A 114,725-nucleotide genomic window follows, 5' to 3' on the forward strand; every position below is an offset into this window, starting at 1 on the left:
CGGGGGACGGTGCCCGACCAGTGGGACGAGCGTACGGCTGAGGCCCTCGGGGCGGCGTTCACCCAGGTCCTCAACGCCGGCGGCGAGCCGGGTGAGGCGGTGCTGATCGCGCACGACATGCGCGCCACCGGTCCCGGCCTGGCGGCTGCCTTCGCGGCCGGCGTCCGGGCCGAGGGGCGGCGGGTGATCGAGCTGGGGCTGGCCTCCACCGACATGCTCTACTACGCCTCCGGCGCGCTGGACCTGCCCGGGGCGATGTTCACCGCCAGCCACAACCCGGCGCAGTACAACGGCATCAAGATGTGCCGGTCCGGCGCCCGCCCCATCGGGCAGGACAGCGGCCTGGCCGACATCCGGGAGCGGGCCCAGGCCCTGCTGGACCGCGGTGAGCGTCCGGCCGGTGAGCCGGTGGCCCCGGCCGAGCGGCGGGACCTGCTCGCCGACTACGCCGCCTACCTGCGCAAGCTGGTCGACCTGTCGACCATCCGGCCGCTGAAGGTGGTCGTGGACGCGGGCAACGGCATGGGCGGGCACACCGTGCCCACCGTGCTCGGTGACGCCGCCCTGCCGGCCCTGCCGCTGGAGATCGTGCCGCTCTACTTCGAGCTGGACGGCACCTTCCCCAACCACGAGGCGAACCCCCTGGACCCGAAGAACCTGGTCGACCTGCAGCGTGCCGTGGTCGCGCACGGCGCGGACATCGGCCTGGCCTTCGACGGGGACGCCGACCGCTGCTTCGTCGTCGACGAGCGGGGCGAGCCGGTCTCCCCGTCGGCGATCACCGCCCTGGTCGCGGCCCGTGAGCTGGCCAAGCACCCCGGCTCCACGGTGATCCACAACCTGATCACCTCCCGCGCGGTGCCGGAGATCATCCGGGAGCACGGCGGCGAGCCGGTGGTGGCCCGGGTCGGGCACTCCTTCATCAAGGCCGAGATGGCCCGGACCAACGCGATCTTCGGCGGCGAGCACTCCGCGCACTACTACTTCCGCGACTTCTGGTTCGCCGACACCGGCATGCTCGCCGCCATGCACACCCTGGCCGCGCTGGGCGAGCAGTCCCAGCCGCTGTCGATCCTGGCTGGTGTCTTCGAGCGGTACGTCGCCTCCGGTGAGATCAACTCCACGGTGGCGGACCAGGCGGCGAAGGTCGCCGAGGTGCGTGCCGCGTACCCGGAGGCGGAGGCCGACGAGCTGGACGGGCTGACCCTGCGCTTCCCCGACGGGGCCTGGTTCAACCTGCGTGCCTCCAACACCGAGCCGTTGCTGCGGCTCAACGTCGAGGGCCCGACCGAGGAGCGGATGATCTCGCTGCGCGACGAGGTGCTGGAGCGGGTTCGCCGATAAGATCCCCAGCGCCGGTCGGCACCGCCGGCCGACGACGACCGCACAGTGGAAGGAGCCGCACCGTGGCCCTGGACCCGCAGTTGCTCGAGATCCTCGCCTGCCCGGACACACACCACGCCCCGCTGGACTACGACGCGCAGGCGCAGACCCTCACCTGCACCGAGTGCGGCCGGGTCTTCGAGGTCCGCGACGACGTGCCGGTGCTGCTGCTGGACGAGGCGCGCGGCGGGCCGGAGGCGCAGCGGTGATGGACGGGACGGCCGGCGTCAGCGGCCGGCGGGTGGCCGACGAGGCCGTGCTGGACGACCCGGACACCTTCGCCGAGCAGGACCCGGGCGGCATGCTCCGGTTCACCGCCTCCGCGGGCGCCCAGGTGCGCGAGTCGGCGGCCCTGGCCGCCGAGGCGAACCTGCAGCTGCTGGAGGACGAGGGCCGGCCCCGCGCGGTCGTCATCGCCGGCATCGGCACCGCCGGGCGTACCGGTGACGTGCTCGCCACGGTGGCCGGGCCGCGCTGCCCGGTGCCGGTGATCCCGCACCGCAGCGCCGGCGTGCCCGGCTGGGTCGGCGCGGCCGACGTGGTGATCGCGGTCAGCGCCTCCGGTCGCAGCCCCGAGGCGCTGGGCGCCGCCGAGGCCGCGCACCGTCGGGGCGCCCGCCTGGTCGCGGTCGGCGCGCCGGACTCGCAGTTGCAGTCGGTGGCGGAGCGGGCCCGCGCGCCGTTCATCCCGGTGCCCCGGCGCGCCCCGGCCCGGGCCAGCCTCTGGGCGCTCACCGTGCCGGTGCTGCTGGCCGCCCGTACGCTCGGCCTCGTGAAGGTCAACGAGGCGGATCTGGCCGAGACCGCGGCCCGGCTGGACGCCGACGCCGACCGGTGCCGGCCGACCGCCGAGTCCTTCGTCAATCCGGCGAAATCGCTGGCGCTGGGGCTGGCCGGGTCGATCCCGATCGTGTGGGGATCGTCCCCGCTGGCCACGGTCGCGGCGCGGCGGTTCGGCGACACCCTCTCGGCCAACGCCCGCTACCCGGTGGTGACCGGGGCGCTCGGTGAGGCCGGCCGGGGCCGGGTCGGCCTGCTCGACGGCGTGTTCGGCGGGCTGGTCGAGTCGACGCGGGACATCTTCGCCGACCCGGCCGACGTCGAGGCCGACCCGACCCGGCTGCGGCTGGTGCTGCTGCGCGACGGTGGTCTGAACGCCGAGGACGACACCGACGAGCCGCTGGCCGTCGAGGAGCGCCGCGCCGACGCGGTGCAGACCCTCGCCGAGCGGCGCGGGGTCCGCTGCGACGTGGTGACCGCCGAGGGCGGCTCGGCGCTGGAACGGCTCGCCTCACTGGTCGCGGTGCCCGACTTCGCCTCGATCTACCTCGCACTGGCCCACGGCCTGGACCCGATGGCGGTCCCGGCGATCACCGAGATGAAGGAGCTGGCAAACCAGTGAACGACCGCAGGGAGCGAACCATCCGGTTCAGCAGCGTGGCGCCTCCCGCCGCCGCGCGGCAGCCCGGAGTGGCGGCGTGAGCGCCAGCGGCGGGACGAAGGCGATCGTCGCCGCCCTGCTGGCCAACGTCGGCATCGCCGTCACCAAGTTCATCGCCTTCCTGCTGACGGGTTCGTCGTCGATGCTGGCGGAGTCGATCCACTCGGTGGCCGACTCGGGCAACCAGGGCCTGCTGCTGCTCGGCGGCAAGCGGGCCAAGCGGGAGGCCACCCCGCAGCATCCCTTCGGGTACGGCCGGGAGCGCTACGTCTACGCGTTCATCGTGTCGATCGTGCTGTTCACCGTCGGTGGTCTGTTCGCCCTCTACGAGGCGTACCACAAGTGGCACGAGGGCGGTGGCATCGACGAGTACAAGGCGGTGCCGGTCGTCGTGCTGGTGGTGGCGATCATCATGGAGTCGTTCTCCTTCCGGACCGCCATCGTGGAGTCGAACCACGTCCGGGGCAACCAGTCGTGGGTGAAGTTCGTCCGCCGGGCCAAGGCGCCCGAGCTGCCGGTGGTGCTGCTGGAGGACCTGGGCGCGCTGGTCGGTCTGGTCTTCGCGCTCTTCGGCGTCAGCATGACCCTGATCACCGGCAACGGTGTGTGGGACGCGCTCGGCACCGCGATGATCGGTGTGCTGCTGGTGACGATCGCGGTCATCCTGGCCATCGAGACCAAGAGCCTGCTGCTCGGCGAGGGCGCGGACGAGCACGACGTCGCCGCGATCGAGAAGGCGGTCGCCGAGGGCCCGGAGGTCGAGCGGATCATCCACATGAAGACGCTCTACCTGGGGCCGGAGGAGCTGATGGTGGCCGCCAAGATCGGCGTGCCGCCCTGCGACAACGTCGAGAAGCTGGCCCGCGACATCAACGCCGTCGAGGACCGGATCAGGGCCGCCGTGCCGCTCGCCCGGGTCATCTACCTGGAGCCGGACGTCTACAACCCGGCAGCCGCCGGGCGGGCGGACGCGGCGCGGTCCGAGGCCGGTACGGACGAGGTGTCGGGGCGGGCCGGAGGCTGAGCGTGGAACTGCTGTACGGGCCGATCCGCGACTACGCCTGGGGGTCCCGCTCGGCCATCGCCGAGTTGCAGGGGCGCCCGGTGCCCAGCGACGGACCGGAGGCGGAGCTGTGGCTGGGCGCCCACCCGGGCGCCCCGGCCATGGTCGACCGGGACGGCAACCGGGTGAGCCTGGTCGACCTGCTGGTCGCCGAGCCGGACCACTGGCTCGGCGAGCGGGTGGTCGACCGGTTCGGCACCCGGATGCCGTTCCTGATGAAGGTGCTCGCCGCGGACGCCCCGCTGAGCCTGCAGGCGCACCCGGACGCCGAGCAGGCCCGGGCCGGTCACGCCGCCGACGCGGCGCGCACCGACGGGCACCGCAACTACGTCGACCCGTACCACAAGCCGGAGCTGCTGGTCGCCATCTCGCCGATGGAGGCGCTCTGCGGCTTCCGGGACCCGGCCGAGTCGGCGGAGGTGCTCGCCGCGTTCGGCGTACCGGCGCTGGAGCCGGTGGTGGCGGCGCTGCGCGCCGGACCGGACGGGCTCCGGGAGGCCGTACGCCTGCTGCTGACCTGGCCCGCGGCGGAGCGGGCCGGGCTGGTCGAGGCGGTGGTGGCGGCGGACGTCGCGGGCCCGGACGCCGAGCTGGCGCGGGCGCTGGCCGCCGGCTACCCGGGCGACCCGGGGGTGCTGGTGGCGTTGCTGCTGCACCACGTGAAGCTGGCGCCGGGGGAGGCGATCTGGATGCCGGCCGGCAACCTGCACGCCTACCTGCGGGGCACCGGCGTGGAGGTCATGGCGGCCAGCGACAACGTGTTGCGCGGTGGGCTGACCCCGAAGCACGTGGACGTCGACGAGCTGCTGCGGGTGCTCCGGTTCGAGGTGCTGGTCGACCCGGTGGTCACCGCGCGGCCGGTGGCGCCGGGAGTGGTCTGCTGGCCGGTGCCGGTGGACGACTTCGCGCTGCACCGGGTGACGGTGGACGCGGCCACGCCGCAGGTGCGGCTGCCGTTGCCGGGGCCCCGGGTGGTGCTCTGCCGGGCCGGCAAGCTCTCGGTGGACGACGGGGCCGGCGTGGTCACCCTCGGCCCGGGGCAGGCCGCCGTGGGCACGGCGGTGGCGCAGTCGCTGGTCTTCTCCGGCGAGGGTGAGGCGTTCGTCGCGACCTGCGGCGGCCACTGACCCGTCCGGTAGTCCAGCGAGGGCCTCGCCTGGATGACACGAGTCCGACTTTCCCGAAATGGCTTGACTCGGCTGTGGCGCAGTGTGACTCTATGAGTACGCAGCGTTGTCGTGACGACAGTCCGAGAACGTGCGGGGGAACCAAACCGGGGGGATGCACGGGGCGGCCGGCCGTGGACGGAACTCAGTCCACACCGACCGCCCCGTGCGCTGTCCGCCCTCATTCATGGCGGTGCTCCCCGCGACCTCCGGGCACGCGCGTAAGGTGGAGGGTCGCGCAGCACAACGTTCGACAGGAGCTTCCATGACCAGCACCCTCCCGGCGTCCACCAGTGGCGCCCGGCCGAGCACCCTCGCCGAGGGCGACTACAAGGTGGCGGATCTGTCGCTCGCCGAGTTCGGGCGCAAGGAGATCCGGCTCGCCGAGCACGAGATGCCCGGCCTGATGGCCATCCGTCGCGAGTTCGCCGACGCGCAGCCGCTGGCCGGCGCGCGCATCACCGGCTCGCTGCACATGACCATCCAGACCGCCGTCCTGATCGAGACCCTGGTCGCGCTCGGCGCGCAGGTCCGGTGGGCGTCCTGCAACATCTTCTCGACCCAGGACCACGCCGCCGCGGCGATCGTGGTGGGCCCGGAGGGCACCCCGGAGGCCCCGGCCGGTGTCCCGGTCTACGCCTGGAAGGGCGAGACCCTCGAGGAGTACTGGTGGTGCACCGAGCAGGTGCTGAACTGGCCGGACGGCCAGGGCCCCAACATGATCCTCGACGACGGTGGCGACGCCACCCTGCTCGTCCACAAGGGCGTCGAGTTCGAGAAGGCCGGCGTGGTCCCGCCGGTCGAGTCCGCCGACTCCGAGGAGTACGCGGTCATCCTGCAGCTGCTGCACCGCTCGCTGGCCGAGGACGGCCAGCGGTGGACCCGGGTCGCCTCCACCATCAAGGGCGTGACCGAGGAGACCACCACCGGCGTGCACCGCCTCTACGAGATGCACCGCGCCGGCACCCTGCTCTTCCCGGCCATCAACGTCAACGACTCGGTGACCAAGAGCAAGTTCGACAACAAGTACGGCTGCCGCCACTCGCTCATCGACGGCATCAACCGGGCCACCGACGTGCTCATCGGCGGCAAGATGGCCGTCGTGCTCGGCTACGGCGACGTGGGCAAGGGCTGCGCCGAGTCGCTGCGCGGCCAGGGCGCCCGCGTCGTGGTGACCGAGGTCGACCCGATCTGCGCGCTCCAGGCGGCGATGGACGGCTACCAGGTCGCCACCCTGGAGGACGTGGTCGAGCAGGCCGACATCTTCATCACCGCGACCGGCTGCTTCGACGTCATCACCAACGAGCACATGGCCCGGATGAAGCACCAGGCCATCGTCGGCAACATCGGCCACTTCGACAACGAGATCGACATGGCCGGCCTGGCGAAGCGTCCGGACGTCACCCGGGAGAACATCAAGCCGCAGGTCGACGTGTGGCGCTTCGACGACGGCCACGCCATCATCGTGCTCTCCGAGGGCCGCCTGCTGAACCTGGGCAACGCCACCGGCCACCCGAGCTTCGTGATGTCGAACTCGTTCGCCAACCAGACGATCGCCCAGATCGAGCTGTTCACCAAGACCGACGAGTACCCGGTCGGCGTGTACGTGCTGCCGAAGCACCTGGACGAGAAGGTCGCCCGGCTGCACCTGGACGCCCTCGGCGCCAAGCTGACCGAGCTCACCAAGGAGCAGGCCGCGTACCTCGGCGTCTCCGTGGAGGGTCCGTTCAAGCCGGAGCACTACCGCTACTGAGTTCCACCCGCAGACCGGGTCGGCCGCCGCGCGGCCGGCCCGGTCTGCTGTCGGGTACGCCCGGCGTCGGTCGGCGCGGGAGGTCAGCGCGGGCCGGGGCGGCGTCGGTCGGGGCGGATCCAGGTCCAGACGCACCAGGCCAGCCAGGCGAGCGAGACCGCGGTCGCGAGGGCGCGCAGGCGCAGCGCGCTGAGGACGACGACCACCGCCAGCACCGCCAGCCAGGGACCGAACCCTCTCATCCGCACCCCCTCCGCGCGACGGCGTCGGCCCTGGTCGTGGCGGTGCGGCCCGCCCTCCCGTCGCGTGACGGCCCCACGGTCACCCGAGGGCCGGCGGGCCGGTGCGGGCGGCGGGGACCGACGGGCGGACGGAGGTCGGCGCGGACTCCGGCGTGGCGGTGGACGCCGGGGTGGGCTGCGGGGCCGGGGTGAGCTGCGGGACCGGGTGCAGTTCCGGCCACAGGGTGGCGGTCACCGCCCGGGTACGGCGCAGCCGCAGCGCCCCCCGACGGTTCCGTTCGGCCAGCACCGCGGCGAGCAGCAGCGGCTCGGGCACGCCCCGCGGCGGGGGCGGGGAGGTCACTGCCGCCACCTCGCTCCACAGCCCCTGCGCCAGCCGGGTCCGGGACGGCTCGGTGAGCCCGTGCGCCCGGGTCAGGTACTGCCGTACGGCAAGCGCCAACGCGTCGTCCAGCCGGGTCAGGTCCAGCGTGACCGCCCAGCCGACCAGCGGCGGAATGATCATCGGGGCCGGTCGCCACGACTGGGCCGTACGGGTGTGCACGACCATCGTGCCGGCCACCAGGTCGCCCAGTCGTCGCCCACGCCGGTCGGTCAGCATCACCGTCACGCCGGCCACCCAGCTGAGCAGGGGCAGCACCAGGCCCGGCCACTCCACCGCCACCCCGACCAGGGCCCGGGTCAACGACTGTCGCAGCCCGACCGGGCCGCCGTCGGCGCTGACCACCCGCAGGCCGACCGCCATCTTGCCCGGCGTACGCCCGTGGCAGAAGCGCTCGAAGAGCACCGGGTAGCCGACCAGCGCGAACACCAGGAAGACCGTCGCGAGGCCCTGGAAGAAGGCGCCGTCGACCAGCCCGGCGGGCAGCAGCTGCGTGGCCAGCGCGCTCAGCAGGATCGCCAGCAGCAGGGTCAGCGCCGCCTGGACGACGATGTCCAGCAGCAGCGCCAGCACCCGGGAGCCGAGTCGGGCGGCGCGTACGTCCAGCTCGACGGCCTCGCCGCTGACCAGGCCGGCGTCGGCCCAGCCCGGGGCACGGCCGGCCGTGCCGGTCGGAACGGGCACCGGTGGTTGCGCGGTCACCCGCACAGTGAACACTATGAGCGCCGGACGGGGGAGGACGAGTGGATCTCGACGCGTACGTCGCCGAGCACGAACACGAGTGGCGGCGGCTGGACCAGCTCTGCGGCCGGCGTCGGCCGGACGCCGACGAGATCGACGAGATGGTGGCGCTCTACCAGCGGGCGACCACCCACCTCTCCGCGCTGCGCAGCCGGTCGCCCGACCCGGCCCTGGTCAGCCGCCTGTCCCAGCTGGTGCTGCGGGCCCGGGCCCGGATCGCCGGACGGCGTGGCCCGTCCTGGGCGGCGGTGGCCCGGTTCCTCACCGTCGGCTTCCCGGTGGCGGTCTACCGGGCGTGGCCCTGGTGGTGCGCGGTGTCGACCGGGTTCACCGCGCTCAGCTTCTTCCTGATCTGGTACGTCGCCGGCAACCCGGACACCGCCGCGGCGTTCATCGGCCCGGAGGCGGCGGCCGACCTGGTCGACTCCGGCTTCGCCGGCTACTACACCGAGTTCTCCGCGCCGACCTTCGCCTTCCACCTCTGGACGCACAACGCCTGGATCGCCGCCCAGTGCCTGGCCTCCGGGGTGCTCGTCGTGCCGGTGTTCTACCTGCTGTGGCAGAACGCGCTCAACGTCGGCGTGGTGGGCGGGGTGATGGTCTCCTACGGCCGGGCCGACGTCTTCTTCGGCCTGATCACCCCGCACGGGCTGCTCGAACTGACCGGCGTGTTCGTCGCCGCCGGGGTGGGATTGCGGACCGCCTGGGCGTGGATCTCCCCGCCGTCGCACCTGACCCGGGGGCGGGCGGTGGCCGAGGCGGGACGCTCGGCGATCCTGGTCGCCGTCGGCCTGGTCGGGCTCTTCGCCGTCTCCGCGCTGCTGGAGGCCTTCGTGACCCCGGCGCCGGTGCCGACCGTGCTGCGCGTGGGCGTCGGCGCCGCCGTCTGGCTGGGCTTCCTCGGGTACGTCGTGGTGCTCGGCCGGCGCGCGGTCCGCGCCGAGTCCGCCCGCGCCGAGCGCACCGACCCCTGGCTGGCCGAACTCTGGCCCTCCGCCGACCCCACCCGCGCCTGGCACCCCACCCGCCGCTGACCCGCCTCGGCCCTGGTGACCGTCGATCAGGACGTTGTGGTCGTCCCGCCCGGCGTGTCGGTACCCGAACTTCTTGATCGACCAGGTGGGCGGTGGTCAGAGTTGGCCGAGGGCCTTGAGGCGGAGGTAGGCGTCGGCGACGGTGGGGGCGAGGCGGTCGGCCGGGGCGTCGACCACGGTGACCCCGTAGCGGGCCAGGGCGGCGCGGACCCGGCCCCGCTCCGCCAACGCCCGCCAGCCCGCCGCCGCCGCGTACGCGTCGCCGGGGCGGGTCGGCTCGGCAGTGGTGAGGCCGGTGAGCACCGGATCGTGCACGGCCGCCACCACCACCCGGTGCCGGGCCGCCAGCCGGGGCAGCACCGGCAGCAGCCCCTCACCCAGCGCGCCCGCCTCCAGGGCGGTGAAGAGCACCACCAGGCTGCGCTGCCGCTCCCGGCGCAGGATCTCCCCGGCGATCAGTTCGAAGTCCGTCTCCACCAGCGCCGGTTGCAGCGGCGCGAGCGCGGTCACCAGCCGGTTGAGCAGGGCCGGTCGGCCGCTGCCGGTCACCGTGGCCCGGATCGTGGCGTCCGCGGCGAGCAGGTCGACGCGGTCGCCGGCCCGAGCCGCCAGCGCGGTGAGCAGCAGCGCCGCGTCGATGGCGGTGTCCAGCCGGGGCTCGTCGCCGACCCGTACCGCCGAGGTGCGGCCGGTGTCCAGCACGCAGACCAGCCGGCGGTCGCGCTCCGGACGCCAGGTGCGCACCAGCACGTCGGCCCGGCGGGCGCTGGCCCGCCAGTCGATCGAGCGCACGTCGTCGCCGACCACGTACTCGCGCAGGGTGTCGAACTCGGTGCCCTGGCCCCGGCCCCGGGTCACCTGGGTGCCGTCGATCACCCGCAGCCGGGACAGCTTCTCCGGCAGGTGCCGGCGGGAGTCGAAGCGGGGCAGCACCCGCAGCGTCCAGGCCGGGGTGTCGGGCCGCCCGGCCCGCTGCCGGAAGGCCAACCCCAGCGGCCCGTGCGAGCGCACCGTCAGGGCCACCGCCGGCCGGTCGCCGCGCCGGGTCGGGGTCAGCCGGCCGGGCAGCACCGCCGTCGCGCCGGGCTCCACCCGGGTCACCCGCTCCGGCGGTACGTCCGCCACCGCGCCCGCCGAGGGCACCCAGGCGTCGCGCACCTGGGCGCGCAGCGTACGGCCGGAGGTGTTGGTCAGGCGCAGCGTGACGGTGGCGGTGCCGCCGAGGCGTACCGACCGGTCACCGTCGCGGGTGGCGGTGAGCGCGTGCAGCGGGGCGGCGAGCGCCCAGTCCAGGGCGCAGAGCAGCAGCACGCCGCCGGTCATCACCGCGACGCCGAGGAGCGGGTCCGGCCAGACCGGCAGGGTCGGCGCGCCCACCAGCAGCAGGACGCCCGCCCGCCAGGTCATCGGGGCGTCGGCACGGTGGCGAGCACCGTGTCCAGCACCGCGTCCACCCCGACGCCCTCCAGTTCCACCTCCGGACGCAACCGCAGCCGGTGCCGCAGCGTCGGCCGGGCGGTCGCCTTCACGTCGTCCGGGGTGACGTGGTCCCGCCCGGCCAGCCAGGCCCACGCCTTGGCGGTGCTGAGCAGGGCCGTGGCCCCCCGGGGCGAGGCGCCCAGCTCCAGCGCCGGGGTGGCCCGGGTGGCCCGGCACAGGTCCACGATGTAGGCGAGGACCGGCTCGGCCACGTACACCCGGCCGACCGACTCCCGCGCGGCGGCCAGGTCGGCCGCGGTGGCCACCGGCCGTACGCCCGCGGCGGCCAGGTCACGCGGGTCGAAGCCGGCATGGTGGGCGCGCAGCACGCCCAGCTCCTCGTCCCGGGTGGGCAGCGGCACGGTGAGCTTGAGCAGGAACCGGTCCAGCTGCGCCTCGGGCAGCGGGTAGGTGCCCTCGTACTCGATCGGGTTCTGGGTGGCGGCCACGATGAACGGGTCGGGCAGCGGACGGCGGGACCCCTCGACGGAGACCTGCCGCTCCTCCATCACCTCCAGCAGCGCCGACTGGGTCTTCGGCGGCGTCCGGTTGATCTCGTCGGCGAGCAGCAGGTTGGTGAAGACCGGCCCCTCCCGGAAGGTGAACGCGGCGGTGTGCGGGTCGAAGATCAGCGACCCGGTGACGTCGCCCGGCATCAGGTCGGGGGTGAACTGCACCCGCTTCGACCCGAGGTCCAGCGCGGTGGCGACGGTGCGGATCAGCAGCGTCTTGGCCACTCCCGGGACGCCCTCCAGCAGCACGTGGCCCCGGCAGAGCAGGGCGATCACCAGGCCGGTGACCACGGCGTCCTGCCCGACGACCGCCTTGGCCACCTCGGCGCGCAACCGGTGCAGGGCGGCGCGGGCGTCGTCCGTGCCGGCGGTGGCGGGCGCGGCGGGTGCGACGGGGTGGGTCACCGGGGGTCTCCTTCGGTCGGGTGGTCGGGGACTGCCGTGACCGTACGGGTCACCCGGTCCAGTGACCGGGCCAGCGCCAGCAGTTCGGCGTCGGTGCTCGGCTCGGCCCCGTACAGCAGCTCGTGGACCTCGTCGGCGGTGCCGCCGGCGCGGGCGGCGACGAGCGCGGCGACCTCGGCGGGCGGCGTGGTGGCGGGCAGGTTCAGCCGGGTCAGCAGCCGGTCGAGGGTGGCCGCGCGCAGCGTACCGGCGGCCGGGCCGCGTGCCCGCGCCTGCCGGTAGAGCCGGGCCCGGCCGAGCACCGTCTCGGCGGCGCGGACCTGCACCGGCAGTGGCTCGCCCACGGGTGGGCCGAGCCGGCGGGCGCGCCAGAGCACCACCAGCAGCGCGGCCAGGGCGAGCTGGAGCAGCAGCGCCCAGAACCAGGGCGGGAAGGTCGACCAGAGCGGGTTCTCCGGCGGCGGCGGCCCGTCGGCCCGGTCCTGCTCGTCGCCGTCGTCGCCATCGCCGTTGCTGTCGCCGCCGGGTCCGCCGGGTCCGCCCGGACCGCCGTCCCCGGTGCCGGTGCCGCTGCCGTCGCCCCAGGTGGTGGAGCCGCCCGGGGCCGGCGACCAGGCCGGCGGGCCGCTGCTGCCGGTGCCGAAGTGCGGGGGCGGCGCGGGACCGTCCAGGTCGAGCCAGACCACCCGGCCGCGTCCGCCGAGCAGCCCGGTGGCCAGCGCCTCGTTGCCCCACTCGCCGATCCGGTCGTTGCGGAACGGGTCGCTGGCGCCGATCACCACCACGTCCGCGGCCCAGGGCAGCTGGACCAGGCCGCCGGAGTAGCAGCGGCGCAGGTCGCCGCCGTAGCCGGGGGGCGCGGCGTAGCCCTGGAGCCGGGCGGCGGCGGTGCCGGCCCGGTCCGCCTCGGGCAGCGGGCACGGCCGTCCGTCCGTCTCCGGCCCGACCGCGCGGGCGGCCCAGCGCCGGTCGGTGGGCGCCACCGGCAGGTCGACCGACTCCAGCACCCGCCGCGACGGGTCGACCAGCACCAGCCGGCTGCCGGCGGGCAGGTCGCCCAGCGCGCCCACGGTGTCGGGGTGCAGCAGTTCCGGGGCCGGTACGAAGAGGGTCGCCGGCCGGCCGTCGAGCGCCAGCAGCGCCCGCAGGGTGTCCGTCTCCCGCTGCACCGTGACGCCCTGCCCGCGCAGCGCCTCGGCGAGCCGGCTGCCCCCGTCGTCGCCGGTCGCCACCGGGGAGAGGAAGCCCCGGTCACCGGGATCGGGCTGGTCGGCCGCGTGGGTGACCAGGGTGACCGTGACCAGCACGGCGGCGACGGCGAACGGGATCACGGCCCGGTGCCACCGTCGCCGCCGCCGGACGGGGGTGCTCGTCGCGGGCGCCGGTGCGGGTGGCGCGGCGGTGGCGGTCATCGCGGCTCCTCCGGGTGGCCGGCGAGCACCCGGTCGAGTTCGTCGGCGAGGTCCCGCATCCGCCGGTCGTGCGCGGCCGAGGCGGGACGGTGGGCGTACCAGAGTTCGGAGAAGATCGTGCCGGCCGCGCGCACCGGCTCCTCGACCGGTGGCCGGTTGCGGGCCGCCTCGTCGACCAGTTCGGTCACGGTCATGCCGGCGCGGTGCTCCACCGCCCCGACCGCGACCAGCCGGCGGACCATCGCGCGCAGCCGCTCCCGGACGGCCTCGGCGAAGCGCCCCTCGGCGGCCAGCCGGTCGGCCAGCGAGAGGCCGGGGCCGGCCGGCACGTCCGACTCGCCGTCGCGCGGGCGGGGCACCTCGGCCACCGCCTCCTCCGTGCGCGCCGGGCGGCGACGCCGGCGCCGCCGCCGGGGCCGGCGGAACCGGGGCAGCTGGGGCAGGCGTCGGGGCACCCAGGCGGGGAAGTGGTACCAGGCCAGCGCGGCCAGCGCGGCGACCAGCAGGAGCGCCACCGCCACGAGGGGCAGCGGGACGAGGTCGCCGAGCGCGGCGACGGCCTCGGTCCACCAGCGGCTGAAGCTCATCGGTCGGCCGCCAGCAGGACGGGTTCGGTCAGCCCGGCGGGGGAGCGGGAGAGCCGGATGTCCAGCCCCTCGGTGCGCATCCGGTTGTCCAGGTGCAGCACGGCGTCCAGGCAGGCCAGGGCGGGGTACGCGACGGCGTTCACCGCCGCGAAGACGGCCATCGCCATCAGCGCCCGTGCGCCGGCGTCCCGCAGGTCCACCAGGTCGAACGAGGCCAGCCCGTAGTACGCGCCGAGGGCGAGGCCGATCCGCAGCAGCCACCAGCCGAGGTAGCCGAGCAGCCGGATGGCCGCCGCCCGCGCCCCGCCGCGCAGCGCGAGCCCGGCCGCCCGGTCGAGCGCCCGCCACGCGGGGACCCGGTCGAGCACCAGGGCCGCCGCGAGGGAGCCCCACATCCCGAAGGCGAGCAACCAGACCGGCCCGGCCAGCGAGGCCAGCAGGACGAGGGCGCCGACGGGCGCGGCGAGCAGCAGGGTCGCGCCCCACCGGGCGCCCCGGGGGCGGAGCAGTTCGACCACGCCCGCGCGCCGGCCGAGCAGCGCGGCGCCGGCGGCCCGGGCGGCCGGGTTGCCGAGCAGCGTGACGATCACCGCCTCGGTCGCCGCGCCGACGGCCAGCACGAGCCAGATCCAGCCGAGGTCGTCCAGGTCCGCCACCCAGGTCGGCGGGTCGGCTCCGGCGACGCTGCGCAGCGGCAGCAGCAGGAGTTGTTCGCCGACGGCGAGCAGGGCCCCGAGCGGGATCAGCAGCCGGCCGTGGCCGCGCAGCAGCAGCACCGCGGAGTCGAGCAGTTCGCCCACGGTGAGCGGTCGCCGGGGGAGCACGGCGGTCGGGCCGACGTCGGGCAACACGTACTCCTGGCGGTCTTGGTGGCGGGCGGCGGCGCGCCCGGGGATCATGGTGACACGACCGGTCCGATCCGGTGGACCCGCACGTCGCGCGAGCCGCGGCGGCGACCACGGGAAACGGTCGTTCCGCGTGGAACGTGCGGGGACGCCTCGACCGGCAGTACCGTGCCGGGTGACGCCGATCCCACCTGACTGAACGGGGATGGAAACATAAACCCCATGAGAGCCCGGGTACTGGTGGTCGACGACGACCCCGCGCTCGCCGAGATGCTCGGCATCGTCCTGCGCAGCGAGGGCTTCCTGCCCTCCTTCGTCGCCGACGGGGAACGGGCGCTGGCCGCGTTCCGGGACAACCGACCCGACATCGTCCTGCTCGACCTGATGCTGCCCGGTATGAGCGGTATCGACGTGGCCCGGGCGATCCGGGCCGAGTCCGGCGTGCCGATCGTGATGCTGACGGCGAAGAGCGACACCGTGGACGTGGTGCTGGGCCTGGAGTCCGGCGCCGACGACTACGTGGTCAAGCCGTTCAAGCCCAAGGAGCTGGTCGCCCGGATGCGGGCCCGGCTGCGGCGCGGCGAGGACGTCGCCCCGGAGATGCTGACCATCGGCCCGCCCGGCAACCAGATCACCATCGACGTGCCGGCGCACACCGTCAGCCGGGACGGCGAGGAGGTCAAGCTGACGCCGCTGGAGTTCGACCTGCTGGTCGCGCTGGCCCGTAAGCCGCGTCAGGTGTTCACCCGCGAGGTCCTGCTGGAGCAGGTCTGGGGCTACCGGCACGCGGCGGACACCCGGTTGGTCAACGTGCACGTGCAGCGGCTGCGCGCCAAGATCGAGCCGGATCCGGAGCGGCCGGAAATCATCCTCACCGTTCGGGGCGTGGGCTACAAGGCGGGTACCGGATAGCCTGGTCTGCACCGTGACCAGCGCCCCGAGTTCCCTCCCCGAGTCCCCCGCCGGCTGGCGTCCCGCCGCGCGGGCGCTCGGGCGTGCCCTGGCCGGCCGGGTCCTCGGCCTGGCCGCCGGGCTGCACCAGACCTGGCGGCGCTCGTTGCAGGTCCGGGTGGTGACCATCACGCTCGTGGTGTCCAGCCTGCTGGTCGGCGGGTTCGCCTACCTGATCGCCAACAAGATCACCGACATCCTGGTGGAGAACGCCAAGGCCGACACGCTGCTGCGGCTGCGCAGCGGCAGCGACTACTCGGCGAAGCAGTTCTACCTCTACAGCCAGCCGCAGGAGGCGCAGCTCCAGGACACCATCGAGGGCACGGTCAACTACCTGGCCGGTGGGGACCCGCAGCAGACCAGCGGCGTGGTCGTGGCGATCACCGCGGACAGCTACACCGGGATCATCGAGACCCGGACGTCCCCGGCGACCGACGTGCGGCCGCTGGTCAGCCGGGAGCTGCGCGCCGCCGTCGCCGAGGGCAAGGTGGCCCACCAGATCCGGACCGGCCGGCTCGGCGGCGAGCGCACGAAGTACCTGGTCTACGGCTCGCCGGTGCCCACCCGCTTCGGTCAGCTGGAGCTGTACTACCTCGTCCCGCTGAGTCGGCAGGACGCCACCGCCGCCGACGCCCGGGCCACCGTGCTCGCCACCGGCCTGGCCCTGGTGCTGCTGCTCGGCCTGCTCGCCGCCCTGGTGACCCGCCTGGTGGTCACCCCGGTACGGGTGGCCGCCCGGACCGCCCAGCGGCTCTCCGCCGGCCTGCTCGACCAGCGGATGGAGGTCAACGGCGAGGACGACCTGGCGCTGCTGGCCGCCTCGTTCAACCAGATGGCGACCAACCTGCAACGGCAGATCCTCCGGCTGGAGGAGATGTCCCGCCTGCAACGCCGGTTCACCTCGGACGTGTCGCACGAGTTGCGCACCCCGCTGACCACCGTACGGATGGCCGCCGACCTGATCTTCGCCGAGCGGGACGAGTTCGACCCGGCGGTGGCCCGCAGCGCCGAACTGCTCCAGGCCGAGCTGGACCGGTTCGAGGAGCTGCTGACCGACCTGCTGGAGATCAGCCGGTTCGACGCCGGCTTCGCCATGCTCGACTCCGAGCCGACCGACCTGGTGCCGGTGGTGCACCGGGTCGCCGACCGGCTGGCCGGGCTGGCCGAGCGGGCCGGCGTGGCCATCGAGCTGGACGTGCCGAGCACCCCGGTGATCGCCGAGGTGGATCCCCGCCGGGTCGAGCGGGTGCTGCGCAACCTGGTCGGCAACGCGGTCGAGCACGGCGAGGCCAAGCCGGTGCTGATCACCCTCGGCATGGACCGGACCGCCGTCGCGATCACCGTGCGGGACCACGGCGTCGGGCTCCGGCCGGGCGAGGAGAAGCTGGTCTTCAACCGGTTCTGGCGGGCCGACCCGTCCCGCGCCCGGCAGACCGGCGGCACCGGGCTCGGCCTGTCGATCAGCCTGGAGGACGCCCGGCTGCACGGCGGATGGCTGGAGGCGTGGGGCGCGCCGGGGCAGGGCGCCCAGTTCCGGCTCACCCTGCCGGCGCGCGCCGGGGACCGGCTCACCACGTCGCCGCTGCGGCTGGTGCCGGCCGACGCCGCGCTGCCGTTCGGCGGTCCCCGCGCCGGCGAGGTGCTGGCCATCGGCCCGGCCGGCGGCGGCGCGCTGGCGATCGGGCCCGGCCCGGCGGCCGACGACGGGGACCGGGCGGAGGTGCGGTCGTGAGGCGTGCGCTCGCCGGCGCGCTCGGCGCCGTGCTGCTGGCCCTGACCGGGTGCGGCATCCCGGCGAACACCGAGGTGCAGGTGGACGGGTCCGGGCCGGCGGTCGAGGCGGGCGCGTCCAGCTTCCGCCGGGACGAGCCGCCGAGCCGTACGGCCAGCGGCGACGACCGGGAGCTGTTCGTCCGCAACTACCTCGCCGCCGCGGCCGGCGAGCCGGAGCAGGCGTACACCCGGGTGAAGAAGTTCATCGCGCCGGAGAACAAGAGCCGCCTGCAGGAGAAGCAGGGCAGCGAGATCGCGGTCAACGTGGTCCGGCTGACCGAGAAGCCGGTGATCACGGAGAACGCCAACGGCGTCTTCTCGGTGCGGCTGCCGGTGCAGCAGGTCGGGCTGCTGCGCGCCAACGGCGTGCTCGGGCCCCCTGTGGCGACCGACCGGGAGTACCGGTTCAGCCTGCGCAGCGCGGCCTCACCGGGGCAGGAGGGGACCGCGGAGGCGGGTCTGTTCGTCACCGACCCGCCGAACGTGCTGCTGCTCAGCGTCGACGCGCTGCGCCAGTACTACCAGACCTCGCCGGTCTACTTCTGGAGCTCCGACCAGCGCCGGTTGGTGCCCGACCAGCGGTACCTGCCGCTGGCCGTGCCGCACCAGCGGCGGGTCAGCGAGGTGGTCAAGTGGCTGATCGCCGGGCCGTCGGAGTGGCTGAGCACCGGGGTGAGCCGGCTGCCGGACCGGACGGCCCTGATCAACAACGCCACCGAGACCGACGGTCGCTGGGAGGTCACCCTCGACCTGCCCGGTGACGACAGCCGCCGGCTCGCCCAGATCGGCACCCAGCTCGCCTGGTCGCTGCCGGAACTGGACGGGCAGCTCCAGCTCACCACGCGCAACCAGTCCCGGGTCCGCATCGAGGACCTGGAGCGACACCGGCTCGCCCACCCGGTCTACCCGGTCAACGACAATCCCCAGCGGTACGCCGTCTACGAGGGCGCGGTCCACCCGCTGGCCTTTCCCGGCGAGGCGAGCGCCCCGGCGCCGCTGGCGGCGGCGGACAACCGGAACGTCGTGTCGGCCGGGCTCAGCCGCGCCGACGAGCGGGTGCTGTCCGCCCTCGTGGTCGACGTGCCGGGCGGTCGCCGGCGCCTGGTCACCGGTTCCGGGCCGGACGCGGTGCCGGCGGGCAACCCCTCGGCGCAGACCTTCTCGACGGTCGGGCGGCCGGTCTGGCTGCGCTCGCCGGACCCCCGCCAGCCGTACGGGCTGGTGGTGGCCGACGGCAACCTGTGGCGCTTCGACGACCGGGGCCGGATGGAGCAGGTGCCGCTGACCGTCCCCGGCCGGGTGACCGCGGTGGCCGCCTCGCTGGAGGGGCACCGGATCGCCCTGGTGGTCGGCGGCGCGCTGTACCTGGCGGCGGTGAACCTGGACGGCGGGGTGGTGACCGCCGGTCCGGCCCGCCGGGTGGCCACCTCGCTGACCGAGCTGTCGGCGGTGGACTGGGCGGGGGAGAACGCCCTGGTGCTGGCCGGTACGGCCGGCCGCTCGGCGGTCTACCAGGTGAGCATCGACGGCGCCCTGGAGACGGCCCTGGTGTCCGACGTGGGCGCCCGGGTGACGCACCTGTCCACGTACCCGACCAACCCGGTGGTGGCCCTGCCCAGCGCGCTGATCATGTACGAGGCGAACGGGGTGGCCTACCGGTACCCGCAGGGCGACACCATCCGCCGCGACCAGGTCCTGGAGGTGACCCCGCCGCCGGACGGGGTGCGCCCCGGCAGCCCGACCGCCCCGATCTTCCTGTTCTGAGCGCGTCGTGCGGCCGGACCTCGGGGGCATCTGGGCGGACCTGACCGACCTGGTGCTGCCGGTGGAGTGCGCGGGCTGCCGCCGGCGGGGCCCGGCCGTGCGGCGGGGCTTCTGCCCGGCCTGTGCCGAGGCGCTGGAGGCGCTGCGTCCCGCCCCGGCACGGCCTGATCCCGCCCCACCCGACCTGCCGCCCTGCCACGCCCTCGGCCCGTACGCGGGCCGGTTGCGGGAGGCGCTGCTGGCGTACAAGGAGCGGGGCCGGCACGGGCTGGCCCGGCCGCTGGGCGCGCTGCTGGCCGAGGTGGTGGCCGCCGCGGTGGGCGGCGTCGCGCGACCGGTGCTGCTGGTGCCGGTGCCGGACACCGCGGCGGCGGCCCGGGCCCGCTACGGCGACCACCTGACCCGGCTGGCCCGGCACGCCGGGGACCGGTTGCGCGCGGCGGGCTGGGACGCGCGGACGGCCACGCCGCTGCGGGCGCTGCCCCGGCCGGACTCGGTGGCGCTGGACCGCGCCGGGCGGGCCGCGGCGGCGGAGTCGGCGTTCCGGCCGCGCGCCGGCTCGGGACCGGCCGGCGGCGGCCGGGTCGTGGTGGTGCTCGACGACATCCTGACCACGGGAGCGACCCTGGCGGCGGTGAGTCGGACTTTGCGCCGCACGGGAATGACGCCAAACGTCGCGGCGGTGCTCGCGGCAACGCAAAAGCGGCGGTAAAGGTGACGCTTCGTGATTCCATTTCACCCCTTGGTGGCGAGAGCTGTGAATTTTCTGAGGGTTGTCGACAACCAGGGGTGACGGCCGGGCGAACAGGAGTTAGCGTTTCCCTGTCCGGGGTAGGAGGTCTCAAACCCCACCCCGGCGGTGGAAGGAGGCGTAGCCGTACTGACCGGTCGACGCCACGCGGGGACGCTCCCTGAGGGCCGGTCGACCGGGTCCTGAAGATCAGACGACCATCCGAAAAAGGGAGGTCACGTGGACATCGTGGTCAAGGGCCGAAACGTCGAAGTGCCGGACCATTACCGGGTGCACGTCGCGGAGAAGCTCGCGAAGATCGAACGCTACGACCACAAGCTCATCCGGGTCGACGTGGAATTGTTCCACGAACGCAATCCCCGACAGTCCGACACGTGCCAGCGGGTGGAGATCACCTGTGTCTCACGCGGACCGGTGATCAGGGCCGAGGCCTGCACGAACGACTTCTACAGTGCACTCGACGCGGCCATCGCCAAGCTCGACACCCGACTGCGCCGCGCGGCCGACCGCCGTCGCGTGCACCGGGGCCGCCACGCGCCGATCTCCGTCGCCGCCGCCACCGCGGACCTGCCGGTGGCCGACCTCGACGGGCCCGGCCTGGCGACGCTGAACGGCCGCACGGCCACCGCGGTCGCCGAGCGCGACGAGGAGCCGGCCGACGAGTACGACGACCAGCCCTGGCACATCGCCCGGGCCAAGGTGCACCCCGCCGAGCCGATGACCGTGGACGACGCCCTGTTCCAGATGGAACTGGTCGGGCACGACTTCTACCTGTTCCACGACAAGGAGACCGGCCGGCCGAGCGTCGTATACCGACGGCACGCGTACGACTACGGGATCATCTCGCTCGACACCTGACCCCTGTCCACCCCTCGCGACCGGTCACGGAGTCCCGGTGGCCCGCCACCGTGGACTCCGTGACCGTTGCCGTTGCCCGCCCGGGTGGACCGCGTCGACCGGGGCCGGAGACCCGTGGCGCACCGGGCCCGGATCAGCGGTGGTCGGTGGCGAGCAGCGCGAAGAGCAGGGTGTCCGTCCGGCTCTCGCCCCGGCCGGGGAGCCGGCCGCGCATCAGCCCCTCCGGCCGGAACCCGGCCCGCTCCAGCACCCGCTGCGAGGCGACGTTCTCCGGGGCCGTGCCGGCCCAGAGCCGGGCGAACCCGATCCCGAACGCCCAGCCGGCCATCAGGCGTACCGCGCGGGTGGCCAGTCCCCGCCCGCGAGCCTCGGGCAGCAGGCTGTAGCCGACCATGCCCTGGCCGGTGGCCGGCTCGTCGTGGACCAGCGCGCAGCCGCCGGCCACCTCGCCGGTCGACGCGTCGCAGAGCGCGAAGTCGGCCGAGTCGCCGACCAGCCATTCGCTCTCCGCGACCGCGCACCGCCGCTCGATCGCCGCCCGGGTCGGCGGAGTCTGTCGGACCCGGCTCGCCACCACCTCCGGCAGCGTGTGCAGCCGGTACAGCGGGTCCACGTCGTCGGGGGCCAGCCGGCGCAGCGTCACCACGCCGTCGGTGAGCCGGCCGCCGGGCAGGTCCGGCAGCACGCGCGGCGTCGGGCCGTCCGGGTCGTCGGTGAGGCGTACCCAGGCGAGCAGGTCGTGTCGGCCGCCGTCGCGGGCCCGGCCGGCGGCACGGCGTACCCCCTCGGGCCGGAAGCCCGCCGCCAGCGCCACCCGCTGGCTGGCCGGGTTCTCGGCGTGGGTGAGCAGCTCCAGCCGGACCAGGCCGGCGTGGAACGCGGTGGCGGCCAGGGCGCGGGTGACGGCGGTCGCGATCCCGCGCCGCCGGGCCCAGGGCGCCACCCAGTAGCCGACCTCGGCCTGGTCGCGTCCGGGGACGACCTGGCTCAGGCCCGCGCCGCCGACCAGCCGGTCGGTGCCGGCGTCGACGACGGCGTACGCGACGCCGCCGGCGGCCCGGGCCGCCGGCGCGCCCTCGGCGATCCACCACCGCGCGTCGGCGACGGTGTACGGCCGGGGCATGCCCGGGTTGAACCGCAGGTTCTCCGGGTCGCCGCAGCCGGCGGCGAGGTCGTCGGCGTCGGCGGGGCGGAACGGGCGCAGCCGTACCGGGCCGGCCGCCACGACCTCCGGGATCACGCCAGGTCCTCGGCCAGCAGCGCGGCGACCCAGGCGTCGACCCGTTCGCCCCGGTGCTGCACACCCCCGCGGGCGGTGCCCTCGAAGGTGAAGCCGGCCTTCTCGGCGACCCGTCGGGAGGCGACGTTCCCGACGTTCGCCCGCCACTCGATCCGGGCCAGGCCGAGGGTGGTGAAGCCCCAGGCGCTCAGGGCGGCCAGCGCGGCCGACATGAACCCCCGCCCCCGAACGTGCGGCGCGGTCATGAAACCGACGTCGGCCAGCAGTGGATCGGCCGGGCTCAGCCGTAGGTCGATCGTGCCGGCGTAGTCGTCGTCCGCGTCGGCCACCACGAAACAGGTGCTGGTGCCGCGTGCCCAGGCCGTGTGGCAGTAGTCGAGATACGAGTCGGCGTCTCCCCGCTGGTACGGGTGCGGCACGGTGGTCCAGCGGACGGTGTCGAGGTCCTGGCAGGTCGTGACGATCGCGTCGAGGTCGCGCTCCTCCATCGGACGCAGCCGCAGCTCGGTGTCGCCGGCGGTGGCGAAGAGGACCGGCTGCGGCCGGCCGAAGACCGCCGCGCGGCGGGCGTCCAGGGTGTCCGGGCCGGCCGGGCCCGGCTCGCCCGGGGCGGGCACCTCGCCGGGCAGCAGCGAGCCGATCCAGGCGTCCGTCCGGCCGCCCTCGGCGGGACGGGCCAGCCGCAGCTCGCCGGAGACGCGGAAGCCGGCGCGCAGCGCCACCAGCCGGGAGAAGTGGTTGCCGACCTCGGCCTGCCAGACCACCCGGCGCAGCTTCAGCGCGTCGAACGCCCACCGGGCGACCGCCCTGCTGGCCCGTACCGTCACGCCCCGGCCGCGGGCCCACGGCGCGGTCCAGTAGCCGAGTTCACCGGAGTCGAGGGACCGGTCGACGGCGACCAGCCCGCAGGAGGCCAGCAGCTCCCCGGTGGTCGCGTCGCAGACCGCGAACGGCGCGCCGGCGCCCTCGGCCCAGGCCCGGCCGCTGATCTCGGTGACGAAGCCGTGGGCGTGCTCCGGCAGGTACGGGCGTGGCACGCTGGTCCAGCGCTGGATGTCGGGGTCCTGGCAGGCCCGGTGCACGGCGTCGGCGTCGTCGGCGCGCCAGGGGCGCAGCAGCAGGCCGTCCTCGATGATCTCCACAGGCTCCACCCGGCCCATCGTGCCGGACCGTTCGCGATGGGCGTAACCGGATATCCGCCGGTGACGCCGTGGGGCGCGTGTTATGTCGTTTTCGTCGGTGCGGACCGCCGCCACCAGTGACCATCACGCCGATGGAGCGCCTACGATGGTTCGAGACTGTCTAGGGGAGCGTTGATCCGTGTCGATTCTGGAAAAGGTCCTCCGCGCCGGCGAGGGCCGCATGCTGCGCCGGCTGAAGGCCATCGCCGCCGCCGTCAACTCGATCGAGGACGACTACGTCAACCTCACCGACGACGAGCTGCGGGGCCTGACCGCGCAGTACAAGGAACGGCTCGCCGACGGTGAGACCCTCGACGACCTGCTGCCCGAGGCGTTCGCCACGGTGCGCGAGGCCGCCGCGCGGGTGCTCGGCCAGCGCCCGTACGACGTCCAGGTGATGGGTGGCGCGGCGCTGCACTTCGGCAACATCGCCGAGATGAAGACCGGTGAGGGCAAGACGCTGACCTCGGTCATGGCCGTCTACCTCAACGCGCTCTCCGGCAAGGGCGTGCACGTGATCACGGTGAACGACTACCTGGCCCAGCGCGACGCCGCCTGGATGGGCCGGGTGCACGAGTTCCTCGGGCTCACCGTCGGCGTCGTGCTGCCCAACCGGCCGGCCAGCGAGCACCGCGCCGCGTACGAGTGCGACATCACCTACGGCACCAACAACGAGTTCGGCTTCGACTACCTGCGCGACAACATGGCCTGGTCGAAGGACGAGCTGGTCCAGCGCGGGCACAACTTCGCCGTCGTCGACGAGGTCGACTCGATCCTCATCGACGAGGCCCGTACGCCGCTGATCATCTCCGGCCCGGCCGAGCACTCCGCCCGCTGGTACCAGGAGTTCGCCGGCGTGGTGGCCCGGATGCAGCCGGGCACCGACGGCTCGGGCGACTACGAGGTCGACCACGCCAAGCGCACCATCGCGGTCACCGAGCGCGGTGTCGCCAAGGTGGAGGACCGGCTCGGCATCGACAACCTCTACGAGTCGGTCAACACCCCGCTGGTCGGCTACCTGAACAACGCCATCAAGGCCAAGGAGCTCTACAAGCGCGACAAGGACTACATCGTCAGCGACGGCGAGGTCCTGATCGTCGACGAGTTCACCGGCCGCATCCTGCACGGCCGTCGTTACAACGAGGGCATGCACCAGGCGATCGAGGCCAAGGAGGGGGTGGAGATCAAGCAGGAGAACCAGACCCTGGCCACGATCACCCTCCAGAACTACTTCCGCCTGTACGAGAAGCTCTCCGGCATGACCGGTACCGCCCAGACCGAGGCGGGCGAGTTCAACAAGGTCTACAAGGTCGGCGTCGTGACCATCCCGACGCACCGGCCGATGGTCCGGCAGGACCGCGCGGACGTCATCTACAAGACCGAGCGGGCCAAGTTCAACGCGGTCATCGAGGACATCGCCGAGCGGCACGAGAAGGGCCAGCCGGTGCTGGTCGGCACCGTCTCGGTGGAGAACTCCGAGATCCTGTCCCAGCTGCTGCGCCGCCGTGGCATCCCGCACTCGGTGTTGAACGCCAAGTTCCACGCCCGCGAGGCGGAGATCGTCGCCCAGGCCGGCCGCAAGGGCGCGGTCACCGTCGCCACCAACATGGCCGGCCGGGGTACGGACATCCTGCTCGGCGGCAACCCCGAGTTCCTCGCCGCCAACGAGCTGCGCCAGCGCGGCCTCGACCCGGTGGAGAACGAGGAGGAGTACGCCAAGGCGATGGAGGAGGTCCTCCCCACCTGGAAGCAGGCGTGCGAGACCGAGGCCGAGGAGGTCGCCGAGGCCGGCGGCCTCTACGTGCTCGGCACCGAGCGGCACGAGTCCCGCCGGATCGACAACCAGCTGCGCGGTCGTGCCGGCCGGCAGGGCGACCCGGGTGAGTCCCGCTTCTACCTCTCCCTGCAGGACGAGCTGATGAAGCGGTTCCGGGCGGGCGCGGTCGAGGCGGTGATGGAGCGCTTCAACATCCCGGAGGACGTGCCCATCGAGTCGAAGATGGTCACCCGGCAGATCAAGAGCGCGCAGGCCCAGATCGAGGGCCAGAACGCCGAGATCCGCAAGAACGTTCTGAAGTACGACGAGGTGCTCAACAAGCAGCGCCAGGTGATCTACGCCGAGCGGCTGCGCGTGCTCAACGGCGAGGACCTCTCCGACCAGGTCCGCAACATGATCGACGACGTGATCGGCGCGTACGTCGTCGGCGCCACCAGCGAGGGCTACGCCGAGGACTGGGACCTGGAGCAGCTCTGGGCCAGCCTCAAGCAGCTCTACCCGGTGGGCGTCACCATCGAGGACCTGGAGGAGGAGGTCGGCTCCCGGGCCGGCCTGGACCAGGACTTCCTGCTCGCCCGCCTCAAGGAGGACGCGCACGCCGCGTACGACCGGCGCGAGGAGCAGCTCGGCGAGGAGGCGGTACGCCAGCTGGAGCGGATGGTGCTGCTCCAGGTCATCGACCGCAAGTGGCGTGAGCACCTCTACGAGATGGACTACCTCCAGGAGGGCATCAGCCTGCGGGCGTACGCCCAGCGCGACCCGGTCATCGAGTACCAGCGCGAGGGCTTCGACATGTTTGCCACCATGATGGACGGCATCAAGGAGGAGACGGTCGGCTTCCTCTACAACCTGGAGGTGCAGGTCCAGGAGCCGGAGGCCGAGGAGGTCCAGCTGCTGGAGAAGCCGGTCGAGATCCGGGCCAAGGGTCTCAGCCGCGCGCCGCAGCAGCAGGGTCTGCAGTATTCCGCCCCGACCATCGACGGCGAGGCCGGTTCGGGCGCGGTCGCGGTCGAGCGTCCCGAGCAGCAGGCGCCCGCGCTCGGCGTCGGCCGCCCGGAGACGCCGGAGCGTCCGGCGGCGCAGGCCACGCCGCGCCGCCCGCTCGGCGGGCAGGCGATGGCGGCGGCGAGCACCGCCCGGCGGGCCGCCCCGGGTGAGTCCGCCGAGGCCGGCCCGTCCCGCAACGCCCCGTGCCCGTGCGGCTCCGGCCGCAAGTACAAGCGCTGCCACGGCTCGCCCAACGGCGGCGCCTGATCCTCACCGGCGGCCCCGCTCGGGCCGCCCCGCACGACACCACGGAGCCGCGGTCCCCTCAGGGGACCGCGGCTCCGCCGTCTTCCCGCTCCCGCCTTGCTCGCGCTCCCGTTTCTTGCTCCCGCTTTCCGCTCCCGTCTCCGCTTCCGTGGTCTTGCAGTTCTGGTGAGGGATATGGGTTTCTTGCGTCCTTCATTCCCACCCGTATGCACGATCGCCGGGCCTTGGGCGGCGGGGGAGGGATGGGAATGAGGGGGTGCTCAGAGGATGTGGAGGGCGGTGCAGAGCCAGGTGCCGCGGCGGTGTTCGAGGCGTACGGCCATGGCCCAGGTGCGACCGGCGGCGGCGAGGACGGCGGCCACCTCCACGGCCGCCGGGCGGGGTTCGCAGACCCGTAGCCGGCGCAGGTGCACGGTGGGTCGGGTGGACCGGCGGCGGACCGGCCCGGTGCGCGACGTGGCCCGGGCCAGCTGCTCGCCGGCCTCGGTCATCCGCCCCGGTTCGACCAGTGCGCGCAGCTGCCCCGGCGGTCGGTAGCCGTTGAGGATCTCCAGGAAGGTGCCGACGAACCGCTGCGCGGCCCGGGTCGCCTCGGGGGTGGTGGCCGGGGCGTCGGGCGGTGGCCCGGTGGGCGGCCGGCCGGGCCGGGTCGGCGCGGGCCGGGGATCGTGCCGGCGACCGGCCGGCCGCCCGGCTGGTTGCTGGGTGCCGAAGAGGTCCAGGGCGAGCTGGCCGTGCGGGCGGGGCCACAGGTCGGGCGCCTCGTCGGCGTACGGCGGCTCGCTGACCGGGGCGGGGCGCAGCCGGATCGGGGGCCGGGACGGCCCGGGACGGCGGGAGTCGACCACCACTGTCACCCCTGTCCTTGCGTTTGCTTTCGTTTGCCTGCGGCAGACTCCGATTCTTGGGCACGGCAGTGCCCGCCGTCAATGTCGGGGCGGGGTCGGTTCGCTACTCCGCGTCGCGATCGACGAGCGGATTGCCGCGCACCCACTCGGCGGTCTCGGCGTACTTGCGCTGGATGTACTCCTCCAGCTGCGCGCGCTCGACGCGCCACTGGCCACGCCCACCGATCTTGATCGCGGGCAGCTCGCCGCTGCGGACCATGTGGTAGACCTGCGAGTCCGACACGTTCAGCTCGGTGGCCACGTCGGAGAGCAGGAGAAACCTCGGCTCCACGGTCAACCCCCGGTGTTGGCGTCGTTTGCCTCAGTTTGCCACCGCCACCCGGTCCGGCCCAGTGTCGCCCCGTCCAACGTGGCCCAGTGCCGCCTGTCCGGCTTGGCCCGGTGCCGCCTGTCCGGCTTGGCCCGGTGCCGCCTGTCCGGCTTGGCCCGGTGCCGCCCCAGCGCCGGCCGTCCGGCGCGGCGTAGTGCTGCCCGTCCGGCGTGGCCCGGCGTGGTGCTACCCGTCCGGCGCGGCGCGGTGCTCCCCGACCGGTCGGCCGGTGCCGCCCGTCCGGCCGGTCCGAGGACCCGGACCGGCCGGGCCGGACACGACCGGGGCGGGTGGACGGTGAGCCGCCTTCCCCTGACCCGGTGCGGGGTGTATGACGGTCTCGGCGTACGGCATGATCGGCGCCCGGGACCGGCGGACCGGCCGGTCCGGCGAACGACCGGGAGAGACGACGTGAGCGACCAGTTGGTCCGGGTGTACGTCCCGGCGACCGTGCCGATGCTGACCCGGCTGCGCGAGCACGGGCTGCCGGCGGCGGAGGCGCATGCGGTCACCCCGGCCCTGCGCGAGTGGTACGCCGAGGGCGACGAGGAGGAGCTGGAGTACGTCGCGTTCACCCGCGCCGCCCAGGACGCCCTGCAACTGCTGCGGGAGGACCCGGCCGCGCCCCGGCGGCGGGTGGTGGTCTCGGTGGACCTGCCCCCGGCGGCGGTCGGTCGGGGCGACGGCGAACTCGGGTCCAGCTACGTGCTGCTCGACGGGCCGGTGCCGGTCCGGTCGGTGGCGGCGCTGCACGTCGACGGGGCGGACGCGGTCGACGACGTCAGCGCCGCGGTGGAGGTGATCGCCGAGGCGCTGGCCGGCGATCCGGACGCCCAGTTCACCGTCGACAGCGCCGAGGACCACGAGCTGGAGTGGTACGACCCCTCCGAGCTGGACCTGCTGGTGCGCGCCGCGACCTCCTGACCGCCGGGCGCCGTGGCACCCGGCGGGCCGCCGGCCCGCCGGGGCGCGGAAGCCCGGAGAGCCGGCAGGCGGAGCGGCGGGAGGATCAGCCCTCGGCCGGCTCGTCGTCCTCGTCGCGCTGCGCCGGCCCGAGGGTGCGGCCGAAGAGGATCAGCGCGGTGAGCGCCCCGACGAAGAGCACCCAGATCCCGTTGTCGATCCGGGACGTGCCGAGACTGGTCTGGGCGACCGCGTCCGCCTCGCTGAGCGCGCCGGCCAGGTCGAGCAGCGTCCGGCCGCCGATCCGGATGATCACCTCGGCGAGCAGCAGGAGCAGGCCCGGCCCGGCTCCGGCGACCAGGTAGACGGGCCAGCGCAGCGCCGGCGTGGCCGGGTCGCGCCGGACGGCCCGGCGCCGGGCCCAGGTCAGGTAGCCGAAGACGAGCAGGCCGGCGAGCAGGCCGGCGAGCAGCGACTCGGTGCGGGAGACCCACTTGGCGGCGGTGACCAGCGACGCCTGGGAGCCGTCGGAGCCGAAGAGGTCGAAGAGGGGGTCCCGGGCCCGGCTGAACGCGACCACGAACAGCAGCGTGCCGAGGGCGGCGGCGACGACCGCGCCGACCGGGGCGGCGGTACGCGCCCCGGCGATCGCCCCACCGATGATCGCCGCCGCCGCACTGGTGCCGGCGATGGTGTTGGTGGTGGCGTTGTCGGCGTACGTCAGGTTGATCGCGAGCGCGGTGCCGAGCCCGACCAGCATGCCCGCGCCGATCGCCGCCGCGAAGCGCACGCCCGCCCGGTCGCCGAGCCGCCGGGCGGCCAGCTCGTTCGCCGCCAGCGCGACGGCGGTGCCGGCGACCAGCGCGGCGGAGATGACCCCGGGCAGCGCGAAGGCGGAGAGGCTGATCGCGGTGAGACCGGCCGCGGCCGAGGTGATCGCCTCCCGGGTCGACCAGAGCATGGCGGCCAGCCAGCCGGCCGCGAGCAGGGCCAGCAGCGGCGTGCCCGGAGCACCGGCCGGGTGGTCCGTGCCGGCCTCCGGCGCGACCTCGTCGACCGGGTCGGTGGTGTCCGGCTGGTCCGGCTCCGCGGCCGTCGAGCTGCCGGGCTGGTTGCTCATGCTCTCCCCTTCTCCGGGCGTCACCGCCCGCGCGGCGGTCGTGATCGACTCCGTTTGCGGCGTGTCGCGGTGTCACGGTCGGCGGATACCGCGACACACCGCAAACCGCGCGCGACGCGCGGCCGACCGGGTGCCACGTGGCCGGGCAGGTCACCGGCCATCCAGGGTACGCGCCCGGCGCGGGCGCGCCCGCGCGCCCGCTGCGCCGCCCGTCGCCTGCTTTCCTTCGGCGGATCACCACATTCGGGTACGGATCAGTGCCCGGCACCGGCAGTCGCTTGACGATCCACGGTTTCGGGGTGGACGGCGCGTGATCGTCGGGGTGGGGGCGTGGGAGAATCGCGGCAGGTCCCGCCGCCGCGACCGGGTACGCCGTGCGGTGTCCGGCGTCCGGCCGCCCGGTCGGTGCCCGCGGGTCCGGTTTCGCCACCGCTGTCGAGATCGCACAGGAGCCTGTGATGGACGCCGTGTTCTCCGTACCCGAGCCGCGCAACGAGCCGGTACGCACCTACGAGCCGGGCAGCGCCGACCGGGAGCGGCTCCAGCGGAGGCTGGCCGAGCTGGCCGCCGAGCGGATCGACCTGCCGATGACCATCGCCGGGGAGCAGCGGATGGCCGGCGGCGCGTCGATCGACGTGGTCCAGCCGCACAAGCACGCCCACGTGCTCGGCGTCACCGGTCACGCCACCCACGACGACGCCCGCGCCGCGGTGAAGGCCGCCAAGGACGCCGCCCCGATGTGGCGGGCGCTGCCCTTCGAGGAGCGGGCCGCGATCTTCCTGCGTGCCGCCGAGCTGCTCGCCGGCCCGTGGCGGGACACCCTCAACGCGGCCACCATGCTGGGCCAGTCCAAGACCGCCGTGCAGGCGGAGATCGACTCGGCCTGCGAGTTCATCGACTTCCTCCGGTTCAACGTGCACTTCGCCCGGAAGCTGCTGGAGGAGCAGCCGATGTCGTCGCCGGGGGTGTGGAACCGCTTCGACCACCGCCCGCTGGAGGGCTTCGTCTACGCGGTCACCCCGTTCAACTTCACCGCGATCGCCGGCAACCTGCCGTCCGCGCCGGCCCTGCTCGGCAACACGGTGGTCTGGAAGCCGGGCCCGACCCAGCAGTTCGCCGCGCACTTCACCATGCGGCTGTTCGAGGCGGCCGGCCTCCCGCCCGGCGTGATCAACATGGTCACCGGGCGCGGCGAGGAGGTCTCCGACGTCGTGCTCGCCGACCCGGACCTGGCCGGCATCCACTTCACCGGCTCCACCAAGGTCTTCCAGCACCTGTGGAGGACGGTCGGTGAGAACATCGCCGGCTACCGGGGCTACCCGCGCCTGGTCGGCGAGACCGGTGGCAAGGACTTCGTGGTCGCCCACACCAGCGCCGACGTCGACGCCCTGCACACCGCGCTGATCCGCGGCGCGTACGAGTACCAGGGCCAGAAGTGCTCGGCCGCCTCGCGGGCGTACGTGCCCCGGTCCATCTGGGAGGGCGGGCTGCGCGACCGGCTGGCCGCCACCGCCGAGGCGCTCACCTACGGTGACGTCGCCGACTTCAGCAACTTCGGCGGCGCGGTCATCGACGACAAGGCGTTCTCCCGGCACACCGCCGCGCTGGAGCTGATCTCGGGCGACGACGCCTGCCGGATCCTGGCCGGCGGCACCGCCGACGACTCGGTCGGGTACTTCGTCCGGCCGACGCTCTTCGAGTGCACCGACGCGGCGCACGAGACCTTCACCACGGAGTACTTCGGGCCGATCCTCGGCGTGCACGTCTTCGACGACGCCCGCTTCGACGACGTGGTGGCCCAGGCCGAGTCGATCGCGCCGTACGCGCTGACCGGCTCGATCTTCGCCACCGACCGCCGGGTGGTCGACGCGGTGGCCGAGAAGATGCGGTACGCGGCCGGCAACTTCTACATCAACGACAAGCCGACCGGCGCGGTGGTCGGGCAGCAGCCCTTCGGCGGCGCCCGGGCCAGCGGCACCAACGACAAGGCGGGCTCCTGGCACAACCTGGTCCGGTGGATGTCGCCCCGGACGATCAAGGAGACGTTCGTGCCGCCGACCGACCACACGTACCCGCACATGGGCTGAGCCGGCGACGGCCGTCGGCGGCGCGAGCGGCGTCGCCGGCGGCCGGACCGGTCCTCGGCCCGTCCCTCGGGCCGGGGCCGGCCGCCGATCATCGCCGTCCGCGCCCCGGACGGCGGCCGAGCATCGGTGGTCCTGCCACCACTGTCGTCCGCCGACAGTGCACATAGGAAATCCTGCCGGGTGGCAAATACGGAAATCCTGGACGCGCAGACGGCAAAGTGGCAGCTTAGAGGGCATGGCGGAATCCGGAGTCAACCCCACCGCGGCGGCCCTGCTCGGCCTGCTGCACGAGGGGCCGATGACAGGCGGCCAACTGATGGCCGCCGCCGAGCGCCGACTGGCGCCGTACTGGTCGATGACCCGCAGTCAGGTCTACCGGGAGTTGCCGGTGCTGGCCGAGCGGGGTCTGGTGCGGCTCGGCAAGCCCGGGCCGCGGATGAGTCAGCCGTACGCGATCACCGCCAGCGGGAAACGGACATTCTCCCGCTGGCTGGCGGAGAGCCCGGGGCGGGACACCATCCGCAACCCGATCGCCCTGCGGATCGCCTTCGGTGAGCTGCACTCGGCCAGCCAGCTCAAGAACCTGTACGCCTCGGCGAACGAGTACCACACCGAGGCCCTGGCGCACGTCCGTGAGCAGGTGAAGAACGCCAAGAAGGAGGGCGACACGTACGACGCCAGCGCGCTGGAGTTCGCCGTCGCCTACCACAAGGCAGCCCTGTCCTGGCTCAAGACCGCCCCGGTCGGCTGACGACCTGCGGCGGGTCGGCCATCTGAGGTGAACGGACCGCAGCTCGACCAGTACCCTTGTCTGTCGTGACCGCTGCCGATTACGCCGAACAGCTCAAGGAACTCGACGCCACCCTGCGCAACATCGAGTCGGTGCTCAACGTCGACCGCCTGCGGGAGGACAAGGCCCGGCTGGAGGAGCAGGCGTCCGCGCCGGACCTCTGGGACGACCAGGCGCGGGCGCAGCAGGTGACCTCGCAGCTGTCGTACGTCAACGGCGAGATCAGCAAGCTGGGCAGCCTGCGCTCCCGCCTCGACGACGCGCACGTGCTGCTGGAGCTGGCCGAGGCCGAGGGCGACGCCGGGGCGCTGACCGAGGTCGAGTCCGAGGTCGCCGGGCTGAAGAAGGCCATCCAGGAGATGGAGGTCCGCACCCTGCTCTCCGGCGAGTACGACTCCCGGGAGGCGCTGGTCGCCATCCGGGCGGGCGCCGGCGGGGTGGACGCCGCCGACTTCGCCGAGATGCTGCTGCGGATGTACCTGCGCTGGGCCGAGCGGCACGGCTACCCGACCGAGGTCTACGAGACCTCGTACGCCGAGGAGGCCGGCCTGAAGTCCGCCACCTTCGCGGTGAAGGTGCCCTACGCCTACGGCACGCTCAGCGTCGAGTCCGGCACCCACCGGCTGGTGCGGATCAGCCCGTTCGACAACCAGGGCCGCCGGCAGACCAGCTTCGCCGGGGTCGAGGTGCTGCCGGTGGTGAAGCAGACCGACAGCATCGAGATCCCCGAGAACGAGATGCGCATCGACGTCTACCGCTCCTCGGGCCCGGGTGGGCAGAGCGTCAACACGACCGACTCGGCGGTGCGGATCACCCACATCCCGACCGGCATCGTGGTGACCTGCCAGAACGAGAAGTCCCAGCTGCAGAACAAGGCCTCCGCGCTGCGCGTGCTCCAGGCCCGGCTGCTGGAGCGCAAGCGCCAGGAGGAGCAGGCCAAGCTCCAGGGCCTGAAGACCGACGCCGCCGGCTCCTGGGGCGACCAGATGCGCTCGTACGTCCTGCACCCCTATCAGATGGTGAAGGATCTCCGAACCGAGCAGGAGACCGGCAATCCGTCCTCCGTCTTCGACGGGGAGCTGGACAGCTTCATCGAGGCCGGCATCCGCTGGCGCAAGCAGCAGCAGCTCGCCGGCGACGCTGCGTGATCAACCGTGGACGGGGCGCGTCGTCGATCTCCTGGTGAGCGGGTGAATCGATGACGCGCCTCGCATCGGTGGGGCGTAGGACTTGGCTCTGCGGTTACACCGCGTAGACTCACCACCCGTGATTCAGCTTGAGCAAGTGACGAAGACGTACCCGAAGGCGTCCCGGCCTTCGCTCGACAACGTGTCCGTCTCGATCGAGAAGGGCGAGTTCGTCTTCTTCATCGGTCCTTCCGGCTCCGGCAAGTCCACGATCATCAAGATGCTGTTGCACGAGGTCAGCCCCAACAAGGGCCGGGTCATCGTGAACGGCAAGGACGTCACCTCGATGCGCTCCTGGAAGCGACCCCACTTCCGGCGTTCGATCGGTTGCGTCTTCCAGGACTTCCGGCTGCTGCCCAACCGCACCGCGTACGAGAACGTGGCGTTCGCCCTCGAGGTGATCGGCAAGACCAAGGCGGTGGCCCGCCGGGTCGTACCCGAGGTGCTGGAGCTGGTCGGGCTCGGTGGCAAGGAGCACCGGTACCCGCACGAGCTCTCCGGTGGTGAGCAGCAGCGCGTGGCCGTCGCCCGGGCGTTCGTGAACCGTCCGCTGATCCTGCTCGCGGACGAGCCGACGGGAAACCTCGACCCGGACACCTCGATCGAGATCATGCGCCTGCTGGACCGGATCAACCGCACCGGCACGACCGTCGTGATGGTCACGCACGACTCCAACATCGTGAACCAGATGCGCCGCCGCGTCGTCGAGATCGAGAGCGGTCGCATCGTGCGTGACCAGGCCCGCGGCGTCTACGGGTGAGCCGACGCTCCATCCTCGCCGTACGACCTGACGACGAACATCTCACGCCGGAGAGCCGGAGGAACACCCGATGCGGATGAAGTACGTCCTGTCCGAGGTACTGGTCGGACTGTGGCGCAACGTCACCATGACCGTCGCGATGATCATCACGATGGCGGTGTCACTGACCATGCTCGGCGCCAGCGGCCTGATGTACCAGCAGGTCGGCGACATGAAGGACCTCTACTACAAGAACATCCAGGTCTCGATCTTCCTGAAGACCGACGTCAGCGAGCAGCAGCGTGACGACCTGGACGCCAAGTTGAAGAGCGACCCCCTGGTCAAGGAGGTCCTCTACGTCAACAAGGACGAGGCGTACAAGCGGTTCCAGGAGATGTACCAGGACGCTCCGGACCTGGTGAACGCCGTCAAGGCGGACCAGCTGCCCGAGTCGTTCCGGATCAAGCTGGTCAACCCGGAGCAGTACAAGACCATCTACGACCAGTACAAGGACACCGAGGGCGTCGACGAGATCGTCGACCAGAGCCGGCTGCTGGACAAGATCTTCGACATCCTCACCGCGATCCAGAACATCGCCCTGGCCGCCGCGATCGTGATGGCCGTCGCCGCGCTGCTCCTGGTCGCCAACACCATCCAGGTGGCCGCCTACAGCAAGCGGCGTGAGGTCGCGGTCATGAAGCTGGTCGGCGCGTCCAACTGGTTCATCCAGGCGCCGTTCGTGCTGGAGGCCGTGGTCGCCGGTCTGATCGGCTCACTGCTCGGCCTGATCGCGCTGATCGGCGCGAAGTACTTCCTCTTCGACGGGTCGTTGCAGGCGCTGCGCGGGCTGCTCTCGCCGATCCAGTGGTCGGACATCTTCCTGATGTTCCCGCTGATGGCCGGCGTCGGCGGCCTGGTCAGCGCGGTCACCGCCTGGGTCACGCTCCGCTTCTACCTGCGGGTCTAGTCACCGTACGGCTCTCCGAGGGCCCTTCCGCGCCAGGAATAAACGGCGCGGGAGGGCCCTTGTCGTTCGGGTAGCATGATCTCCGCCCGCCGGCCGGTCGGTGGGCGGATCACACGGAAGGAGGTGGCGCCGATGCCACGGGAAAAGGGTCGCAAGGTGGTCGCCTCCAACAAGAAGGCGCGCCACGACTACGCCATCCTCGACACGTACGAGGCGGGCATGGCGCTGACCGGCACCGAGGTGAAGTCGTTGCGTGCGGGTCGGGCCTCGCTGGTCGACGCGTTCGCCCAGGAGCGCAACGGCGAGTTGTACCTGCACGGCATGCACATCCCGGAGTACACCCAGGGCACCTGGACCAACCACGAGCCCCGGCGTACCCGCAAGCTGCTGCTCAAGCGCCTGGAGATCGACCGGCTGATCGGCAAGACCCGCGAGGGCGGGCTGACCATGGTGCCGTTGCAGGTCTACTTCTCCGACGGTTGGGCGAAGGTGGAGATCGCCCTGGCCAAGGGCAAGAAGTCGTACGACAAGCGGCAGGATCTGGCCAAGCGGGACGCCGACCGGGAGATCGCCCGGGTGGCGGGCCGGCGCGGCAAGGGGATGGACGACTGATTCGTCCCGTCCGTCCGGGTTCGCAGGTCGGACCCGGCCTCGGGATGAATCCGGTTGCGGCAGGCGTTACGCTTGTCGGAGCCGCCAACACCGGCGGCCCGTCGAGGGGGTGACTGGTTTCGACTTCGTACGTTGCGGCAGGGGAAGCGAGCCGAGGAAGCCGACGTCGTCTCGAGAATCGTTCGTCGGAAACCAATAAGCGCCAAGAACAATCGCGCTGACTTCGCTCTCGCCGCCTGAGGCGAGTAGTGAGTCTGTCGGCCTGGGAGTGCCTTCGACCCAGTTAGCCGGCATCAGCTAGAAGGCTGGCCAATCGGACCCGGTCGCGGGGTCCGTGCGGCGAGATCAATCAGCGACTGGGCCCGTCACACCGACTCGCTCGCGTGATCGGAGGGGCCGAGTAGAGGCACAGCGAGCTGCGCTCGGAGAAGCCCTGACAAACCGGCGAAGGACCCGGGTTCGATTCCCGGCACCTCCACCACCTGAACTGTGCGCCCCGATCCACCGGACCGGGGCGCACAGTCGTGTCCGGGGCCGCTCGGCCCGCTGCCCCCTGGGGCTGGTGCGACGCCTGGGACCGATGGGGCAGTCGGGTCGAATGAGGCGGTGCCGGAGCCTGGACAGGGTGCGGTCACGGGTCCACCATCGCTGTACGCGGAAGCACACGCAGCGCGGGAGGTGCCCATGGTCACCGGTCCGATCCAGCAGCCGTCCGTCGTTCCCACGGCGGTCCGCCCGCCCGCCGCCCGCCGCCCCGTCGGCGACCTGTCCGCCCTGTCCCGGGCGCTGGTCGTGCCGCCGGGGGAGCCGCACTGGCGGGAACGGGTCATCGGGCAGCTCGTCCCGGTCCGCCGGGGCTTCGCCGAACACGTCCGGCTCACCGAGGGGCCGGCCGGTCTCTACGCCGAACTGCTCGTCCAGGCGCCCCGGCTGCACCGGGGCGTACGGCTGCTGGCCCGGGAGCACAGGGCCATCGTCGTGGCGCTGGCCGACCTCCAGCACGCCGTCGAGTGGCCCGGGGTACGCGCCGAGGACCTGCGGCGGCGTACCGACGAACTGCTCGACGCGCTGGCCCGGCACCGGCAGCGCGGCGCGGACCTGCTCTGGGAGGCGTACCAGACCGACCTCGGCGGCGAGACCTGAGCCGGCGGAACCGGACGACGGCGCAGGTCGTCCAAGGGGTATGCGTCGACGTCTGGCACTGCTGAGCCTGCCCCTGGTCGCCGTGACCGCCTGCGCGCCGGCCGGCAGCGGCCCGGCCGACGGCGGGTCCGCCGGCCCCGACCCCCGCCGGGAGGCGTTCGCGCAACGGGCCGTCGAGGTCGCCGAGGCGTGGCGTCCCGGCCCGGCCTGGACGACCGGCTACGTCCCGTTGCAGGACCCGACCGTGCTCGTCGGCGACCCCGACTTCACCGCCGACACCGAGGCGGCGTTCCGGGCCGGCTGGTACCGCGACCAGATCGACCTGCCGGCCGGCCGCCCCGCCCCCGGCACGATCCGGTTCCCCGACGGGACGATCACCGTGCCGCTGGTCAGCGCGGCCGAGGCGTACCGGCAGCTCGACCAGGGCGACCCGCCGCCGTGCGAGGGCCGGCCCCGGGAGCCCCGCCCGACCGTCGAACCCGGGCCGGACGGCTCGGTCGCCAGCCCGGTCGCCACCGCCTGCATCCCGCTCACCGTCACCGCCGTGCGGCTCGGCACCGCCGACGTCCGGACCAGCCGGGGCGTCGCCGCGGTGCCGGCCTGGCTGTTCACCGTGGAGGAGTTGGCCGCGCCGGTGGCCCGGGTCGCGGTCGCGCCGCAGTCGGTGGGGGCTCCGCCGGCGCCGACCGCGCCCGCCCGGCCCGCTCCCGACGGGATGGTGGCCGCCCAGCATCTCCGCTCGGCCGACGGGGCGACGCTGACCTACGTGCTCGGGGTCGGCTCCTGCGACACCGGGATCACGCCGCTGGTGCGGGAGCAGGACGACGTGGTGGTGGTCGGCGGCGCGGTGACCCGGTCGACCGGCGTCTGCGACGAGATGCTCAAGCTGGAGCCGGTCACCGTCACCCTGACCGCGCCGCTCGGCGGGCGGCCGGTGCTCGACGTGGTCACCGGCCAGGTGCTCACCGTGCAGCCCGGCTGAGGCGTCAGAGGATCCGCGGCACCTCGCCGCCGACCGGCACCGGCAGCACCGTCGGCCGGTCGGCCCCCAGCGCCCGCTCCAGCGCCGACGGCAGCTCGTCCAGCGAGCCGACGCCGTGCGCGGCGCAGCCGTAGCCGTGGGCGATGGCGGTGACGTCCAGGCCGGGCAGCTCCAGACCGGGCACCCCGGGGGTGGACTTCAGCTCGGCGAACGCCTTGAGGATCGCGTACTGCCGGTTGGCCGGCACCACCACGGCGAGGGGCAGGCGCAGCTGGGCCGCGGTCCAGAGCGCCTGCACCGAGTAGTGGAAGGAGCCGTCGCCGATCACCGCGACCACCGGCCGGCCCCGCCCGGTGTCCCGCTCGGCCAGGGCGATGCCGACGGCCGCCGGCAGGCCGTAGCCGAGCCCGCCGCTGGCCATGGTGAAGTACGACGCCGGCCGGGTCACCGGCAGCCGGCGGCGCAGCGCGGCCAGGCTGGACGGTGACTCCTGGACCAGCACCCCGTCGGTCGGCCAGCAGTCGGCAAGCGCGGCGAAGAGCGCGTCGGCGCTCGGCGGGTCGGTCGGTTCGGGCGGCTCCGGTTCGGGCCGGGGCGACGGCGCGGGCCGGTCGGCCGGCGGCAGCAGGTCCAGCAGCGCGGCCAGGGTCAGCCCGGCGTCGCCGAGCAGGCTGTCGCCGACCGGGGCGCGCGCCGCCTCGTCCGGGTCGTCGGTGACGTGCAGCAGCCGGGCCCCGTCGGGCAGGTGCTGCCCGGGCACGTCCGGGTAGTAGCGGAACACCGGCGCGCCGACGACCAGCACGACGTCGTGGCCGCGCAGCTGCTCCGCCAGCGGCGCCATCGCGAACGGCAGCACGCCCCGGTAGTGCGGGTGCCGCTCGGGGAAGGCGGCCCGTTCCGGCGCGGGTGCGGACCACACCGGCGCGGCGAGCCGCTCGGCCACCGCCACGGCCGGCGGCCAGCCACCGGCCCGGTCCACCGCCGCGCCGAGGACCAGCACCGGGTTACGGCTCGCGGCCAGCAGCGCGGCGAACTCCCGCAGCCGCCGGGGGTCGGGGGCGAACCGGGTGGCGACGGTACGCACCTGTGGCGGCGGGTCGGCCGGCTGCTCCCAGTCGTCCAGCGGCAGGGAGAGGAAGACCGGCCCGGCCGGAGGCTGGGCGGCCGTGGCGTACGCCCGCATCACCGCCGCCGGCACGTCCTGCGCCCGGACCGGTTCGTGGCTCCACTTCACGTACGGCTGGGGCAGCTGGGTCGGGTGGCGCGCCGCCAGCCGGGGCTCCATCAGCAGCATCGTCCGGCTCTGCTGGCCGGCGGTGACGATCAGCGGGGTCCGGTTGTGCCAGGCGGTGACGAGGTTGCCCATGCCGTTGCCGGTGCCCGGGGCGGTGTGCAGGTTGACGTGCGCCGGGCGTCCGGTGGCCTGGGCGTACCCGTCGGCCATCGCCACCGCGGACGCCTCGTGCAGGGCGTGGACGTAGCGGAAGTCGGCCGGGAAGTCCTGGAGGAAGGGCTGCTCGGTGGAGCCGGGGTTGCCGAAGACGGTGGTCATGCCGAGGGCGCGCAGCAGCTCGTACGTGGTGTCCCGGACGGTCGCCATCGCACCTGCCTCCGTGTCGCCGCGCCGGCCGGCAGCGGTGCGGCCCCGCCTGCCGAATCTATCGGGGCGAGCCGGAGGGTTCGGGCGCTTTGCGCGGGTCGGGGCGACTCAGGGCAGGTCGAACGGGAGCGTGATGCCGTCCAGGGCGTGCCCGCACGGGCAGTCCCGGTCGGCCGGCAGTGCCGCCACCGCGTCCAGCAGCACCCCGCGCAGCCGGTCGGTGTTCTCGCCGAAGACGCGGAACACCTCCTCCTGGGTGACCGATTCGCCGGCCGCCACGCCCGCGTCCAGGTCGGTGACGAGCGCGATGGAGGTGTAGCAGAGCGCCAGCTCGCGGGCGAGCACCGCCTCGGGGTGGCCGGTCATGTTGACCACCGTGCCGCCCATCGCCGCGTACCACCGGGACTCGGCACGGGTGGAGAAGCGGGGACCCTCGACCACCACCACCGTGCCTCCGTCCACCGCCGGCACGTCCCGCCCGGCCGCCGCGCCGAGCAGCGTGCGCCGCCCCACCGGGCAGTACGGGTCACCGAACGCCACGTGCACCGCGCCCCGGTCGTAGTAGGTCTGGGTACGGCCGCTGGTCCGGTCGACGAGCTGGTCCGGCACCACGAAGGTGCCCGGCCCCAGCTCCGGCCGGAGTCCGCCCACCGCGCACGGGGCGAGCACCTGGCGCACCCCGAGCGAGCGCAGCGCCCACAGGTTGGCCCGGTACGGGATCAGGTGCGGCGGGTACCGGTGGTCGCGGCCGTGCCGGGGCAGGAACGCCACCCGCCGCCCGCCCACCTCGGCGATGGTGACCGCGTCCGAGGGCGCGCCGTACGGCGTGGCCACCTCGTGCTCGGTCGCGCCGTCGAGCAGCGCGTAGAGCCCTGACCCGCCGATCACCGCGATGTCCGCCGTCGGACCCATCGCACCTCCCTCGATCTTGCTCGATCACCCGCCCGTCAGACCTTAGCCAGCGCCCCGGACGCAGGCTATGGTGCCAGGCATGGCGGTGACAGCACGGACGGACGGCGGCGCCCCGTCACACGACCCGGCGCGCGGCTGACCATGTCCGAGATGCAGGAGGAGGGACGCGCGATCGGCGGTCGAGCCACGGAGTCGATGACCGGGCGGCTGCTGGTCGCGACTCCGGCCCTCAAGGACCCGAACTTCGACCGTACGGTGGTGCTGCTGGTGGCCCACGAGCCGGGCGGGGCGCTCGGCGTGGTGCTCAACCGGGCCACCGAGGTGCCGGTGGCGGACGTCCTGGGCGACTGGAGCGACCTGGCCCGCCACCCCGCGGTGCTGTTCGAGGGCGGCCCGGTGCAGCCGGACTCGGCGATCTGCCTGGCCCGGATGCGGCATCCGATGCGGCGGCTCAAGGGCTTCCAGCAGATCTCCGGCGCGGTGGGCACGGTCGACCTGTCGGCCGACCCGGAGAAGATGCGGGACAGCATCGGCGGCATCCGGGTCTTCGCCGGGTACTCCGGCTGGGGCTCCGGCCAGTTGGAGCAGGAGATCGAGGACGGGTCGTGGTTCGTCTTCGACGCGCTGCCCGGTGACGCCTTCGTGGACCGGCCCGACGACCTGTGGCCGATGGTGCTGCGGCGGCAGGGCGGGATGATGGCGGCGGTGGCCCACTTCCCGCCGGACGTGGCCCTGAACTGAGCCCCGGCGCGGGGGACCCCCGCGATATGACCATGCCGGCCGGCGTGTGTATAGTTCTCTCCGTGCCCGGGACACCGGGGACGACAGCAAGGGGCCGTGGCGCAGCTGGTAGCGCACCACACTGGCAGTGTGGGGGTCAGGGGTTCGAGTCCCCTCGGCTCCACCCGTGCACAAACGCCCTGGCGAGGGATCCGATCCTCCGCCAGGGCGTTCGTCGTTTCCGGATCAGCCTGCCCGCTGGGTGCCCCGGCCTTCAGTTGAGCTGTTCGGCCAGCCCGACGACGATGCCCTCGGGGCCACGGACGTAGCAGAGCCGGTAGCTGTCCGCGTACTGCGCCAGCTCGCCGACGAGTTCGGCGCCGTGGGCGCGTAGGCGGGCGACGACGTCCTCGATGTCGTCGACGGCGAACATGACGCGACGGATGCCCAGCGTGTTCGCGGGCGCGTCCTTCGGCTCGGCGCTGATCGCCTCCGGGGTGTGGAACCGGGCCAGCTCGATGCGGCCGTGGCCGTCCGGGGTCCGCAGCATCGCGACCTCCTGCCGGACGTCGTCGATGCCGATGACCTGCTCCACCCACCGTCCCTCGATCGGTGCCCTGCCCTCCAGTTCCATGCCGAGTTCGACGAAGAACTCGATGGTGGCGTCGAGGTCGTCGACGACGATGAGGACGTTGTCCATCCGCTGGATCGCCATGTGCGGGTCTCCTTCGTGTGTCGGCCACGGCGGCCGCATCCGCCCCGGGGACGGAGCCGCCGGGCCGATCTCGACATTCTCCGCCGCAGCCACCTCTCCCGCCCCGTGACGCGGCCGCCCGTCTGCGCTGCCCCGCTGTGGCGGTCGACCCGCGAGCGGCGATATGAGCGAAGCGCTATCTACCGCTCTCATCGACAGACGTCTACCTTCGGCCAATCACCGATGCGGATGGTTCAGCGTCACCCGCAGCTCCGCCCACCGCCCGAAGGAGTTCCCGAATGAACCGAGCCCTTGCCGGCGCGGCGGCAGCAGCGATCCTGCTGCCGGCCGGGCTGGTCGCCATATTCACCGCCGGGCCCGCCGGCGCGACATCCGGCCCGACGCCGGTTGCGCCGGCCGCCGAGGCCGCCTCACCCGAGATGCTCGCCGCCATGCAGCGTGACCTGGGCCTGACCGCCACCGCGGCGCGCGCCCGGATCGCCTCCGACGACGCCGCCAGCCGTACCCAACTGGCGCTGCGCAAGCGGCTCGGCGCCAGCTTCGCCGGGGCCTGGCTGGCACCGGACGCGAAGTCGCTGGTCGTGGCCGTCACCGACAGCGCCAAGGCCGCCGAGGTGTCCGCTGCCGGAGCCACCCCCAGGGTGGTGAGCCGCAGCGACGACCAGCTCGACCGGATCAAGGAGGGCCTGGACGCCGCGGCGGCCAAGGCGCCCTCGGCCTCGGTGCCCGGCTGGTACGTCGACGTGAAGACCAACACCGTCGTGGTCCAGGCCCGCGGCGGCACCGCCGCTGCCAGGGCCTTCGTCAAGGCCAGCGGCGTCGACGCCGCCGCGGTACGGGTGGTCCCCACCACCGAGCAGCCCCGGCTGCTCTACGACGTACGCGGCGGTGACGCCTACTACATGGGCGGCGGGCGCTGCTCGGTCGGCTTCTCCGTCAACGGCGGCTTCGTCACCGCCGGCCACTGCGGTACCACCGGCACCAGCACCACCGGCTTCAACCAGGTCGCCCAGGGCAGCTTCCAGGGCTCCTCGTTCCCCGGCAACGACTACGCGTGGGTCGCCGTCAACTCCAACTGGACCCCGCAGCCCTGGGTCAACAACTACGCCGGCGGCAACGTGACCGTGGCCGGCTCCACGGTGGCCGCGATCGGCGCGGCCATCTGCCGCTCCGGCTCGACCACCGGCTGGCGCTGCGGCACGGTGCAGGCCTACAACCAGACGGTCAACTACGCGCAGGGTTCCGTCTCCGGCCTGACCCGCACCAACGCCTGCGCCGAGCCGGGTGACTCCGGCGGGTCCTGGCTCAGCGGTCAGCAGGCGCAGGGCGTCACCTCCGGCGGTTCCGGCAACTGCAGCTCCGGCGGCACCACCTACTTCCAGCCGGTCAACGAGATCCTGTCCGCGTACGGCCGGACGCTGGTGACCAGCGGCGGCGGCACCCCGCCCCCGACCGGCTGCACCGGCTACGAGTTCTCCGTGAGCGGGTCGCTGTCCAGCGGCGGCAGCGCCTACCAGCCCAACAACAGCTACTACTACTCGTCGCTCTCCGGCACCCACCGAGGCTGCCTCGACGGCCCGACCGGCACCGACTTCGACCTCTACCTGCAGAAGTGGAACGGCAGCAGCTGGACTGCGGTGGCGCAGGGCACCTCGTCCGCCGCGGACGAGACCGTCTCCTACTCCGGCACGGCCGGCTACTACCGCTGGCGGGTGCACGCCTACAGCGGTTCGGGCAGCTACGCCCTCGGCTACAGCAACCCCTGACCGACCCGATCGCCGGGCCGCCCGCATCGCAGCACGCGATGCGGGCGGCCCCACGGTGTCCTGTCCTTCCGCAGGTGGAACCGTTCGTCGCCGGTGAGGGCCGCGAGCTGCGCCACGGAGAACGGCAGCGCCGTCAGCGCCGGGCCGGTGCCCAGCTTCCTGGCCTGTGCGACGTAGACCACCACCCCGTCCGGGTGCCGGTACGCCACCCACGGCTGCCCGGCTTGCTCTCCGACGGGATGGGGACGGTCCTGTGGCGCGGTGCCCGCGCGACCCTGCCGGGTGACGCCCGGCCGGGCGGACCCCTCGTAGGTGAAGGGGACGACTTTCACCCGGTGGGCGGACCCGGCGCGGCGGTACGGCTCAGGGCCGGCAGGGTTCCCGCCGTAGTGCCGCGTCGGGCTGGTCGGGGGCGTGCCATGCCGGGTTGAGTGCCAACGGCAGGGCCGGTGCCTGCCACGCTCCGGCGACCCGCTGGAGGGCTGAGTACTCCCACCGGAGCAGGTTGCTCGGCCGCTTGCCGGTGAGATGGTCGGCCAGGTGGCGCAGTCCGGCCGGCCGGTCGATCAGGTGGCCGTGGAAGCCGGCCATCTGGATCACGGGGATCTGGGCGTTGAGCTCCGCCGGCACCGTGATGGCGTCGACGATCGGCAGGAGCGCGATCATCCGTACGCCCGGCACCGGGCAGAGCAGGCGGTTGCGGTAGAACGGGGCGTCGTCCAGCAGGGAGCGGATGAACGGCGAGTCGGGCGTGTCCGGCGCCTCGCTGGTGGCTTCCATCAGTTTGAACATGCCGCGCAGTTGCCAACCAGTGGCGATGCCCCAGCCCGAACGGGCCTGCGGCGGTGGGTAGTAGATCCGCCCGGCCCGCAGGATCGGGCTGTCCAGCACCACCGTGTCGACCGCCGGGTGCGGGTAGCGGTCCAGGTAGTAGCGGACGACGAGGGCGCCTTCGCTCTGTCCGATCAGCGAAACCGGTTTACCGCTGCGTGCGTGGAGTTGATCCACCTGGGTGGCGAGCAGTTGGGCGCTGGTGGACAGCGCCTGGTGGGTGTCGACCGGTGCGTAGAACACCGGCTTGCCGTGGTTGTCGGTGCCCCGGTACGAGAAGCGCACGATGGGAGGTTGGGATTCTGACGGGTCGCCGTAGTGGGCCGAGTTGTAGCCGCCGAGGAAGATCACCGGATGGCCGATGTCCCCGAACTGTGGCAGGGCGTCGATGGGTTGCAGCGACTGGCCGGCGCCGCGGGCCCCCCGGTCCTCGGCGTACTCGACCAACAGCAGGCTGCTCACCACCATGGCGACGACCAGTGGCGTCACGGGCAGTCGGGCCCACCGCACCCGTTGCTGGAGTACGGTGGCACGCACCTTCTGCCGCCACAGCAGGCCGTTGACCATGCCGGCCACGGCGGCTGCCGGTACCGTCAACCGGTCCGGGACGGACCAGACCAGCGCGGCGCCCGCGGTGAGGGTCACGAAGTTGAGCAGCGACCAGCCGACGATGGCGGCCGACGGCAGGCCGCGCCACCAGCCCGGCACGATCCCGCCCCGTTGGAGCAGCGGAGCCAGGATGATCACCGGCACCAACTCGAGGAACTGGAAGTAGGCCAACGAGACGTCCGAGGCGACCACGGCCAGCGCGGTCCACGGCGAGAGGATCACGGCGACGACGGCCGCGAAGGCCAGGTTGCGCCCGGCCAGCCGGCGAAGCGACGGGCACGGCCGCTCGGCCGGCCAGGCGAGCGCGACCAGTACGGCCGAGAACAGTCCGCGGAACACGATGGCGCCCAGCAACAGGCCGGCGAACATGGCCCAGGAGTTGTGGTACACCAGCACCCAGCGCAGGTCGAAGAACGCCCCGTACGGCGAGATCGCGCTTGCCTGGGGCGCCAGGCCGAACGCCGAGGTGAAGTCGACGGCGTACAGCACGGCCGCCACGGCCGCCGCCGGTACGGCGGTCAGGACGAGCAGCCACAGCAGTCGTACCCGCTCGGGGCGCACGGTTCCTCCCTTCCGCCGGCCGACCGGAGGGTGTGAGACCCAGTTGGGCCCAACTTACCGTTGCGCGACTATTTACTGACGAAGTAGGCGAGACCCGGGTAATTGCGGCACAGTTACGTGTGGTGCCCGGCTCCGGGGCCGTCCGTCCTCGACGAAGGAGAGGGGTATGCGGGTCACGTGGGCGGCGGCGACGGTGGTGGCCGCGGCGATCACACTCACCACCGGCGCCTGCGGTGGGGACGACAGCGGCCCCGGCGTCATCGAGAAGGCCACGGAGACGAAGACGCTCGCCATCGGAGTGATTCCCGACCAGCCGGGTCTCAGCCTGAAGACCGACGGCACCTACGTGGGCTTCGACATCGAGATCGGAAAGATCGTCGCCAAGGGACTCGGCGTCGACCCGGCCGACATCCAGTGGAGGGACACCAGCCTGCCGGACCGCGAACGGGTCATCAAGGAGGGCGCGGTCGACCTGGTGGTGTCCGCCTACACGATCAACGAAGCGCGCAAGAAGGAGGTCAGGTTCGCCGGTCCGTACTACGTCGCCGGCCAGGATCTGCTGGTCAAGACCGACTCGACGCTCAGCGGGCCGGAGGACCTCGACGGCAAGGTCGTCTGCTCCAATGCCGGCTCGACGTCGGCCAGGCGGATCCGGTCGCAGTACCCGAAGGTCCGCCTGCAGCAGTACGACTCCGACTACCGGTGCCTGGCGGACCTCGAGTCGGGCGCGGTCGACGCGATGAGCACCGACGACGTGGTCCTCCTCGGCTACTCCATGCGGCCGCAGTACGCGGGCAAGTTCAAGCTGGTGGGCAAGACCTTCTCGGAGGAGCCCTACGGCATCGGGATGAGGAAGAAGGACAAGGCCGGCTGCGAGAGGATCAACCAGATCCTGCTGGCCGCCGCGCGGGACGGGTCCTACCAGGCCGCCTGGACCGCCACGTTGGGCAAAGGTGGCAACTCGGTACCGACGCTGGACGCCGGCAGGATGAGCCACTGCAGTTCGTGAGTGACCAGGGCCGGCGGCGGCAACGTACGCCGTCGGGCCGGCGGGGTGAGGGCTCCGCCACGCCGCGCAGCCCTCACCCGCCTGCTACTCGGCCACGACGATCATGTGGCCCTGGCCGGGGATGCCGTCCATGTTGGTCATGCTGTACATCTGGCTGGCGTTGACCAGGTGGTGGTCGTCGTGGGCGGGGTCCCACACGATGAACTTGTCGATGTCGTAGGTGCCGTTGCTGTTCTTGATGCCGGCATAGCCCTGCACCACCAGGTAGTGCATGGTGAAGTAGTCGTCGTTGCTCCACCAGGGGATGTCCTTGGCCTGCACGACGATGGCGGCCGGCTGGCTCAGGTCGACCGAGCGGGCGAGCTTGTTCATCACCAGCTTCCACTTGTCGCTGGAGACGCCCTCGGCCGCGTAGTCGTGGTACACGTAGCTCGTGAGCCCGGACCTGCCGGCGAGTTCGGCGTTGAGCACGTCGCGCACGTCCCACGGGTTGGTGCCGAGTGAGTCGGTGCCGAGCTTGGCGGCGTACCCGGCCTGCGTGTCCAGCGGCGTCTTGCCGAGCGACTTGAGGATCGCCTGCAGCGCGGTCGGGCCGCACCAGGTGCCGGTCTGCTGCTCCTCGCCGTTGACGTTCATGCTGGCCACCCGCAACGTGTGCTTCCAGCCGCCGTTGATCTCGATGCCGGTCTGCAGCACCGTCGTCCTCCCGGCTGTCGAAACGAAGCTCGGCCCGTCGCAGGATCTGTCGTTGCCGTAGTACGCCGCCTGGCAGGTGTTCAACGTCAGGTCACCGGCTGAGTCGATCATCGTCAGTTTTCCCCGGACGACCGCGGAGGTGCTCAGCGGCTTCGCGTACAGGTGGGCCTTGACGCTGCTGCCGGAGTACTCCAGGCAGCCGGCGTAGTACACACCCGGGTACGCCGAGGCGGCGCACAACTCCTCACCGCTGTCGACGCCGTCGTTCTCCGCGTCCTCGTCGGAAATGGCCCTGGTGCCCCACTTCTTGTCGGTGGACGGGTCGGCGACCGGGGCGACGACGGCGTAGATGTTGTCGTACGTGTGCACCGCCCCGGGGTTGCCGGGGTCGAACGGGCCGACCTTCTTCACGGTGTTGCCGTAGTTGCCCTCGATGGTGGTGATCCGGCCGTCCGGCAGCACGTCGACGACGACCCCGATGTGCTGGCTGGAGTAGTAGCCGTTGCCGTAGAGGACCACGTCGCCGGGGCGGATGTTGGACTTCGAGCGCAGCAGGCCGTGGTTGCGGCCCCAGGTCTCGAAGGTGCCCGAGTACGGGAAGTACACGTCGATACCGGCCTGCTGCCAGGTCCACGAGGCGAACATCGAGCACCACGGATCGCCGCACTTCACGGTGCCGTGGTAGCCGTAGGGGTTGCAGTTGTCGCCCCACTCGTCGGTGCCGAGCTGCCCGTAGGCGGCGTTGACGATCGCCGAGCGGATGTCCGACGAGGCGACGCTGCCCGGGCTCGGGGTCGTGGGCACGGTCGGGTTGCCCGGTCCTCCGGTGGGCTTGGGATCGTTGTCGCAGCGCGGCAGGATGATGTCGACCGAGCCGGTGGAGACGTAGAAGTCCGGCACCCACAGCCCGTCGCTGGTCTTGTCCCACACCGCCGAGCCGCCATAGTTGAACTCACCGTACGCCTGGCAGGTGATGGTGAGGTAGCTGCCGCCCGGGTACTTGTCGACGACGCTGCCCGAGGTCAGGCTCTTGCCGTAGTAGCCGTTGAGGGTGGTCTTGGCGAGGAACCGGTTCCCGCCGCCGGACGGCGGGTCGCTGTCGCACTGGCGCATCACGAGGCTGCTGGATCCGGTGATGACGTAGAAGTCCGGGATCCACAGCCCGTCGCTGGTCATGTCCCAGATCGCCGAGCCGCCGTAGTTGACCTCGCCGTACGCCTGGCACATGACGGTGACGTAGCTGCCCTCACCGTACTTGTCCCAGACGTTGCCCGCGCCGAGGCTCTTCTCGAAGTAGCCGTTCAACGTCGCGCGGATCTTGAACTGGGTGCCACCGTTCGGGTTGGTGGCCACGCCGCCGCTGATGCCGATCGACGAGCACAGCGGAACGCCGGTGATGCGACCGCTGGTGCCGGTGCTGACGTACGCGTCGGGCACCCAGTAGCCGTCCGTCGTGTAGATCCACAGCGTCGAGCCACCGACCGCGACCCCGTAGTCCTGGCAGCGCACCCAGAGCGAGCTGCCGTCGGGGTACGCGTCGACGCGGATGCGGTCGTTCGGATCGGCGCTGCCGCGGCCGTCGATGGCGACCTTCACCGGATAGGGGCCGGAGTTGGCGCCGCCGCCCGACGGGGTGCCGTTGATGCCGATGGACAGGCAGCGCGGGACGCCCGCGACGAAACCGCTGCTGCCGGTGCGCACGTAGGCGTCGGGAATCCAATAACCCTCACGGGTGTAGTCCCAGACAGTGCTGCCGCCGGCGCTCATGCCGGAGTCCTGGCAGCGCAGGTAGATCTGCTCACCGCTGAGGTACAGATCGGTCGCGGTACGGTCGTTCGGGTCCATGCTGCTGCGACCGTCGATCGCGGTCGTGGCGGGGTAGGGCCCGTACAGCGGGAAGGTCGGATCGGCTTGTGCGGGAGACGCGATCGCCACGGCGGCGACCAGTGCCGTGCAGGCACTGACCGTCATGGCGAGCACGCGTTGCAGGGTACGCAACGGGGGATGCTCCGTTCAGAGATGGCGAGCGATCCGGGCGGTCGCTCATCGGCTCATCAGAGCGAAGCGGGTGGGGCCGCACAAGGTGGCTCATGGTGGAGGTTCCACGGCCGAACCCGGTCGGGCTCGTGCGTGGGGCGCGGCGACCGCCACGCCCCACGCCGTCCCGCCTCACCGCAGATGGAACCGTTCGTCGCCGGTCAGCGCCGCGAGCTGCGCCACGGAGAACGGCAGCGCCGTCAGCGCCGGGCCGGTGCCCAGCTTCCCGGCCTGGGCGACGTAGACCACCACCCCGTCCGGGTGCCGGTACGCCGCCCACTGGTCGAACCGGTCGTCGCCGGTGGCCCGGACCACCACGCCGACCTGCCGCCCGCCGACGGCGGTCACCTGGCACTCGCCCTGCATTCCCCAGAACTGCCGGGCCAGGTCGCACGGTTCGGAGGGCAGCGCGTTGCCCGCGGTGTGCACCTCGACGGCCAGGCGACCCGTCCGGTCCCCCTGCTTCAGGGTGACCGAGGAGAGGTAACTCCACACGTCCACACCGTTGAGCCTGTCCTCGAACTGGGCCTGGTGCTGCCGCGGCAGCTGGTCGGCAGGCTGGTTCGGGAGGTTCTCCGGTGCGGTGTAGCCGGCCGGCACCACGGCGACGATCGCGTCGAGCAGCCGTACCCCCTGGTCGTGGCGGGTGCCGGCCGATGCGGTCCGGTCCTCCTGCGGCCGGCCGTCCGGTCCGGTCGGCCACGGCTGCCCGGTCTTGGTCTCCGACGGGGTGGGCAGGGCCGGTGGCGGGGTGTCGGTGGGCCGGGGACTCGCCGCCCCGGGGGCCGCCGCGCTGAAGCCCCGGCCGCCGGTGGTGTCGATGGCCGTGATCCCGGCGACGCCGGCGACCGCCAGCACCGCGGCGGCGGCGCCGGTGCAGGCCCAGGCGGTGTGCCGGCGGGCCCGGGCCCGCCGTGCGACGGCCAGCGCGGTGGCCGCGTCCAACGGTGGCGGCGCGTCGACCTCCGCCATCTCGCTGCGCAGTGTCTCGCGCAACTCTTCCCCGTTCATCGTTCCCCCTTCTCGATCCCGCTGTAGGTGGGGGTCAGGAGCCCGCGCAGGGTGTCCAGGCCGCGAGCCGCCTGGCTCTTGACCGTCCCGGCCGAGCACCCGAGCAGTGCCGCCACCTCGTCGATGGGCAGGTCCTCCCAGTACCGGAGCACCAGGACGGCCCGCTGGCGCGGCGGTACGGCCGCCAACGCCCGGAGCATCACCAGCCGGTTCTCCGGCGAGTCGGGCGGGGTGGGCCGTTCGGCGTCCTCCCCGCCCACCCGCTCCCGCCGCCACCAGCCGCGCCGCCGCTCGTCCAGGAAGGTCCGGACCAGGATCTGGCGTACGTAGGCGTCGAGCACCTCGTGCCGCGCCACCCGGTTCCAGACCAGGTAGAGCTTGGTGAACGCGGTCTGGACCAGGTCCTCCGCCCGATGCCAGTCACCGCAGAGCAGGTACGCGGTGCCCCGCATCGACGCCGACCGTGCGGCGAAATACTCCGCGAACGCGGTGTCGCGATCGCCCATTCGAGCCTCCGATCCCCGATTCGGAGATAGTCACGCGGGGTCGGCCGTCCAGGGTTGCAGCCGGATCGACGGCTTCGGCGCACGGCCCGCCGGCGCGGGCCCGATCGTGTCCGGTGGACCCGGACGGGCGGCGACCGCGCGGGGCGTCGTCACGGTTGACCGTCCGTCGTGCCGTGGACCGCGCGGGCGCACCGCGCGCCGAGGGCTCGGACGGCGTCGACGAACTCCGGTGGCCCGGACGCGGTGAAGTCGACGCCGAGCACCGTGACCATCCAGGCCAGGTCGGCGGGGGTGTCGGCGCCGAGGTGCAGCAGGCAGCTCGTCGCGTCGACGGCCTCGACGGCGCCCATGCCGGGCCAGAGCCGCCCGGCCACGACGGTCGCCGGCTCGGGCACGGTGACCGTGGCCCGCACCGCCCACGGTCCGACGGAGAGCTGCCGCGCCAGGTACCCGGCGGCGTCGCCGCCGGGTGGTTCCCGGCGGGTGAACCGGGGGCCGGTCGGCGTCCACGGCCGCAGCCGGTCCACCCGGAACGACCGCCAGTCGTCACGGTCCGGGTCCCAGGCGACCAGGTACCAGTGCCGGCCCCAGCTGACCAGGGTGTGCGGCTCGACCAGCCGGGTCGACCGGCCGCCGTGGTGGTCGGTGTAGTCGAACCGCAGCCGCTCCCGGCGGTGGCAGGCGTCGGATATCGCGGTGAGCACGTCCGCGTCCACGGTCGGCCCGGGGTGCGTGGCCCGGACGGTCGCCTTCTGCACCGCCGTGACCCGGTGCCGCAGGCGCGACGGCAGTACCCGCTCCAGCTTGGCCAGCGCGCGCAGGGCGGTCTCGTCGATGCCGGTCACCGCGCTGGCGGCGGCGGTGCGCAGCCCGATCGCGACCGCGACCGCCTCGTCGTCGTCGAGCAGCAGGGGAGGCAGGGCCGCGCCGGCGCCCAGCCGGTAGCCGGCGGTGCCCTGGGCCGCGTGCACGGGGTAGCCCAGCTCCCGCAGGCGGTCGACGTCCCGGCGTACCGTCCGGACCGTCACGCCGAGCTGGTCCGCCAGCTCGGCGCCGGACCAGTGCCGGTACGTCTGCAACAGCGACAGCAGCCGGAGCAGCCGCGCGGACGACTTCACCATGACCACGAGAATGCCAGCCACTTAGGTCCGAAGCTGACCTGACCGGCTCCTACCGTCAGGTCCGTGACGACATCACCGGACATTCAACCCTTCCGTATCGACGTGCCCGGCTCCCAGCTGGACGACCTGGCGGCTCGGCTGGCGAACACCCGCTGGCCCGACCTGCCCGACGTCGGCTGGCACCGTGGCGTGCCGGTGTCCTACCTGCGCACGCTCGCCGACCACTGGCGCACCGGGTACGACTGGCGCCGGCACGAGGCGGCGCTCAACGAGATCCCGCAGTACGTCACCGAGATCGACGGTCAGCGGCTGCACTTCCTGCACGTGCGTTCGCCGGAGCCGGACGCGACGCCGCTGCTGCTGCTGCACGGCTGGCCGGGCTCGTTCCTGGAGTTCCTCGACAGCATCGGCCCGCTGACCGATCCGAAGGCCCACGGCGGCGACTCGGCCGACGCGTTCCACCTGGTGATCCCGTCGCTGCCCGGCTTCGGGTTCTCCACGCCGCTGTCCGGGCCCGGCTGGGGCAGCGAGCGGATGGCCGGCGCGCTCGTACGGCTGATGGAGCTGCTCGGCTACGACCGCTACGGCGTGCAGGGCGGCGACACCGGGTCCTGGGTCGCCCCGGCGATCGGCCGGCAGGCCCCGGACCGGGTGGTCGGGGTCCACCTCAACGCGCTGCTCACCTTCCCGAGCGGCGCGGACGGGGAACTCGACGGGCTCACCGAGGTGGAGCGGCAGCGCGTGGCGGCGATGGACGGCTACAACGACGGCTACCTCCAGATCCAGGCGAAGTCACCGCACACCCTGGCGTACGGGCTGCACGATTCCCCGGTCGCCCAGCTCGCCTGGATCGTGGAGATGTTCCAGCGGCTGACCGACCACCCCGACGACGGGCTGGCCGAGGACGTGATCGGCCGGGACCGGTTGCTGACCACCGTGACGCTCTACTGGCTGACCGGTGCGGGCGGCTCGTCCGCCCAGGTCTACTACGAGGACATCACCGCCTCCGGGTGGAGCGGCGAGGCGTGGGGCGACGACACGGGATCCGGCGCCGACGACGCCGGCTGGGAGTCGGCCGCGGCGGGTGGCGTGCCCGTCGGGGTCCTGGTCGCGACCGCCCGGGACGTCACGGTCCGCCGGTTCGCCGAGCGCGACCACCACGTCGTGCACTGGTCGGAGTACGACCGCGGCGGGCACTTCTTCGCGCTGGAGCAGCCCGACCTGTTCGTCGCCGACGTGCGGCGGTTCTTCGGTACGGTCCGCTGACCGGACGCCGGTGCGAGGACGTCACCGCCCGGGCCGGGCAGCCGCCGGCCCGGGCGGTGACGGGCGTCGGTCAGTGCTCCCGGTAGGTGGCGAGGTCGAAGTCGGCGTACGCGCCGTCGCCGCCGAGGTCCTGCACCCACAGGCCGAGGAACGCGCCGGTGAATCCCCAGGCCGCCGGCTCGCCGTCGATGATCAGCGCGGCGTGCTCGTCGGAGAGGATGGTGGCGTCCAACTGCACCGGGAGCTGTCGCCAGCCGGCGCCGAGGTCGTAGCCGAAGCGCACGACGGGCCCGTCGAACACCGCCCGCAGGCCGACCCGGCCGGCCCCGGTGGCGTCGACGCTCAGCGCCGGGTACGGGGTGCGCCGGCCGCTGTCGGAGCTGAGCAGCTCCAGCACCGTCCGCCCGTCGTCGGCGCGGGTCAGGTAGAGGTGGTGCCAGTTGAGGGTGTTGTAGTAGGCGGTGATCCCGGCCAGTTGGCGGTGGTCGACCGGGTCGAACTCGACCACGGTCTCCAGCGAGCAGTGCGTCGCGCCGACGCGCCGGGCGACCAGGCTGGGGGCCTGCCGACCCACCGGTGACTGTCCGCCGTGCACCCGCAGGTACGACGGGCGTGACCGCAGGTCGATCCAGTCCGGGGTGGCCGGCCGGCGCAGCGTCGACCAGCAGTTGCCCAGCTCCGGCTCGTCGAAGTGGTCGGTGGCGGGCTCCGCCGGCCACGGATGCGCGGGCAGGCCGGGCGCGACGACCTCGTCCGCCGGCACGCCTCCGGGGATGCGGGGCCAGCCGCCCCGGGGCCACTCGACCCGCTGGATGGCGGTCTCCCGCCCCAGCACGCAGTTGCCCAGCGGGGTGTAGGGGCGGCCGACCAGGTGGGCCAGGTACCACTCGCCGTGCGGGGTGCGGACGAGGCTGCCGTGGCCGGCCTTCTGCAACCGCAGGTCGGGCCGGCCCACGGAGGTCAGCAGCGGCCCGTCCGGGTCCACCTCGTACGGCCCGAACAGCTCGCGCGATCGGGCCACCGTGACCTGGTGCTCCCAGCTGGTGCCGCCCTCGGCGGTGATCAGCCAGTACCAGCCGTCGTGGCGGTACAGGTGCGGGCCCTCGGTGAGCCCGACCGGGGTGCCGGTGAACAGCAGGCGGGGCCGGCCGACGAGACGGCGCGCGGCCCGGTCGTACTGTTGGATCTCGATGCCGCCGAAGCGGTCGCGACCGGGCCGCCAGTCGGCGCTCATGCTCAGCAGCCAACTGGTGCCGTCGTCGTCGTGGAACAGCGAGGCGTCGAAGCCGTGCCCGTGCAGTTTCACCGGGTCGGACCAGGGCCCGTCGATGGTGGGGGCGGTGACCAGGTAGTTCTGCGGGTCCCAGTAGCCGCTGGCGAAGCTGGCCACGTCGCTGTAGACGAGGTGGAACTCGCCGTCGTGCCAGGACAGGTCGGGTGCCCACACGCCGTTGGAGTCGCCGCAGCCGCGCAGGTCGAGCAGGCGGCGTTCGGTGATGATGCCGCCCAGCGGGCGCCAGTGCACGAGGTCGCGCGAGTGGTGCACGCGGACCCCGGGGTACCACTCGAAGGTCGAGGTGGCCAGGTAGTAGTCGTCGCCGACCCGCAGGATCGACGGGTCCGGGTGGAACCCGGCGAGGACGGGATTGCGGATCGACCGGGCAGCGGTCGCCACGTCAGCGGTCTCGGTCGACACGGACGCTCCTCTGGTGCAGCTCTCGGAAACTTTCGAAGAGATTCCGGAAGTTCGGGAAGTGCTGCACACGCTATCTGTTCTCGGCGCGTTGCGACAGACCCCTTGACCCGCGCGGAATCAGCTCGTAGCGTGCCGGCCATCGATCGGTAATACCGAGCAACATCCCGAAAGTTTCGGAGCTAGACGTTGGATGTCCCGCCGGTCTGATCGGCGTCCGAGCACCTTGTGAGTCCTCGAAGGGATGGACCATGACAGCGCACCTCTCCCGCAGAACGCTGCTCGGCCTCGTCGGCGCCGGTGCCGGCGCCTACCTGCTCAGCGCCTGCAGCGACGACGAGTCCGGCGACCCGGACGGCCCGCAGACCATCAACTGGTGGCACATCCAGAACACCGAGCCGATGCTGCCGGTGTGGGCGGCGATGGCCCAGGAGTACCAGAGCGCGCACAGCAACGTCACCGTCAAGATCCAGCCGCTGGAGAACGAGGCGTTCAAGGCCAAGCTGACCACCGCCACCCAGGCCGGCGACCCGCCGGACCTCTTCCAGTCCTGGGGCGGCGGCGTGCTCAAGCAGCAGGTGGACGCCGGCCTGGTCAAGGACCTCACCGACGACGTCGAGCCGTGGATCGGTGGCCTGGTGCCCGCCGCCCTGCAACCGTTCACCATCGACGACCGGATCTACGGCGTCCCGTTCGACGTCGGCATGGTCGGCTTCTGGTACAACAAGGACCTCTTCGCCCGCGCCGGCATCACCGCGATGCCGACCAGCTGGTCCGGCGTGCTCGACGTGGTCCGCAAGCTCAAGGCCGCCGGGATCGTCCCGATCGCGCTGGCCGGCAAGGACAAGTGGCCCGGCCACTTCTACTGGGCCTACCTGGCGATGCGCATCGGCGGACTCGGCGCCCTTCAGCAGGCCGCCAAGGACAAGAACTTCGACACCCCCGACTTCGTCGCCGCCGGCGAGCGGCTCAAGGAACTGGTCGACCTGCAACCGTTCCAGAAGGGCTTCCTCGGCGCCGAGTACGGCTCCCCGGACGGGCAGGCCGCCACCATCGGCAACGGCGGCGCGGCCATGGAACTCATGGGCCAGTGGGCGCCGTCGGTGCAGGCGTCCAGCTCCACCAGCAAGAAGGGCCTCGGCGACAAGCTCGGCTTCTTCCCGTTCCCCGCCGTCGACGGGGGCAAGGGCTCCGCGTCGGAGGTGTTCGGCGGCGGCAACGGCTTCGCCGTCGGCAAGGACGCCCCCGCGGCGACCGTCGACTTCCTCAAGTCCCTGCTGACCGCCGACAGCCAGCGCCGGGCCGCCAAGACCGGCGCCGTGCTGCCCACGGTCAAGGAGGCCGCGCCGGCCATTTCCGACCCGAACAGCAAGGTCGTCGCGGAGAACCTGGCCAACGCCACCGGCTTCCAGCTCTACCTCGACCAGGCGTACCCGCCGGCCGTCGGCCAGCAGGTCAACGACAGCGTGGCCGAGCTGATCGCCGGCAACAAGTCACCGGCGCAGGTCGTCAAGGACGTCACCCAGGTGGCGAAGAGCCAGTAGCCGTGGCGGCCCCCGCACCGGCCGATGGCCGGTGGCGAGAACCGAGTGGAGCAGGCATGACCAGTTCATCGGCCGTGTCGGGCGCGTTGCGCGGTGACGCGGCGACCGACCCGCCGGCCCGGGGGCCGGCCACCGCGCGGGTGCGCGGCCGCCGGCCCCGGCCGTCCCGCCGCGCCACTCTCGCGGCCTTCCTGACCCCGTCCCTGGTGCTGTTCGTGCTGCTGGTCGTCGCTCCGATCGCGGTGGCCAGCTACGCCAGCCTGTACAAGTGGAACGGCTTCGGCCTGCCGGAGAACTTCGTCGGGCTGGACAACTACACCCGGGCCTTCGCCGACCCGACCTTCCGGGGCGACCTGTGGCGCGGGCTCGTGCTGATCGTGCTGTCCCTGGTGGTCCAGCTGCCCGTCGCGCTGGGCCTGGCCATGCTGCTCAACCAGCCGCTGAAGGGCCGTAGCGTCTACCGGCTGGTCTTCTTCGCCCCGTACGTGCTCTCCGAGGTCACCACGGCCGTCCTGTTCACCCTGGTGTTCTCGCCGAACCGGGGGCTGGGGGAGACGATCTCCCGGTGGCTGGGGGCCGACGCCGGCGCGGTCTTCGGTGACCCGGACACCGTGCTGTTCGCCGTCTTCCTGGTGGTGTCCTGGAAGTACTTCGGCCTGTACATGATCCTCTTCCTGGCCGCCCGGCAGAGCATCCCCAAGGAGCTGTCCGAGGCCGCCGTCACCGACGGCGCCAGCGCCTGGCAGGCCTTCCGCCACGTCACCCTGCCGCTGCTCGGGCCGACGATCCGGATCAGCGTGTTCCTGTCGGTGATCGGCACCATCCAGCTGTTCGACATGGTCTGGGTGCTCACCGGCGGCGGCCCGATCCACGCCTCGGAGACCATGGCCGTGACGATGTACCAGTACGGCTTCCGCCGCTTCGAGGTCGGCTACGCCAGCGCGATCAGCATCGTCATGTTCGTCCTGAGCCTCGTCTTCGCCCTCTTCTACCAGCGCGTCGTCATGCGCCGGGACACCGAGGGCGCGCTCACCAACCAAGGAGACCAGCGATGACCGGCACGGCGAACCCGGCCCTGCGGACCCGCCGGCTCGTGCTGCACCTCGTCTGCATCGCCGTCGGCGCGCTCATCGTCGTACCGGTCTGGTTCGGGGTGCTCGGCGGCTTCAAGGACAACGGGCAGCTCTCCACCAACCCCCTCGGCTGGCCGGATCCGTGGGTGCCCGGCAACTACACCGGCATCCTCGGCTCCGGGGTGTTCTGGCGGCAGCTCGGCAACAGCGTCCTCATCGCGCTGTCCAGCACGATCGTCGTGGTCGGCGCGGCGGCGATGGCGGCCTTCGTCTTCGCCCGCTTCGCCTTCCGGGGTCGGGAACTGCTGTTCACCCTGTTCGCGATCGGGCTGATGTTCCCGTTCGCGGTGGCCATCCTGCCGCTGTTCGTGCTGCTGCGCGGCATGGGCCTGCTGGACAACCCGCTCGGGGTGATCCTGCCCCAGGCCGCCTTCGGCCTGCCGATCACCATCGTCATCCTGCGTCAGTTCTTCCGCACCATCCCCGGCGAGGTCGAGGAGGCCGCCACCCTCGACGGGTGCAGCCCGCTCGGGTTCTTCTGGCGCATCCTGCTGCCGATGGCCCGTCCGGCCCTGGCCACCGTCTCGGTGCTGGCCCTGGTGAGCAGTTGGAACAACTTCATGCTCCCGCTCGTGGTGTTCACCGACCAGAGCTGGTGGACCCTCCCGGTCGGGGTGCAGGCGTTCCAGGGCCAGTACGCCGACGACACCGCCCGGGTGCTCGCCTACGTGGTGCTGTCCATGCTGCCCGCCCTCGGCTTCTACGCGGTGGCCGAACGCCAGCTCATCGGCGGTCTGGCCGGCAGCGTCAAGGGCTGACCGACCAGCCCTGCGGTAGCCTTCTGCGACCGTAGGATCCCGCCACGACGAAAGGGTGGACCGTGGACTCCGACAACAGCCGGAACGTCACCATCGCGATGATCGCGCGTTTGGCCGGCGTCTCCGTGCCCACGGTCTCCCGGGTCCTCAACGGCCGGTCCGACGTCGCCCCGCAGACCCGGGAACGCGTCGAGGACCTGCTCTCCCGGCACGGCTACCGCCGCCGCCCGCCGAGCAGGCGCACCAGCTCCGCCCTGATCGACCTGGTCTTCAACGACCTCGACAGCCCGTGGGCGGTGGAGATCATCCGTGGGGTGGAGGACGTGGCGCACAGCAGCGGCGCGGGCACCGTCGTCTCCGCGATCCACCGGCGTACCTCCTCGGCCAAGCAGTGGCTCGACAACATGCGTACCCGCTCCACCGAGGGGGTCATCTTCGTGACCTCCATGGTGGAGCCGCCGTTGCAGGCCGAGCTGCGCCGGCTCCGCCTGCCGGTGGTCATCGTCGACCCGGCCGGGGTGGCCCCGCAGGACGCGCCGACCATAGGCGCGACCAACTGGGAGGGCAGCCTCCGCGCCAACCAGTACCTGCTCGGCCTCGGTCACCGCCGGATCGGCTTCATCGCCGGCCCACCGCAGCTGATGTGCAGCCGGGCCCGGATGGACGGCTACCGCGCCGCCCTCGAAGCCGCCGGCATCACCATCGACGACGCCCTGATCCGCCCCGGCAACTTCTACCACGAGGCCGGGTACACCGCCGGCACGCACCTGCTGGCGCTGCCCGACCCGCCGACCGCCATCTTCGCCTCCAGCGACCAGATGGCGCTCGGCGTCTACGAGGCGGTCCGCAAGCGGGGCCTGCGGGTGCCCGACGACATCAGCGTGGTCGGCTTCGACGACCTGCCCGAGGTCCGGTGGTGCTCGCCTCCGCTCACCACGATCCGCCAGCCGCTGGCCGAGATGGGCATGCTGGCCGCCCGTACCGTGCTGCGCCTGGCCCAGGGCGAGAAGATCGAGAGCCCGCGCGTCGAACTCGCCACCGACCTCGTCATCCGCGACAGCGCCGCCCCGCCCCGGGCACGGTGACGGCCCGGAGCCGGCGGCCGTGCCGGGCCGCCACGGCCGGGTGACCGTGGCGGCGCGGCGGCCTCAGCGCGGAGTACGCGTCTTGGGCAGGTCGAACTGGTCGGCGGCCTTGCAGTCCTTCTGCCCGCCGGCCGCGCCCGGCCCGAGCCGGTCGAGTTCGGCGCGCGCCCGGGCCCGGCCCAGGTTCCAGGCGTACCAGGGGTCGGGCTGGTCGAGGTCGTCGTCGATCCAGCTCAGCGTGCAGCGGCGGACCCGGTCGGGAAGCGTGGCCAGCGCCGGGGTGGCGTCGGCGGAGAGCGCCCGCAGGTACCACGCGTCGATCTTGCCGGTCTGCTCGTACCGGGCGACGTTGCGGCGGGCGGCGTAGTCCTCCGGGTTGAGCACGGCCAGGCTCAGCAGCATCGCCACCGCCAGGGCGACGGTGACCCCGGGGATCCACCGCCCGCGCCACCGTACGCCGGCCGCGAGGACCATTAGGAAGACCGCCCCGAGCAGCAGCTCGAACGCCATCACGAAGATCCGCTCCCCGGTGAAGCTGTAGACCTTCTGGTACGCGTACATCCGGGACAGCGCCGAGATCACGATCACCACGCTGAGCACGCTGATCAGCCCGAGCAGCACCCGCAGCAGGGTGCGCTCCGCCGGCGTGTCCCGCCGCGCCCACCGGGTGACCCCGCCCAGCACCGCCAGGGTGAGCAGGGTGACGACGACGAGCTGCCAGAACCCGCTGCGGGCGTACTCGGCGTAGCTGAGGCCGGCGGTGCGCAGGACGTGGCGCTGGCCGCCGAAGAGCACGGTGAACTGCACGGCCACGAAGCCGCCGAAGAGCGCGGTCAGCGCGGCGATCGCCGGGGCCCACTCCAGGATGCCGAAGCGCCGCTCACCCGGCTTGTCCACGGTGGAGAGGTCCGGCGGGGCGGCCAGGGTGTAGACGGCGGCGACGGCGATCAGGCCGCCCACGGCGGCCAGGAAGAGCCACCGGAACACGCTGCCGACGTTGATCTCCGGCACGATCGCGCCGAGGACCTCGGAGAAGGCCGCGTCGGCGGAGGAGAGCAGGCCGCCGAAGACCAGCAGCACCAGCACGGTGGCGACCACCGACCAGAGCACCCGTCGGACCGCCCCGGTGTCCGGCCCGGTGGTGACGTGCCGGCGTACCCAGGGCAGGCCCCGCAGGGCCGCGAACGGGGCGGCGACCAGGCTGAACAGGATCGAGCGGAGCAGTCGGCCGCCGACGATCGCCAGCGCCGCGCAGCCGAGCGCGCCGAGCACGCAGAAGGTCACCAGCCACCAGGCGTTGCGGAAGGCGAGCACGGCGAGCAGGGCGAGCGCCGCCCCGGCCCAGCCGGCCCGGACCAGCCGTTCGCTCCGGGGCAGGGCGGCGGTGCGCCGCCGGACGCCGAGGACCACCGCGACGGTCAGCACGAGCCAGCCCAGGAACCAGCCGATGCCCACCCGGCTCAGCGGCACGAAGGACGCCACGCCCAGCGCCGCGGCGCCGACCGCGGCGGGCACCGCCCATCCGGTGGCCGGCTCCGGGCCGGGCCAGCGGGTCTGCAGGAACGACGGCGGTGGCGGGCCGGGGCGGGGCGCCCAGGAGACCGGCGGGCCGCCGTACTGCGGCATCGGCCGCGCCCCCGGCGGCGCGGCGAGCGGCCCGGGTCGCGCGCCGGACACCACCGGCAGCGCCGGTTCCGCGACGGCGACGGCCGGACCGGTCGCGGCCTCGGTGCGGGGGGAGGGGACCGGGTTCGGACCGCCGGCCGACGGCTCCTTCACCGCGCTGGCGGCCGGTCCGGTGCCGGCGGTCGTCGGGGCCGGTGCGTCGGCCGGTCCGGTGCCGGCGGTCGTCGGGGCCGGTGCGTCGGCCGGTCCGGCGCCGACGGTCGGGGCCGGTGCGTCGGCCGGTCCGGCGTCGGCGGTCGGCCCGGCGTCGGCGGCTGCCGGGTTCGCCGGCGTCGGCGCGCCGCTGACCTGGGCCGGGATCACCGGGCCGGCGGACGCCGCAGTCGGGGTCGGCGCGCCGGGCGGGGCCGAGGGCGCGTCGGCGGCGTCCGTCGCGCCGCCGGTGGTCACCGGCGGCGCCGGGCTCTCCGGCGCCGCAGCCGGCACCAGCGGTACGAACACCGCGTACCCCTGGGTGCCGGGTGGCACGGTGACCGGGATGGCCCAGGCGGGCTGGCCCTCCTGGCCCGGCCACACCACGCTCGGCGGGGCGCCGTCGGCGGTCGGCATGACCAGCAGGTACGGCGTCCCGCCGGTGGGCAGGGGGTTGCCGGCGCCCCCGGCGGGCGCGGTGCCCCCGGGGGAGTCTGGCGTCGGTGGCGGCTCGGACACGGCACGCTCCTCGATCACGGAGTGGTGCGGTCACTGTAGAGGCGTGCGGGTGCCGCCCGCCGTCCCGTGACCCGGCGTGCCGTGAGCAGGTACGACCGGTCAGCAGACCCGGGCCGGGCCGGTCACCCCGTCGGGGCCGTCGCGCTCGACGGCGGTGAGGTTGGCGATCGTGGTGCCGGCGATGTTGTGCAGCGCCTCCTCGGTGAAGAACGCCTGGTGGCCGGTGATCAGCACGTTCGGGAAGGTGCTGAGCCGGGAGAAGTCGTCGTCGCGCAGCATCTGGTCGGAGAGGTCCTCGAAGAACAGGTCGGTCTCCTCCTCGTACACGTCCAGACCGAGGTGGCCGATCCGGCCGTTCTTCAGCCCGGAGATGACCGCCCGGGTGTCGACCAGCGCGCCCCGACTGGTGTTGATCAGCATCACCCCGGGACGCATCTGCCGGATCCGCTCGGCGTCGATGAGGTGGTGGGTGTCCGGGGTGAGCGGGCAGTGCAGGGTCACCACGTGCGACTGGGCCAGCAGCGTCTCCAACGGCACGTACTCCACCCCGACGGCGAGCGCGTCCGGGTTGGGGTAGGGGTCGCTGGCCAGCACCCGGCAACCGAAGCCGGCCATGATCCGGGCCACGCAGACCCCGATCTTGCCGGTGCCGACCACGCCGACGGTCCTGCCGTGCAGGTCGAAGCCGAGCAGGCCGGTCAGGGCGAAGTTGTGCTCGCGTACCCGGTTGTGCGCGCGGTGGATCTTGCGGTTGAGGGCGAGCATCAGGCCCACGCAGTGCTCGGCGACCGCGTACGGCGAGTACTCCGGCACCCGGACCACGGTGAGGCCCAGCTTCGCGGCGGCGGCCACGTCGACGTGGTTGTAACCGGCCGAGCGCAGCGCCACCACCCGCACCCCGGCCCCGGCGAGCTGCTCCAGCACGGGCGCGCCCAGGTCGTCGTTGACGAACGCGCAGACCGCGTCCGCGCCCCGGGCCAGGGTCGCCGTCTCCGCCGACAGGCGGGGCTCCAGCAGGGCCAGCTCGTGCCGCCCGTCGGCGTTCGCGGCGGTGAGGAAGTCCCGGTCGTACGGCTTGGTGCTGAAGACGGCCACTCGCATGGTGATCACGGTAGGCGGCCCGTGACCGCAGTGCGGAGCGGCTCCCAGCAGCCGGGCGGCCGGAACGGGGTTTCCGGCCCGTCGAACCTTTGCCGCCCGGCGTCCGTACCAGTGCGTGGGAGGTCCACCTGATGACCGTACGTCGAGTGCTCGCCGCCGTCGCGGCCGTCGCCGCGACCGTCCTGTCGACCGCGACGCCCGCCGCGGCGCACGGCGCGCCCACCAACCCGATGAGCCGCTCCGCGGCCTGCGGTCCCGAGGGTCCGCACGCGGCGACCCCGGCCTGCCGGGCGGCCGTCCGGGCCGGCGCGGCCCTGAGGGAGTGGGACAACGTACGGGTCTTCGGGGTCGCCGGCCGGGACCGGGAGGAGATCCCCGACGGCGAGCTGTGCAGCGGTGGCCTCTCCGCGTACCAGGGGTTGGACCTGCCCCGCGTCGACTGGCCGGCGACCGAGCTGACCGCGGGTGCGACGTTCACCTTCCGCTACCGGGGCACCATCCCGCACAAGGGCACGTTCCGGCTCTACGCCACCCAACCCGGGTACGACCCGCAACGGCGGCTGACCTGGGACGACCTGTCGCCGCGCCCGTTCCTGACGGTCACCGACCCGCCGTTGCGCAGCGGGTCGTACCAGATGCGGGGGCAGTTGCCGGTCGGGCTGACCGGGCGGCACCTGATCTACACCGTGTGGCAGAACTCCGACACCCCGGACACCTACTACTCCTGCTCCGACGTGGAGTTCCGGCCGGGGGCGCAGCCGTCCCCGGCCGCCCGCGCGACCGACTCGCCGGCCGCCGAGGTCGCCACCCCGACGTCCCCCGGCGCCTCCGCGGTGCCGGCGTTCACAGCGGCGCGGGACCCGGGCGTACCGGTCGCGTCGGTGACCGAACTCGGCGGTGACGACCTCCGGCTGGTGGTCGGTGGCGTCGCGGTCACCGCCGTCCTGGTCGCCGTGCTGGCCGCGATGCGGCTGCGCCGGCCCGCCCCCGCTCCGCCGGGCCGCCCCTGCGAGGTGCGCAACCACCGGGTCGGTCGCCGCCGCACCTGGTGACGCCGCCACCCGGCGCGGCGGTGGGCCGGCGCCGGGTGCGGGTCGCGTGTCGGTGCCGGGTGTGGTCGGCGGGAGCGGTGGTCAGCCGAGCAGGCGGTCGATCTCGGCCAGCTCCTCGGCGGTGAAGTCGAGGTTCTCGACGGCGGCGACGTTGGTCTCCAGCTGGGCCACGCTGCTCGCCCCGATGATCAGGCTGGTCATCCGGGGGTCGCGCAGCGCCCAGGCGAGGGCGAGCTGGGCGAGGGTCTGCCCGCGCTGTTCGGCGATCCGGCCGAGCCCCCGGATGGTGGTCAGCTTCTCCTCGGTCAGGTCGCTCTCGTTGAGGAAGACGCTGGTGCGTACCCGGGAGTCGGCCGGGATGCCGGCCAGGTAGCGGTCGGTGAGCAACCCCTGCGCGAGCGGGCTGTAGGCGATGCAGCCCGCGCCGACCTCGGCCAGGGTGTCCAGCAGGCCGTCGGCCTCCGTCCAGCGGTTGAGCATCGAGTACGACGGCTGGTTGATCAGCAGCGGCGTGCCCAGGTCGCGCAGGATCGCCGCCGCCCGGGCGGTCTGCTCGGAGTCGTAGTTGGAGATGCCGACGTAGAGCGCCTTGCCGGAGCGGACGGCGGCGTCGAGCGCGCCCATCGTCTCCTCCAGCGGGGTGTCCGGGTCGTAGCGGTGCGAGTAGAAGACGTCGACGTACTCCAGCCCCATCCGGCGCAGCGACTGGTCCAGCGAGGAGATCAGGTACTTGCGCGAGCCCCACTCGCCGTACGGTCCGGGCCACATCAGGTACCCGGCCTTGGTGGAGATCACCAGCTCGTCCCGGTACGGCTTCAGGTCGGTGGCGAGCATCCGGCCGAACGCCTCCTCGGCCGCCCCGGGCGGCGGGCCGTAGTTGTTCGCCAGGTCGATGTGGGTGACCCCCAGGTCGAAGGCGCGCCGGACGATGTCCCGCTGCCGCTCGTACGGCCGGTCCGGCCCGAAGTTGTGCCAGAGCCCCAGCGAGACGGCGGGCAGCCGCAGTCCGCTGCGCCCGCTGCGGCGGTAGGTCATCCGGTCGTAGCGCTCATCCGCGGCGAGGTAGGTCACGACCTCGACCCTAGACCGCCGTGACCCGGTCCGACCGTGCGGGCGTGCCACCGGTGGCGACGCGGGTAGCGTCGAGGACATGCGTTTCGTCCCGCTCGACACTCCCCGGCCCATTTCGAAGATCGGTCTCGGCACCTGGCAGTTCGGCGCGAAGGAGTGGGGTTACGGCCCCGACTACGAGCGGCGGGCGGCGGAGATCGTCCGGCGGGCGCTCGACCTCGGGGTCACCCTGTTCGACACCGCCGAGCTGTACGGCTTCGGCCGCAGCGAGCGGATCCTCGGTGCGGCGCTCGGCGACGACCGGGACAAGGTCGTGGTGGCCAGCAAGGTCTTCCCGGTGCTGCCGCTCGCCCCGGTGGTGCAGCAGCGCGCGGTCGCCTCGGCGGCCCGGCTCGGCGTCCGCAGCATCGACCTCTACCAGGTGCACCAGCCCAACCCGGTGGTCGCCGACACCACCACCATGCGGGGCATGCGCGCCCTGCAGGACGTCGGGCTCGTCGGCGAGGTCGGGGTCAGCAACTACAGCCTGCGCCGGTGGCGGTTCGCCGAGGCCGCGCTGGGCCGCCGGGTGCTGAGCAACCAGGTCCGCTACAGCATGATCGACCGTGGTCCGGAGGAGGACCTGATCCCGTACGCGGAGCGGGCCGGTCGGATCGTCATCGCGTACAGCCCGCTGGCGCAGGGGTTCCTCTCCGGCCGGTACGACGCGACGCACCCGCCCGGCGGCGCGGTGCGCCGGGCCAACCCGTACTTCCTGCCGGAGAACCTGGAGCGCGGGGCCGCGCTGATCGCGACGCTGCGCGAGGTGGCCGACGCGCACCGGGCCACGCCGAGTCAGATCGCCCTGGCGTACCTGCTGCGGCACCCGAACGTGGTGGCCATCCCCGGCGCGTCCGGGGTGGAGCAGATGGAGCGCAACGCCGCCGCCGCGGAGATCGACCTCGCCGACGACGAGTACGCGGCCCTGGCCACCGCCGCCCGGCAGTTCCGGCCGGTCACCGGCCTGGCCGCGGTGCCGAAGCTGATCCGCGCTCGGGCCGGGCGGTGACCGGGGCGGACGAGCACACGGGCCGGGCGGTGACCGGGGCGGACGAGCACACGGGCCGGGCGGTGACCGGAGCGGACGAGGGCCGGGTCGTCGACTGACCCGCCGCCCGGACGGCGGCGGTGACGGTGACCCGCCGTCCGACGAGGGCACCCGGCACCCGGGACATGGCCGATCTCCCCGGCGCGGGGGATCCGCCCGGCCCGGCGGGTGACGACAATGACCGGATGGGCCTCCGCACGGCAGTCGCGCCGCTGATCCGTGCCAGCACCCTCCGACGCGGCGTGTTCCTGCTGCTCGGCGGGGTGCTGGTGCTGCCGTACGTGCTGCTCGGCGTGACCTTCGCGCAACTGTTCACCCAGGGTGAGGTGCCCCGGCCGCTGGTCCTCGGGCTGGTGGTGATCGCCGCCGTCATCGGCGCGGCGCCGTTCTTCCTCGACGGCAGCCGGGCGTTGGAGATCGCCGCCGTCCGCGCCCTGCTCGGCGTACGGCTGCCGGAGCCCGCCGCCGGGCACCCGGCGGACCGGGAGACCCGGCTGCGCGCGGCGCTCTGGATCGCCATGCACATGACCGTCGGCGGGGCGGTGATGTTCGCGCTGATCAGCGCCCTGCCGATGGCGCTGTCGGTGATCGCCGCGCAGTTCGGCATCGGCGTCGAACTCGTCGCCCGGCAACGGTTCGGCCCGCTCGACGGGCAGGACACCGGCTGGCTGACCCTCACCGGCGTGCTGGTGCTGCTCGGCCTCGGCTACGCCGTCGCCGGGCTGGGCGCGCTCGCCACCTCGATGGCCCCGGTGCTGCTCGGCCCCTCGCCGGGTGAGCGGATCGCCGCCCTGGAGGCGCGGGCCGCCCGGCTCGCCGAACGCAACCGGCTGGCCCGGGAGCTGCACGACTCGGTCGGCCACGCGTTGACCGTGGCCACCCTCCAGGCCGGCGCGGCCCGGCAGTTGCTCGACGACGACCCGGAGTTCGTCCGGCGCGCGCTCACCGCGATCGAGGAGACCAGCCGGCACGCGATGGACGACCTGGACCACGTGCTCGGCCTGCTCCGCGACAGCGGCGACGGCAGCCGCGCCCCGGCGGGCACCGCCCCGCAGCGCACCCTGACCCAGCTCGACCGGCTGGTCGCCGACACCCGTACGGCCGGGCTGCCGGTGACGGCGGAGATCAGCGGCGCGCTGGGCGAGGTGCCGGCGGTGGTGTCCCGCGAGGGCTACCGGATCGTGCAGGAAGGGCTCACCAACGCCGCCCGCTACGGTCGTGGGCCGGTGCGGCTGCGGGTGGGCGTACCCGGGGAGCCGGACGCCGGGGACGATCCGCCCGGCGACCGGTGGCTGGAGATCGAGGTGGACAACGCCCTCGCCGGGGTGGCCCGGCCGGGGCGCGCCGGGCGCGGGCTGGACGGCATGCGGGAACGGGTGCTGCTGCTGGGCGGCCGGATCACCGCCGGGCCGGAGGGCGACCGCTGGCGGGTCAGGGTGCGGCTGCCGGTGCCGAGGGGGGAGACACGGTGAGCGTGGACGTGCTGGTCGTCGACGACGACGAGCTGATCCGGGTGGGGCTGCGGGCGATCATCGACGCCCAGCCGGACCTGCGGGTGGTCGGGGAGGCCGCCGACGGCGCGGAGGTGCCGCCGCTGGTGGCGAAGCTGCGTCCCCGGGTGGTGCTGATGGACGTGCGGATGCCCTCGATCGACGGCATCCAGGCCACCCGGCGGCTGCTCGCCACCTCGGCCGATCCACCCAAGGTGCTGGTCGTCACCACCTTCGCCAACGACGAGTACGTCTACGAGGCGCTGCGCGCCGGGGCGAGCGGCTTCCTGCTCAAGCGGGCCCGGCCGGCCGAGGTGGTGGAGGCGATCCGGGTCGTGGCGGCCGGTGACTCGTTGCTCTTCCCGGCGGCGATCCGGCAGCTCGTCGGGGCGTACGGCGGTCCGGGCGGGGACCGGCTGCGCTCGGCCCGGCTCACCGAACGGGAGGCCGAGGTGCTGCGCCTGATGGCCACCGGGCTGTCCAACACCGAGATCGCCGCGCAGCTCGTCGTCGGTGTGGAGACGGTGAAGACGCACGTCGGCAACGTGCTGGCCAAGCTCGCCGTTCGGGACCGCACCCAGGCGGTGATCGCGGCGTACGAGTCGGGCTTCGTCGTTCCCACCGGCTGATCCCCTTCCGGGGACGAACCGGTCCCCCGGGCGGGGGAGCGGGTTCGCCGGCGCGCGGGAGGGACGCCGTCGCGGCACGGCCGACGCTGGTGCCATGACGACGATCACCACTGCGTCCCGCACCCACGGCGGCTGGACCGGGCGGGCCGCGCCGCTGGCCGCCGGCTGGCTCGGCCTCTGGGGCCTGCTCGCCCTGCTCTGCACCCTCACCGGCGCCGGCTACCCGTTCGGCGCGAACGACCCGCACGGTGGCGGCGCCAGCCTGCTCCGGCTGGTGCCGGTGGAGGCCGGCCCACCGGTCTTCGCCGTGCTCCTGCTCGGCGCGGCGGTCGTCGCGCTGGCGATGAGCGGTGCCGTGGCGACCGGCCTGCCCCGGGCGCTGCGCGTCCTGCTGCTCGGCTACGGCTGGACGGTCGCCTTCCTGCTCGCCGTCGTGGTGCCGGATTTCCGGGTGCTGGCGGTCCTCGGGTACCTGCCGATCCTGATCGTCGGCGCGCCGTTCGGCTGGCCGGACGTGGACTACGCCGAGATCTTCACCTGGTCGCTGTCCGCCCGGTTCGCGGCCGTCGTCGGCGGGGTGCTGCTGGCCGGGGCGGTGCTGGCCTGGCAACGTCGCACGGCCGCCGGGTGCCCGGCGTGCGGGCGGGACGGTACCGACGGTGACGGGGCGCGGTTGGCGGCGGTCGTCCGGCGGGGCCGGTGGGCGACCTACCTGGCCGCGCTCATCCCCGCCCTGTACGCGGTGACCCGGCTGGCCTGGGCGGTGGGCGTCCCGCTCGGCATCGACCGGGCGATCCTCGACGAGATGCGGGACTCGGGAGCGGTGTGGGCCGCCGCCGGGCTGGGCGGGTTCGCCATGGTGGGTTCGATCCTCACGCTCGGCCTGGTGCAACGGTGGGGCGAGCGCTTCCCCCGCTGGATGCCGGGGCTGGCCGGCCGGCGGGTGCCGGTGGCCCTCGCCGTCGTGCCCGCCGGTGGGGTGGCGGTGGCGGTGACCGCCGCCGGTGTGGGCCTGCTCTCCACCCCGGCCTTCTGGGACTTCTCCGAAGGGGTCGACCTGGCCACCGCGCCGGCCCTGCTCTGGCCGCTCTGGGGCGTCGCCCTCGCCGTCGCCACGTACGCCTACCACCTGCGCCGCCGGGGCGGCTGCCGCCGGTGCGGTCGGCACTGAGCCTGCCGACGTCCGGACGCCCCGCCGGTACGGGTGGGGCGTCCGGACGGGTGGGCAGCACGCGGAAGGGGGCGGGGGCGGGTGCGCCGCGCTAGCGTGGTTCGGGTGACTGCGCCCAACCAGGTTCTCCCGGTCCCGCCCGCCGACCTGCCGGGCACGCTCGGCGCGCTGCGCGCCGCCGGGCACGGGTACAAGAGCGTCAAGCAGGAACTCCGGGACAACCTCCTCGCCCGGATGCGGGCCGGCGGCGACCGGTTCCCCGGCATCGTCGGCTACGACGACACCGTCCTGCCCGAGGTCGAGCGGGCCCTGCTGGCCGGCCACGACATGGTGCTGCTCGGCGAGCGCGGCCAGGGCAAGACCCGGCTGATCCGGTCGCTGGTGGCGCTGCTCGACGAGTGGACCCCGGTGATCGAGGGCTCGGCGCTCAACGAGCACCCGATGCGTCCGCTCACCCCGGCGTCGCGCGCGCTGGTCGCCGAGGCCGGTGACGACCTGCCGGTCGGCTGGCTGCACCGGTCGATGCGGTACGGCGAGAAGCTGGCCACCCCGGACACCAGCGTCGGTGACCTGATCGGCGACGTGGACCCGATCCGGCTGGCCCAGGGGCGCACCCTCGGCGACCCGGAGACCATCCACTTCGGACTGGTGCCCCGCACCAACCGGGGGATCTTCGCGGTCAACGAGTTGCCCGACCTGGCCGAGCGGATCCAGGTGGCGCTGCTCAACGTGCTGGAGGAGCGGGACATCCAGGTGCGCGGCTACCAGCTGCGGCTGCCGCTGGACCTGCTCCTGGTGGCCAGCGCCAACCCGGAGGACTACACCAACCGGGGCCGGATCATCACCCCGCTCAAGGACCGCTTCGGCGCGGAGGTCCGCACCCACTACCCGGTCGACCTGGACCTGGAGCTGGCGCTGATCCGGCAGGAGGCCGACCTGGTCGCCGAGGTGCCCGAGCACGTGCTGGAGGTGCTGGCGCGCTTCGCCCGGGCGGTGCGCGAGTCCCCGTCGGTGGACCCCCGCTCCGGGGTCTCCGCCCGCTTCGCGATCGCCGCCGCGGAGACCGTCGCGGCCGCCGCGCTGCGCCGCTCCGGCCTGCTCGCCGCCGGTTCCGCCTCGTCGGCGGCCGGCGACGAGGCGGTACGCCCCGAGGCGCCCGTCGCCCGGGTCGGCGACGCGGTGTCGGTGACCTCCACCCTGCGCGGCAAGGTCGAGTTCGAGAGCGGCGAGGAGGGGCGGGAGATCGAGATTCTGGCCCACCTGTTGCGTACCGCGACCGCCGAGACGTTCCGGGCCCGGCTGGCCGGGCTGGACCTCTCCGGCTTCACCGCCCTGGTGGCCGAGGGCACCGTGATCGAGACCGGCGAGCTGGTCTCCTCGGCCGAGCTGCTGCGCCAGGTGGGCACCGTCCCCGGGCTGGCCAAGGCGCTCGACCGGCTCGGGCTGGGCGACGCGCCCACCCCGGAGGAGGCCGCCGCCGGGGTGGAGTTCGTCCTCGAAGGGCTGCACCTGACCCGGCGGCTCGGCAAGGACGTCACCGAGTCGGGCCGCACCGTCTACGGCGGCCGGAGCTGACCGTGGCCGGCAACCGGTTCCGGTACGGCCAGTGGCGCGGCGGGCCCGACCCGCTCGCCCCGCCGTACGACGTGCGGGCCGCCGTGGACGCGGTCGGCGCCGAGGTGCTGGCCGGCGGCAGCCTGCGCGAGGCGCTGCGCGACCTGCTGCGCCGTGGTCCGCAGGGGCGGGGCGGCCTGGACGACCTGGCTACCCGGGCCCGGCGGCTGCGTCGGGAGGCGCTGCGCCGGGGCGACCTGGACGGCGCGGTCACCCGGGCCCGCGCCCTGCTCGACCAGGCGCTGGCCGCCGAGCGGGACGAGTTGCGCGGGCGCGACGGCGACGACGCGCGCTTCGCCGAGGCGGTGCTGGACAACCTGCCCCGCTCCACCGCCCGGGCGGTGGAGGAGCTGGCCGGGTACGACTGGGCCAGCGACGAGGCGCGGCAGGCGTACCGGCGGATCCTCGACGGGCTGCGCGGTGAGGTGCTGGAGCAGCGCTTCGCCGGGCTGCGCGACGCGGCCCGGGCGGCCGGCGACCCGGTCGTGCAGCGGCAGCTCGCCGAGATGATGGGCGACCTCAACGACCTGCTGGCCCGGCACGCCCGCGCCGAGGACACCACCGACGCGTTCGCCGAGTTCATGCGCCGGCACGGGCAGTTCTTCCCGGAGCAGCCGAAGGACGTCGACGAACTGGTCGACGTGCTGGCCCGGCGGGCGGCGGCGGGGCAGCGGCTGATGCGCTCGCTGTCGGAGCGGCAGCGCGACGAGCTGGCCGGGCTGATGCGGCAGTCCCTCGGCGACCGGCTGGCCGGTGAGATCGCCGCGTTGGACGGGCACCTGCGGGCGCTGCGTCCCGACCTGGACTGGCAGCGCGGGGAGCGGGTCCGGGGCGATCAGCCGCTCGGTTACGGCGAGGCGACCGGGGCGCTCGGCGAGATCGCGGAGCTGGACGAGCTGCTGGACGCCCTGGACCAGGAGCACCCCGGGGCCACCCTGGACGACGTCGACGTCGAGGCGGTCGCCCGGACGCTGGGCCGCGACGCCGCCGACGACGTACGCCGGCTGCGGGAGCTGGAGCGGGAGCTGCGCCGGCAGGGTTGGGTGAGCCGGGACGCCGACGGGCTGACCCTGAGCCCGAAGGCGCTGCGCCGGCTCGCCGGCACCGCGCTGCGGCGGGTCTTCGCCGACCTGACCGCCGGCCCGCGCGGGCAGCACGACCTGCGCGCCGCCGGTGCGGCCGGCGAGGTCAGCGGCGCGTCCCGCCCGTGGGAGTACGGCGACGAGCAGCCGCTGGACGTGGTGCGCACCCTCACCCGCGCGGTGCGCCGCGCCGGGCCGGGCGTGCCGGTGCAGCTCGCGGTCGACGACTTCGAGGTGGTGGAGACCGAGCGGCGGGCGTCGGCGGCGGTGGCGCTCTGCGTGGACCTGTCGTACTCGATGATCTCGCAGGGGCGCTGGGGGCCGATGAAACAGACGGCGCTGGCCCTGTCGCACCTGGTGGCGACCCGCTTCCCGCAGGACGCCCTGCAGATCGTCGGCTTCGGCCGCCGGGCGTTGCCGTTGACCCAGCAGGAGCTGGTGGCGGTGGAGCCGGACCTGGAGCAGGGCACCAACCTCCAGCACGCGCTGCGGCTGGCCGGGCGGCACCTGCGCCGCCATCCGGGGGCGCAGCCGGTGGTGCTGGTGGTCACCGACGGGGAGCCGACCGCCCACCTCGACCCGGACGACGGGGAGGCGTACTTCCACTGGCCGCCGCTGCCGGAGACGATCGAGGCGACCGTCCGCGAGGTGGACCGGCTGACCCGGTACGGCACCACGTTGAACCTGTTCATGCTCGGCGACGACCCGGGCCTGCGCCGCTTCGTCGACGCGGTGGCCCGCCGGTCGAGGGGGCGGATGTTCACCCCGGACCTGGAGGACCTCGGCGAGTACGTGGTCTCCGACTACCTGCGCGCCCGCCGGGGTCGCCGCTGACCCGTCCGGGTGATCCGGCGGGGCGGCGGGGTGTGCGGGGCGCCGGGGCACGTTGACTGGTGTCATGGACAGCGGCGACCTGCGGCGGGCGTACGACGAGCTGCTCGCCGAGGTGGAGGCGGGCGGCTTCGGCGTGCCGCCGCCGGGGCAGCTGAGCGCCGAGCAGATCGTGGCGCACCTGGCCGCCAACGACGAGCTGATGAGCGAGGCGACCGAGGCGGTGCTGGCCGGGTCGCCCTTCGCCTACTACGACCTGGAGACGATCCACCGGCCGCAGGTGGACGCGCTGGTCGCCGAGTGCGGTGGGCTGGACGGCCTGGCCACCCTGCTGCGCGCCACCAGTCACAAGCTCTGCGCCCTGGTGGAGCGGCTCGGCCCGGCGGCCGACACCCCGGTCGAGACGCACCTGCGGGAGGGCTTCGACCTGCGGGTGGACGAGCCGCTGCCGTGGTCGCGCACCCTGGACCTGCACACCCGCGTGCACCTGCCCAAGCACCTGGCCCAGCTACGCATGCTGCGCCCGGTGCCCGCGTAGCCGACGACGTCGACCGGACGGGCGTGGCGGACGACCCTCGCCGACGCGCAGGGTGCCGGGCAGGCCGGTCTCCTGGAGGGCGTCGGCCGGGCGGGCGTGGCCGGCCGATCAGGCCGGACGGCGACGGCTCAGCCGATCGACCACTGCTGCTGGGCGGAGCCGGTGCAGGGCACCTGGCGCAGCTCGTCGCCGGCCTCGGTGCCGCCGTCGGAGACCTCCGCGCACTTGCCGGAGTGCACCGCGACCAGCAGCACCGGGCCGCTGCCCACCGGGCTCAACCGCCACTGCTGGTTGGCCTGGCCGTGGCACGGGTACTGCTGGAGCTTCGCGCCGTCGTCGCCGCTGCCGCCCTCGACGTCCAGGCACTGGCCGTGCGCGGCGTTGGTCAGGGTGACCAGGTCGGGGGTGACCGGGTTGGCCACCCACTGCTGCTCCGGCCCGCCGGTGCAGGCGGCCAACTGGGCCTCGGCCTTCTCGTCGTCGCCGTCGGTGCCGACGCAGAGGCCGGAGACCACCGACCGGAGCACCTTGGGGCCGGTGACCGCCGCCGGAGCCGGCGGGGTGGGCGACGCGCTCGGCGAGGGCGGGGCGGGGCTGCTCGCCGTCACCTCGGGGATCTCCGGGGTCGGCTCCTCGGTCGGCGGCGCGGACGCGGCCTTCGCCGGCACCACCGGGGGCTCGTCGCCACCGCCGAGCACGCCGGTGGCGAAGAAGACCCCCAGCAGCACGCCGACCAGCCCGGTGGCCAGCGCGAACCGCATCAGCGGGTCCTGCGGCAGCCCGGGGCGCGCGGCCCGGCGGCCGCCGTACACGGTGCCGGCCGGGTCGTGGTGTTCGTCGGGGACGGACATGGGGGCATCCTGACCCACCGGTCGGGTCGACGGCCACCCGGCCCGCCCGGCGGTGACTCAGTCGACGACCGTGACGTCCTTCCAGAAGGCCACCCGGTCGCGCACCATCTCGGCCTCCGGCTTCGGGTCCGGGTAGTACCAGACGGCGTCGGCGCTGGTCCGGCCCGCGTGGGTGAGCGTGTAGTAGGAGGCGGTGCCCTTCCACGGGCAGACCGTGTGGGTGGCCGACTCCTGGATCAGGTCGGTGCGCAGGGCGGAGCGGGGGAAGTAGTGGTTGCCCTCCACCATGACGGTGTCGTCGCTCTCGGCGACGACGAGGTCGTTCCAGACGGCTTTCGGCATGGATCCCACGCTATGTCGGTCGGGCCGCCGTGACCACCGCTCGGCTGCGCTCCGCCGATCGGGGTCGGCGGCGACGGGCGCGGTGTCGGCGGGCCGCCGGGTCCTGCTGTCCGGTTCCGGACGCGCAGAGGCCACCGTGGACGTCCCCACGCGAGTGGCGTTCGGCGCGTAAGGTGATCTCATGCGCGCGCTGCGTGATCATGACCAGGCGGTGGCGACGCTGCGGCGGTCGTACGCCGCGGTGCCCCCCGGACAACCCGTCCGCCTCGCCAAGCGCACCTCCAACCTGTTCCGTCCCCGGGCGGCCACCAGGGCACCCGGGCTGGACGTCTCGGGGCTGGACGGCGTCCTCGGGGTGGACCCGCAGGCCCGCACCGCCGAGGTGCAGGGCATGTGCACCTACGAGGACCTCGTCGCCGCCACCCTCCCGCACGGGCTGATGCCGTTGGTCGTGCCGCAGCTGCGCACGATCACCCTCGGCGGCGCGGTCACCGGGCTGGGCATCGAGTCGACGTCGTTCCGCAACGGCCTGCCGCACGAGTCGGTGACCGAAATGGACGTGCTCACCGGCGCCGGCGACCTGCTCACCGTCCGGCCGGAGGGGGAGCACGCCGACCTGTTCGCGGCGTTCCCGAACTCGTTGGGCAGCCTCGGGTACGCCACCCGGCTGCGCATCGAGCTCCAGCCCGTACGGCACGCGGTGGCGCTGCGCAATGTGCGGTTCAGCCGGCTGGAGGAGTTGACCGAGGCGATCGGGGACGTGGTCACCAAGGGGGAGTGGGAGGGTCGGCCCGTTGACGCGATGGACGGGGTGGTCTTCAGCCCCGGCGAGGCGTACCTGGTGCTGGGCAGCTTCACCGACGACCCGTCGCCGCCGAGCGACTACACCGGCCAGGCGATCTACTACCGCTCGCTGCGCGAACGCACCCGCGACGCGCTGACCACCCACGACTACCTGTGGCGCTGGGACACCGACTGGTTCTGGTGCTCGGCGGCGTTCGGCGTGCAGCATCCGCTGGTCCGCCGGCTCTGGCCGGCGCGCTGGCGGCGCAGCGACGTCTACCACCGGTTGGTCCGGTTGGAGCACCGCCACCAGGTGGCCGCCCGGGTGGACCGGTGGCGTGGCCGGCCCGCGCGGGAGCGGGTGGTGCAGGACGTGGAGATCCCCCTGGAGCAGACGGCCGAGTTCCTGCGCTGGTTCGCCCGGCACGTGGGGATGAGCCCGGTCTGGCTCTGCCCGCTGCGGCTGCGTGAGCCGGCGGGGTCGGGGTCGGCCCGGGTGTGGCCGCTGTACCCGCTGCGGCCGGGGGAGACCTACGTCAACGTCGGCTTCTGGGGGACTGTGCCGATCGCCGAGGGTGCGGCGGACGGCGACGTGAACCGCTCTGTGGAGCGGGCGGTGTCCGAGGCGGGCGGCCACAAGTCGCTCTACTCGGACGCGTACTACGACCGGGAGACGTTCGACCGGCTCTACGGCGGGGACGTCTGGCGCGCCGTGAAGGACCGCTACGACCCGGACCACCGGCTCACGGGACTGTACGAGAAGGCGGTAGCGAGGAAATGAGCCTGACCGACCGAGAACAGGGGGCGGCGAGCACCCCGTCCACACCGCCGGCGGGAGGCCGGCGAATCGGCACGACGGTCGCGGACGTCGTCCGCGCGGTCACCGCCCGGGACCTGCCGGTCCGCATCACCGGGTACGACGGCAGCGCGATCGGCCCGACCGACTCCGGGATCACCCTGGCCATCCGCACCGAGCGGGGCCTGTCGTACCTGCTCACCGCGCCGGGTGACCTGGGCATGGCCCGGGCGTACGTCAGCGGTGACCTCGGGCTGGAGGGGGTCCACCCGGGCGACCCGTACGAGGCGCTGCGGGTGCTCAAGGACGAGTTGCGGTTGCGGCCGCCGTCGGTGGCCGAGGGGCTGGCGCTGGTGCGCGGGCTGGGCTGGGAGCGGCTGCTGCCCCCGACGCCCCCGCCGCAGGAGGCACAGCCGCGCTGGCGGCGGGTGGTCAACGGGCTGCGGCACTCCCGGCTGCGCGACAGCACCGCCATCTCGCACCACTACGACGTCTCGAACGCCTTCTACGAGAAGGTGCTCGGCCCGTCGATGACCTACACCTGCGCGGTCTACCGCAGCCCGTCGGACACTCTGGAGCAGGCCCAGGCGGCCAAGTACGACCTGGTCGCCGGCAAGTTGGCGCTCAAGCCGGGGATGCGGCTGCTCGATGTCGGGTGCGGCTGGGGCGGGATGGTCCGGCACGCCGCCCGCGAGTACGGCGTGCAGGCCCTCGGGGTGACCCTGTCGCGGGCTCAGGCGCAGTGGGCGCAGGCGGCGATCGAGCGGGAGGGGCTGACCGGGCTGGCGGAGGTGCGTCACCTGGACTACCGGGACGCTCCCCGGCAGCAGTTCGACGTGATCTCCTCGATCGGGTTGACCGAGCACGTCGGGGTGCGCAACTACCCGGGGTACTTCGGGGCGCTGCGGGACCGGCTGCGTCCGGGGGGCCGGCTGCTCAACCACTGCATCACCCGGGCCGACAACCGGGCGCCGCACCGCTCGGGCGCGTTCATCGACCGGTACGTCTTCCCGGACGGCGAGCTGGCCGGGCCGGGCCGGCTGATCAGCGAGGTCCACGACGCCGGGCTGGAGGTGCACCACGAGGAGAACCTGCGCCAGCACTACGCGCTGACCCTGGCCGCCTGGTGCCGCAACCTGGTCGAGCACTGGGACTTCTGCGTCGGTGAGGTGGGCCAGGGCACCGCCCGGGTGTGGGGGCTGTACATGGCCGGGTCGCGGCTGGCCTTCGAGCGCAACGGCATCCAGCTGCACCAGGTCCTGGCGACCCGGAACGGGCCGGACGGGGTGAACGGGTACCCGCTGCGTCCCGACTGGACCGCCTGAGTCGACGAGAGCCGCGCCGGTGATCCGGCGCGGCTTTCCTCGACCCTGTTGACAAAGGAAGTTTTTACGTACAAGCTGGTTTTGCCATGAGAGACGTCCTGTACCTGGAACAGATCGAGCAGGCCGAGGTCCTGCTGAAGCCGCAGCGCGTCGAGGTGCTGCGGCAGCTGGCCGAACCCCGCACCTGCACCGAGGTCGCCGCCCGGCTGGGGCAGACGCCCCAGCGCGTCTACTACCACGTCCGGCAGCTGGTCGCGGCCGGTCTGGCCGAGCAGGTGCGAACGCGTCAGGTGCGCGGCATCACCGAGGGCATCTACCAGGCCGCCGCCCGGTCGTACTGGCTCTCGCCCCGGCTCGTCGGGCGGGTCGGCGGGCTGCGCCGGGCCCGCGACGAGCTGAGCCTCGGCCACCTGCTCGACCTGATGGAGGAGGTCCAGGCGGACGTCGCCGCGCTCGACCGGTCGGCGCCGGAGCTGCCCTCGATCGGCGTCTCCGGCGAGATCCGGGTGCCGGCCGAGCGCCGGCAGGAGTTCCTGCACGACCTGCGGTCCACGCTGCAGGACCTGTTCACGCGCTACGGGGGCGCCGAGGGGGACGCCTTCAAGCTCGCCGTGGCCTGCTACCCCAAGGGAGAAGACCATGACTGAACCGATGACCATCGCCGTCCGGCTCGCCGCGCCCGTCGAGGCGGTCCGGCGGGCGGTGACCGACCCGGCCGAGCTGCGCCTGTGGTTCGCCGAGCACGCCGAGGTCGAGCTGCCCCGGCGGTACGAGTTCTGGGGCCGGTACACACCGGAGGGCGACGCCCCGCACCAGCGGCTGCTGCACGTCGACGAGGACACGCTGCGCTTCGCCTGGCTGCTCGACGGGGTGGAGACCACCAGCGGGATACACCTGGCCGCCGAGGGGCCGCAGCAGACCCTGCTGACCCTCACCCAGAGCCACTTCACCATGGCCGAGGCGTTCGACGGCAGCAGCATCCGGGGGGTGTTGCAGACCTGGTGGTCGCTGTCGCTGGCCAACCTCGCCGCGCACCTGGAGGGGCGCCCGCTGCTGCCGCGTACCGACTTCACCTCCGCCGAGCTGCGCGGCGAGCTGCTGATCGCCGCCCCGGCGGCGAAGGTCTGGGAGTCGCTCACCGACTCCGACCAGGCCAGCGCCTGGTTCGGGTACCCGATCGGGATCGAGCCCTGGGTCGGCGGCCGGTACGCGATGGGCGGGTTCGAGTCCGGGTACGCGGCGAAGGTGGTTGACCTGGATCCCGGCCGTGCCCTCTCCGTCGACTGGGGACCGACCGGCGTCACCAGCTGGGAACTCGCCGAGTCCGACGGGAAGACGAAGCTGACCTTCGTGCAGAGCGGCTTCGACGAGGGCAACCCGCCGTACGCGGCGTGGACCGGGAGCGTCGCCGGCCTCTCCGAGCTGCGGCGCTACCACGAGATGCCCGACTGGCAGCCGATCTGGGTGACCGAGGAGGTGCCGACCGGCGCCTGAGCCGTCCGGCCGGACACCGTCACCCGGGCCCGCGTCACGCCGGCGCCCCACCGGCCCCGAACCCGGTGGGGCGCCGGCGCGCGAGCTACGGACCCGACGAGGTCAGCGCCTCGGCCCGGCGCAGCAGGGCCCGCCGCTCCGGCTCGGAGCAGACCAGGCCGGCGGCGTGGCGGAAGAGCGCGGCGGCGCGTACCGGGTCGCCGTGCCGGGCGGTCAGCTCGGCCTCGGCGGCCACCGCCGGTGGATAGCCGTCGAGCGCGCCGCCGGTGCGCGCCTCCACGATCAGGTCCAGCCCCGCCCGGGGGCCGTGGGCGTAGCCGTGCGCCACCGCCCGGTTGAGCCGGACCACCGGGGTGGGACGCAGCCGGGCCAGCTCGTCGTACCAGCCGGCGATGGCGGCCCAGTCGGTGTCCGCGCCGGTCGCGGCGGTGGCGTGGGCGGCGGCGATCCGGGCCTGGAGGGCGTACGGGCCGTGACCGGCGCGGGCCAGCACGGCCAGGCCCTCGGCGACGGCGTCGGAGTCCCAGCGGGAGCGGTCCTGCTCGTCGAGGGTGAGCAGATTGCCGTCGCCGTCCCGGCGGGCCGCCCGGCGCGAGTTCTGCAACAGGAACAACGCCAGCAGGGCGGCCACCTCCGGCTCGTCCGGCAGCAACCGGTCGAGCAGCCGGGCCAGCCGGATCGCCTCGTCGGCGAAGGCCGGCTCGCCGTCCGCGTCGTACCCCCGGGTGAAGAGCAGGTAGAGCACGGCCAGCACGCCCGGCAGCCGCTCGACCAGCGCGGCCCCGGCCGGCACCCGGTACGGGATGCCGGCCGTGGCGATCCGGGCCTTCGCCCGGGTGATTCGCCGGGTCATCGTCGACTCGCCGACCAGGAAGGCGCGGGCGATGTCGGCGGTCGGCACCCCGGCCACCGTACGCAGCGTCAACGCGACCCGCGCCTCCGGCGCCAGCGCCGGGTGGCAACAGGTGAAGATGAGCCGCAGCCGGTCGTCCACCACGTCCCCCTCCTGCTCGGGCTCCCGGGCCGTGTCGGTGAGCAGCGCCAGCTCGTGCAGCTTGCGGCGCTCCACCGAGGCCCGGCGCAGCACGTCCACGGCCCGGTTGCGGGCGGTCGTCATCAGCCAGCCGCCCGGGTTGCCGGGCACGCCGTCGCGGGGCCAGCGCTCCAGCGCCGACGCCAGCGCCTCCTGGGCGCAGTCCTCGGCCAGCGTCCAGTCCCCGGTGGCGCGGATCAGCGCGGCGACGATCCTCGGGTACGCCTCGGTGCCCGCCTCGGCCACGGCCCGCGCGGTGTCGGTGCCCACCTCAGTCCAGCGGGTCGAACGGGCGCAGCTCGATCCGCCCCGCGTACGCCATCGGGTGGGCGCGGGCCACCTCGATCGCCTCGTCCAGGTCGGCGCACTCCAGGATGTCGAAGCCGACGATGACCTCCTTGGTCTCGGCGAACGGCCCGTCGGTCAGCAGCAGCTCGCCGCCGCGTACCCGGACCGTGGTGGCCCCCGACGGCGGGGCCAGCCGCTCGCCGAGCACCCGCTGGCCGGCGGCGTCCCGGTCGGCGACCCACCGCTCGATGTCCGGGGCGGCGTCCGGGTCGGTGTCCGGCTCGGTGTCGGTGCAGACGAACATCATGAACTGCATGTCTTCGGCTCCTCGGTGTCGTGGTCTCATCAGGGTGACGAACGCGGGAGCCGGATCCGGACACTCGCGGGACGGAAAGTTCCGCGACCGGCGTCGGGACGCGGCCCGGCGGGTCAGACCGCTTCCGGGCCCTGCTCGGGGATCATGTCATCGTCACCGCAGCTCGGCGAGGGTTCCCGAGGAGGCCAACGATGCCCCGCGACGACTGGAAGGGTGTCGTCAACCAGATCCTCTACGGATTGATCTTCACGAGGGACCTGGACGACGACGCCGCGAGCCGGATGGCCGACGCGATGGTCGAGCGGCGGCACTTCGGGGCCGGCCCCGGTGTCTACGCCGCCGCGATCGTGCGGGCCCGCCGGCACCGCGGCCCGCTCACCGACGAGATGCCGACGCCGCACGGGGAGGAGGGGTTCCGGGCCTTCCTGGAACTGCTCGCCGCCGAACTCGACGCCCGCCGTCCGTGGCGGCGGACCACGTCCTGAGATTCGGGGATTCAACCGCCGCCGGTGGGGTACAGCCGGGCGATGTTCTTCATCTTCGGACTGCGCACGTCGGTCAGCCGCTCGGGGGTGGCCACCGCCGTCTGCCGCAACTGCGGCAACCGGGCGGCGCAGGTCATCACCCGGCGGTCGACGAAGTTCACCCTCTTCTTCATCCCGCTGATCCCGGTGCGCACCCGCTACGTGCAGCAGTGCACGTTCTGCGGTGCCGAGTACGCCATCTCGAAGGACGAGGCCCGTCGCCTCCCGGTCGGCTGAGCCGATGGCCCGTTTCCTGTGCTGGCTGATCGGCCGGCAGTCCGTCGTGCCGGACCCCGCGCCGGTGCACACCGTCTCCCGTCCGCCCTGCACCCCGGGTCGCCGCCGGCAGCGTCGTCGTCGGCCGTCGGCGGGGGCGCGGCTGCCCCGCTCGCCCTGGAACCGGTCGGCCGAACGCTGACCCGACCCCGTGCCGGACCCGCCCCCACCTGCCCGTTCTAGGCTGGGGCCGCCGAGTCACGGGGAGAATCGTTGCGCAACCACCCGGCCGTCGTGCTGGTCGCCGTCCTGCTGTCCACCATCTCGCTGCCCGCGTCGCTGACCGGCGCCTCGGTGGCGTTGCCGGAGATCGGCCGGGACCTCGACGCCGGGCTGGCCGGCGTGCAGTGGGTGGTGAACGGCTACAACGCCACCTTCGCCAGCTTCATGCTCGCCACCGGCGCGCTGGCGGACCTGCTGGGCCGGCGGCGGGTCTTCGCCACCGGTGTCGCGATCTTCGCCGGCTCCGGGCTGGCCGCCTCGGCGGCGAGCGGCATCGTGCTGCTCGACCTGCTGCGGGCGCTCGCCGGGGTCGGTGCGGCCGCCGCCGCGACCAGCGCCTCCGCCATCCTGGCCGCCACGTTCACCGGCCGGGCCCGGGCCCGCGTGTTCAGCCTCTTCGGTACGACCATCGGCGTCGGCCTGGCCTTCGGCCCCTCCATGGCCGGGCTGCTGATCGACGCCTTCGGCTGGCGGGCCGTCTTCGCCGGGCCGGCCCTGGCCGCCCTGGTGGTGCTGGCGCTGACCCCGCTGCTGCCCGAGTCGCGCCAGCCGCACGCCGGCCGGATCGACTGGCCCGGCACGGTCACCTTCACCGCCGCGCTGCTGCTGCTCATCTTCGGCTTCGTGCAGGGGCCCGAGACGGGGTGGTCGGCTCCGGTGATCGTGTCCGCGTTCGTCGCCGCGCTGCTCCTGCTGGTGGCCTTCGTCGTGGTGGAGCGCCGCCGCCCCGATCCGATGTTCGACCTGGCCCTGCTGGCGAGCCCCCGCTTCGTCGGGATCTGCCTGGCGGCGGCGACCATCGTCGCGGTGCTGGTGCCGCTGCTGGTGTACCTGCCGTCGTACCTGACCACGGTGGTCGGGATGAGCCCCGGCGCGGCCGGCGCCACGCTGATCCTGCTGACCGCGCCGACGTTGGTGCTGCCGCTGCTCACCGGCGCGACGGCCCGGCTGGTGCCACCCGCGGCGGTGGTCGTCACCTCGGTGGCGGTGGTGGCGGCCGGCGCGGCCTGGGCCACCGTCCTGTCCCCGGCCAGCGGCGCGGCGGCCCTGGCGGGCCCGCTGCTGACCATCGGCGTCGGGGTGGGCCTGTCGATCGGGCTGCTCGACGCGATGGCGATCGGCAGCGTCGCGCCGCACCGGGCGGCGACCGGCGCCGGGATGATCAACACGGCCCGGTTGGCCAGCGAGACGGTCGCCATCGCGGTGGTCGGCGCGGTGCTGGCGAGCACGACCGGTGGCCGGCTGGCCGATCCGGGCTTCACCGGTGGGCTGCGCACGGTGCTCTGGTCGATGGCGGCGCTGGCGGTGACCGCCGCGCTGGTGACCGCCGCGCTGGTGCGCCGCGCCCGGATCCAGGGCAGCCCGGTCGGCTGAGGTGCCCGCCACCCGCCCGCGCGGTGCCGGCCGGGGTGACGGCGGACGGCTATCGTGGCCTGTCGTGACGAGCACCGCGCAGCGACTGGCCGCCATCCGGGGTGACGCGCCCCCGAAGCGGCACAACGCCCGTACCATCGCCGCGCTGACCGGCAACCCGGGCTGTGCCCGGCGGGCGGTGCTCGACGGCGCCGGGGTGGACAAGCCGAGGCTCGCCGAGCGGATCGGCTTCCCGGCCCGCTTCGGGCAGTCCCGCTTCGCCATCACCCGGGGCAACGCGTTCGAGGCGCAGGTCAAGGCCGACGGCGGGGTGGAGCTGCTACGGCTGGTCGCGCGGCGGCTCGGTGTGCCGGTGCCGGAGCGGGCCAGCTGGACGGACCTGGGCGGCGCGGACGACCTGCCGGACCGGCACGAGCGGTCCCGGCGGGCGTTGACCGACGTGGGGCCGGAGGCGGCGCTGTTCGACCATCCGCTGCTCGGGCTGGACGTGGCCGGGCAGCGGGTGAGCCTGGAGCCGGACCTGGTCGCCGCCCGCCTCGGCGGCCGGTTCCACGTGGTGGAGATCAAGTCGTTCCCGGTGGTCGACGGGCAGGCCGACCCGGCGAAGGTCTCCGCCGCCGCCGTCCAGTCGGCCGTGTACGTGCTGGCGCTGCGCGAACTGCTCGCCGCCGAGGGGCACGACGAGGAGCTGGTCTCGCACGACGTGGTGCTGGTCTGCCCGCGCGACTTCACCAACCGGCCGGTGGCGAGCCTGCTCGACGTGCGCAAGCAGTTGCTGGTGCTGCGCCGCCAGCTCGACCGGATGGCCCGGCTGGACGACCTGCTGGCCGTGGTGCCGGCGGGGTTCACCGCCGACCCGGCGGCCGACCCGGCCGCGCTGGCCGCCGCGCTGCGCACCGTCGAGGCCCGCTACGCGCCGGAGTGCCTGGCCAGTTGCGAGCTGGCGTACTTCTGCCGGGACGAGGCGCGCGGACACACCGGCGCGCTGGGCCGGCCGGTCCGCGAGGCGCTCGGCGGTGTCGGCACGGTGGCCGACGTGCTGGCGCTGGCCGCCGGCGAGCGTGCCCCCGACCCCGGGCAGGAGGAGGCCGCCGCGCTGCTGCGGGCCGCCGCCCACCTGCGCGCCGACGCCCTCGCCGGAGACCCCGCATGAGCACGCTGCGCGCGCTGGCCCGGGCGCAGGCGGTCGCCGCCGGGGTGGCCCAGCCGGTGGCCACGGTCCGCCATCTGCACCTGTCCGAGCGGCCGCTGGTGCTGGTGCCGCTCGGCATGGCCGGGGAGGCGAACGCCCCGCTCGCGGCGCTGGTCGGCACGGCCCCGGACGACGGGCGGCTGCTGATCGTGCCGCAGCCGCGCAACCGGGACCAGCGGTTCCGGTTCGCCGCCGAGCTGGCCGCGATCGTGCTGCCGTACCTGGACTCGTTCCGGGGGGTGTCGGAGGCGGTGCCGGTGGACCGGGGCCGGGACGTGCGGTACCGGTACGTGGACGCGCCGCAGCTGCTGGTGCCGAGCCCGGCCGGGGTGGGTTTCCTGCGGCTGTTCGGCCGCTCCACCCGGTTCCGCCGCCCCGACGGCGAGTACCCGGTGCACCCCGACGTGCCGGTGCTCGGGCGGTGGTTGACCTTCTTCACCGAGCGGGCCGAGCATCCCGGCTCGTCGGCGCTGCTGGCGATGACCGACGCGTTGACCCTGCACTGGGCCACCGGGCAGAGCGCGGTGGAGGATCTGCACCTGCCGGCGTTGCTGGGCTGGATCGACCCGCCCGCCGGGCTCACCGGCGCGCAGGCGGCCGCCCGGGCGGAGGATCCGGGGATTTGCCCGCCGGCTGGTCCGGCCACCGACCCGGACTTCGACAACCGGGTGCTCGCCCCGGCCGTGGCCGCGTACGCCGAGGCGGGGGAGGATCCGGTCGCGCTCGCGGCGGCGTACGCGGAGCTGGAGCGGGTGCTGCGCGAGCAGCTCGCGCCCACCTGGGAGCTGATGTGGCGCGGCGTCGGGTTGTTGCGGGCCCTGCCGCCCGGGGCGCGGGTGGCGGGCCGCTGGGACGGCGACAAGGACGCCTTCACCGGGTACGCCGAGCACGTCGACGCGGGTGGCGCGCCGCAGCCGCGCCGGGACGGGGCGGTGGCCGCGGCCGTCCGGCTGCACCGGCTGGAGCGGGCCCTGACCTCGTACGCGGTGCAGCGCGCCTACGACGATCCGCTGGTCATGGCGGAGCACCGGCTGACCGGTGAGGCGTTCGTCGGCGAGGTGACCCTGGCCGACGCGAAGCGGGTGGACGACAGCGGCCGGCGGCCGGTGCTGCGCCCGCGTATCCAGGTGGTGACCACCGAGCCGGTGTCGGTGCCGGTGGGGGCGACGCTGTACTCCCCGGTCCGCCCGGCGCAGAAGGCGAAGGTGGTCTTCGTGACCCCGGCCGACGGCAAGACCGAGGTGGTGCTGGAGCTCTCCGGTGGGATGGGGCGGGGGCTGACCGCGCCGCCGGGCACGGTGCCCGAGGTGGGGGAGCGGCTCTGCCTGACCACGCTCTCCGACGCGTACCTGCCGGCGGGGGCGTTCCCCGCGCCGGAGGAGACCCCGTGGACGCACGGCGGTCCGCCGGGGTCGGGGGTGGACCCGGCGATCGACGGCGACGCCGCCGAGGAGTGGGCCTGATTCACCCTGCGTGACGGCAACAATGCATTTACATGCTTGAAACTTAACCGGTTCAGGAGTCCACTTGTGGAACGGGCCCTGACCGCGCGGAGGGTCCGGACCACCACCCCCGTCCCCGAAAAGGTTGGTCCGATGCGAAGTAGACGACTCCGCCTCGCGCTCAGCGCCGCCGCCACCGCCCTCGTCGCGGCCTCCGTGCTGACCGTGATCGGGCGCGCCGACGCGCACACCGTCGCGCCCGTCAACCCCAACGCCTCCGCCTCGACCCGCAGCGTGCTCAACTGGCTGGCCCACCTGCCCAACCGGAGCACCAACCGGATCGCCTCCGGCTTCTTCGGCGGCTACAGCAACAGCGGCTTCTCCCTCGCCCAGACCGAGGAGCTGCGCAACGCCACCGGGCAGTACCCGGCGATCCTCAGCTGCGACTACGGCTCCGGCTGGGCCACCAACAGCGACATCACCGCGCTGGTCGACCACTCCTGCAACGCCAGCCTGAAGTCCTGGTGGAACAGCGGCGGCCTGGTCACCATCAGCGTCCACTCGCCCAGCCCGGCCAACGCCAACGGCGGCGGCCTGAACACCGCGATGGGCAACTTCGCCGACCTGCTCAATCCGTCCACCGAGGCGGGCGCCCGATGGCGGCGACTGCTGGACAAGATGGCCGCCGGCCTGCAGGACCTGGAGAACGCCGGGGTGCCGGTGCTGTTCCGGCCGTTCCACGAGATGAACGGCGACTGGTTCTGGTGGGGCAACCGTGACCAGGGCACCTTCCGGCAGGTCTGGCAGCAGATGCACAGCTACCTCACCGGCACCAAGGGGCTGGACAACCTGCTCTGGATCTACTCCGCCGACTTCAGTCGGGGCAACCGCACCGCCTTCTACCCCGGCGCGTCCTACGTGGACATCGTCGGCATGGACGCCTACGACGACAACCCGCAGACCTCGGGCATCCAGTCCGCGTACCAGGAGCTGACCGCGCTGGGCAAGCCGTTCGCGTTCGCCGAGATCGGACCGGACAGCCAGGGCTCCTTCGACTACGGCAGGTGGATCACCGCCTTCCAGCAGAGCTACCCCCGGACCACCTACTTCCTGGCCTGGAACGACGGCTGGGGCCCGGCGCGCAACGCCGGCGCGAGCACCCTGTTCAACAACTCCTGGATCGCCAACCGGGGCGAGGTCGACCTCGGCACGATCGTCGAGCCGAGCGGTCCGCCGCCGTCCAGCCCACCGCCCGGCGGCACCCTGCTGGCCGGCTTCGAATCGGGCACCGACGGCTGGGCCGGCACCAACGTCACCGGCGGACCGTGGCGGGTCAACGAGTGGGCCGCCCAGGGGAGCTGGTCGCTGAAGTCCGACGTCAACCTCGCCGCCGGCGCCAGCTACCTGCGCCGCACCGTCACCCAGAGCCTGTCCGGGCGGACGACGCTGCGGGCCACCGCCCGGGTCGCCCCGTGGGGCAACCACGCCGCCGGCACCCAGGCCAAGCTGTACGTCAAGACCGGCTCCGGCTGGCAGTGGCACGACGGCGGCGCGGTCACCGTCACCTCCTCGGGGGCGACGCTGACCCTCAACCTGTCCGGCGTGGCCAACCTCGGCGACGTCCGCGAGATCGGCGTGCAGTTCGTCCCGGCCGGCGGGGCCGGCGGCGGCTCCGCCGTGTACGTCGACAACGTCACCGTCCAGTAGCGACGGCGACGGGCCGGCGTGACCACCCCCGGTCACGCCGGCCCGTCCGCGTCCGCGCAGGAGCCGGCGGTCCGGCGGGCGGTGGAGGCGACGTGGTGGACGTCTTCGGCCCTGCAGCTCCTTCGACCCGGCGGCGGCGCTGCGGTCCGGCCGAAGGGGCCGGCGGTGGGCCGGCCGGATCTGGCGGCCCGCCCGCCCGGTGGCTACGCTTCGATGGTTCGCCGCCCGGGAGGCGGTCCTCAGCCCTGAGGTGCGCGCCCACAGAAGAGAGCCGGAGCGACCACCGTGCTGCCCCACGACGTCCGCCGCGAGGCGGTCACCCCGCGCACCCGCCGGGTCGGCGTCGTCGTCGCGGCGGCGGTCGTCCTCGTCGAGGCGGTCTGGCTGGTCGTCGCGCTGCCGCAGGCGGCGCTGGTCAGCGACCTGGGCGCGATCACGGTGGCGTCCTGGGCCACGGTCGCGTGCGCGAACGCGGCCCGCCGGCACCCGGCGCCGCTGCGCCGGTTCTGGACCCTGCTCGCGGTCACCATGGGGCTGGCCGCCGCCGGCCGTACGCTCTGGGCCGTCGAGCGGATCGGCAGTCAGGAGCTGCCGCACACCTTCCTGATCGGGGCGGTCTTCACCACCGGGATCGTCACCGGCACCGCGGCCCTGCTCTGCTCGCTGTCCGCGCCCCGCAGCCTCGTCGGCCGGGCCCGCACCCTGCTCGACGGGGTGATCGTCGGGCTCGCGCTGATCCCGATCGGCTGGGTCGTGGTGTTCCGGGACATCGCCACCGCCGACCTCGCCGATCCGCTGCGCACCTTCGGCCTGCTCTACCCGATGCTCGACCTGATGCAGCTGACCATCCTGGTCGCGGTCGCCGGACCGAGGCGTCCGGTGTGGCGGCCGCTGACCCTGATCGGGGCGAGCCTGGCCGTCCGGGCCGGGGCCGACGCGGTCTACGTCTCGCTGGTCGCGCACCACAGCTACGCCCCCGGACACCCGATCGACCTCTGCTGGCCGCTGAGCTACCTGCTGGTCGCGGTGGCGGCGAGCCAACCGCCGCCACCGCCGCGCTGCGAGGGCGTCGACGAAAGCGCCGAGTCGCCGCTGCCGCCCTGGTGGCGGGTGGCCCTGCCGTACCTGCCGGTGGGCGGGGCGATCATCGCGGTGGTGCTCGCCCGCCGTCCCAGCGGGCAGACCCCGCACCTCGTCTTCACCGGCATGATGGCCCTGCTCGGCGTGCTGGCGCTGCGCCAGGGGCTGGCCGCCAACGAGAACCTGCGGCTGGTCGGCCGGCTGCGCCGGCTGGCGTACACCGACCAGCTCACCGGGCTGCCGAACCGGCTGATGTTCAACCGGCGGCTGCGCCGGGCGCTGCGCGACGGCCCACCGGTCGCCGTGCTGCTGCTCGACCTGGACGGGTTCAAGCAGGTCAACGACCGGTTCGGCCACGCCACCGGGGACGCCCTGCTGACCGCCATCGCCGGCCGGATGCGGGACGCGGTCGGCGACGACGGCGACATCGCCCGGCTCGGCGGCGACGAGTTCGCGGTCCTGGTCGACGCGACCCGGCCGGTGTCGCCGGAACGGCTCGCCGAGCGGCTGCTCGCCGCCCTGCAACCGTCGCCCGGCGAGGAGGACGTCGGCATCCACCCGTCGGCCAGCATCGGCATCGCCGAGTACGGCCCGCAGCACGCCTCGTACACCGACGTGCTCCGCGACGCCGACATCGCCATGTACGCGGCCAAGGCCGCCGGGAAGTCGGCGTACCGGACCTGCACGCCGGCGCTGCGGGAGTCCGCGGTGACCCGGGCGGAGCTGATCGCCGACCTGCGCCGGGCGGTCGACGAGCGGCAGTTGCACCTGGACTACCAGCCGATCGTCGACCTGGCCACCGGCGCGGTACGCAGCGCGGAGGCGCTGGTCCGCTGGCGGCATCCCCGGCTGGGGCTGCTCGCTCCGGCGGCGTTCCTGCCGTTGGCGGAGGAGACCGGGCTGATCGTGCCGATCGACCGCTGGGTGATCCACGAGGCGTGCCGGGCCGCCGCCGGGTGGCGTGAGCGGGTGCCCGAGGCGACCGTCGCGGTCAACATCGCCGCCGCCCATCTGCGCCGGCCGGACCTGATCGCCACGGTCACCTCGGCCACCGCCAGCGCCGGCCTGGCTCCCCGCGCGTTGACCCTGGAGCTGACCGAGTCGGCCTTGATCGACGGCAGCGAGTCCGTGCTGGAACGGCTCGCCCAACTGCGGGATCTGGGCATCCGCATCGCCATCGACGACTTCGGCACCGGCTACTCCTCGCTGAGCTACCTGCACCGCATCCCGGCCACCGAGCTGAAGATCGACCGCTCCTTCGTGGCCCGGCTCGACACCGACCCCCGGGCGTACGCCACCGTGGAGATGGTGACCCGGCTCGCGGGCGCGTTCGACCTGATGGTGGTGGCCGAGGGGGTGGAGACCGAGGAACAGCACGCGGCGGTCACCGCGATCGGCTGCGTCCACGGCCAGGGCTACCGGTACGGCCGCCCCGGCGCCCTCACCACCCTCCACCCCCACCCCACCCCCGCCTGACCCCCCACCCACCCTTCCCCCGGCGCCCGCCTCACCCCTCGCCCCGCGCCCGCCCCGCGCCCGCGCCCGCGGCCCGCGCCCGCCTCGCCGCCGGCGCCCCGGGGCGCTCTTTCAGAGAAAGAGTGGCTATTCACGGCCCGATAGCCACTCTTTCTCTGAAAGAGCGGCTGACTGGGGGTGGTGGTTCTCGCGTTCCAGGAGGCGCGGCAGGGTGGAGCGGGGGGGGGGGGGGGGGGGGGTGGGGTGGGCGGAGGGCCTGGGGTGGGGCGGGTACAAGGTCCCGGAGAGGACAGGGGGTTCGGCCCTGACCGGGGGCGTCCATGATCGCGCACGATATTGCTCGACACACCGACGCGCCCCTTACGCCCCCTCGGGAGATACCAGATGAAGCGCCGCACCCTCGACCTGCTGCTCAGCATCGGCGGCCTGGGCCTCACGGTCCTGCTGCTCGTCGCCGGCATCGTGCTCACCACGAACGCCAACTTCGCCAACGACTACGTGCGTGACCAGATGGGTGCGCAACACATCTCCTTCACACCGGCGGACAAGCTCAGCGACGAGGAGAAGAAGGCCGACTGCCTGGTCGAGTACGCCGGCCAGCCGCTGACCACCGGCAAGCAGGCCGAGTGCTACGCCAACGAGTACATCGGGCTGCACCTGAAGAACATTGCCGGCGGCAAGACGTACGCCGACCTGGGCGAGCCGCAGAGCGAGCTGAAGGCGAAGGTGAAGGCCGCCACCGAGGCGAACGACCCGGCCCTGGCCGACCTGCAGAAGCAGCTCGCCGAGGTGACCGGCCAGCGGGACACCGTCTTCAAGGGCGAGACGCTGCGCGGGCTGCTGCTCACCTCGTACGGCTTCAGCGAGTTCGGCCGCAAGGCCGGGCAGGCGGCCCTGGTCACCTTCATCGCCGCCGGGCTGCTCCTGCTGCTGTCGATCGCCGGTCTGGTGCACGCCTTCCGCACCCCGGCCAGCCAGGCCTTCGCCGCCCCCGAGCCGACGAAGGACCGGCTGAACGCCTGACCGCCCCGACCCGGCCGCCCCCGCTCTCCCCGACCCCCTCGGGAGACCGGGGGCGGCCGCGTTTCCACCCCCGAAAGGTCCGCCCGCCCCGCAGAATTCAGGGGCGGGCCACTGCCCGCCTTGCCGGGCGGGGCTGTCCCGCCCTGCCGGGTACGGGTGTCCCGCTCTGCCGGACGCGGGTGTCTGTCTTGCCGGGCGGGGCTGTCCGCCGTGCCGGGCACGGGCGTCCCGCCTTGCCGGGCGTGGGTGTCCGCCTTGCCGGGCGTGGGTGCCCACCTTGCCGGGCGTGGGTGTCCGCCGGATCGCCGGTCCCGGGGGCCGTGGCGCCGGCGCGGGGCCGCCCGACTGACCGCGGTGCCGAATCGGGCTTGACCCTCACGCGGCGGGAGGCGGGAGCCTTGGTCGCGGAAGGGAGGGAACCATGGCGTACACGGTGGGGCAGGTGGCGAAGGCGGCCCGGGTGACGGTCCGGACGCTGCACCACTACGACGAGATCGGGCTGCTGTCGCCCGGCGGGCGTACCCCGGCGGGCTACCGCCGCTACGACGACGCGGACCTGGAGCGGTTGCAGCACATCCGCTTCTACCGAGAGCTGGGGTTCCCGCTGGAGGAGATCGCGGCGATCCTCGACGACCCGGACGCGGACCCGGCGGCGCACCTGCGCCGGCAGCACGAGCTGCTCACCGACCGGATCGGCCGGCTCCGGGAGATGGTCGCGGCGATCGAGATCGCGATGGAGGCGAGACGGATGGAGATCAGGCTCACGCCGGAGGAGCGCTTCGAGGTCTTCGGCGACTTCGACCCAGACGCGCACGCCGAGGAGGCGGAGCGACGATGGGGCGGCAGCGAGGCGTACCGGGAGTCGACCCGGCGGACGGCCGGCTACTCCAAGGAGGACTGGCTGCGCAACAAGGCCGAGAACGAGGAGTGGGGGCGACGGCTCGTCGAGGTGATGGCCTCCGGCGCGCCGGCGGACTCGCCGGCGGCGATGGCGCTGGCCGAGGAGCACCGGCAGCTCATCACCCGCTGGTTCTACGACTGCTCGTACGAGGTCCACACCGGGCTGGCCGACCTGTACGTGGCGGATCCCCGGTTCACCGCGCACTACGAGCAGATCGCACCCGGGATGACGGCGTACCTCGCCGAGGCGATCCACGCCAACGCGATCAGCCGCGCCTGATCGATGAGTCGGGTGCCTCCCCGGGGTCTACCCTCGGGGAGGCACCCACCTTCCGACCATGCCCGCACCACCGGAGGTCCGCAGTGCTCATCGTCGCCGGCACCCTGTACGTCGATCCGGCCGGGCGGGACGCCTACCTGGCCTCCTGCGTGGAGGTCGTCCGGCAGGCGCGGTCCGCGCCCGGCTGCGTCGACTTCGCGATCAGCGCCGACCTGGTCGAGCCGGCCCGGATCAACGTGTACGAGCGCTGGGAGAGCGACGAGCGGTTGCTCGCTTTCCGGGGTGCCGGGCCCGCCGAGGAGCAGGTGACGGCGATCCGTGGCGCGGAGGTGCACAAGTTCCGCATCTCCGGCGTCGAGGCCCCCTGAGGCGGCGTCGGTCGGATTGGTCGCGGGGCCCGATCGACGCCGGTCAGCGCCAGGCCGGCGGGTAGCCGGAGGCCCGCGCGCACCCCGGCAAGGCGACGGCCGGTCAGCGCCAGGCCGGCGGGCCGAGCATGGCCGAGGTCACGACGTGCCGGTCGTCCGGTGCAGGAAGGCGCGGATCAGGTCGGCGATCTCGGCGCCGTGGGTCTCCAGCGCGAAGTGGCCGGTGTCCAGCAGGTGGATCTCCGCCTCGGGCAGGTCCCGGGCGTACGCCTCGGCGCCGGCGGCCCCGAAGATCTCGTCGTGCCGTCCCCAGGTGACCAGCGTCGGCGGCCGGTGCTCGCGGAAGTAGCGCTGGAAGTCGGGGTACGCGTCGAGGTTGAACTGGTAGTCCCAGAACAGTTGGAGCTGGATCTCGGCGTTGCCGGGCCGCTCCAGGCCCGCCTGGTCGAGCAGCCAGGTCTCCGGGGCGATCCGGTCCAGCAGGTCGGCGGGGACCCCGTGGGTGTACTGCCACCGGGTCGACTCGGGCGTCAGCAGTCGGCGGACGGCCGGCTCGTGGGTGGCGCGGTCCTTGGCGTGGGCGAAGAGGACGTCCCAGAACGGGGTGAAGCCCTCGAGGTACGCGTTGCCGCTCTGCGCGATGAGCCCGGTGACCCGGTCCGGGTGGCGGGTGGCGATCCGCAGGCCGATCGGCGCGCCGTAGTCGTGCAGGTAGAGGGCGAAGCGGTGGACGCCGAGGGTGTCCAGCAGTGCCTCGGTCACCTCGGCGAGCCGGTCGAAGCGGTAGTCGAACTCGCCGAGCGGGGGTGCGGAGGAGTGGCCGAACCCGACGTGGTCGGGGGCGATCAGGTGGTACTCGTCGGCCAGGGCGGGGATCAGGTCGCGGAACATGTGCGAGCTGGTCGGGAAGCCGTGCAGCAGGACGAGGGTGGGGCGGGCGGGGTCGCCGGCCTCCCGGTAGAAGATCTGCTGGCCCTGCACCTCGACGGTCCGGTGGCGGGTGGCGGACAGGGACACGGGGACTCCTCGACAGTCGGGAGAACGATCGTTCTCCGGTTGCCTGCTACGGTAGGAGAACGAACGTTCTCCGCGCAAGGGGGATCCGCTGTGGACCAGGCGACAGCCGAGGAGCGGCTGCTGGCCGCCGCCGACACGCTCTTCTACGAGCGCGGCGTGCAGGCCGTCGGGATGGACGCCATCCGGCAGGCGTCCGGGGTGTCGCTCAAGCGGGCGTACCAGCTCTTCCCGTCCAAGGAGCAGCTGGTCGAGGCGGTGCTGCGTCGGCGGGACCGGGCCGTGCTCGCCGGGCTGGAGGCGTACACCTCGGCCCGGGCGACCCCGACGGCGCGCATCCTCGCCGTCTTCGACTACCTCGACGACTGGTTCCGGCAGCCGGACTTCCGCGGCTGCGCGTTCATCAACTCGTACGCCGAGCTGGGGGGCGTCTCGGCGGGGGTGGCGGACCTCGTACGCGGTCACAAGCGGGCCTTCACCGCGCACCTGGCCGCCCTCGTCGCGGCGGCCGGCGAGCCACCCGCCCTCGCCGACCAGCTCGCCATCCTCGCCAACGGCGCGATGGTCACCGCCGCGATCACCGGCAGCCCCGAGCCGGCCCGCCAGGCCGCCGACGTGGCGCGCCGCCTGCTCGCCGCTCAGGGGGCCACGTAGTCGTAGACCGTGCGGGCGAGCCGGCGGACGAGATCGGCGCCGGAGGGCTCCGGGCCGGAGGTGAGGAAGGCGACGGCCGTCTCCGCGCCCGGGATCAGGTAGTAGCCGACATCGTGCGAGGCGTCCGGCAGCTCACCGGTCTTGTGCGCGACCGGGGTGCCGGGCGGCAACGCGGCGGGGATCTTGCTGTTGAGCGTCTGCTCCCGCATGAAGCCGATCATCAGGTCGCGGGAGGCCGGGGTGAGGATCTGCGCGTCCCAGACCGCGCCGAGCAGCGAGATGACGTCGTCCGGGCTGGTGTAGTTCTCCTCGCCCCGGGCGGCGGCCTCGGTGTCGAGCATCTTGCGGGCCAGCACGGTCTGCCGCTGGTTCATCGAGTCGGCCAGCGCGTTCATCGGCGCGAACCCGCCCAGGTAATTGATCAGCACGTTCGTGGCCGTGTTGTCGCTGTACTCGATCATGTACTCGGCGAGCTTGCGCAGGGTCGCCAGCTGCGGGATCTGCTCGAACTGCAACTGGCCGGTGCCGCCGACCACGTCGGCCTGGGTGACCAGCACCCGTTCGTCGAGCGACACCTGGCCGCAGTCGACCCGACGCAGCAACTCGACCAGGATCCACAGCTTGATCACACTGGCCGCCTTCGGGCGCAGCGTGCCGTTGACCGCGACCTGCTGCATGCCGTACCGGCCGGAGAGGTCGCGGACCGTCGCCCCGGCCTGGTTGCCGGTGGCCGGCGCGCCGGCCACCACCGACGCGAGCCGGCCGGTCAGCGGGAGCAGGGCCCGGCCGGCCGCCGGGTCGGTGGGCGGCATCGGGTTGGTGACCACCTCGCCGACGTGCCAGTCGAAGCGGGCGTGCGGCGGGAACACCATGAGCAGGCCCCGGGAGCGGCCGACCAGCGGCACGTCGTACCGGTAGGTCGTACCCCCGACGGTGAGCCGGCCGCTGGCGGACCCGGCGGTGACCCGCATGCCCGGGTCGGCGACCCGGCCGGTGTCGCCGTCGCAGGCCCGGTAGCGGACGGTGCGCGCGGCGGCGTCGACCGAGAAGACCCCGCCGGGGAAGGCCAGCCAGGCCACCGGGTCGGCCGGTGGGCGTGGCGGCAGCGGACCCGGGCCGCCGTCGGCGACCGCCGGGGCCGCGACCAGCGCCACCGTCGCGGCGGCGACCACCGCCACGAGCCTCATCCCGGGTACGCGGCGCGGCGAAGACGAGCACCGCTTGTCTGTTTCGCTCACGTTCGCACGGTAAGCGGGTCGCTGTCCGGTCCCCTCGCCGCCGCACCCCGGTCACCCGTCCGAGGGTGCCTGCTCGCCCGGCCGGACGTGAATCGACGCGGCGACTCCGCCCAACGTGCGCGGATGGATCCACCGATCGGGTGAAAGATCCGCAATGCCGGTTCCACCCACGCCGGTCCGCTGTTAACCCGTACGACACCCCGGTTGGTGGCTCGCGCGGCGGAGGAGTCGGCGTGGCAGAGACTGATTCGACGGGTTCCACCTGGCGCTACACGTGGGCGTGCAAGCAGAACGAGCGCCGGCAGCACACGTACCGCGAGGCCGAGACGGCCTGGCGGCGGCGCGACGACGAGTTGCGCCGGCTGCGCGGCCTCGCCGCCGACCTGCGCGGCTCGGTGGCGGCGGGCAGCGGACTGCCCCTGGAACTGGCCCCCGGCGAGGTGGTCTTCCGGGCCTGGCCGGCCGCCCAGCTGGTCGAGGTGCGGCACACGGCGGTGCTGCCCGCCCCGGACCTGACCGTCGAGCCGCACCCGGCGCCGCTGCGCCTGCGACCTCCCGACGGGGTCCGCGCCACCGACGCCGGGATGGCCGTGATCACCAACCGCCGTCTGGTGTTCGTCGGCGGCAGCGGCCGGCGTGACTGGGCGTACGGGCGGATGACTGGCCTGTCCCACGACCCGGCGGCCCCGGTGACCCTGGTCCAGGTCCTCGACCGCAAGCAGACCGGCGGCCTGCTGCTGCCCGCCACCGAGGCGGCCGACTTCCGCTTCGTGCTCACCCTCGCCTTCGCCGACGCCATCGAGCAGCGCGACACCGTCCTCGCGCAGCTCGATGAGCTGATCGCCGAGCACGACCAGACCCGGCCGTTCCGCCCGGCGATCGCCACCCCGGCGCAGGCCCGGCTCACCGCCCGCGTCCCCGGTGGACGCCGTACCGTCGCCGTCGCCGTCGCGTTGACCCTGGTCGTGCCGGCGGTGCTGCTCGAATCCGACCCGCCGGTGCGGCCCGGCTCCGAGGTCGCCGCCGCCGCCACCCCCGCGCCGGCGAAGTCGAGCGCGCCGAAGGCCGGACCCGCCACCAAGCCCCGGCCGAAGCCCGCGCCGTCGCGCAGCGCCGAGCCGGCCGAGCGGCGCTGCGGCGCCCCGGCCAACCCGATGGGGTACGACTATTGCGGCGGCGAGCGGATCCGCCGGCCCGACCACCGGGTCTGTGACCACTTCGACTGCGTGCAGGAGTTCTACTCCGGGCGTGGCTACCTGGTGCTGTGCAAGGACGGGTCGGTCAGCCTGACCGGCGGGCGGCGCAACGCCTGCGCCGGCCACGAGGGGGTCCGCCGCACCATCTTCACCTGACCGGCCCGTCGGCCCGCTGGCCTGTCGGCCTGTTGCTCGGCGGCGTGGCCACCTGCTGGTCAGCACTCTGTCGTTCCCCGGCCCCGGGTCGCCTCGGCCCGGGCTCGCGGCCGGGGAGGTCAGGTCGACGGCGGGGTGTCGAAGTCGGGCACGGTCAGGGTGCCGTCGTCGGCGAGCGGGAAGCCCGGGTTCCAGGCGATCTCCCACACGTGACCGTCGGGGTCGGTGAAACAGCCGGCGTACCCGCCGTAGAAGGTGTCGGCGGCGGGGCGGGTGATCCGCGTCCCCGCCTCGGCAGCCGTGGCGAGGATCGCGTCGACCTCGGCGCGGGAGCGGACGTTCTGCGCGAGCGTCATCGCGCCCGGCCCGGTGTCCGGCACGCCCGCGTCGGCGGCCAGCTTCTGTCGGCCCCAGAGCACCAGCGCCAGGCCGCCGGCCTGGAAGAAGACCGTCTCCTCGACCTCCTGGCCGCGCCAGCCGAGCCGCTCGTAGAAGGCGCGGGCGCGGGGCAGGTCGGTGACGCCGAGGGTGACCAGGCTGATCCGTTGCTCCATGCCCGCGGACGCTACCGGGGCCGGGTGGCACCCTCGTAGAGCGCCGCGAACGGTGGCGGTACGAGCGCTCTGTCCACCGTGGCGCACCTCCGCGTAATGGTCATTGACTATCAACCGTTCGGCGGATAGCGTCCTTCGTGCGTTGTCATCCAGCAATCAATCACGGGGGTTCTTGGTGGATGCGCTGACCGGACTCTGTCCATCCTGCCCGGCCTGCCGATGACGCTCGTCGGCATCGCCCTGCTGCTGCTCTTCCTGCTCGCGCTGCTGGTGCCCGTCTTCGCCCGGGCCGTGCACCGCGTCAACTGCGACCTCGCCACGCTCGCCGCGCTGCCCGCGTCCGTCGAACCGGCTCCGATGGATTACGCCTCCACGGATCCGTCGCTCGACCGGCTGCACGCCTCGTAGCGAGGATGCGACATGGCGGTGTCACGGTCCGACCTGAGCGCACGTCGCCAGGGAACGGACTCCGCATCGCATCGCATCGCAGGGCACGGCGCAGCGCCAGCCCTTGAACGGGCGAGAGGAGCTGGCTGTGTGATCACCCCGCCCCGTTGGCTGTGCTGGACGACGCTCGCGTCCACGTCCAGCACCACCATCTCGCAGGGCGTGGCGGGCCTCGGTCGGCCCGTGGAATCGTCACGGGCAGCCTGGCCGCAGTGCTGGCGCTGATCTCCGGTGCCGCCTCTCCGGTGCCGCCCTGGTGATCCACCGCCCAGCTTCGAGCGCGTCACCGCCGCGCGACGGCCAGCGGCAGCAGGCCGATCAACACGAGGGCTGCGCCAACCGGTAGCAGGTCCAGGTCGACGGCGATCGCTACGAACCCGACCAGCACCAGCACCGGACCCCACGGCGGTAGCAGCCGCGGCCGTACGACGACCGCCCGCACCAGCAGCGCCAACAGGCCCAGCTCGAACAGGGCCGGCCCGAGGAGGAAGATCGGGCCGGGGATCTCCGCCAGGTCCTCGAGGCCGGGGAACAGGTCGTAGACGACCACCCAGAGGAAGCCGGCCACGCCGAGCAGGGTGGCCGCGGTCGCGACCGTCAGCCCCGGCCGCCACCCGGCCGGCAGCAGTACCTGGTGCAGCCGCAGCGCCAGCACGGCGAAGACCAGGATGCCGAAGCCGAACGCGACGTGCCCGACATCCCAGGCCCAGCCATTGCCCCGGTCACCGTCGAGCCCGTCGGCGACGCGGAACAGGCCGTAGACGAGCAGCAACAACGGGGCGACGAGGGCGGGCAGCCGCAGCGACGGGGTGGTACGGGCATCGGTGAACGTCATCGGCCCAGGCTGGCAAGACGGCGGTCGCCGGGCATCCGGGCGTACCCGTAATCCGCCCCCGAGGACACCCCGGATTCTCTCGTCAGGCTCCCGGTGGCACGGCTGTCGCATCATGTACGACGTGATCGACCTCAAGCGCAAGCGGCACCCGTCGAAGAAGCACAAGAAACGTGACTGGTGCGACTGCAACTGCGACGGCCCGGACTGCTGCGACTTCGGGCTCTTCTCCTTCCTGCTCACCCTCGGCGCGACCACCGCACAGGTCAGCCGCACGCCGATCGTCGACCGGGCCGGCCGGGCCGCCATCCTCGGCTACCGGCGCTGGTTGTCGCACCGCTGGCCCGGCCAGTGCCGCTACACCCCGACGTGCAGCGCGTACGGCCTCACCGCCGTCGAGAAGTACGGCCTGGCCGTCGGCGGACGGATGGCCGCGGACCGGCTGCGCCGCTGCAAGCCGCACGTGCCGCGCGGCACCCACGACCCGGTCCGATAACCACTCGCCGGCCCCCGCCGGCGGCACTACCGTCGGCGGGCGTGACCCGCACCGTGACCCTCGTCCTGGTCGACCCCACCGGCCGCCCCCTCGGGGCGCTACCCGAGTACGAGGTGGAATCGCCCTGGTGGCAGGAGGTCGATCCGGTGGTGCGGGGCGCGCCCGTCGAGGTGAGCGTGCTGCGCCTGCTGGACGGGCACGGGGACCGGCCGGGCGTCGGCGGCACTGTCCGCTACCTGGCCGAGGTCGCCGAGCCGCCCGCCGTACCGCTGCGCCCGGCGGCAGTGGACCTGGCACCGCATCCGCTGCGCGCCCCGTACGCCGAACCCGGCGGCCCGGCCGCCAGCATCACCTGGGCGCGGGCGGTGCTCGACCGTCTCGGCCGGCCCGCCGGCGAGGTGACGCAGCGACGTACCTGGAACCTGTCGGCGATCTGGCGACTCGACTCACCGCACGCGACGGCCTGGCTCAAGCAGGTGCCCGGCTTCTTCCGGCACGAGGCGGCGGTGCTGCGCCGGCTCGGCTCGCTCACGCCGGGGCGGGTACCCGTACTGCTGGCCGACGACGGCGACGGGCGGATGCTGCTCGACCACGTGCCGGGGGAGGACCGCTACGGCGCCGACCCCGCCGAACGCGCGGCCATCGCCGCTGACCAGCACGACCTCCAGGTACGCGCGCTGCCCCTCGTCGACGACCTCGTCGCGGACGGGGTGCCGGACCTGCGCGGGCCGGCGCTCGCCCGGTGGATCCGCGCGACGATCCCACCGTCGGCGCTGCCCAGCACCAATCCGCTCGACGGGTTGGCGGAGCGGCTGGCGCAGGTGGCGGAGTGCGGGGTGCCCGACACGTTGGTCCACGGCGACCTGCACCCCGGCAACGTGCGCGGTGACGGTGTACGGCGAGTGGTCATCGACTGGGGGGACGCGTTCGTCGGGCACCCGGCGTTCGACATCCTCCGGCTGACCGAAGGGCTGCCCGCGTCCACGGCCGCCCCGCTGCTCGGGGCGTGGTGCGCGCGGTGGCGGGACAGCGTGCCCGGGTGCGATCCGGAGCGGGCGGTGGCGTTGCTGCGTCCGGTGGCGGCGCTGCGGATGGCAGCCGTGTACGCGATGTTCCTCGCCGGGATCGAGCCGAGCGAGCGGATCTACCACGCCGACGACGTGCCCCGCTGTCTGGCGGAAGCGACCTCTGCCGTCGGCTGACGGCGACACGCGTATGTCCTGGCGAGGCGGGCGCGCGGTCCATCTGCCGATCCTGGGGCGCCTCGCCCCGAGCCTTCGACAGGCGACTCGACGTCGGGTTCGCCCCGGCCGTCGATGCCACCTGACCGGCTCGACCGGCAGTCACTCGGGGGCGTGGCAGACCGCCTCGACGTTGTTGCCGTCCGGGTCGCGGACGAACGCGCCGAAGTAGGTCGGGTGGTACTCCGGCCAGACCCGGGGCGCGTGCAGCACCTCCGCGCCCGCCCCGACCGCCGCGTCGTGGAACGCCTGGACCGCCGCGCGGCTCGATGCGGTGAACGCGACGTGCGTCTCGAACCCGGTGCCGGGGGAGGTCGCGGGGCTGATCCAGAAGTCGGGCCGCTCGACGCCGTAGCCGATTACGTCGCCGAACTCCATCATCCGGCGCGCGCCCAGCGTGGCCAGGACGGTGTCGTAGAAGGCGCTGCTGGCGGGGATGTCGCGGGACTGGATGCCGAGGTGGTCGAGCACGGCTGATCTCCCTCGTGTGTGGTGGCGGGGCCAGGCTAAGAACGGCCTACGACAATTGACGGGACGGAAACCGCCAGCCGCCATTCGGGCAGGACTGCTGCCTGATCGATGGTTCTGACCCTCGGTGCCCACAGCGAAGATTCCAACGAAGCCTGTTTCGTGGCGGAGGCGTGCAGCTCACGGATCTCGGGGGTGGCTGTGGTCGGAAAGAAGAGCATCGACGGTTTCTACGCCGATGCGGAAGGTCGTGGCTGGGATGCCCCGGGATACGACTGGGAGAACGACGACCGCCCGGACCAGACCCCGGACAGCTGGCTCGACCGCCTGACCTCGTCGCCGACGACGAGGCGGGTGGGTGCCGCGATGAGAGGAACAGCTCCGAGGGTCAGCAAACCGCCGCCGGCCCGCGCAGCCACCGGTGGTGCACGCGCCGTCCCCAGCCCTCGCCAGCCCAGTGAGCGCGAGATCGCGGAAGCCGCCCACCGGATACGAGCCGAAATTCCAAACATCGGTCCCAAAGGCATCGCCAAGCGGCTCCGCCAACACGGCTGGACACGCGTGGATCACCGCGTCGTCGGTATGGCGTTGCAGCGTCATCCGGCGCCCGCCGCCGGCGGCAAGAAGAACAAGGCGGCACCTGCGTCGCCACCGCGTACCACCGGGCGATCCGAACGCCTCACCGGCCCGGCGAAGAAGACGGGCCAGGCGGGCGGGACCGGTCAAGCCCAGCCGTTGAGCAAGTTCGAGCGAGCCGTCCGTACGGCACGCATCGACATGCCCGGCATGGACGTCGCCGGCATCGTCCGTCGCCTGCGCAGGTACGGGTGGCCTACCTGCACCGACGCGGATGTGCGTCATGCGTTGGGCATGTCGCCGGGGACCGGTCCGGTGAAGTCGGGACGCAGCCGACCGCCGCGCGGCAATGGCTCGGCCACGAAGAGGGCTCAGCCGCTAACCTGCTCACTGCCTGCTGCTGAGATCTGCCCGTCATGCGGAGTACGCGTCTCGATGCTGGGAACGTGCCGCTGCTCCTGACAGCCACCGCGCGTAGCCATACCCGCCCGGGTCGAAGAGCATCTCTGATCGGTGCCAATGTCCCTGTCGCCATAGCAACCGGACGCGCACGCTGGTGATGAGGACCGGCGCCGAGCCCGCCGGCATCAGGGTCGGGAGGCATCATGGCCGCGCAGCTCACCACCCACCCGGCAGCACGGGCCGTCGACAGGTACCGCCCGCTCGGCGTCGCGCTCACCGCCCTCGCGGCGGCCATGGCGACCGCCTCGCTGCTCGGTCCGCTCGGGTTCGACCTGATGCGCTACCGCACCTCGCCGACCACCCTGCACCAACTCCTCGGCAGCGACGCCGCGGCGCTGTTCGTGATGACGCCGCTGGCCCTGGCCGCCGCCGTGCTCGCCCACCGCCGGCACCCGGTCGCGCCGCCGCTGGCCACCGGCGTCGCCGGGTACGCCCTCTACACGTACGCCCAGGTGATCATCGGCCAGGAGTACCTGCGGCTGCCCGGCACCGTGGAACGGTTCTTCCCGCTGCTGCTCGCCGTGTTCCTGCTCGCCGAGGTGGTGCTCGTGCTGGCCTGGCGGGCGCTACCGTCCACCCTGCCCGCGCCGTCGACACGGCTGCGGCGGGCCACCGGCACGACCCTGCTCGTGGCGGCCGGGTTCCTGACGGTCGGGCTGCACCTGCCGTCCATGTTGACCGCCTGGTCGGACCCGACCGCCCTGACCGAGTACGCCTCCAGCCCCACCCCGTTCTGGATGGTCAAGCTGATGGACCTCGGCATCGTCGTCCCGGCCGCCGTGGCCGTCGGCGTCGGCGTGCTGCGACGGGCCGGCTGGGCGCAGCGGGTGGCGTACCCGTTGCTGATCTGGCTGACCTGCCTGGCGGTGTCGGTGACCGCGATGGCGGTGGTGATGCTGGCCGACGGTGACCCGGACGCGTCGCCGGTGCTGGCGGTCGGGTTCGGCGTGGTCACCGTGGCGCTGGCTGGGCTGACAGTGGCGGCCTACCGTTCGCTGTCGGTTCGGCGTGTGCCGGTGAGCAGCGCGCTCTGCTACTGCGCCCCGGACATTCCCCGGGAACTGCTGACCCCGCCGGTGCCGGTCCAGCGCGGGACCCGCTCCCCGGCGCGCAGTGCGCGACGGTGAACCGGGCGAGGTCGTCGGTGACCGGTCAGTCCGCCACCTGACCGGCGGCGCCGGCCGGCGTCCACGTTCCTTCCACCGAGCTTCCACAGGTCACCGGGAGAGTCGACAACAGTCGATCCCGGCCAGTCAGAGCGGCCAGGGTGGCCCGGCAGCGGCGCACCGCCGTGCCTGGAGGAGAACGGGGAAGGACTGATCACCGTGCACCAGACATCGTCCCTGACCAGAAAGCCCCACCTGCGCAGCCTCGCCCTGGTGACCGCCGTGCTGACGGCGGTCACCCTGCCTGTCACCCCGGTCGCGGCGCAGACCCCCGCTGCGCCGGCCCCGCCGCCCGTGACGACCGCGCCTCCCGCATCTGCGGTGGTTCCGATCGCCGCGTCCGAGGTACGCAACTACGCCTGGTTCAACAGCAAGGCGGACGCGGCGGACATGCACGCCGGAGTCGGTGCCCACGTGGCCCGGCTGATCAACGCGACGCCGGCCGGGGCGACGCTCTCGCTCACCCTCTACTTCTTCAACCGGCAGGAGGTCCTCGCCGCCCTCAAGGGGGCCGCCGCCCGGGGCGTGAAGGTGCGGATCGTCATCAACGGCAGTCAGGTCTGGGACGGGGACGCCTACTACAAGGCGCTCAAGGCCATCTCGGGCATCACCGTCGTGGAGTGCGGCACCCGGCGTCCCGACAAGCAGTCGACCCGCGGCTGCATGACCCGCCGCACCGAAGCGTCGCCGCTGCACAACCCGCCGCTGATGCACAACAAGTTCATGACCATCTCCAGCGTCCGGCTGGCCGGCGGCGGGACGGCGAAGAACGTCCTCTACGTCTCGTCGGCCAACCTCGACCACTACCCCGCGTACGAGAACGCCATCACCATCAGCTACACCGGCCTGTACGCCGACTATCTGCACTACTTCAACGCCCTGATGGCCCAGGGCCAATCCGGGGCGAGTGACGCCAACGCCGGGCGTACCTACACGGCCGGTAACCACCGCCTCTACACCTTCCCGCGCCGCGAGGCCGCCGGGACCAAGCCCAGGAGTGGCAGCAACGACCCGATCGTGAGCATCCTCAAGGGGCTGACCTGCTCCAGCAGCACCAGGATCGACCTGGCGAACTTCCGGATCCAGCGCCGCGCGGTGGTGAACGAACTGATCGCCGCCCGCAAGCGCGGCTGCCAGGTCCGGGTCGTCACCGGCGCCAGGACCGGCCGGCCGCACGATGTGGGCGCACCCATGGCGGCGCTGGTGACCCTCGCCAAGGCCATGCCTGTGCACCTCTGCGGCTACACCGAGGCCGGTGGCATCCCGATGCACGAGAAGTTCATCATCATCCGCCAGGCGGGCACGTCGACGCTCTACCTGGGCAGTCACAACCTCACCTACCGGGCGCTGCGCCAGAACGACGAGAACATCCTCGCGTTGCGCAACCACCTACTCGCCAAGCCGTTCCAGCAGCGGTTCGACTCGCACCACAGCACCTGCCGGGTCTACGACCCGAGCAAGGACCCCAACATCCCCGCCTCGGGTGACGTCGCCGACGAATCCACCGACTGACTACCGGCGGTCCCGGTGCCGGGGCCGGACCCACCACGGGCCGGCCCCGGCACCGCTACAGAAGCGTTCCCGGTCGGCGTCGCATCCGGTGAAGAGGGGGCGGGTGCGCCGCCGACCGGGGCCGCTTCAGGCGGCGGTGTCCAACAGCGCCCGGACCCGCTCCGTGTCCGGGTGTTCCACCTCGGCGAGGATGTCCAGCGCCTGCCGCCAGGAAAGCCGGGCGGCGTCGACGTCACCGCCGGCGTATTCGGTCTCACCCAGGTGCCGCAGCGTGAGCCCCTCGTTGAGTCGGTCCCCGAGCTGCCGGTACAGCGTCAGGGCCTGGCGGTAGCAGGCGATCGCCGCACGGAGGTCGAGGTGGCGGTAGGCGTACCCGAGGCTGTCCCAGGCACCGGCCATGCCGACCGGGTCGCCGAGGCGTTCCAGCAGCGCCAGTGAGCGGCGACAGTGGACGATGGCCTGCTCGTGGTCGCCGAGCAGGGCGTGACACCAGCCCACCGAGTTCAGCGTGTTCGCCTCGCCCCGCTCGTGGCCGGCCCGCCGGAACAGCTCCAACGCCCGCTGGTCGTGGCGCAGCGCCGCGCCGACGTCACCCTCCTGCTCGCACAGCCAGCCGAGGCTGCGGCAGGTGAACCCCTCACCGACCAGGTCGCCGAGGCCCGCGAACAGGTCGAGGGCATGCCGGTAGTGTGCCCGCGCCTCGTCGAACTCCCGCAGCCGCACGTACGCGCCGCCCACGATTCGGTGCGCCTCCGCCTCGGCGGCCCGGTCACCGTCCCGCGCGGCGGCGGCCACCCCGGCCAGCCCGGCGCGTACCCAGTCCGACCAGTGACCGCGGCGGGCGAGGAAGTTCGTGACCGCCCAGGCGAGCCGCCACCCGTGCCCGTCCAGGCCGGCACGCGCCGCCTGCTCCAGCCCGGCCAGCAGCACCGCGTGCTCGGCGGTGAACCAGGCCAGCGCGTCGTCCCGGCCGGCGAACACCTGCGGCGTCACGCCCTCGGCGAGGGGCGGCGCTGCCAGTGGGTCGCGGTGCGGCCAGAGCAGGGCGTCGGCGGCGAGCGCCGTGTGCAGGTAGTGGTCCAGCGCCCGCCGTACCGCCGCCGGCCGCTCACCGTCGTCGCGCCCCAACTCGTCGGCGTACGCCCGGAGCAGGTCGTGCAGCGCGTAGCGGCCGGGAGTGTGCTCGACGACCAGGTGCGCCGCCGCGAGGTCGCGCAGCGCCGGGCGTACCTGATCGGCCGGTGTGCCGGCGAGAGCGGCCGCGGCGGCGACGGTGAGGTCCGGGCCGGGGTGCGCGGCCAGCAACCGGAACAACCGGGCCGCCGCCGGGCCGAGACTCCGGTACGACCAGGAGAAGACCGCCCGGACGTCGGCGCTGCCGTCGCCCCCGGCGAACCCGTCCAGTCCCCGCAGTTCGCCGGCCAGCGCATCGAGGGTGAACTCCGGGTGGGTGGCCGCCCGGGCGGCCACGATCGCCAACGCCAGTGGCAGCCGGCCGCAGGACTCGACGATGCGGGCCACCGCCGCCGGCTCGCCGGCCAGCCGCGCGGCTCCCACCCGGCGGGCGATCAGCTCCCGGGATTCGCCTTCGTCGAGCAGGTCGAGCCGCAATGGACGAGCGCCCTCGGCGACCACCAGGCCGGGAAGCTGGCTGCGGCTCACCACCACCGTGGCGCAGCCGGACGCGCCCGGCAGCAGCGGCCGGGCCTGCGCGGTGTCACGGACGTTGTCCAGCACCACCAGCATCCGCCGGTCGGCGAGCAGGCTCCGGTAGAGCCCGACCTGCGCGTCGAGGGTCGCCGGCACCCGCTCCGGCGGCACCCCGAGCGCGTCGAGGAAGCCCCGTACCGCCTCACCCGCCGTCATTGGCACGCCCGTCGGGTCGAACCCGTGCATGGTGACGTAGAGCTGGCCGTGCGGGAAGTCGTCGCGCATCGCGTGCGCCAGCCTGGTGGCGAAGAGGGTCTTGCCGACCCCGGCGGCCCCGCTGACCAGCACCGTCGCCGTACCGTCGGCCAGCAGCCGGCGGGCCGCTCGCAGCTCTGCGGCGCGCCCCACGAACTGCGGTGGGTCCGGCGGCAGCAGGCAGGGCCGGACCGGTTTGGCGGAATCCGCCGCCCGGCGCGGCGACGGCAACCGCCGGTGCAGGATGTCTCGCTGCAACTCCTGCAGCTCCGGCGCGTCGAGACCCCGCTCCCGCAGCAGCACCAGCCCGTCCCGACACACCTCGGCCGCCTCGTCCACCCGCCGCTCGGCGTAGAGGGCCAGAGCGAGCATTCGGCGTACCCCCTCGTCGTAGGGGTCGTCCACAACCGCGCCGGCAAGCTGCGCGACCGCCTCGGCGTGCCGGCCCAGCGCGGACAGCACCCCCGCGTGGTCCCGCCGCGCCGCCCGCCGGGCCGCATCGAGCCGGGCCACCGTCGGCAGCACGAACGACCGGTCCGCCACGTCGGCGAAGGCCGGGCCGCGCCACAACGCCAGCGCGTCCGCCAGCAGGGCCGCACCCCGCTCGGCCAGGTCCGGCTCGCCCGCTGCGACCAGGCGACGGGCGTCGGCGCACCAGCGCTCGAAGCGGTACGCGTCGACAGCGTCCGGGGGCACATCGAGCCGGTACGCGGTCCCCACGGTAATCAGCGCCCGCTCCGCTCCCAGCGCCTGACGCAGGTGGGAGACGTGGCTGCGGAGGGTGGCCCGCGCCCCGGGCGAGCGCTCGTCGCCCCACATCAGGTCGACGATCCGGGTCGCGGGGATCGCCGCGCCCGGCTCGACGAGGAGGATGGCCAGGAGTTCGACCTGCTTCGGGCCGAGGCGTACGGGTCGGTCATCGCGCTCCACCTGCACCGGCCCGAGCACGTTGATCCGCAGCACCCTCACGCTCCCATCCCCGTCCGCCTGGTAACGGTAGTCACCGGGTTCCTCACCGAGTGTGCATCCACTGTGGTGTCTCGGATGCCGGTCGGCAGCCGGGCAGCCGATTCAGGCGGCCAGGGGCTGACCCTTGAACACCTCACGGCGGTGCCAGGCGATGTGCTCACCGGCCGGCAGCGGCGCGACCCTCGGCGCCTGGTGGATGTAGTCCGGGGCGAGGCCGGCGGCTGTCAGTACGTCCGGGGCGATCCCGGGCGGTGACGTCAGCCTTCATGGCAGAGCTCCCTACCGTAGTGGGGCTGACCGTGCTCTCCGGCGTCGTGAAGTAATGCCGACTCAGGGGTCCCGTCGGCAGGACCGGCGCGGGTAGGGTGCGGGGACCGCCAGTGGGGAGGTGGGTCGGATGTGTGCCAGGTCAAGGCATGTGCGGGTGGTTGGGCGAGCTGAACCGCGAATAGGTGGGAACTCTCGGGCCGCTGTCCGCAACTGGACCGTGTGCCGAGTTCCCACGCTCTGCCTGACATCAGGTCGGGGCCTGAGCGCCTGAGGCAATCTCGGCGTTCCGCTCTCGACCCGCACCCTCCCAGCCACCAAAGGTGTTGCATGCTCTCCCGCTCTACGTCCTCCACCGAATCGCCCGCCCTGATCCTCGACCGGGCTACCGCACTGGTCGAATACCTGATGGCCGTGCGTGCCCAGATGGAGAAGCCGGCCCGGACGGTGCCCTCGGCGGACGCGTTCTGGCAGCAGGACCTGCCGACCCACGCAGACTGCGAAGTGGGAGCCTCCACCGACGGTGTGAGTTGGCTGCGGGTCGGCCTGCCCAGCGTGCCCCGACAGATCAGGCCGCCTGCCGAGTTCGCCCCCTACCTCAACGGACCGCTGTCGTATGCGACCGAGCCGCGGCTGGCCGGTGACGAGGCGACGGTCGAACTGCTCCGGGCGCGCTTCGAGCAGTGGCGGGACCGCGACTGGCGGCCGTGGGCCGAGCAGGCACGACTGACCGAGCAGGTGCGGCAGCTGCACCGCAACCTGTTCGACCTGAAGCACCGCGTCGACATGAACGCCGCCACCCACGAACTCGTCTGGGGACACGGCGTCATCCGGACCGAGGTCGCCGGGCACCGGGTGCAGTACCCGCTGGTGGTGACCCCAGTCGCCATCGAGTTCGACGCGGACCGGTCGGTGGTACGGGTGGTGCCGCAGGGTGCCGCTCGCCTGCAGACAGACCCGCTGACCGGCCTCGACGAGCGTTACCTCAGCCAGCTGTTGGCACTGGCCGGCTCGGGCGGCCAGCTCGACCTCGACGTCTGGGACGAGTTCACCCGCCGTGAATTCTTCGAGCGGGCATTGCGCCGGCTGGGACACGACCCGGTCCTCCGGGACGCCGGCGCGACCGCGCCCAGCGGGCCGTACGTCCACGACACCGGCGTGCTGTTCGTCCGGCCACGCCAGCGGATGCTGCGCCGCTTCCTCGAAGAGTTGCGGGCCCGGCTGCTGAAGGGTGACACCGCCAGCATCGGGGCACTGGCCGCCATCCTGGCCCACGAGCCGAGCAAGCTGGAGATGCCGCAGGACCAGCCGGCCCAGTGGAAGCCGCTGGGGGAGCGGCTGCTCATGCCGCTGCCGACCAACGAAGCGCAGGAGTCCATCGCCCGCAGGCTGGCGCAGCACCGCAACGTGGCGGTGCAGGGCCCGCCGGGCACCGGCAAGACCCACACCATCCGGAACTTGATCTGCCACCTGATGGCACACGGCAAGCGGGTGCTCGTCGTCGCCCAGAAGGAGGACCCGCTGCGCGTCCTGCGCGACGGGCTGCCGCAGGAGATCCAGTCCCTCTGCCTGGCGGTGCTCGGTCGCTCCACCGATCAGCTCGTACAGCTGCAGCTCGCCGCGCGGGAACTCTCCGACCGCGGCGCCACCCTCGACAGGCGGGGCGAGCAGCAGCGGGTGGACCGGCTGCGCCGCCAACTCGAAGAGGCCGAACGGGACCTCGGCCAGGCGCTCGGGGCACTGCGCACGATGGCGGAGAACGAGTCCGCACACTACAACATCGACGGCCTCCGGCTGTCGCCGAGCGACGTCGGTACCTGGCTGCGGGACCGGGCTGACCGGTACGGCGACCTCCCCGACGAGATTCCGCCAGACCTTGGCGCCCCGCTGACCGTCGAGGAGTTCACCGAGCTGCTCGACATCGCCCGGCGTACCGGCCGACAGGATCGGGCCCAGGCGCTGCGGCACCTGCCCACGGTGGCCGACCTGCCGGCCGCCTCAGCCATGCTCGCCGCGCGGCGGGAACTCGCCGCCGCCCGTGGCGAGCTGGAACGACTCGCCTCCGCGGGCGTGGTCGTGCCGGAGGTACGGGCGTTCGGCCAGCCCGCCCTCGGCGAACTCGCCGGGCACCTGCGCGAAGCACTCACCGTGCTCACCGCCCGCGAGGGCGCCTGGACGGACCGGCTCGCCGCCCTCCTGCAAGCCGACCCGAACTGGCGGGCCATGTGGGAGGACCACGTCGGCGCCTGCCAGCGGGTGCTCACCGACCTGACCGCGACGGCCCGGATCGTCGCCGGTCATCAGGTGACCGTCCCCGAGGCCCACCTGGCGGAACCGCGCCGGCTGCTGGCTCAGCTCGGGGAGCTGCGTCAGCGGTTCGCCGCCGGCAAGGGCGTCAACCGCCTCTTCCAGGGCACCCTTGCCAAGCTGGCTGCCGACTGCCGCATCGACGGCGAGATCCTGCGCACCACCGACGACGTCGACATCGTGATCGCGTACGTCAACCGGCTCCGGTCGCGGCAGGAGCTGACCACCCGGTGGACCGAGTGGCGGCAACTGCTCAACCTCACGCAGGAGTTCGGTGACCAGCCGGAACTCTGGGCAGGTCGGCTGCTCGCCGACGCGGCGACCGCGCTGGACTGGGACCGCCGCCGCTGGCCCACCCTCCTCGCCACCGTACGCCGGCTGGTGCCCCGGGCGGAGCAGACGGTCGACGTACGACGACTGACAGCCCTCCTCGACCTGGTCGACCGGTGCGCGACGGTTTTCACACACGACCGGCTCGTAGCCGACGAACGGAACCTCGACGCGGTGCTGCAGGCCGGCATGTCCACCACGAACGCCAGTGAGCTGTGGCGACTGCTGGACCAGAGCCGCCAGGACGCAGACCTCGCCAACTGGGACGGCATCCTGGACGAGGTACGACGGCTCGCTGCCCTGCGCCCCGACGCGCAGCGCTTCGCCCAGCTCACCGACCTGCTCCGCCCCGCCGCCCCGGACTGGACCGGCCAGCTCGAGGACGGCACGGCGACGGCCTTGGACGCCACCGGCGCGGACTGCCTGCGCCGGTGGCAGTGGCGTCAGGCGCAGACCTGGTTCGACACCGTCGTCGGCAGCGTCGACCCGGTCGCCCTGGGGCGCCGGATCGACCGGACGCGGGAACGGATCCGACAGCTGACGCAGGAACTCGTCGTCGCCTCCTCCTGGCTGGAGGTGTCGCTGGCGCTCGACGACCGGCGTCGCGCCGCCCTGGCGGACTGGACCACCGCACTCCGCAAGATCGGAAAGGGTACGGGCAAGAACGCCGCGCAGTGGCAGGCCCACGCCCAGAGAGCGATGACCGCCGCCGTCGACGCCGTACCCGTCTGGGTCATGTCGGTGGACCGGGCCATCGAGCAGTTCGCCAGCGGTGCCCACTTCGACGTGGTCATCGTCGACGAGGCGTCCCAGGCGGACATGTTCTCGCTGCCCATCCTCAGCCTCGCCGAGCGGGCCGTGGTCGTCGGCGACGACCAGCAGATCGGCCCGCAGCTCTCCTTCGTCGGCACGGTCACCGCGCTGATCAACTCTCATCTGGTCGACGTGCCGTCCGCCGAGCACTTCGACCCGGAGAGCAGCCTCTACGACCACGCCGTTCGCCGCTCGCCCGAGCGGATCCTGCTCACCGAGCACTTCCGGTCCGTACCGGCGATCATCGGCTTCTCCAGCGACACCTACTACGGCGGGGAGATCGAACCGCTGCGCACCGACCGGCCCGCGGGCATCGGTGACCCGGTGATCGCCGTGCACGTCCCCGACGGCATCCGCCAGGACCTGCCCGCCTACGGCAACGTCAATGTCGCCGAGGCGGAGGCGCTCGTTGCGCGGGTCGCCGCGATCGTCGCCGACCCCGCGTACGAGGGACGGTCCATCGGTGTGGTGAGCCTGCTCAGCACAAGCGGACAAGCCCTCTACCTGCTCGCCCGCCTCCGCGAGGAGATCGGCGAGGAGGAGATGGAAAGACGCCGCCTGCGCGTCGGCGACTCGTACACCTTCCAGGGCGACGAACGGGACATCGTCCTCGTGTCCACGGTCGTCTCACCGCACAACGGTGCCGTCTCCGCGTTCACCAAACGCGACCACCACCGGCGGGTCAACGTCGCCGCCTCCCGCGCCCGCGACCAGCTTTGGGTATTCCACTCCGTCCAGCCTGCCGACCTGCGCGACGACGACGCCCGAGGGCTGCTGCTCACCTACTGCCAGAACGTCAACACCGCAGAGGAGGCGTATGACGACCTGGAGAAGCGCTGCGACAGCGACTTCGAACGCGAGGTGCTGCGCCGCATCCTGCGCCGCGGATACCGGCCCCTGCCCCAGTTCCGCATCGGCAGGTACCGGATCGACTTCGTGCTCCCCGCCCCGGACGGCCGGCGACTCGCCATCGAATGCGACGGCGATGCCTACCACGGGCCGGAGCAATGGGAGAGCGACATGCGCCGGCAGGCGGTGCTGGAGCGGGTCGGCAACTGCGTCTTCGTGCGGATCCGGGGGAGCGTGTTCAGCCGGGACCCGGAGGCGGCGCTGGAACCGCTGTGGCAGCGCATTGACGGGTTGCAGATCACGTTCGCTGAGCCGACTATCGAGCCTCCGCGGGGCCTCCCCTCAGCCCACACCGTCAAATCGACGGTAGTCGTGAATGGCGTTGTGCGTGACGAGGAAGCCCTGCCCTCAGAGCCGTATGCGGCTTCCAATGGCAGATCGACGACTGCTGGGGCCACCGCCCCCGCTATCGATGGCTCAGCCTCGGTGCATGTTGACCGAGAGACCGGTTCGGACGGCTCTGCCGCAGCGGAACCACGGCCGCTCGTCGAGGATCCAACCCTGAAAAACCTGCTGGATGCGGAGGCGACGGTAAGTGGGTCGTCGGCCGAGCAGATTGAGACATCCGGGAATCGCTCCGCCCTTGAGGAAGGCGACAGCGAGGTTGATTCCTCGGCGGCAAATGAGCCATCGGCCCATCAGTCTGAGCCGGTCGCCGGGGTTCGTCCGCTGGACCATCTGCGCCATGAGCTGCCGTCGCGCCGGGAAGAGCATGCCGAGCCACGGGTACCCAGAGCCGCACCGCCCCGACAGGCGGCAGCGGATTCGGAAACCGGACAACCGGATGAGTGGACGGCGCCTCCTGTGGCAACCGGGAAAGGCTCCCTTTCACTTACGTCCCTCGCCGACGGCACCAGGGAACCGGAGCCGCCGGTGCCTGCTGGATACGACAGCCTCGCGTGGCTGCGGCCGTACGAGGCGCAGGCCGCCATAACCAGCTACCAGCAGCGGTGTGACATCCCCATCCGGCACGACGGAAAGGTTCTCGGATGGGCCAGGTTCCACCCAGGCACCTCTGCGGAGGCCCGAGCTCACCGGGCGAACATCAGAGTTGACCGTACTGGTCCCGATGGCGTTGAAGTGGTTTGCTGGGTGCACCAGAACGAGGCGAAGGCGGTCATCCAAGCGGCCAGCAGGAGGCGAAACGTTCCGTGGGAGGTTCCCCAGGGTGGCCGCGGCGGATTGGTCCAATACTTCTCTCCCACCAGCCCTGCCGCAGTCCGACACCGGAGTGTGACCCGTCTGCTCCGTTTGGCGGACCGCGTTGCAACCGCCGCCACGGATCCAGGCGAGGGGAACGCCCAGGACATCGCGAAGCCGAGTGAGGGACTTGACGCTGAGCGGCCGCAGCGGCAAGCAACGACGCAGAAGGCAGACGGGATACCTGGAGCCCGCCGGCACCTGACGGCCACCCCCCCAGGGAGGGGTGAGCAATCGGGACTGGAGCGCGCCTTCCACCAGGCGATGGTCCGCATCCTCGTGCGGGCACGGGATGAGGCCAACTGCAACCCAACTCTCCTATTAAGGATGGTTACCGAAATGGGAGGCCTCGCTGCGGCTCGACGGCTTCTCCACAATCCGGTGGTTTCGGATGGCTTCACCGCGCTGTGGGAGCGGGGCCGTGTCGATCTGACGGTGGAGGCTCTCGCGCTGCAGCCGGAGTTCCACTCCCTCTTTACGGAGGAAGAGCTGACGGTGGCCAGCAGTCGGGTTGACGGAGTCTCTTCGCCCAGCTCTTAAGGATGCAACGAGGCGGCCGTCAGCATGGCGAGACAGAGCTGACGGCCATCCTCAATGAATGTATCCAGAGTTAAGGCCGGCGTGTCGATGCAGCTTTCGCTGCGTAGGTTAGCTAGCTCACCCGTGTCCGCGGAGCAGTCGAGTGGTGCTCCTGTAGCGTTCGGCAGCCTCGCTTCCTGGAGGGAAGTACTGCACCAACCCTGTGGTGACGCCGTCGGGTCCTCGAACGGACATCGACCGCCTCTCCGCCGCGGCTTGGACAACACTGAACGCCTCGTGCTCGCGAATCCAGCACACGATGCGCTCGCCTTGAGATCTGGCTCTGGCCAGCATCACGTTGGCGCGAAACTTGGACGCGTCGCCGGAACTGTCGTCCACATACCGGGCCCAACCGGAAATCTTGTCTCCATCGTGCATGGGAACGTCGGAGTGCAGTTGGTACGCCAGCACAGCGGCCTCCGCCTCATGCGGCCGGACCCACCCCACGCTGCGGTACCCCGCCGGCACTGACACTGAACCGTCGTCGGAGACCTGGTCCTGCGGTTCCGCCGGGTCGACGGTGAGAATCTCGTCGCTGGCGTCGACCTCGTCGTCCTCGCTCCGCCCCGCTTCGGCATGGGACGGATCGGTTGATGACTGATGGATCCACTGATTGCGAGGACGGGTCCACACCTCCTCGAGGAGACTCGCGATGTCATCGTCGCCGCGCTGCCGGTAAACCGACAGGATCTGTCGGGGCTTGGCGTGGGCTGGAAGATCAACCGCCATGGCAAGCGCCATCTGCGCGTCTTCCGGGCTCCCGACTCCCTCTGCGCACCCCGTGAGTGCCGCAGCCCGCTCCAAGGGGTGCGCCTCGGGATCGGCCGGGTCTGGCAGCGAGACGTCGAAACGACCGTACGGGGCGAACTCGAGAAAGACGTTCTGCCCTTCCCGCACCTCAAGGCGATCGAGGAACCGTTTGATCGTTCCGCTCGACGGCTGAAGCCCTGTCCACCGGATGCTCTGCGTGCCGAGGTCCGATTCCAGCTCCGCGACCTCGCCCTGCGCGCATCCCACGAGACTC

The 114,725-nt window shown here is 73.2% G+C and carries 98 protein-coding genes, 1 tRNA gene and 1 other RNA gene (2 of these 100 only partly in view); 64 read left to right on the forward strand and 36 right to left on the reverse strand.

Going from position 1 to position 114,725, the window contains the following annotated elements; translation table 11 throughout:
• From GA0070614_RS20800 to ahcY, 6 genes are all read left to right on the forward strand, one after another.
• Nucleotides 1-1,344: the 3' portion of a phosphomannomutase/phosphoglucomutase gene (locus GA0070614_RS20800; RefSeq protein ID WP_088977535.1), read on the forward strand. 39 nt of this gene lie to the left of the window's left edge; the window shows 1,344 of its 1,383 coding nt (coding positions 40-1,383); the start codon falls outside the window, past its left edge; its stop codon occupies nucleotides 1,342-1,344.
• A 62-nt stretch (nucleotides 1,345-1,406) separates the two neighbouring features.
• On the forward strand, nucleotides 1,407-1,592 hold the full coding sequence (locus tag GA0070614_RS20805) for a Trm112 family protein (protein ID WP_088963849.1): 186 nt from the start codon (nucleotides 1,407-1,409) through the stop codon (nucleotides 1,590-1,592).
• Nucleotides 1,589-2,785, forward strand: coding sequence for an SIS domain-containing protein (locus tag GA0070614_RS20810; RefSeq protein WP_088977536.1), 1,197 nt, complete (start codon nucleotides 1,589-1,591; stop codon nucleotides 2,783-2,785). Before GA0070614_RS20805 ends, GA0070614_RS20810 begins: the two co-directional genes overlap by 4 nt.
• Before the next feature lie 76 nt (nucleotides 2,786-2,861).
• The gene (locus GA0070614_RS20815) at nucleotides 2,862-3,848 is read left to right on the forward strand and encodes a cation diffusion facilitator family transporter (RefSeq protein WP_088977537.1); all 987 of its coding nucleotides are present in this window, start codon (nucleotides 2,862-2,864) and stop codon (nucleotides 3,846-3,848) included.
• Between the two features lie 2 nt (nucleotides 3,849-3,850).
• A complete protein-coding gene (gene manA, locus GA0070614_RS20820) occupies nucleotides 3,851-5,014 on the forward strand; it encodes a mannose-6-phosphate isomerase, class I (protein ID WP_088977538.1) in 1,164 nt (387 codons plus the stop codon).
• A gap of 304 nt (nucleotides 5,015-5,318) precedes the next feature.
• Nucleotides 5,319-6,806, forward strand: a complete 1,488-nt coding sequence (gene ahcY, locus GA0070614_RS20825; RefSeq protein ID WP_088977539.1) for an adenosylhomocysteinase — start codon at nucleotides 5,319-5,321, stop codon at nucleotides 6,804-6,806.
• Nucleotides 6,807-6,889: 83 nt separating this feature from the next.
• On the opposite strand, the gene GA0070614_RS30625 is transcribed toward ahcY, so the two are convergent.
• Together GA0070614_RS30625 and GA0070614_RS20830 are read right to left on the reverse strand one after the other, a co-directional pair.
• Nucleotides 6,890-7,048, reverse strand: coding sequence for a hypothetical protein (locus GA0070614_RS30625; protein WP_172892472.1), 159 nt, complete (start codon nucleotides 7,046-7,048; stop codon nucleotides 6,890-6,892).
• Nucleotides 7,049-7,127: 79 nt separating this feature from the next.
• Complete coding sequence (locus GA0070614_RS20830) at nucleotides 7,128-8,150, reverse strand: RDD family protein (protein ID WP_088977540.1); 1,023 nt, start codon at nucleotides 8,148-8,150, stop codon at nucleotides 7,128-7,130.
• 23 nt (nucleotides 8,151-8,173) lie between these two features.
• Here GA0070614_RS20830 and GA0070614_RS20835 point away from each other — a divergent pair, with 23 nt between their 5' ends.
• Nucleotides 8,174-9,205: a stage II sporulation protein M gene (locus tag GA0070614_RS20835; protein ID WP_088977541.1), complete on the forward strand. Its 1,032-nt coding sequence runs from the start codon at nucleotides 8,174-8,176 to the stop codon at nucleotides 9,203-9,205.
• A gap of 96 nt (nucleotides 9,206-9,301) precedes the next feature.
• Here GA0070614_RS20835 and GA0070614_RS20840 read toward each other — a convergent pair whose 3' ends face one another.
• From GA0070614_RS20840 to GA0070614_RS20860, 5 genes are read right to left on the reverse strand one after another with little or no spacing between them, the layout of a single operon-like run.
• Entirely contained in the window at nucleotides 9,302-10,612 is a 1,311-nt protein-coding gene (locus GA0070614_RS20840) for a DUF58 domain-containing protein (protein WP_088977542.1), read from the reverse strand.
• A complete protein-coding gene (locus GA0070614_RS20845; protein WP_088977543.1) occupies nucleotides 10,609-11,601 on the reverse strand; it encodes an AAA family ATPase in 993 nt (330 codons plus the stop codon). Before GA0070614_RS20845 ends, GA0070614_RS20840 begins: the two co-directional genes overlap by 4 nt.
• On the reverse strand, nucleotides 11,598-13,013 hold the full coding sequence (locus tag GA0070614_RS20850; protein WP_088977544.1) for a DUF4350 domain-containing protein: 1,416 nt from the start codon (nucleotides 13,011-13,013) through the stop codon (nucleotides 11,598-11,600). Before GA0070614_RS20850 ends, GA0070614_RS20845 begins: the two co-directional genes overlap by 4 nt.
• Nucleotides 13,010-13,600, reverse strand: a complete 591-nt coding sequence (locus GA0070614_RS20855; protein WP_088977545.1) for a DUF4129 domain-containing protein — start codon at nucleotides 13,598-13,600, stop codon at nucleotides 13,010-13,012. The genes GA0070614_RS20850 and GA0070614_RS20855 overlap by 4 nt, the downstream gene beginning before the upstream one ends.
• The gene (locus GA0070614_RS20860) at nucleotides 13,597-14,448 is read right to left on the reverse strand and encodes a hypothetical protein (protein ID WP_088979557.1); all 852 of its coding nucleotides are present in this window, start codon (nucleotides 14,446-14,448) and stop codon (nucleotides 13,597-13,599) included. Before GA0070614_RS20860 ends, GA0070614_RS20855 begins: the two co-directional genes overlap by 4 nt.
• A gap of 219 nt (nucleotides 14,449-14,667) precedes the next feature.
• Between GA0070614_RS20860 and mtrA the strand changes: the two genes are divergently transcribed.
• From mtrA to hpf, 5 genes are all read left to right on the forward strand, one after another.
• Complete coding sequence (gene mtrA, locus GA0070614_RS20865) at nucleotides 14,668-15,357, forward strand: MtrAB system response regulator MtrA (RefSeq protein WP_088977546.1); 690 nt, start codon at nucleotides 14,668-14,670, stop codon at nucleotides 15,355-15,357.
• A gap of 88 nt (nucleotides 15,358-15,445) precedes the next feature.
• Nucleotides 15,446-17,128, forward strand: a complete 1,683-nt coding sequence (gene mtrB / locus GA0070614_RS20870) for an MtrAB system histidine kinase MtrB (protein ID WP_231933725.1) — start codon at nucleotides 15,446-15,448, stop codon at nucleotides 17,126-17,128.
• Entirely contained in the window at nucleotides 17,125-18,933 is a 1,809-nt protein-coding gene (locus GA0070614_RS20875; RefSeq protein ID WP_088977548.1) for an LpqB family beta-propeller domain-containing protein, read from the forward strand. The genes mtrB and GA0070614_RS20875 overlap by 4 nt, the downstream gene beginning before the upstream one ends.
• Nucleotides 18,934-18,940: 7 nt before the next feature.
• Nucleotides 18,941-19,645, forward strand: coding sequence for a ComF family protein (locus GA0070614_RS20880; protein WP_088977549.1), 705 nt, complete (start codon nucleotides 18,941-18,943; stop codon nucleotides 19,643-19,645).
• Between the two features lie 258 nt (nucleotides 19,646-19,903).
• Complete coding sequence (gene hpf, locus GA0070614_RS20885) at nucleotides 19,904-20,542, forward strand: ribosome hibernation-promoting factor, HPF/YfiA family (protein ID WP_088977550.1); 639 nt, start codon at nucleotides 19,904-19,906, stop codon at nucleotides 20,540-20,542.
• A gap of 133 nt (nucleotides 20,543-20,675) precedes the next feature.
• Here hpf and GA0070614_RS20890 read toward each other — a convergent pair whose 3' ends face one another.
• Nucleotides 20,676-21,782, reverse strand: a complete 1,107-nt coding sequence (locus GA0070614_RS20890; protein ID WP_088977551.1) for a GNAT family N-acetyltransferase — start codon at nucleotides 21,780-21,782, stop codon at nucleotides 20,676-20,678.
• Nucleotides 21,779-22,942: a GNAT family N-acetyltransferase gene (locus GA0070614_RS20895; RefSeq protein WP_231933343.1), complete on the reverse strand. Its 1,164-nt coding sequence runs from the start codon at nucleotides 22,940-22,942 to the stop codon at nucleotides 21,779-21,781. Before GA0070614_RS20895 ends, GA0070614_RS20890 begins: the two co-directional genes overlap by 4 nt.
• Before the next feature lie 160 nt (nucleotides 22,943-23,102).
• On the opposite strand from GA0070614_RS20895, the gene secA reads away from it, so the two are divergent.
• Nucleotides 23,103-25,994 carry a preprotein translocase subunit SecA gene (gene secA / locus GA0070614_RS20900; RefSeq protein WP_088977552.1) on the forward strand — a complete coding sequence of 964 codons (2,892 nt, stop codon included), beginning with the start codon at nucleotides 23,103-23,105 and terminating at the stop codon, nucleotides 25,992-25,994.
• 260 nt (nucleotides 25,995-26,254) lie between these two features.
• Here secA and GA0070614_RS20905 read toward each other — a convergent pair whose 3' ends face one another.
• A complete protein-coding gene (locus GA0070614_RS20905) occupies nucleotides 26,255-26,842 on the reverse strand; it encodes an Rv3235 family protein (protein ID WP_088979559.1) in 588 nt (195 codons plus the stop codon).
• Between the two features lie 103 nt (nucleotides 26,843-26,945).
• The gene (locus tag GA0070614_RS20910) at nucleotides 26,946-27,173 is read right to left on the reverse strand and encodes a helix-turn-helix transcriptional regulator (protein WP_088977553.1); all 228 of its coding nucleotides are present in this window, start codon (nucleotides 27,171-27,173) and stop codon (nucleotides 26,946-26,948) included.
• A gap of 450 nt (nucleotides 27,174-27,623) precedes the next feature.
• On the opposite strand from GA0070614_RS20910, the gene GA0070614_RS20915 reads away from it, so the two are divergent.
• Nucleotides 27,624-28,136, forward strand: a complete 513-nt coding sequence (locus GA0070614_RS20915; protein ID WP_088977554.1) for a DUF6912 family protein — start codon at nucleotides 27,624-27,626, stop codon at nucleotides 28,134-28,136.
• 85 nt (nucleotides 28,137-28,221) lie between these two features.
• Here the strand turns inward: GA0070614_RS20915 and GA0070614_RS20920 are convergent, their stop codons facing one another.
• Nucleotides 28,222-29,235 (reverse strand): hypothetical protein, encoded by a 1,014-nt coding sequence (locus GA0070614_RS20920; protein WP_088977555.1) that lies wholly within the window; start codon nucleotides 29,233-29,235, stop codon nucleotides 28,222-28,224.
• Nucleotides 29,236-29,693: 458 nt separating this feature from the next.
• Here GA0070614_RS20920 and pruA point away from each other — a divergent pair, with 458 nt between their 5' ends.
• The 9 genes from pruA to GA0070614_RS20965 all read left to right on the forward strand — a co-directional run bounded on the left by pruA (nucleotide 29,694) and on the right by GA0070614_RS20965 (nucleotide 37,742).
• The gene (pruA, locus tag GA0070614_RS20925) at nucleotides 29,694-31,322 is read left to right on the forward strand and encodes an L-glutamate gamma-semialdehyde dehydrogenase (protein WP_088977556.1); all 1,629 of its coding nucleotides are present in this window, start codon (nucleotides 29,694-29,696) and stop codon (nucleotides 31,320-31,322) included.
• A gap of 235 nt (nucleotides 31,323-31,557) precedes the next feature.
• Nucleotides 31,558-32,073 (forward strand): PadR family transcriptional regulator, encoded by a 516-nt coding sequence (locus GA0070614_RS20930; protein WP_088977557.1) that lies wholly within the window; start codon nucleotides 31,558-31,560, stop codon nucleotides 32,071-32,073.
• Nucleotides 32,074-32,138: 65 nt separating this feature from the next.
• Nucleotides 32,139-33,260 (forward strand): peptide chain release factor 2, encoded by a 1,122-nt coding sequence (gene prfB, locus GA0070614_RS20935; RefSeq protein ID WP_088977558.1) that lies wholly within the window; start codon nucleotides 32,139-32,141, stop codon nucleotides 33,258-33,260.
• A 118-nt stretch (nucleotides 33,261-33,378) separates the two neighbouring features.
• A complete protein-coding gene (ftsE, locus tag GA0070614_RS20940; RefSeq protein WP_088977559.1) occupies nucleotides 33,379-34,059 on the forward strand; it encodes a cell division ATP-binding protein FtsE in 681 nt (226 codons plus the stop codon).
• Between the two features lie 70 nt (nucleotides 34,060-34,129).
• On the forward strand, nucleotides 34,130-35,005 hold the full coding sequence (ftsX, locus tag GA0070614_RS20945) for a permease-like cell division protein FtsX (protein WP_088977560.1): 876 nt from the start codon (nucleotides 34,130-34,132) through the stop codon (nucleotides 35,003-35,005).
• A gap of 132 nt (nucleotides 35,006-35,137) precedes the next feature.
• Nucleotides 35,138-35,617, forward strand: a complete 480-nt coding sequence (gene smpB / locus GA0070614_RS20950; RefSeq protein ID WP_088979560.1) for an SsrA-binding protein SmpB — start codon at nucleotides 35,138-35,140, stop codon at nucleotides 35,615-35,617.
• A 105-nt stretch (nucleotides 35,618-35,722) separates the two neighbouring features.
• Nucleotides 35,723-36,098, forward strand: a transfer-messenger RNA (tmRNA) gene (gene ssrA / locus GA0070614_RS20955).
• Nucleotides 36,099-36,301: 203 nt separating this feature from the next.
• Nucleotides 36,302-36,760: a hypothetical protein gene (locus GA0070614_RS20960; RefSeq protein ID WP_088977561.1), complete on the forward strand. Its 459-nt coding sequence runs from the start codon at nucleotides 36,302-36,304 to the stop codon at nucleotides 36,758-36,760.
• Nucleotides 36,761-36,800: 40 nt separating this feature from the next.
• Nucleotides 36,801-37,742 carry a hypothetical protein gene (locus GA0070614_RS20965; protein WP_088977562.1) on the forward strand — a complete coding sequence of 314 codons (942 nt, stop codon included), beginning with the start codon at nucleotides 36,801-36,803 and terminating at the stop codon, nucleotides 37,740-37,742.
• Nucleotides 37,743-37,746: 4 nt separating this feature from the next.
• Here GA0070614_RS20965 and mdlC read toward each other — a convergent pair whose 3' ends face one another.
• Together mdlC and GA0070614_RS20975 are read right to left on the reverse strand one after the other, a co-directional pair.
• A complete protein-coding gene (mdlC, locus tag GA0070614_RS20970) occupies nucleotides 37,747-39,342 on the reverse strand; it encodes a benzoylformate decarboxylase (protein ID WP_088977563.1) in 1,596 nt (531 codons plus the stop codon).
• A 108-nt stretch (nucleotides 39,343-39,450) separates the two neighbouring features.
• The gene (locus GA0070614_RS20975; protein WP_088977564.1) at nucleotides 39,451-40,254 is read right to left on the reverse strand and encodes an S-methyl-5'-thioadenosine phosphorylase; all 804 of its coding nucleotides are present in this window, start codon (nucleotides 40,252-40,254) and stop codon (nucleotides 39,451-39,453) included.
• A gap of 150 nt (nucleotides 40,255-40,404) precedes the next feature.
• On the opposite strand from GA0070614_RS20975, the gene GA0070614_RS20980 reads away from it, so the two are divergent.
• A complete protein-coding gene (locus GA0070614_RS20980; RefSeq protein ID WP_088979561.1) occupies nucleotides 40,405-40,995 on the forward strand; it encodes a YqgE/AlgH family protein in 591 nt (196 codons plus the stop codon).
• A 90-nt stretch (nucleotides 40,996-41,085) separates the two neighbouring features.
• A tRNA-Ala gene (locus tag GA0070614_RS20985) sits at nucleotides 41,086-41,158 on the forward strand.
• Between the two features lie 90 nt (nucleotides 41,159-41,248).
• Here the strand turns inward: GA0070614_RS20985 and GA0070614_RS20990 are convergent.
• A complete protein-coding gene (locus GA0070614_RS20990; RefSeq protein ID WP_088977565.1) occupies nucleotides 41,249-41,689 on the reverse strand; it encodes a VOC family protein in 441 nt (146 codons plus the stop codon).
• A gap of 278 nt (nucleotides 41,690-41,967) precedes the next feature.
• Between GA0070614_RS20990 and GA0070614_RS20995 the strand changes: the two genes are divergently transcribed.
• Nucleotides 41,968-43,455: a S1 family peptidase gene (locus tag GA0070614_RS20995; RefSeq protein ID WP_172892473.1), complete on the forward strand. Its 1,488-nt coding sequence runs from the start codon at nucleotides 41,968-41,970 to the stop codon at nucleotides 43,453-43,455.
• On the opposite strand, the gene GA0070614_RS30630 is transcribed toward GA0070614_RS20995, so the two are convergent.
• Both GA0070614_RS30630 and GA0070614_RS21005 read right to left on the reverse strand, forming a co-directional pair.
• Nucleotides 43,440-43,664 (reverse strand): hypothetical protein, encoded by a 225-nt coding sequence (locus GA0070614_RS30630; protein ID WP_088977567.1) that lies wholly within the window; start codon nucleotides 43,662-43,664, stop codon nucleotides 43,440-43,442. The genes GA0070614_RS20995 and GA0070614_RS30630 overlap by 16 nt on opposite strands.
• Before the next feature lie 154 nt (nucleotides 43,665-43,818).
• A complete protein-coding gene (locus GA0070614_RS21005; protein ID WP_088977568.1) occupies nucleotides 43,819-45,456 on the reverse strand; it encodes a hypothetical protein in 1,638 nt (545 codons plus the stop codon).
• Nucleotides 45,457-45,622: 166 nt separating this feature from the next.
• On the opposite strand from GA0070614_RS21005, the gene GA0070614_RS21010 reads away from it, so the two are divergent.
• Entirely contained in the window at nucleotides 45,623-46,465 is an 843-nt protein-coding gene (locus tag GA0070614_RS21010; RefSeq protein WP_088977569.1) for a glutamate ABC transporter substrate-binding protein, read from the forward strand.
• Between the two features lie 84 nt (nucleotides 46,466-46,549).
• Here the strand turns inward: GA0070614_RS21010 and GA0070614_RS21015 are convergent, their stop codons facing one another.
• The 4 genes from GA0070614_RS21015 to GA0070614_RS21030 form a co-directional block, all read right to left on the reverse strand.
• The gene (locus GA0070614_RS21015) at nucleotides 46,550-49,132 is read right to left on the reverse strand and encodes a CHAP domain-containing protein (RefSeq protein WP_231933726.1); all 2,583 of its coding nucleotides are present in this window, start codon (nucleotides 49,130-49,132) and stop codon (nucleotides 46,550-46,552) included.
• A gap of 198 nt (nucleotides 49,133-49,330) precedes the next feature.
• A complete protein-coding gene (locus GA0070614_RS21020; RefSeq protein WP_088977571.1) occupies nucleotides 49,331-50,209 on the reverse strand; it encodes a hypothetical protein in 879 nt (292 codons plus the stop codon).
• Complete coding sequence (locus GA0070614_RS21025) at nucleotides 50,206-50,715, reverse strand: SigE family RNA polymerase sigma factor (protein WP_088977572.1); 510 nt, start codon at nucleotides 50,713-50,715, stop codon at nucleotides 50,206-50,208. Before GA0070614_RS21025 ends, GA0070614_RS21020 begins: the two co-directional genes overlap by 4 nt.
• 149 nt (nucleotides 50,716-50,864) lie before the next feature.
• The gene (locus tag GA0070614_RS21030; RefSeq protein ID WP_088979562.1) at nucleotides 50,865-51,836 is read right to left on the reverse strand and encodes a helix-turn-helix transcriptional regulator; all 972 of its coding nucleotides are present in this window, start codon (nucleotides 51,834-51,836) and stop codon (nucleotides 50,865-50,867) included.
• An 81-nt stretch (nucleotides 51,837-51,917) separates the two neighbouring features.
• Here GA0070614_RS21030 and GA0070614_RS21035 point away from each other — a divergent pair, with 81 nt between their 5' ends.
• The gene (locus GA0070614_RS21035; protein WP_197701490.1) at nucleotides 51,918-53,102 is read left to right on the forward strand and encodes an epoxide hydrolase family protein; all 1,185 of its coding nucleotides are present in this window, start codon (nucleotides 51,918-51,920) and stop codon (nucleotides 53,100-53,102) included.
• A 70-nt stretch (nucleotides 53,103-53,172) separates the two neighbouring features.
• Here the strand turns inward: GA0070614_RS21035 and GA0070614_RS21040 are convergent, their stop codons facing one another.
• On the reverse strand, nucleotides 53,173-54,798 hold the full coding sequence (locus tag GA0070614_RS21040) for a glycoside hydrolase family 43 protein (RefSeq protein WP_088977574.1): 1,626 nt from the start codon (nucleotides 54,796-54,798) through the stop codon (nucleotides 53,173-53,175).
• Nucleotides 54,799-55,046: 248 nt separating this feature from the next.
• Here GA0070614_RS21040 and GA0070614_RS21045 point away from each other — a divergent pair, with 248 nt between their 5' ends.
• From GA0070614_RS21045 to GA0070614_RS21060, 4 genes are all read left to right on the forward strand, one after another.
• Entirely contained in the window at nucleotides 55,047-56,339 is a 1,293-nt protein-coding gene (locus tag GA0070614_RS21045) for an extracellular solute-binding protein (RefSeq protein WP_088977575.1), read from the forward strand.
• Nucleotides 56,340-56,395: 56 nt separating this feature from the next.
• Nucleotides 56,396-57,394, forward strand: a complete 999-nt coding sequence (locus tag GA0070614_RS21050) for a carbohydrate ABC transporter permease (protein WP_088977576.1) — start codon at nucleotides 56,396-56,398, stop codon at nucleotides 57,392-57,394.
• Nucleotides 57,391-58,230, forward strand: a complete 840-nt coding sequence (locus GA0070614_RS21055) for a carbohydrate ABC transporter permease (protein WP_088977577.1) — start codon at nucleotides 57,391-57,393, stop codon at nucleotides 58,228-58,230. Before GA0070614_RS21050 ends, GA0070614_RS21055 begins: the two co-directional genes overlap by 4 nt.
• A gap of 98 nt (nucleotides 58,231-58,328) precedes the next feature.
• Complete coding sequence (locus GA0070614_RS21060) at nucleotides 58,329-59,315, forward strand: LacI family DNA-binding transcriptional regulator (protein WP_408630780.1); 987 nt, start codon at nucleotides 58,329-58,331, stop codon at nucleotides 59,313-59,315.
• Between the two features lie 63 nt (nucleotides 59,316-59,378).
• Here GA0070614_RS21060 and GA0070614_RS21065 read toward each other — a convergent pair whose 3' ends face one another.
• Together GA0070614_RS21065 and GA0070614_RS21070 are read right to left on the reverse strand one after the other, a co-directional pair.
• On the reverse strand, nucleotides 59,379-61,652 hold the full coding sequence (locus GA0070614_RS21065; RefSeq protein WP_088979563.1) for a DUF4153 domain-containing protein: 2,274 nt from the start codon (nucleotides 61,650-61,652) through the stop codon (nucleotides 59,379-59,381).
• A 99-nt stretch (nucleotides 61,653-61,751) separates the two neighbouring features.
• Nucleotides 61,752-62,753, reverse strand: a complete 1,002-nt coding sequence (locus GA0070614_RS21070; RefSeq protein WP_088979564.1) for a 2-hydroxyacid dehydrogenase — start codon at nucleotides 62,751-62,753, stop codon at nucleotides 61,752-61,754.
• Nucleotides 62,754-62,884: 131 nt separating this feature from the next.
• Here GA0070614_RS21070 and GA0070614_RS21075 point away from each other — a divergent pair, with 131 nt between their 5' ends.
• On the forward strand, nucleotides 62,885-63,805 hold the full coding sequence (locus GA0070614_RS21075) for a lytic polysaccharide monooxygenase auxiliary activity family 9 protein (RefSeq protein ID WP_088977579.1): 921 nt from the start codon (nucleotides 62,885-62,887) through the stop codon (nucleotides 63,803-63,805).
• An 81-nt stretch (nucleotides 63,806-63,886) separates the two neighbouring features.
• Here the strand turns inward: GA0070614_RS21075 and mgrA are convergent, their stop codons facing one another.
• On the reverse strand, nucleotides 63,887-64,876 hold the full coding sequence (gene mgrA / locus GA0070614_RS21080) for an L-glyceraldehyde 3-phosphate reductase (protein WP_088977580.1): 990 nt from the start codon (nucleotides 64,874-64,876) through the stop codon (nucleotides 63,887-63,889).
• 79 nt (nucleotides 64,877-64,955) lie between these two features.
• On the opposite strand from mgrA, the gene GA0070614_RS21085 reads away from it, so the two are divergent.
• The 7 genes from GA0070614_RS21085 (at nucleotide 64,956) to GA0070614_RS21115 (ending at nucleotide 73,318) form a co-directional block, all read left to right on the forward strand.
• Nucleotides 64,956-65,924, forward strand: a complete 969-nt coding sequence (locus tag GA0070614_RS21085) for an aldo/keto reductase (RefSeq protein ID WP_088977581.1) — start codon at nucleotides 64,956-64,958, stop codon at nucleotides 65,922-65,924.
• A 224-nt stretch (nucleotides 65,925-66,148) separates the two neighbouring features.
• On the forward strand, nucleotides 66,149-67,435 hold the full coding sequence (locus GA0070614_RS21090) for a sensor histidine kinase (protein ID WP_088977582.1): 1,287 nt from the start codon (nucleotides 66,149-66,151) through the stop codon (nucleotides 67,433-67,435).
• The gene (locus tag GA0070614_RS21095) at nucleotides 67,432-68,082 is read left to right on the forward strand and encodes a response regulator (protein ID WP_088977583.1); all 651 of its coding nucleotides are present in this window, start codon (nucleotides 67,432-67,434) and stop codon (nucleotides 68,080-68,082) included. Before GA0070614_RS21090 ends, GA0070614_RS21095 begins: the two co-directional genes overlap by 4 nt.
• 94 nt (nucleotides 68,083-68,176) lie before the next feature.
• On the forward strand, nucleotides 68,177-69,253 hold the full coding sequence (locus GA0070614_RS21100; RefSeq protein ID WP_088977584.1) for a hypothetical protein: 1,077 nt from the start codon (nucleotides 68,177-68,179) through the stop codon (nucleotides 69,251-69,253).
• 96 nt (nucleotides 69,254-69,349) lie between these two features.
• Nucleotides 69,350-70,828, forward strand: coding sequence for a sigma 54-interacting transcriptional regulator (locus tag GA0070614_RS21105; RefSeq protein ID WP_088977585.1), 1,479 nt, complete (start codon nucleotides 69,350-69,352; stop codon nucleotides 70,826-70,828).
• Between the two features lie 2 nt (nucleotides 70,829-70,830).
• Nucleotides 70,831-72,783, forward strand: a complete 1,953-nt coding sequence (locus tag GA0070614_RS21110) for a VWA domain-containing protein (protein WP_088977586.1) — start codon at nucleotides 70,831-70,833, stop codon at nucleotides 72,781-72,783.
• Between the two features lie 64 nt (nucleotides 72,784-72,847).
• Nucleotides 72,848-73,318 carry a hypothetical protein gene (locus GA0070614_RS21115; RefSeq protein ID WP_088977587.1) on the forward strand — a complete coding sequence of 157 codons (471 nt, stop codon included), beginning with the start codon at nucleotides 72,848-72,850 and terminating at the stop codon, nucleotides 73,316-73,318.
• Nucleotides 73,319-73,446: 128 nt separating this feature from the next.
• Here the strand turns inward: GA0070614_RS21115 and GA0070614_RS21120 are convergent, their stop codons facing one another.
• On the reverse strand, nucleotides 73,447-74,169 hold the full coding sequence (locus GA0070614_RS21120) for an RICIN domain-containing protein (protein WP_088977588.1): 723 nt from the start codon (nucleotides 74,167-74,169) through the stop codon (nucleotides 73,447-73,449).
• Between the two features lie 57 nt (nucleotides 74,170-74,226).
• Entirely contained in the window at nucleotides 74,227-74,511 is a 285-nt protein-coding gene (locus GA0070614_RS21125; protein WP_088977589.1) for a DUF427 domain-containing protein, read from the reverse strand.
• Nucleotides 74,512-74,692: 181 nt separating this feature from the next.
• On the opposite strand from GA0070614_RS21125, the gene GA0070614_RS21130 reads away from it, so the two are divergent.
• From GA0070614_RS21130 to GA0070614_RS21145, 4 genes are all read left to right on the forward strand, one after another.
• Entirely contained in the window at nucleotides 74,693-76,075 is a 1,383-nt protein-coding gene (locus GA0070614_RS21130) for an FAD-binding oxidoreductase (protein ID WP_088977590.1), read from the forward strand.
• Nucleotides 76,072-77,415: a class I SAM-dependent methyltransferase gene (locus tag GA0070614_RS21135; protein WP_088977591.1), complete on the forward strand. Its 1,344-nt coding sequence runs from the start codon at nucleotides 76,072-76,074 to the stop codon at nucleotides 77,413-77,415. The genes GA0070614_RS21130 and GA0070614_RS21135 overlap by 4 nt, the downstream gene beginning before the upstream one ends.
• An 86-nt stretch (nucleotides 77,416-77,501) precedes the next feature.
• Nucleotides 77,502-78,062, forward strand: coding sequence for a winged helix-turn-helix domain-containing protein (locus GA0070614_RS21140; RefSeq protein WP_088977592.1), 561 nt, complete (start codon nucleotides 77,502-77,504; stop codon nucleotides 78,060-78,062).
• Nucleotides 78,055-78,909, forward strand: coding sequence for an SRPBCC family protein (locus tag GA0070614_RS21145; RefSeq protein ID WP_088977593.1), 855 nt, complete (start codon nucleotides 78,055-78,057; stop codon nucleotides 78,907-78,909). The genes GA0070614_RS21140 and GA0070614_RS21145 overlap by 8 nt, the downstream gene beginning before the upstream one ends.
• Before the next feature lie 85 nt (nucleotides 78,910-78,994).
• Here GA0070614_RS21145 and GA0070614_RS21150 read toward each other — a convergent pair whose 3' ends face one another.
• Together GA0070614_RS21150 and GA0070614_RS21155 are read right to left on the reverse strand one after the other, a co-directional pair.
• Entirely contained in the window at nucleotides 78,995-80,212 is a 1,218-nt protein-coding gene (locus tag GA0070614_RS21150; RefSeq protein WP_088977594.1) for an RNA polymerase sigma factor, read from the reverse strand.
• A 1-nt stretch (nucleotide 80,213) separates the two neighbouring features.
• Entirely contained in the window at nucleotides 80,214-80,546 is a 333-nt protein-coding gene (locus tag GA0070614_RS21155) for a YciI family protein (RefSeq protein WP_088977595.1), read from the reverse strand.
• A 191-nt stretch (nucleotides 80,547-80,737) separates the two neighbouring features.
• On the opposite strand from GA0070614_RS21155, the gene GA0070614_RS21160 reads away from it, so the two are divergent.
• The 11 genes from GA0070614_RS21160 (at nucleotide 80,738) to GA0070614_RS21205 (ending at nucleotide 92,410) form a co-directional block, all read left to right on the forward strand.
• Nucleotides 80,738-81,031: a hypothetical protein gene (locus GA0070614_RS21160; protein WP_088977596.1), complete on the forward strand. Its 294-nt coding sequence runs from the start codon at nucleotides 80,738-80,740 to the stop codon at nucleotides 81,029-81,031.
• A 42-nt stretch (nucleotides 81,032-81,073) separates the two neighbouring features.
• Nucleotides 81,074-81,307: a zinc-ribbon domain-containing protein gene (locus GA0070614_RS21165; protein WP_088979565.1), complete on the forward strand. Its 234-nt coding sequence runs from the start codon at nucleotides 81,074-81,076 to the stop codon at nucleotides 81,305-81,307.
• Between the two features lie 4 nt (nucleotides 81,308-81,311).
• On the forward strand, nucleotides 81,312-81,488 hold the full coding sequence (locus tag GA0070614_RS30305; RefSeq protein ID WP_157745054.1) for a hypothetical protein: 177 nt from the start codon (nucleotides 81,312-81,314) through the stop codon (nucleotides 81,486-81,488).
• Nucleotides 81,489-81,559: 71 nt separating this feature from the next.
• On the forward strand, nucleotides 81,560-82,942 hold the full coding sequence (locus tag GA0070614_RS21170) for an MFS transporter (protein WP_088977597.1): 1,383 nt from the start codon (nucleotides 81,560-81,562) through the stop codon (nucleotides 82,940-82,942).
• A gap of 64 nt (nucleotides 82,943-83,006) precedes the next feature.
• Nucleotides 83,007-84,095 (forward strand): hypothetical protein, encoded by a 1,089-nt coding sequence (locus tag GA0070614_RS21175; protein WP_088977598.1) that lies wholly within the window; start codon nucleotides 83,007-83,009, stop codon nucleotides 84,093-84,095.
• On the forward strand, nucleotides 84,092-85,597 hold the full coding sequence (locus tag GA0070614_RS21180) for a hypothetical protein (protein WP_088977599.1): 1,506 nt from the start codon (nucleotides 84,092-84,094) through the stop codon (nucleotides 85,595-85,597). Before GA0070614_RS21175 ends, GA0070614_RS21180 begins: the two co-directional genes overlap by 4 nt.
• Before the next feature lie 132 nt (nucleotides 85,598-85,729).
• Entirely contained in the window at nucleotides 85,730-87,283 is a 1,554-nt protein-coding gene (locus GA0070614_RS21185) for a glycosyl hydrolase (RefSeq protein ID WP_088977600.1), read from the forward strand.
• 285 nt (nucleotides 87,284-87,568) lie between these two features.
• Nucleotides 87,569-89,839, forward strand: a complete 2,271-nt coding sequence (locus GA0070614_RS21190; protein ID WP_231933344.1) for a putative bifunctional diguanylate cyclase/phosphodiesterase — start codon at nucleotides 87,569-87,571, stop codon at nucleotides 89,837-89,839.
• Between the two features lie 384 nt (nucleotides 89,840-90,223).
• Nucleotides 90,224-90,862, forward strand: a complete 639-nt coding sequence (locus GA0070614_RS21195; protein WP_088977601.1) for a hypothetical protein — start codon at nucleotides 90,224-90,226, stop codon at nucleotides 90,860-90,862.
• 421 nt (nucleotides 90,863-91,283) lie between these two features.
• Complete coding sequence (locus GA0070614_RS21200; RefSeq protein ID WP_088977602.1) at nucleotides 91,284-92,042, forward strand: MerR family transcriptional regulator; 759 nt, start codon at nucleotides 91,284-91,286, stop codon at nucleotides 92,040-92,042.
• Between the two features lie 83 nt (nucleotides 92,043-92,125).
• The gene (locus GA0070614_RS21205; RefSeq protein WP_088977603.1) at nucleotides 92,126-92,410 is read left to right on the forward strand and encodes a putative quinol monooxygenase; all 285 of its coding nucleotides are present in this window, start codon (nucleotides 92,126-92,128) and stop codon (nucleotides 92,408-92,410) included.
• A 138-nt stretch (nucleotides 92,411-92,548) separates the two neighbouring features.
• Here GA0070614_RS21205 and GA0070614_RS21210 read toward each other — a convergent pair whose 3' ends face one another.
• Complete coding sequence (locus tag GA0070614_RS21210) at nucleotides 92,549-93,427, reverse strand: alpha/beta fold hydrolase (protein ID WP_088977604.1); 879 nt, start codon at nucleotides 93,425-93,427, stop codon at nucleotides 92,549-92,551.
• A gap of 90 nt (nucleotides 93,428-93,517) precedes the next feature.
• Between GA0070614_RS21210 and GA0070614_RS21215 the strand changes: the two genes are divergently transcribed.
• Entirely contained in the window at nucleotides 93,518-94,078 is a 561-nt protein-coding gene (locus GA0070614_RS21215) for a TetR/AcrR family transcriptional regulator (RefSeq protein WP_088977605.1), read from the forward strand.
• Here the strand turns inward: GA0070614_RS21215 and GA0070614_RS21220 are convergent.
• Entirely contained in the window at nucleotides 94,063-95,265 is a 1,203-nt protein-coding gene (locus GA0070614_RS21220; RefSeq protein ID WP_088977606.1) for a serine hydrolase, read from the reverse strand. The two genes, GA0070614_RS21215 and GA0070614_RS21220, sit on opposite strands and share 16 nt — an antisense overlap.
• A gap of 284 nt (nucleotides 95,266-95,549) precedes the next feature.
• On the opposite strand from GA0070614_RS21220, the gene GA0070614_RS21225 reads away from it, so the two are divergent.
• Nucleotides 95,550-96,668: a hypothetical protein gene (locus tag GA0070614_RS21225; RefSeq protein ID WP_088977607.1), complete on the forward strand. Its 1,119-nt coding sequence runs from the start codon at nucleotides 95,550-95,552 to the stop codon at nucleotides 96,666-96,668.
• A 119-nt stretch (nucleotides 96,669-96,787) separates the two neighbouring features.
• Here the strand turns inward: GA0070614_RS21225 and GA0070614_RS21230 are convergent, their stop codons facing one another.
• Nucleotides 96,788-97,222: a VOC family protein gene (locus tag GA0070614_RS21230; protein WP_088977608.1), complete on the reverse strand. Its 435-nt coding sequence runs from the start codon at nucleotides 97,220-97,222 to the stop codon at nucleotides 96,788-96,790.
• 219 nt (nucleotides 97,223-97,441) lie between these two features.
• Here GA0070614_RS21230 and GA0070614_RS21235 point away from each other — a divergent pair, with 219 nt between their 5' ends.
• Complete coding sequence (locus GA0070614_RS21235; protein WP_088977609.1) at nucleotides 97,442-97,630, forward strand: hypothetical protein; 189 nt, start codon at nucleotides 97,442-97,444, stop codon at nucleotides 97,628-97,630.
• 322 nt (nucleotides 97,631-97,952) lie between these two features.
• On the opposite strand, the gene GA0070614_RS21240 is transcribed toward GA0070614_RS21235, so the two are convergent.
• Nucleotides 97,953-98,504: a hypothetical protein gene (locus tag GA0070614_RS21240; protein ID WP_088977610.1), complete on the reverse strand. Its 552-nt coding sequence runs from the start codon at nucleotides 98,502-98,504 to the stop codon at nucleotides 97,953-97,955.
• Nucleotides 98,505-98,616: 112 nt separating this feature from the next.
• On the opposite strand from GA0070614_RS21240, the gene yidD reads away from it, so the two are divergent.
• On the forward strand, nucleotides 98,617-98,997 hold the full coding sequence (yidD, locus tag GA0070614_RS21245; RefSeq protein WP_088977611.1) for a membrane protein insertion efficiency factor YidD: 381 nt from the start codon (nucleotides 98,617-98,619) through the stop codon (nucleotides 98,995-98,997).
• A gap of 41 nt (nucleotides 98,998-99,038) precedes the next feature.
• Entirely contained in the window at nucleotides 99,039-100,199 is a 1,161-nt protein-coding gene (locus tag GA0070614_RS21250) for a phosphotransferase family protein (protein ID WP_088977612.1), read from the forward strand.
• Nucleotides 100,200-100,340: 141 nt separating this feature from the next.
• On the opposite strand, the gene GA0070614_RS21255 is transcribed toward GA0070614_RS21250, so the two are convergent.
• Nucleotides 100,341-100,709, reverse strand: a complete 369-nt coding sequence (locus GA0070614_RS21255; protein ID WP_088977613.1) for a VOC family protein — start codon at nucleotides 100,707-100,709, stop codon at nucleotides 100,341-100,343.
• 108 nt (nucleotides 100,710-100,817) lie between these two features.
• Between GA0070614_RS21255 and GA0070614_RS30310 the strand changes: the two genes are divergently transcribed.
• The 3 genes from GA0070614_RS30310 to GA0070614_RS21265 all read left to right on the forward strand — a co-directional run bounded on the left by GA0070614_RS30310 (nucleotide 100,818) and on the right by GA0070614_RS21265 (nucleotide 104,422).
• Nucleotides 100,818-101,744 carry a hypothetical protein gene (locus GA0070614_RS30310; RefSeq protein WP_157745055.1) on the forward strand — a complete coding sequence of 309 codons (927 nt, stop codon included), beginning with the start codon at nucleotides 100,818-100,820 and terminating at the stop codon, nucleotides 101,742-101,744.
• Nucleotides 101,745-101,887: 143 nt separating this feature from the next.
• Nucleotides 101,888-102,871 carry a hypothetical protein gene (locus tag GA0070614_RS21260; RefSeq protein WP_088977614.1) on the forward strand — a complete coding sequence of 328 codons (984 nt, stop codon included), beginning with the start codon at nucleotides 101,888-101,890 and terminating at the stop codon, nucleotides 102,869-102,871.
• Nucleotides 102,872-103,069: 198 nt separating this feature from the next.
• Nucleotides 103,070-104,422, forward strand: coding sequence for a phospholipase D-like domain-containing protein (locus GA0070614_RS21265; RefSeq protein WP_157745056.1), 1,353 nt, complete (start codon nucleotides 103,070-103,072; stop codon nucleotides 104,420-104,422).
• A gap of 126 nt (nucleotides 104,423-104,548) precedes the next feature.
• On the opposite strand, the gene GA0070614_RS21270 is transcribed toward GA0070614_RS21265, so the two are convergent.
• Nucleotides 104,549-107,296: an AfsR/SARP family transcriptional regulator gene (locus GA0070614_RS21270; protein WP_088977616.1), complete on the reverse strand. Its 2,748-nt coding sequence runs from the start codon at nucleotides 107,294-107,296 to the stop codon at nucleotides 104,549-104,551.
• 597 nt (nucleotides 107,297-107,893) lie between these two features.
• On the opposite strand from GA0070614_RS21270, the gene GA0070614_RS21275 reads away from it, so the two are divergent.
• Entirely contained in the window at nucleotides 107,894-113,662 is a 5,769-nt protein-coding gene (locus GA0070614_RS21275) for an AAA domain-containing protein (protein WP_088977617.1), read from the forward strand.
• A gap of 117 nt (nucleotides 113,663-113,779) precedes the next feature.
• Here the strand turns inward: GA0070614_RS21275 and GA0070614_RS21280 are convergent, their stop codons facing one another.
• Nucleotides 113,780-114,725: the 3' portion of a sigma factor-like helix-turn-helix DNA-binding protein gene (locus GA0070614_RS21280; RefSeq protein WP_157745057.1), read on the reverse strand. The gene runs 1,775 nt beyond the window's last position; only the last 946 of its 2,721 coding nucleotides appear in the window; its start codon lies off the right edge, out of view — the gene reads right to left on this strand; its stop codon occupies nucleotides 113,780-113,782.

This window comes from Micromonospora coxensis, from assembly GCF_900090295.1.
GTDB classification, from domain to species: Bacteria; Actinomycetota; Actinomycetes; order Mycobacteriales; family Micromonosporaceae; genus Micromonospora; species Micromonospora coxensis.

Bases quoted from the DNA above. Each gene is read 5' to 3' on its own strand.
- ahcY (WP_088977539.1), top strand. From the start codon at position 5,319: ATGACCAGCACCCTCCCGGCGTCCACCAGTGGCGCCCGGCCGAGCACC.
- GA0070614_RS30625 (WP_172892472.1), bottom strand. From the start codon at position 7,048: ATGAGAGGGTTCGGTCCCTGGCTGGCGGTGCTGGCGGTGGTCGTCGTC.
- GA0070614_RS20840 (WP_088977542.1), bottom strand. From the start codon at position 10,612: ATGACCTGGCGGGCGGGCGTCCTGCTGCTGGTGGGCGCGCCGACCCTG.
- GA0070614_RS20850 (WP_088977544.1), bottom strand. From the start codon at position 13,013: ATGACCGCCACCGCCGCGCCACCCGCACCGGCGCCCGCGACGAGCACC.
- GA0070614_RS20855 (WP_088977545.1), bottom strand. From the start codon at position 13,600: ATGAGCTTCAGCCGCTGGTGGACCGAGGCCGTCGCCGCGCTCGGCGAC.
- mtrA (WP_088977546.1), top strand. From the start codon at position 14,668: ATGAGAGCCCGGGTACTGGTGGTCGACGACGACCCCGCGCTCGCCGAG.
- GA0070614_RS20895 (WP_231933343.1), bottom strand. From the start codon at position 22,942: ATGGGCCGGGTGGAGCCTGTGGAGATCATCGAGGACGGCCTGCTGCTG.
- GA0070614_RS20920 (WP_088977555.1), bottom strand. From the start codon at position 29,235: ATGAGCAACCAGCCCGGCAGCTCGACGGCCGCGGAGCCGGACCAGCCG.
- pruA (WP_088977556.1), top strand. From the start codon at position 29,694: ATGGACGCCGTGTTCTCCGTACCCGAGCCGCGCAACGAGCCGGTACGC.
- GA0070614_RS20930 (WP_088977557.1), top strand. From the start codon at position 31,558: ATGGCGGAATCCGGAGTCAACCCCACCGCGGCGGCCCTGCTCGGCCTG.
- ftsX (WP_088977560.1), top strand. From the start codon at position 34,130: ATGCGGATGAAGTACGTCCTGTCCGAGGTACTGGTCGGACTGTGGCGC.
- smpB (WP_088979560.1), top strand. From the start codon at position 35,138: ATGCCACGGGAAAAGGGTCGCAAGGTGGTCGCCTCCAACAAGAAGGCG.
- GA0070614_RS20960 (WP_088977561.1), top strand. From the start codon at position 36,302: ATGGTCACCGGTCCGATCCAGCAGCCGTCCGTCGTTCCCACGGCGGTC.
- GA0070614_RS20965 (WP_088977562.1), top strand. From the start codon at position 36,801: ATGCGTCGACGTCTGGCACTGCTGAGCCTGCCCCTGGTCGCCGTGACC.
- mdlC (WP_088977563.1), bottom strand. From the start codon at position 39,342: ATGGCGACCGTCCGGGACACCACGTACGAGCTGCTGCGCGCCCTCGGC.
- GA0070614_RS20975 (WP_088977564.1), bottom strand. From the start codon at position 40,254: ATGGGTCCGACGGCGGACATCGCGGTGATCGGCGGGTCAGGGCTCTAC.
- GA0070614_RS20980 (WP_088979561.1), top strand. From the start codon at position 40,405: ATGCAGGAGGAGGGACGCGCGATCGGCGGTCGAGCCACGGAGTCGATG.
- GA0070614_RS20990 (WP_088977565.1), bottom strand. From the start codon at position 41,689: ATGGCGATCCAGCGGATGGACAACGTCCTCATCGTCGTCGACGACCTC.
- GA0070614_RS20995 (WP_172892473.1), top strand. From the start codon at position 41,968: ATGAACCGAGCCCTTGCCGGCGCGGCGGCAGCAGCGATCCTGCTGCCG.
- GA0070614_RS21010 (WP_088977569.1), top strand. From the start codon at position 45,623: ATGCGGGTCACGTGGGCGGCGGCGACGGTGGTGGCCGCGGCGATCACA.
- GA0070614_RS21015 (WP_231933726.1), bottom strand. From the start codon at position 49,132: ATGACGGTCAGTGCCTGCACGGCACTGGTCGCCGCCGTGGCGATCGCG.
- GA0070614_RS21020 (WP_088977571.1), bottom strand. From the start codon at position 50,209: ATGAACGGGGAAGAGTTGCGCGAGACACTGCGCAGCGAGATGGCGGAG.
- GA0070614_RS21025 (WP_088977572.1), bottom strand. From the start codon at position 50,715: ATGGGCGATCGCGACACCGCGTTCGCGGAGTATTTCGCCGCACGGTCG.
- GA0070614_RS21030 (WP_088979562.1), bottom strand. From the start codon at position 51,836: ATGGTGAAGTCGTCCGCGCGGCTGCTCCGGCTGCTGTCGCTGTTGCAG.
- GA0070614_RS21045 (WP_088977575.1), top strand. From the start codon at position 55,047: ATGACAGCGCACCTCTCCCGCAGAACGCTGCTCGGCCTCGTCGGCGCC.
- GA0070614_RS21050 (WP_088977576.1), top strand. From the start codon at position 56,396: ATGACCAGTTCATCGGCCGTGTCGGGCGCGTTGCGCGGTGACGCGGCG.
- GA0070614_RS21055 (WP_088977577.1), top strand. From the start codon at position 57,391: ATGACCGGCACGGCGAACCCGGCCCTGCGGACCCGCCGGCTCGTGCTG.
- GA0070614_RS21060 (WP_408630780.1), top strand. From the start codon at position 58,329: ATGATCGCGCGTTTGGCCGGCGTCTCCGTGCCCACGGTCTCCCGGGTC.
- GA0070614_RS21070 (WP_088979564.1), bottom strand. From the start codon at position 62,753: ATGCGAGTGGCCGTCTTCAGCACCAAGCCGTACGACCGGGACTTCCTC.
- GA0070614_RS21075 (WP_088977579.1), top strand. From the start codon at position 62,885: ATGACCGTACGTCGAGTGCTCGCCGCCGTCGCGGCCGTCGCCGCGACC.
- GA0070614_RS21085 (WP_088977581.1), top strand. From the start codon at position 64,956: ATGCGTTTCGTCCCGCTCGACACTCCCCGGCCCATTTCGAAGATCGGT.
- GA0070614_RS21090 (WP_088977582.1), top strand. From the start codon at position 66,149: ATGGGCCTCCGCACGGCAGTCGCGCCGCTGATCCGTGCCAGCACCCTC.
- GA0070614_RS21100 (WP_088977584.1), top strand. From the start codon at position 68,177: ATGACGACGATCACCACTGCGTCCCGCACCCACGGCGGCTGGACCGGG.
- GA0070614_RS21115 (WP_088977587.1), top strand. From the start codon at position 72,848: ATGGACAGCGGCGACCTGCGGCGGGCGTACGACGAGCTGCTCGCCGAG.
- GA0070614_RS21120 (WP_088977588.1), bottom strand. From the start codon at position 74,169: ATGTCCGTCCCCGACGAACACCACGACCCGGCCGGCACCGTGTACGGC.
- GA0070614_RS21125 (WP_088977589.1), bottom strand. From the start codon at position 74,511: ATGCCGAAAGCCGTCTGGAACGACCTCGTCGTCGCCGAGAGCGACGAC.
- GA0070614_RS21130 (WP_088977590.1), top strand. From the start codon at position 74,693: ATGCGCGCGCTGCGTGATCATGACCAGGCGGTGGCGACGCTGCGGCGG.
- GA0070614_RS21135 (WP_088977591.1), top strand. From the start codon at position 76,072: ATGAGCCTGACCGACCGAGAACAGGGGGCGGCGAGCACCCCGTCCACA.
- GA0070614_RS21140 (WP_088977592.1), top strand. From the start codon at position 77,502: ATGAGAGACGTCCTGTACCTGGAACAGATCGAGCAGGCCGAGGTCCTG.
- GA0070614_RS21145 (WP_088977593.1), top strand. From the start codon at position 78,055: ATGACTGAACCGATGACCATCGCCGTCCGGCTCGCCGCGCCCGTCGAG.
- GA0070614_RS21155 (WP_088977595.1), bottom strand. From the start codon at position 80,546: ATGCAGTTCATGATGTTCGTCTGCACCGACACCGAGCCGGACACCGAC.
- GA0070614_RS21160 (WP_088977596.1), top strand. From the start codon at position 80,738: ATGCCCCGCGACGACTGGAAGGGTGTCGTCAACCAGATCCTCTACGGA.
- GA0070614_RS21165 (WP_088979565.1), top strand. From the start codon at position 81,074: ATGTTCTTCATCTTCGGACTGCGCACGTCGGTCAGCCGCTCGGGGGTG.
- GA0070614_RS30305 (WP_157745054.1), top strand. From the start codon at position 81,312: ATGGCCCGTTTCCTGTGCTGGCTGATCGGCCGGCAGTCCGTCGTGCCG.
- GA0070614_RS21180 (WP_088977599.1), top strand. From the start codon at position 84,092: ATGAGCACGCTGCGCGCGCTGGCCCGGGCGCAGGCGGTCGCCGCCGGG.
- GA0070614_RS21185 (WP_088977600.1), top strand. From the start codon at position 85,730: ATGCGAAGTAGACGACTCCGCCTCGCGCTCAGCGCCGCCGCCACCGCC.
- GA0070614_RS21195 (WP_088977601.1), top strand. From the start codon at position 90,224: ATGAAGCGCCGCACCCTCGACCTGCTGCTCAGCATCGGCGGCCTGGGC.
- GA0070614_RS21200 (WP_088977602.1), top strand. From the start codon at position 91,284: ATGGCGTACACGGTGGGGCAGGTGGCGAAGGCGGCCCGGGTGACGGTC.
- GA0070614_RS21220 (WP_088977606.1), bottom strand. From the start codon at position 95,265: ATGAGGCTCGTGGCGGTGGTCGCCGCCGCGACGGTGGCGCTGGTCGCG.
- GA0070614_RS21230 (WP_088977608.1), bottom strand. From the start codon at position 97,222: ATGGAGCAACGGATCAGCCTGGTCACCCTCGGCGTCACCGACCTGCCC.
- GA0070614_RS21235 (WP_088977609.1), top strand. From the start codon at position 97,442: ATGACGCTCGTCGGCATCGCCCTGCTGCTGCTCTTCCTGCTCGCGCTG.
- GA0070614_RS21240 (WP_088977610.1), bottom strand. From the start codon at position 98,504: ATGACGTTCACCGATGCCCGTACCACCCCGTCGCTGCGGCTGCCCGCC.
- yidD (WP_088977611.1), top strand. From the start codon at position 98,617: ATGTACGACGTGATCGACCTCAAGCGCAAGCGGCACCCGTCGAAGAAG.
- GA0070614_RS30310 (WP_157745055.1), top strand. From the start codon at position 100,818: ATGGTTCTGACCCTCGGTGCCCACAGCGAAGATTCCAACGAAGCCTGT.
- GA0070614_RS21260 (WP_088977614.1), top strand. From the start codon at position 101,888: ATGGCCGCGCAGCTCACCACCCACCCGGCAGCACGGGCCGTCGACAGG.
- GA0070614_RS21275 (WP_088977617.1), top strand. From the start codon at position 107,894: ATGCTCTCCCGCTCTACGTCCTCCACCGAATCGCCCGCCCTGATCCTC.